Annotated in this window: 103 protein-coding genes, 1 tRNA gene and 1 other RNA gene (2 of these 105 only partly in view); 56 read left to right on the plus strand and 49 right to left on the minus strand. The window is 61.3% G+C overall.

From position 1 onward, the window contains the following. Positions 1-1,826: the 5' portion of a phosphatidylglycerol lysyltransferase domain-containing protein gene (locus tag D1820_RS02820; protein WP_118067806.1), read on the minus strand. Its footprint begins 280 nt before the window's first position; only the first 1,826 of its 2,106 coding nucleotides appear in the window; it begins with the start codon at positions 1,824-1,826; its stop codon lies beyond the left edge, outside the window. Positions 1,827-1,951: 125 nt separating this feature from the next. Beyond that, complete coding sequence (locus D1820_RS02825) at positions 1,952-2,269, minus strand: DUF1476 domain-containing protein (protein ID WP_118067807.1); 318 nt, start codon at positions 2,267-2,269, stop codon at positions 1,952-1,954. A gap of 374 nt (positions 2,270-2,643) precedes the next feature. Here D1820_RS02825 and purC point away from each other — a divergent pair, with 374 nt between their 5' ends. The 7 genes from purC (at position 2,644) to D1820_RS02860 (ending at position 11,586) form a co-directional block, all read left to right on the plus strand. Beyond that, positions 2,644-3,405, plus strand: coding sequence for a phosphoribosylaminoimidazolesuccinocarboxamide synthase (gene purC / locus D1820_RS02830; RefSeq protein ID WP_040168803.1), 762 nt, complete (start codon positions 2,644-2,646; stop codon positions 3,403-3,405). A gap of 103 nt (positions 3,406-3,508) precedes the next feature. Further along, positions 3,509-3,742: a phosphoribosylformylglycinamidine synthase subunit PurS gene (gene purS, locus D1820_RS02835; RefSeq protein WP_014874461.1), complete on the plus strand. Its 234-nt coding sequence runs from the start codon at positions 3,509-3,511 to the stop codon at positions 3,740-3,742. Next, positions 3,739-4,407 (plus strand): phosphoribosylformylglycinamidine synthase subunit PurQ, encoded by a 669-nt coding sequence (gene purQ / locus D1820_RS02840; protein ID WP_040168807.1) that lies wholly within the window; start codon positions 3,739-3,741, stop codon positions 4,405-4,407. The genes purS and purQ overlap by 4 nt, the downstream gene beginning before the upstream one ends. A 37-nt stretch (positions 4,408-4,444) precedes the next feature. After that, positions 4,445-6,214 carry an ATP-binding protein gene (locus D1820_RS02845; protein WP_014879831.1) on the plus strand — a complete coding sequence of 590 codons (1,770 nt, stop codon included), beginning with the start codon at positions 4,445-4,447 and terminating at the stop codon, positions 6,212-6,214. Positions 6,215-6,243: 29 nt separating this feature from the next. Then, positions 6,244-7,581 carry a sigma-54 dependent transcriptional regulator gene (locus D1820_RS02850; protein WP_014879832.1) on the plus strand — a complete coding sequence of 446 codons (1,338 nt, stop codon included), beginning with the start codon at positions 6,244-6,246 and terminating at the stop codon, positions 7,579-7,581. Positions 7,582-8,144: 563 nt separating this feature from the next. After that, complete coding sequence (locus D1820_RS02855; RefSeq protein ID WP_118067808.1) at positions 8,145-11,084, plus strand: ribonuclease E/G; 2,940 nt, start codon at positions 8,145-8,147, stop codon at positions 11,082-11,084. 76 nt (positions 11,085-11,160) lie between these two features. Beyond that, entirely contained in the window at positions 11,161-11,586 is a 426-nt protein-coding gene (locus D1820_RS02860) for a nuclear transport factor 2 family protein (RefSeq protein ID WP_118067809.1), read from the plus strand. Positions 11,587-11,588: 2 nt separating this feature from the next. Here D1820_RS02860 and D1820_RS02865 read toward each other — a convergent pair whose 3' ends face one another. Continuing rightward, positions 11,589-11,849: a sulfurtransferase TusA family protein gene (locus D1820_RS02865; RefSeq protein ID WP_254683349.1), complete on the minus strand. Its 261-nt coding sequence runs from the start codon at positions 11,847-11,849 to the stop codon at positions 11,589-11,591. Positions 11,850-11,915: 66 nt separating this feature from the next. Here D1820_RS02865 and D1820_RS02870 point away from each other — a divergent pair, with 66 nt between their 5' ends. The 3 genes from D1820_RS02870 (at position 11,916) to D1820_RS02880 (ending at position 15,558) form a co-directional block, all read left to right on the plus strand. Further along, a complete protein-coding gene (locus tag D1820_RS02870; RefSeq protein WP_096789055.1) occupies positions 11,916-12,668 on the plus strand; it encodes a cytochrome c biogenesis CcdA family protein in 753 nt (250 codons plus the stop codon). A gap of 251 nt (positions 12,669-12,919) precedes the next feature. Further along, positions 12,920-14,128 carry a SoxR reducing system RseC family protein gene (locus D1820_RS02875; protein ID WP_162894119.1) on the plus strand — a complete coding sequence of 403 codons (1,209 nt, stop codon included), beginning with the start codon at positions 12,920-12,922 and terminating at the stop codon, positions 14,126-14,128. Beyond that, entirely contained in the window at positions 14,128-15,558 is a 1,431-nt protein-coding gene (locus D1820_RS02880) for a cytochrome P450 (RefSeq protein ID WP_118069994.1), read from the plus strand. The genes D1820_RS02875 and D1820_RS02880 overlap by 1 nt, the downstream gene beginning before the upstream one ends. 141 nt (positions 15,559-15,699) lie before the next feature. Here D1820_RS02880 and D1820_RS02885 read toward each other — a convergent pair whose 3' ends face one another. From D1820_RS02885 to fumC, 3 genes are read right to left on the minus strand one after another with little or no spacing between them, the layout of a single operon-like run. Continuing rightward, positions 15,700-15,918, minus strand: a complete 219-nt coding sequence (locus D1820_RS02885; protein ID WP_029601902.1) for a ribbon-helix-helix domain-containing protein — start codon at positions 15,916-15,918, stop codon at positions 15,700-15,702. Next, entirely contained in the window at positions 15,911-16,117 is a 207-nt protein-coding gene (locus D1820_RS02890; protein ID WP_118067811.1) for a DUF4169 family protein, read from the minus strand. The genes D1820_RS02885 and D1820_RS02890 overlap by 8 nt, the downstream gene beginning before the upstream one ends. Then, positions 16,117-17,511, minus strand: a complete 1,395-nt coding sequence (gene fumC / locus D1820_RS02895; RefSeq protein ID WP_118067812.1) for a class II fumarate hydratase — start codon at positions 17,509-17,511, stop codon at positions 16,117-16,119. Before fumC ends, D1820_RS02890 begins: the two co-directional genes overlap by 1 nt. A gap of 215 nt (positions 17,512-17,726) precedes the next feature. Between fumC and D1820_RS02900 the strand changes: the two genes are divergently transcribed. Further along, positions 17,727-18,368 carry a hypothetical protein gene (locus tag D1820_RS02900; protein ID WP_118067813.1) on the plus strand — a complete coding sequence of 214 codons (642 nt, stop codon included), beginning with the start codon at positions 17,727-17,729 and terminating at the stop codon, positions 18,366-18,368. A 153-nt stretch (positions 18,369-18,521) separates the two neighbouring features. On the opposite strand, the gene D1820_RS02905 is transcribed toward D1820_RS02900, so the two are convergent. From D1820_RS02905 to D1820_RS02930, 5 genes are all read right to left on the minus strand, one after another. Further along, positions 18,522-18,998 (minus strand): SspB family protein, encoded by a 477-nt coding sequence (locus tag D1820_RS02905; protein WP_118067814.1) that lies wholly within the window; start codon positions 18,996-18,998, stop codon positions 18,522-18,524. A gap of 135 nt (positions 18,999-19,133) precedes the next feature. Then, the gene (gene chrA, locus D1820_RS02910; protein WP_118067815.1) at positions 19,134-20,432 is read right to left on the minus strand and encodes a chromate efflux transporter; all 1,299 of its coding nucleotides are present in this window, start codon (positions 20,430-20,432) and stop codon (positions 19,134-19,136) included. 135 nt (positions 20,433-20,567) lie between these two features. Beyond that, positions 20,568-21,005: an ester cyclase gene (locus D1820_RS02915; protein WP_118067816.1), complete on the minus strand. Its 438-nt coding sequence runs from the start codon at positions 21,003-21,005 to the stop codon at positions 20,568-20,570. Positions 21,006-21,319: 314 nt separating this feature from the next. Continuing rightward, positions 21,320-21,671: a transfer-messenger RNA gene (gene ssrA, locus D1820_RS02925) on the minus strand. Between the two features lie 68 nt (positions 21,672-21,739). Next, entirely contained in the window at positions 21,740-22,480 is a 741-nt protein-coding gene (locus D1820_RS02930; protein WP_118067818.1) for a FadR/GntR family transcriptional regulator, read from the minus strand. A gap of 173 nt (positions 22,481-22,653) precedes the next feature. On the opposite strand from D1820_RS02930, the gene acuI reads away from it, so the two are divergent. Together acuI and D1820_RS02940 are read left to right on the plus strand one after the other, a co-directional pair. After that, positions 22,654-23,646 (plus strand): acryloyl-CoA reductase, encoded by a 993-nt coding sequence (acuI, locus tag D1820_RS02935; protein WP_118067819.1) that lies wholly within the window; start codon positions 22,654-22,656, stop codon positions 23,644-23,646. A 414-nt stretch (positions 23,647-24,060) separates the two neighbouring features. Beyond that, complete coding sequence (locus D1820_RS02940; RefSeq protein ID WP_040168876.1) at positions 24,061-25,698, plus strand: BCCT family transporter; 1,638 nt, start codon at positions 24,061-24,063, stop codon at positions 25,696-25,698. Positions 25,699-25,793: 95 nt separating this feature from the next. Here the strand turns inward: D1820_RS02940 and D1820_RS02945 are convergent, their stop codons facing one another. Then, complete coding sequence (locus D1820_RS02945; protein WP_014874505.1) at positions 25,794-26,174, minus strand: VOC family protein; 381 nt, start codon at positions 26,172-26,174, stop codon at positions 25,794-25,796. A 163-nt stretch (positions 26,175-26,337) separates the two neighbouring features. Here D1820_RS02945 and D1820_RS02950 point away from each other — a divergent pair, with 163 nt between their 5' ends. From D1820_RS02950 to D1820_RS03010, 13 genes are all read left to right on the plus strand, one after another. Next, entirely contained in the window at positions 26,338-27,567 is a 1,230-nt protein-coding gene (locus tag D1820_RS02950) for an aminotransferase class V-fold PLP-dependent enzyme (RefSeq protein WP_118067820.1), read from the plus strand. Between the two features lie 24 nt (positions 27,568-27,591). Next, positions 27,592-29,031: a deoxyribodipyrimidine photo-lyase gene (locus tag D1820_RS02955; protein WP_118067821.1), complete on the plus strand. Its 1,440-nt coding sequence runs from the start codon at positions 27,592-27,594 to the stop codon at positions 29,029-29,031. 68 nt (positions 29,032-29,099) lie between these two features. Continuing rightward, positions 29,100-30,305, plus strand: a complete 1,206-nt coding sequence (locus D1820_RS02960) for a cyclopropane-fatty-acyl-phospholipid synthase family protein (RefSeq protein WP_014874508.1) — start codon at positions 29,100-29,102, stop codon at positions 30,303-30,305. Positions 30,306-30,320: 15 nt separating this feature from the next. Then, positions 30,321-30,761, plus strand: coding sequence for a TrgA family protein (locus D1820_RS02965; RefSeq protein WP_040178340.1), 441 nt, complete (start codon positions 30,321-30,323; stop codon positions 30,759-30,761). A gap of 29 nt (positions 30,762-30,790) precedes the next feature. Next, complete coding sequence (locus tag D1820_RS02970) at positions 30,791-31,915, plus strand: NUDIX domain-containing protein (RefSeq protein WP_118067822.1); 1,125 nt, start codon at positions 30,791-30,793, stop codon at positions 31,913-31,915. Positions 31,916-32,011: 96 nt separating this feature from the next. Further along, positions 32,012-33,046: a cysteine synthase A gene (locus D1820_RS02975; RefSeq protein ID WP_096790246.1), complete on the plus strand. Its 1,035-nt coding sequence runs from the start codon at positions 32,012-32,014 to the stop codon at positions 33,044-33,046. Next, positions 33,043-35,541 (plus strand): DUF3772 domain-containing protein, encoded by a 2,499-nt coding sequence (locus D1820_RS02980; RefSeq protein WP_118067823.1) that lies wholly within the window; start codon positions 33,043-33,045, stop codon positions 35,539-35,541. The genes D1820_RS02975 and D1820_RS02980 overlap by 4 nt, the downstream gene beginning before the upstream one ends. Next, a complete protein-coding gene (locus D1820_RS02985; RefSeq protein ID WP_118067824.1) occupies positions 35,538-36,269 on the plus strand; it encodes an alanyl-tRNA editing protein in 732 nt (243 codons plus the stop codon). Before D1820_RS02980 ends, D1820_RS02985 begins: the two co-directional genes overlap by 4 nt. Positions 36,270-36,361: 92 nt before the next feature. Continuing rightward, positions 36,362-36,451: transfer RNA gene (locus D1820_RS02990), tRNA-Ser, on the plus strand. 195 nt (positions 36,452-36,646) lie between these two features. Further along, positions 36,647-37,708: a LacI family DNA-binding transcriptional regulator gene (locus D1820_RS02995; protein WP_118067825.1), complete on the plus strand. Its 1,062-nt coding sequence runs from the start codon at positions 36,647-36,649 to the stop codon at positions 37,706-37,708. A gap of 2 nt (positions 37,709-37,710) precedes the next feature. Further along, positions 37,711-39,015 (plus strand): xylose isomerase, encoded by a 1,305-nt coding sequence (gene xylA / locus D1820_RS03000; protein ID WP_118067826.1) that lies wholly within the window; start codon positions 37,711-37,713, stop codon positions 39,013-39,015. Between the two features lie 41 nt (positions 39,016-39,056). Next, a complete protein-coding gene (gene xylB / locus D1820_RS03005) occupies positions 39,057-40,499 on the plus strand; it encodes a xylulokinase (RefSeq protein ID WP_118067827.1) in 1,443 nt (480 codons plus the stop codon). 524 nt (positions 40,500-41,023) lie between these two features. After that, entirely contained in the window at positions 41,024-41,614 is a 591-nt protein-coding gene (locus D1820_RS03010; RefSeq protein WP_102897071.1) for a Hint domain-containing protein, read from the plus strand. A gap of 11 nt (positions 41,615-41,625) precedes the next feature. Here D1820_RS03010 and D1820_RS03015 read toward each other — a convergent pair whose 3' ends face one another. From D1820_RS03015 to D1820_RS19050, 6 genes are all read right to left on the minus strand, one after another. Further along, positions 41,626-42,252 carry an NTP transferase domain-containing protein gene (locus tag D1820_RS03015; RefSeq protein ID WP_118067829.1) on the minus strand — a complete coding sequence of 209 codons (627 nt, stop codon included), beginning with the start codon at positions 42,250-42,252 and terminating at the stop codon, positions 41,626-41,628. A gap of 245 nt (positions 42,253-42,497) precedes the next feature. Then, positions 42,498-44,915 (minus strand): FAD-dependent oxidoreductase, encoded by a 2,418-nt coding sequence (locus tag D1820_RS03020; RefSeq protein WP_118067830.1) that lies wholly within the window; start codon positions 44,913-44,915, stop codon positions 42,498-42,500. A gap of 186 nt (positions 44,916-45,101) precedes the next feature. Beyond that, positions 45,102-46,412 carry an HlyC/CorC family transporter gene (locus tag D1820_RS03025; RefSeq protein ID WP_118067831.1) on the minus strand — a complete coding sequence of 437 codons (1,311 nt, stop codon included), beginning with the start codon at positions 46,410-46,412 and terminating at the stop codon, positions 45,102-45,104. Between the two features lie 109 nt (positions 46,413-46,521). After that, the gene (locus D1820_RS03030) at positions 46,522-47,535 is read right to left on the minus strand and encodes a site-specific tyrosine recombinase XerD (protein WP_118067832.1); all 1,014 of its coding nucleotides are present in this window, start codon (positions 47,533-47,535) and stop codon (positions 46,522-46,524) included. Between the two features lie 33 nt (positions 47,536-47,568). After that, positions 47,569-49,305, minus strand: a complete 1,737-nt coding sequence (locus tag D1820_RS03035) for a hypothetical protein (RefSeq protein ID WP_118067833.1) — start codon at positions 49,303-49,305, stop codon at positions 47,569-47,571. Then, positions 49,295-49,444 (minus strand): hypothetical protein, encoded by a 150-nt coding sequence (locus D1820_RS19050; RefSeq protein WP_014874523.1) that lies wholly within the window; start codon positions 49,442-49,444, stop codon positions 49,295-49,297. Before D1820_RS19050 ends, D1820_RS03035 begins: the two co-directional genes overlap by 11 nt. Before the next feature lie 80 nt (positions 49,445-49,524). Here D1820_RS19050 and D1820_RS03040 point away from each other — a divergent pair, with 80 nt between their 5' ends. Beyond that, positions 49,525-50,115 carry a shikimate kinase gene (locus tag D1820_RS03040; protein ID WP_118067834.1) on the plus strand — a complete coding sequence of 197 codons (591 nt, stop codon included), beginning with the start codon at positions 49,525-49,527 and terminating at the stop codon, positions 50,113-50,115. Positions 50,116-50,128: 13 nt separating this feature from the next. Further along, entirely contained in the window at positions 50,129-51,256 is a 1,128-nt protein-coding gene (gene aroB / locus D1820_RS03045) for a 3-dehydroquinate synthase (RefSeq protein WP_371311710.1), read from the plus strand. 147 nt (positions 51,257-51,403) lie between these two features. On the opposite strand, the gene D1820_RS03050 is transcribed toward aroB, so the two are convergent. Together D1820_RS03050 and ssb are read right to left on the minus strand one after the other, a co-directional pair. Continuing rightward, on the minus strand, positions 51,404-53,623 hold the full coding sequence (locus D1820_RS03050) for a methyl-accepting chemotaxis protein (RefSeq protein ID WP_118067835.1): 2,220 nt from the start codon (positions 53,621-53,623) through the stop codon (positions 51,404-51,406). Positions 53,624-53,896: 273 nt separating this feature from the next. Beyond that, on the minus strand, positions 53,897-54,427 hold the full coding sequence (gene ssb / locus D1820_RS03055; RefSeq protein WP_118067836.1) for a single-stranded DNA-binding protein: 531 nt from the start codon (positions 54,425-54,427) through the stop codon (positions 53,897-53,899). 343 nt (positions 54,428-54,770) lie between these two features. Between ssb and D1820_RS03060 the strand changes: the two genes are divergently transcribed. After that, complete coding sequence (locus tag D1820_RS03060; RefSeq protein ID WP_024097408.1) at positions 54,771-55,355, plus strand: lytic transglycosylase domain-containing protein; 585 nt, start codon at positions 54,771-54,773, stop codon at positions 55,353-55,355. A gap of 285 nt (positions 55,356-55,640) precedes the next feature. Beyond that, entirely contained in the window at positions 55,641-56,015 is a 375-nt protein-coding gene (locus D1820_RS03065) for a hypothetical protein (RefSeq protein WP_118067837.1), read from the plus strand. 46 nt (positions 56,016-56,061) lie between these two features. Here D1820_RS03065 and D1820_RS03070 read toward each other — a convergent pair whose 3' ends face one another. The 6 genes from D1820_RS03070 to miaA all read right to left on the minus strand — a co-directional run bounded on the left by D1820_RS03070 (position 56,062) and on the right by miaA (position 64,973). Beyond that, complete coding sequence (locus D1820_RS03070; protein ID WP_118069998.1) at positions 56,062-58,149, minus strand: ABC transporter ATP-binding protein; 2,088 nt, start codon at positions 58,147-58,149, stop codon at positions 56,062-56,064. A 97-nt stretch (positions 58,150-58,246) separates the two neighbouring features. Then, positions 58,247-59,689, minus strand: a complete 1,443-nt coding sequence (locus tag D1820_RS03075; RefSeq protein WP_118067838.1) for an ABC transporter permease — start codon at positions 59,687-59,689, stop codon at positions 58,247-58,249. 14 nt (positions 59,690-59,703) lie between these two features. After that, positions 59,704-60,756, minus strand: coding sequence for an ABC transporter permease (locus tag D1820_RS03080; RefSeq protein ID WP_118067839.1), 1,053 nt, complete (start codon positions 60,754-60,756; stop codon positions 59,704-59,706). Positions 60,757-60,926: 170 nt separating this feature from the next. After that, entirely contained in the window at positions 60,927-62,591 is a 1,665-nt protein-coding gene (locus tag D1820_RS03085; protein ID WP_118067840.1) for an ABC transporter substrate-binding protein, read from the minus strand. A 411-nt stretch (positions 62,592-63,002) separates the two neighbouring features. Then, positions 63,003-63,827 (minus strand): helix-turn-helix domain-containing protein, encoded by an 825-nt coding sequence (locus tag D1820_RS03090; protein WP_102897059.1) that lies wholly within the window; start codon positions 63,825-63,827, stop codon positions 63,003-63,005. A 273-nt stretch (positions 63,828-64,100) separates the two neighbouring features. Beyond that, positions 64,101-64,973: a tRNA (adenosine(37)-N6)-dimethylallyltransferase MiaA gene (gene miaA, locus D1820_RS03095; RefSeq protein ID WP_118067841.1), complete on the minus strand. Its 873-nt coding sequence runs from the start codon at positions 64,971-64,973 to the stop codon at positions 64,101-64,103. 147 nt (positions 64,974-65,120) lie between these two features. Here miaA and pyrH point away from each other — a divergent pair, with 147 nt between their 5' ends. The 12 genes from pyrH (at position 65,121) to lpxB (ending at position 77,627) form a co-directional block, all read left to right on the plus strand. Beyond that, a complete protein-coding gene (gene pyrH / locus D1820_RS03100) occupies positions 65,121-65,870 on the plus strand; it encodes a UMP kinase (protein WP_118067842.1) in 750 nt (249 codons plus the stop codon). Positions 65,871-66,157: 287 nt separating this feature from the next. Then, a complete protein-coding gene (gene frr / locus D1820_RS03105; protein WP_014874537.1) occupies positions 66,158-66,721 on the plus strand; it encodes a ribosome recycling factor in 564 nt (187 codons plus the stop codon). A gap of 9 nt (positions 66,722-66,730) precedes the next feature. Further along, complete coding sequence (locus tag D1820_RS03110) at positions 66,731-67,489, plus strand: isoprenyl transferase (RefSeq protein ID WP_096871206.1); 759 nt, start codon at positions 66,731-66,733, stop codon at positions 67,487-67,489. Further along, complete coding sequence (locus D1820_RS03115) at positions 67,486-68,277, plus strand: phosphatidate cytidylyltransferase (protein WP_118067843.1); 792 nt, start codon at positions 67,486-67,488, stop codon at positions 68,275-68,277. The genes D1820_RS03110 and D1820_RS03115 overlap by 4 nt, the downstream gene beginning before the upstream one ends. Further along, a complete protein-coding gene (gene dxr, locus D1820_RS03120) occupies positions 68,277-69,449 on the plus strand; it encodes a 1-deoxy-D-xylulose-5-phosphate reductoisomerase (protein WP_102897056.1) in 1,173 nt (390 codons plus the stop codon). The genes D1820_RS03115 and dxr overlap by 1 nt, the downstream gene beginning before the upstream one ends. Before the next feature lie 4 nt (positions 69,450-69,453). After that, the gene (rseP, locus tag D1820_RS03125) at positions 69,454-70,803 is read left to right on the plus strand and encodes an RIP metalloprotease RseP (RefSeq protein ID WP_118067844.1); all 1,350 of its coding nucleotides are present in this window, start codon (positions 69,454-69,456) and stop codon (positions 70,801-70,803) included. A 448-nt stretch (positions 70,804-71,251) separates the two neighbouring features. Then, positions 71,252-73,648: an outer membrane protein assembly factor BamA gene (gene bamA, locus D1820_RS03130; RefSeq protein WP_118067845.1), complete on the plus strand. Its 2,397-nt coding sequence runs from the start codon at positions 71,252-71,254 to the stop codon at positions 73,646-73,648. A gap of 5 nt (positions 73,649-73,653) precedes the next feature. Continuing rightward, positions 73,654-74,304, plus strand: a complete 651-nt coding sequence (locus D1820_RS03135) for an OmpH family outer membrane protein (protein ID WP_118067846.1) — start codon at positions 73,654-73,656, stop codon at positions 74,302-74,304. A gap of 114 nt (positions 74,305-74,418) precedes the next feature. Next, on the plus strand, positions 74,419-74,883 hold the full coding sequence (gene fabZ, locus D1820_RS03140) for a 3-hydroxyacyl-ACP dehydratase FabZ (RefSeq protein ID WP_024097392.1): 465 nt from the start codon (positions 74,419-74,421) through the stop codon (positions 74,881-74,883). Between the two features lie 5 nt (positions 74,884-74,888). Continuing rightward, positions 74,889-75,674 carry an acyl-ACP--UDP-N-acetylglucosamine O-acyltransferase gene (gene lpxA / locus D1820_RS03145; RefSeq protein ID WP_040178372.1) on the plus strand — a complete coding sequence of 262 codons (786 nt, stop codon included), beginning with the start codon at positions 74,889-74,891 and terminating at the stop codon, positions 75,672-75,674. 4 nt (positions 75,675-75,678) lie between these two features. Beyond that, positions 75,679-76,467 carry an LpxI family protein gene (locus D1820_RS03150; protein ID WP_118067847.1) on the plus strand — a complete coding sequence of 263 codons (789 nt, stop codon included), beginning with the start codon at positions 75,679-75,681 and terminating at the stop codon, positions 76,465-76,467. Beyond that, on the plus strand, positions 76,464-77,627 hold the full coding sequence (lpxB, locus tag D1820_RS03155) for a lipid-A-disaccharide synthase (protein WP_118067848.1): 1,164 nt from the start codon (positions 76,464-76,466) through the stop codon (positions 77,625-77,627). The genes D1820_RS03150 and lpxB overlap by 4 nt, the downstream gene beginning before the upstream one ends. Positions 77,628-77,741: 114 nt before the next feature. On the opposite strand, the gene mnmA is transcribed toward lpxB, so the two are convergent. After that, a complete protein-coding gene (gene mnmA, locus D1820_RS03160) occupies positions 77,742-78,887 on the minus strand; it encodes a tRNA 2-thiouridine(34) synthase MnmA (RefSeq protein ID WP_096871215.1) in 1,146 nt (381 codons plus the stop codon). Positions 78,888-79,036: 149 nt separating this feature from the next. Here mnmA and D1820_RS03165 point away from each other — a divergent pair, with 149 nt between their 5' ends. The 5 genes from D1820_RS03165 (at position 79,037) to D1820_RS19250 (ending at position 84,959) form a co-directional block, all read left to right on the plus strand. Then, positions 79,037-79,315: a DUF1153 domain-containing protein gene (locus D1820_RS03165; RefSeq protein WP_040104126.1), complete on the plus strand. Its 279-nt coding sequence runs from the start codon at positions 79,037-79,039 to the stop codon at positions 79,313-79,315. 125 nt (positions 79,316-79,440) lie between these two features. Next, complete coding sequence (gene ctrA, locus D1820_RS03170; protein ID WP_014874550.1) at positions 79,441-80,160, plus strand: response regulator transcription factor CtrA; 720 nt, start codon at positions 79,441-79,443, stop codon at positions 80,158-80,160. Between the two features lie 139 nt (positions 80,161-80,299). After that, positions 80,300-82,558 carry an NAD-dependent DNA ligase LigA gene (ligA, locus tag D1820_RS03175; RefSeq protein WP_118067849.1) on the plus strand — a complete coding sequence of 753 codons (2,259 nt, stop codon included), beginning with the start codon at positions 80,300-80,302 and terminating at the stop codon, positions 82,556-82,558. Then, positions 82,555-84,645 (plus strand): ATP-dependent DNA helicase RecG, encoded by a 2,091-nt coding sequence (gene recG, locus D1820_RS03180; RefSeq protein ID WP_118067850.1) that lies wholly within the window; start codon positions 82,555-82,557, stop codon positions 84,643-84,645. The genes ligA and recG overlap by 4 nt, the downstream gene beginning before the upstream one ends. Before the next feature lie 191 nt (positions 84,646-84,836). Then, a complete protein-coding gene (locus tag D1820_RS19250) occupies positions 84,837-84,959 on the plus strand; it encodes a hypothetical protein (protein WP_024097384.1) in 123 nt (40 codons plus the stop codon). A gap of 308 nt (positions 84,960-85,267) precedes the next feature. On the opposite strand, the gene D1820_RS03185 is transcribed toward D1820_RS19250, so the two are convergent. Further along, positions 85,268-85,720: an iron-sulfur cluster assembly scaffold protein gene (locus D1820_RS03185; protein ID WP_118067851.1), complete on the minus strand. Its 453-nt coding sequence runs from the start codon at positions 85,718-85,720 to the stop codon at positions 85,268-85,270. A gap of 59 nt (positions 85,721-85,779) precedes the next feature. On the opposite strand from D1820_RS03185, the gene hisI reads away from it, so the two are divergent. After that, entirely contained in the window at positions 85,780-86,157 is a 378-nt protein-coding gene (hisI, locus tag D1820_RS03190; RefSeq protein ID WP_118067852.1) for a phosphoribosyl-AMP cyclohydrolase, read from the plus strand. Between the two features lie 56 nt (positions 86,158-86,213). Here the strand turns inward: hisI and gluQRS are convergent, their stop codons facing one another. The 4 genes from gluQRS to D1820_RS03210 all read right to left on the minus strand — a co-directional run bounded on the left by gluQRS (position 86,214) and on the right by D1820_RS03210 (position 90,232). Then, positions 86,214-87,089, minus strand: a complete 876-nt coding sequence (gluQRS, locus tag D1820_RS03195) for a tRNA glutamyl-Q(34) synthetase GluQRS (protein WP_118067853.1) — start codon at positions 87,087-87,089, stop codon at positions 86,214-86,216. After that, positions 87,086-87,700, minus strand: a complete 615-nt coding sequence (locus D1820_RS03200; RefSeq protein ID WP_118067854.1) for a class I SAM-dependent methyltransferase — start codon at positions 87,698-87,700, stop codon at positions 87,086-87,088. Before D1820_RS03200 ends, gluQRS begins: the two co-directional genes overlap by 4 nt. A 33-nt stretch (positions 87,701-87,733) precedes the next feature. Continuing rightward, complete coding sequence (gene trmFO, locus D1820_RS03205) at positions 87,734-89,077, minus strand: methylenetetrahydrofolate--tRNA-(uracil(54)-C(5))-methyltransferase (FADH(2)-oxidizing) TrmFO (protein ID WP_118067855.1); 1,344 nt, start codon at positions 89,075-89,077, stop codon at positions 87,734-87,736. A 366-nt stretch (positions 89,078-89,443) separates the two neighbouring features. Further along, on the minus strand, positions 89,444-90,232 hold the full coding sequence (locus D1820_RS03210) for an enoyl-CoA hydratase (protein ID WP_118067856.1): 789 nt from the start codon (positions 90,230-90,232) through the stop codon (positions 89,444-89,446). Positions 90,233-90,360: 128 nt separating this feature from the next. On the opposite strand from D1820_RS03210, the gene D1820_RS03215 reads away from it, so the two are divergent. Continuing rightward, positions 90,361-90,783, plus strand: coding sequence for a PaaI family thioesterase (locus tag D1820_RS03215; protein WP_118067857.1), 423 nt, complete (start codon positions 90,361-90,363; stop codon positions 90,781-90,783). Positions 90,784-90,801: 18 nt separating this feature from the next. On the opposite strand, the gene asd is transcribed toward D1820_RS03215, so the two are convergent. The 5 genes from asd to D1820_RS03240 form a co-directional block, all read right to left on the minus strand. Then, positions 90,802-91,692, minus strand: coding sequence for an archaetidylserine decarboxylase (gene asd / locus D1820_RS03220; protein WP_118067858.1), 891 nt, complete (start codon positions 91,690-91,692; stop codon positions 90,802-90,804). Positions 91,693-91,789: 97 nt separating this feature from the next. Next, positions 91,790-92,026, minus strand: a complete 237-nt coding sequence (locus tag D1820_RS03225; RefSeq protein ID WP_118067859.1) for a hypothetical protein — start codon at positions 92,024-92,026, stop codon at positions 91,790-91,792. Positions 92,027-92,130: 104 nt separating this feature from the next. Beyond that, on the minus strand, positions 92,131-92,985 hold the full coding sequence (gene speE, locus D1820_RS03230) for a polyamine aminopropyltransferase (RefSeq protein ID WP_118067860.1): 855 nt from the start codon (positions 92,983-92,985) through the stop codon (positions 92,131-92,133). Then, complete coding sequence (speD, locus tag D1820_RS03235; RefSeq protein ID WP_040168959.1) at positions 92,982-93,503, minus strand: adenosylmethionine decarboxylase; 522 nt, start codon at positions 93,501-93,503, stop codon at positions 92,982-92,984. The genes speE and speD overlap by 4 nt, the downstream gene beginning before the upstream one ends. 212 nt (positions 93,504-93,715) lie before the next feature. Then, positions 93,716-93,949 (minus strand): DUF1127 domain-containing protein, encoded by a 234-nt coding sequence (locus D1820_RS03240; protein ID WP_040178391.1) that lies wholly within the window; start codon positions 93,947-93,949, stop codon positions 93,716-93,718. Positions 93,950-94,040: 91 nt separating this feature from the next. On the opposite strand from D1820_RS03240, the gene D1820_RS03245 reads away from it, so the two are divergent. The 3 genes from D1820_RS03245 (at position 94,041) to rpsI (ending at position 96,567) form a co-directional block, all read left to right on the plus strand. Next, positions 94,041-95,456: a PLP-dependent aminotransferase family protein gene (locus tag D1820_RS03245; protein ID WP_118067861.1), complete on the plus strand. Its 1,416-nt coding sequence runs from the start codon at positions 94,041-94,043 to the stop codon at positions 95,454-95,456. Between the two features lie 161 nt (positions 95,457-95,617). Beyond that, positions 95,618-96,076, plus strand: a complete 459-nt coding sequence (rplM, locus tag D1820_RS03250; protein WP_014874569.1) for a 50S ribosomal protein L13 — start codon at positions 95,618-95,620, stop codon at positions 96,074-96,076. A gap of 5 nt (positions 96,077-96,081) precedes the next feature. Continuing rightward, a complete protein-coding gene (gene rpsI / locus D1820_RS03255; protein WP_096871227.1) occupies positions 96,082-96,567 on the plus strand; it encodes a 30S ribosomal protein S9 in 486 nt (161 codons plus the stop codon). Positions 96,568-96,678: 111 nt separating this feature from the next. Here the strand turns inward: rpsI and D1820_RS03260 are convergent, their stop codons facing one another. The 9 genes from D1820_RS03260 to guaA all read right to left on the minus strand — a co-directional run bounded on the left by D1820_RS03260 (position 96,679) and on the right by guaA (position 106,859). After that, on the minus strand, positions 96,679-97,296 hold the full coding sequence (locus tag D1820_RS03260; RefSeq protein WP_040168970.1) for a TetR/AcrR family transcriptional regulator: 618 nt from the start codon (positions 97,294-97,296) through the stop codon (positions 96,679-96,681). Next, positions 97,289-98,158, minus strand: coding sequence for a polyphosphate kinase 2 (gene ppk2 / locus D1820_RS03265; RefSeq protein WP_118067862.1), 870 nt, complete (start codon positions 98,156-98,158; stop codon positions 97,289-97,291). Before ppk2 ends, D1820_RS03260 begins: the two co-directional genes overlap by 8 nt. A 61-nt stretch (positions 98,159-98,219) precedes the next feature. Beyond that, positions 98,220-99,251, minus strand: a complete 1,032-nt coding sequence (locus tag D1820_RS03270) for an alpha/beta fold hydrolase (RefSeq protein ID WP_254683350.1) — start codon at positions 99,249-99,251, stop codon at positions 98,220-98,222. Next, on the minus strand, positions 99,202-100,119 hold the full coding sequence (gene metA, locus D1820_RS03275; protein ID WP_118067864.1) for a homoserine O-succinyltransferase: 918 nt from the start codon (positions 100,117-100,119) through the stop codon (positions 99,202-99,204). Before metA ends, D1820_RS03270 begins: the two co-directional genes overlap by 50 nt. Positions 100,120-100,227: 108 nt before the next feature. Further along, a complete protein-coding gene (locus D1820_RS03280) occupies positions 100,228-101,091 on the minus strand; it encodes an ATPase (protein ID WP_118067865.1) in 864 nt (287 codons plus the stop codon). Positions 101,092-101,291: 200 nt separating this feature from the next. Further along, complete coding sequence (locus tag D1820_RS03285) at positions 101,292-102,437, minus strand: OmpP1/FadL family transporter (protein ID WP_096868731.1); 1,146 nt, start codon at positions 102,435-102,437, stop codon at positions 101,292-101,294. Positions 102,438-102,544: 107 nt separating this feature from the next. Continuing rightward, the gene (locus D1820_RS03290; RefSeq protein ID WP_118067866.1) at positions 102,545-103,447 is read right to left on the minus strand and encodes a DMT family transporter; all 903 of its coding nucleotides are present in this window, start codon (positions 103,445-103,447) and stop codon (positions 102,545-102,547) included. A 119-nt stretch (positions 103,448-103,566) separates the two neighbouring features. Beyond that, positions 103,567-105,147 (minus strand): hypothetical protein, encoded by a 1,581-nt coding sequence (locus D1820_RS03295; protein WP_118067867.1) that lies wholly within the window; start codon positions 105,145-105,147, stop codon positions 103,567-103,569. A gap of 143 nt (positions 105,148-105,290) precedes the next feature. Beyond that, positions 105,291-106,859, minus strand: a complete 1,569-nt coding sequence (gene guaA / locus D1820_RS03300) for a glutamine-hydrolyzing GMP synthase (RefSeq protein ID WP_118067868.1) — start codon at positions 106,857-106,859, stop codon at positions 105,291-105,293. 239 nt (positions 106,860-107,098) lie between these two features. Between guaA and D1820_RS03305 the strand changes: the two genes are divergently transcribed. Continuing rightward, positions 107,099-108,652 carry a trimethylamine methyltransferase family protein gene (locus tag D1820_RS03305; protein WP_040168986.1) on the plus strand — a complete coding sequence of 518 codons (1,554 nt, stop codon included), beginning with the start codon at positions 107,099-107,101 and terminating at the stop codon, positions 108,650-108,652. Between the two features lie 99 nt (positions 108,653-108,751). Here the strand turns inward: D1820_RS03305 and D1820_RS03310 are convergent, their stop codons facing one another. Further along, positions 108,752-109,048, minus strand: a complete 297-nt coding sequence (locus D1820_RS03310) for a DUF6477 family protein (protein ID WP_096871235.1) — start codon at positions 109,046-109,048, stop codon at positions 108,752-108,754. A gap of 239 nt (positions 109,049-109,287) precedes the next feature. Here D1820_RS03310 and D1820_RS03315 point away from each other — a divergent pair, with 239 nt between their 5' ends. Further along, positions 109,288-110,361 (plus strand): DUF6456 domain-containing protein, encoded by a 1,074-nt coding sequence (locus tag D1820_RS03315; protein ID WP_096873126.1) that lies wholly within the window; start codon positions 109,288-109,290, stop codon positions 110,359-110,361. Positions 110,362-110,477: 116 nt separating this feature from the next. On the opposite strand, the gene D1820_RS03320 is transcribed toward D1820_RS03315, so the two are convergent. Continuing rightward, entirely contained in the window at positions 110,478-111,026 is a 549-nt protein-coding gene (locus tag D1820_RS03320) for a peroxiredoxin (RefSeq protein ID WP_118067869.1), read from the minus strand. Positions 111,027-111,420: 394 nt separating this feature from the next. Here D1820_RS03320 and lipA point away from each other — a divergent pair, with 394 nt between their 5' ends. After that, positions 111,421-112,371, plus strand: coding sequence for a lipoyl synthase (gene lipA, locus D1820_RS03325; protein ID WP_040169582.1), 951 nt, complete (start codon positions 111,421-111,423; stop codon positions 112,369-112,371). Next, on the plus strand, positions 112,368-113,510 hold the full coding sequence (locus D1820_RS03330) for an amidohydrolase (protein ID WP_118067870.1): 1,143 nt from the start codon (positions 112,368-112,370) through the stop codon (positions 113,508-113,510). The genes lipA and D1820_RS03330 overlap by 4 nt, the downstream gene beginning before the upstream one ends. Positions 113,511-113,561: 51 nt before the next feature. Here the strand turns inward: D1820_RS03330 and D1820_RS03335 are convergent, their stop codons facing one another. Next, a protein-coding gene (locus tag D1820_RS03335) for a hypothetical protein (protein WP_118067871.1) crosses the window boundary here: on the minus strand, positions 113,562-113,743 show its 3' portion. Its footprint extends 145 nt past the window's final position; the window shows 182 of its 327 coding nt (coding positions 146-327); its start codon lies off the right edge, out of view; its stop codon occupies positions 113,562-113,564.

Genomic DNA, 113,743 nt, shown 5'->3' on the forward strand with positions numbered 1-113,743 from the left:
AGCCGCAACAGCTCGCCCAAGGCGATGGCCAAATGCAGCACGGAGGGCGCGGCGACATACCGGTCCTCCCACCGTGGTGCAAAGCATGTCTTGAAGCGGCGCAGGCCAGGGTCCAGGCGTTGGGCGAGGCGGTGATCGGGCACCGCCGCCAGCGACAGGCGCGGGACCTTGATTGCGGCGGCTTCAGTGATCGCGGCGCGGATCAGAGCATGGCCAGTGCCATCCGGGACGTCCGGCAGCAAGCGCACCAGATCCAGGCACCATTCATGGGCGATGGCATGGAAGCTGACAAATCCGACCATGCGCTCCCGATGCCAGGCGATGAACACCTGCTGCTGCGCCAGATATTCCGCCTGAAACCGGCCCATCGTGGTGCCGTTGGCACCGCCATGCGCGGCCTGCCAGGCCGCATCAATCTGAGCCATCTGTTCAATTGGCAATTCCGGCGCGGCGGGAAGGACACGGACCTCTGCTTTCTCGGCCTGCCGCAGTTTGCGGCGCAGCTGTCGGCGGCTGGAGCCGCTCTCGCTGAAGTTCTCAGGCTGCAGCACCGCCTCCTGTGCGATCCGCAACACCTGCCAGCGGGCACGCCGACATATTGCGGCATCGCGGGCAGTGCATTTATAAAGGCAAGCCACCGCATTGCGGAGCTTGGCATGCTGACGCAGCCCCGGCAGCACCTCCGCCAAATGACCGCTCACCGCGCCAAAAAGCGCGATTGAAGCCTGCGGACTGTCCACCAGCGCCACCTGATTGAGGCCGAAGGCATGGATATGTCCACCGTTTTGCCGGATCACGGCGGCCTCCGCGATGGGCCGGTGCTGTGGCAGATGTGAGGCTGGTCGCATGGCACTGCCACTCAGCGCCTGCGGATCGTCCGCGGGCGGGGTGGTTTCTGCGATGTTCGACGCCAGATGTGTCAGTGCGGGCCAACACAGGCAGAGACCGGCCAGCACCGCCGGAAGAAGGTAATAAACCAGCCGAAAGGCAAGGATCGCGGCAATGATTTCCGCCGTGGCATGTGTCGGCAGCATTGCACAGAGCGCCAGTTCAAACGCCCCAGCGCCGCCGGGCGCAGAGGAGAGTATAGCCACGCCGAGTGCCAGGAAATAGGCAGGCAGCAGCGCCGCAAGCGGCAGGTCAACACCCGCAGGGAGCAATAGCCACAGGGCGCTGCCGGCGGCGATCACATCGATCATCGCCCAAAATCCCAGCGCGGCAATGGCCGTCAGCGAGGGCCAGCGCAGGGTCATCCGACCGATACGCACCACCGGCACAGCCACCATGGCGGCGATCATCGCACATGTCGCCACAAGGATGGTAAAGCCCAGCCAGGGGCTGGAGACAGGCGGCGGGCTCAGCAGCAAGGCTGCGCCACAGATCCCGGCCAGGGCAATCAGAAACGTAATCGCAACCATACCGGTGAGCTGCGCCGCACGCAGCGGGCGCAGCCCCTTCAGCATGCGCCAGCGTGCAAAAGCACCGGTGACCAGTCCAAATCCCAGGGTCTGGGAAATCGCGATGGCGATCATACCTGCGCGGCGTGCCTGAGGCCCATCCAGCCCGGTTCCAAGATGGCGATGCGCAACGCTGTCATAGCGCCCCAGCGCCCAGAAACTGACCCCCGTGGCAAGCAGGGCACAGGCCCATTGCCAGCTCGCAAGGCCGCCCAGAATACCTCGCAGCTGTGTCAGATCAGGCAGTGCAACATGGGCCTTCAACAGCGCCAGACAGCCGATCATCACCGCCACCGGCAGCAACAGACGTGCGCCGCGCATGGCGGTCCGCGTCAGGGCGCGGGCGGCATTGGTCGGGCGTCTGGGCATTCGGATCCTTGTTGCAAACAGCGTGTTGCCGTCTGCGGATCCTACGCCTGAGGCATTGTCACAGGGTTAATGGCTGCGGCGCCGTAACAGACGATCCGTGAAGACGCCGCAAAATCAACCGCAACTCAGCTGTTGTCGTTCAGGACCTGCGCCTTGGCTTCTGGCAGCAGGGCGGCCCGCTGCTCTCGCACATCCTTGGCGCTGGCACGGCCTTGCAGATCGCCGCTGACCTTGCGCAGCACATCTTCGAACCCAGCTTCCTCGAAATCGGACTTGATGACTTCCAGTGCATAAGCCTCGGCATCGGCGCCGGTTTTGCCCATCAGGCCTGCCGCCCAAAGCCCCAACAGCTTGTTACAGCGGGCCTGCGCCTTGAACTGCATTTCTTCATCATGGGCATATTTTGCCTCAAACGCGTGTTCGCGGTCGTCGAATGTGGTCATGGGGCCTCCTTTGGTGTGACATTGGTTATTTCTCAATATGATATGTGGGCGCAGCGTCGCCCCCACAAGTGCCGGACACGCGCCAAGCGCGGGTTTGCCGGCCGGTCGCTGTGATCGCTTTGCCTGCGGTCCGGATCCGCGCTGAACAGCCGTTCGCCGCATATCGGCCCGACCTTGGCCTCAGCTTTGGCCGCGACTTTGGCGCTGCCCTTCGTTTGACCTTGGTTTTACCTTGGCATTTCCAGCTTAGCACAGGCGTCGAGCCAGCCAAGGGGCGGCGGGCAGGGACCAAGCTTGCGGCAGCGCCCCCCTTGCCTTATGAGGGCGGCAGTTCCCGGGCATGAGATTCCCGCTTTTTTCCCGAAAGGCTCCGCATGGCACGTCGCAAGAAGATCTACGAAGGCAAGGCGAAGACACTTTATGAAGGGCCCGAACCGGGCACCATCGTTCAGTACTTCAAGGACGACGCCACCGCTTTCAATGCTGAAAAGCGCGATGTGATCGAAGGCAAGGGTGTGCTCAACAACCTGCTGAGCGAGTTTTTCATGCAAGGTCTGGGCCAGATCGGCGTGCCGACCCATTTCCTGAAACGGCTCAACATGCGCGAGCAGCTGGTCCGCAGCTGTGAAATCATTCCGCTGGAAGTGATCGTGCGCAATTATGCTGCCGGGTCGATTTCCAAACGCCTTGGCATAGACGAGGGCACCCAACTGCCGCGCCCGATTGTGGAATACTGCTACAAGGATGATGGCCTTGGTGATCCGCTGGTCACAGAAGAACATATCGCGGCCTTTGGCTGGGCCAGCCAGCAGGACATGGACGATATCCTGAGCCTCGCACTGCGGGTCAATGATTTCCTGTCCGGCGTGATGCTGGCGGTTGGGATCAAACTGGTGGACTTCAAGATCGAAATCGGCCGCATCTATGACGGCGATTTCCAGCGTCTGGTGGTTGCTGATGAGATCAGCCCAGACAGCTGCCGTCTGTGGGATCTGAAAACCGGTCAAAAACTCGACAAGGATGTGTTCCGCCGCGACCTTGGCAACCTGACCGACGCCTACACCGAGGTGGCGCGGCGTCTGGGCGTGATGCCGAACAACCCGCCCGCGGGCGGCAAGCCGACGCTGGTGAACTGATCCGATCCACAGATCCCGTCCTGACAAAAGGGGCGGGATTTTGACTATCTAACGAAGAGGCCCCTAATCCGGGCTTTGCCATCGAAACCTGAGGGAAAATGCGATGAAGGCACGCGTGCATGTAATGCTGAAAAACGGGGTTCTGGATCCGCAGGGCGAGGCCGTGCGCCACGCGCTTGGCGCGATGGGCTTTGACAAGGTGGACGGCGTGCGTCAGGGCAAGGTGATCGACCTCGATCTGGCCGATGACGCCACCGAGGCCGATGTCACCGCGATGTGCGAGAAGCTGCTGGCCAACACTGTCATCGAATCCTACAGCATCGAGATGCAGGGATGAAGGCGGCTGTTGTAGTCTTCCCCGGCTCCAACTGCGACCGCGATCTGGCGGTGGCGTTTGAGCAAGCGGGCTGTGAGGTTTCCATGGTCTGGCACAAGGACAGCGCGTTGCCTGAGGGCATCGATATCGTTGGCGTGCCGGGTGGGTTTTCCTATGGAGATTACCTGCGCTGCGGGGCCATTGCAGCACAGTCACCGATCTGTCAGGCGGTTGTCGATCATGCCAACCGTGGCGGCTATGCCATCGGTGTGTGCAACGGCTTTCAGATCTTGACCGAAACCGGCGTTCTGCCGGGGGCGCTGCTGCGCAACGCCGGTCTGAAATACATCTGCCGCACCGTGGATCTGCAAGTGGCCACCGCCGACAGCGTCTTTACCGAAGCTTATACGGCGGGCGATGTGATCGGTGTTCCGATCGCGCATCACGACGGCAACTACTACGCTGATGCCGAGACCGTGGCAGCGCTGCAGGATCAGGATCGCGTCGCGTTCCGCTATGTCGACAACCCCAACGGGTCGGTTGCGGATATCGCAGGCATTCTGTCGGAAAATCGTCGGGTTCTGGGCATGATGCCACACCCCGAACGGGCGGCAGATGCGGGCCATGGCGGCACCGATGGGGCGGCAGTGTTCCGCGCATTGGCCGGGCTTGTCACTGCGGCGTGACTTGTGAAGCCGCGGTGGCTTGCGTTAGGTTTTGCCTATGACTGCCGCGCGTGACGCAACAACATCTTCTGAAAAACCGCGCTCCCGCACGACGTCGTGGCGGGTGCGTCTTGCGTTGCTGGTGTTGATGGCGGTGGCCGCAGTGACCGTTTGGGTCACCAACCGTGCCCTGACCGACCGTTTTACCGAAAGCACCCGCAACCGCGCTGAGCTGCGACTGGCGCTCTACTCCGGCAACCTGGTGAGTGAGCTGGGGCGCCATGCCATCGTGCCACAGCTGCTGGCGCGGGATCAGGCGCTGATCTCTGCGCTGCAGTCCAACGACTTCTCGCTCTCCACCCAGCGGTTGATCTCCTTTGTTGAGGAAATCGGCGCCGCCTCCATCATGCTGATGGCGCAGGATGGGCGCACTGTTGCGGCGACGGATCGCAACCGGCTGGGGGAAACCCACCGCAATGCGGCCTATTTCGTGGATGCGCTGCGGTCTAAAACCACAGTATTCTCCGCCATCCGCACCGAAGTCGGCAGTTATCGCTTCACCTATTCGCGCCGCATTGTGGACACCTCCGGCATCCTTGGGGTGATTGTGGTGGAGGTCGATCTGCAGAAATTCGAACGCGCTTGGGCGGGTATTTCCGATGCGGTGATGGTCAGCGACAGCACTGGCACCATCCTGCTGGCGACGGAGTCGCGCTGGCGTGGCCTGTCAGAAGAAGACGCGCTGCAGCTGCAGACGCCGGAGGGCGCAATCCAGCGGGCAATCCGCGCCACCACCGACTGGACCGCCCTGCCAGCGGATGCCTACCTGCAGGGTGAGGCGGTGATGCGACTGGAGTCGCGGATCCCGTTTCAGGGCTGGCGACTTACGTCCTTCACCACCTATGCGTCGATCCGAGAGCGGGTGAACACGGTATTGGCGTTGGAAATCATGGGATTCGCCATACTGCTGGCGCTGGCCTTCTATGCGCTGAGCCGCCGCACCGCGCTGCGCATGGCTTTGTTCCAGCGGGAGTCGGCAGAGCTTCGCGTATTGAACGCGCGGCTGCAGCGGGAAATTGCCGAACGGGAACGCATGCAGGAGACGCTTGCGGTCGCCGAACAGAGCCTTGCGCAGAGCTCTAAACTGGCCGCCCTTGGCGAAATGTCAGCCGCCGTCAGCCACGAGCTGAACCAGCCGCTGGCGGCGATGAAAACCTATCTTGCCGGCGCGCGTCTGCTGCTCAATCGTAACCGCCCGGAGGAGGCGCTGGCCTCCTTTGGCCGGATCGATGACCTGATTGAACGGATGGGCGCCATCACCCGCCAGCTGAAATCCTACGCGCGCAAGGGCGGTGACGCGTTTAGCCCGGTAAATATGGGCGATGCGCTCGCCTCATCCCTGTCGATGATGGAGCCGCAGCTGCGTCAGCGGCATGTCAAAATCGCCCGCATCCTGCCCGAACAGCCGGTCTATGTGATGGGGGATCGGATGCGCATTGAACAGGTTATGGTGAACCTGCTGCGAAACGCGCTAGATGCTACAAAGTCAGTTGCAGATCCTGAGGTCGAAATCCTGCTTGCCGCAGGCGAGACCGCGACCCTGTCGGTGCGCGACAACGGGATGGGGATCAAGGATTTTGGCAGCCTGTTTGAGCCCTTCTATACCACCAAGCAGCCGGGGGACGGGGTTGGGTTGGGGCTTGCCATCTCCTCCGGTATCGTGAACGACCTAGGCGGTCGGCTGACTGCCCGCAACGGACAGAACGGTGGCGCCGTATTTGAAATGCAATTGCCGATCCTTGTGGACGGCATCGAGGCCGCAGAATAGCGCGGTATCACTGGATGGAGGGCACGCGAATGGCACAGGCCATGAAAATCGCGATCGTCGATGATGAACAGGATATGCGACAGTCGATCAGCCAATGGCTGGCGCTGTCTGGCTATGACACCGAGACCTTTGCCAGCGCCGAAGACGCGCTGAAAGTGCTGGGGCCGGATTATCCCGGCATTGTCATCTCGGATATCAAAATGCCCGGCATGGACGGGATGCAGTTCCTCAAGAAACTAATGGGCAGCGACTCTGCGCTGCCGGTGATCATGATCACCGGTCACGGCGATGTGCCGATGGCGGTTGAGGCGATGCGGGTCGGGGCCTTCGACTTTCTCGAAAAACCCTTCAACCCGGATCGTATGTCAGAGCTGGCCAAACGGGCCACGGGCGCGCGCCGCCTGACATTGGACAACCGGGTGCTGCGCCGCGAGCTGTCTGATGGCAGCACCATCATGAAGAAACTCATCGGCTCCAGCCCGGTGATGGAGCGCCTGCGCGAAGATATCCTCGATCTGGGGCAGGCCGACGGCCATGTCCTGATCGACGGCGAGACCGGCACCGGCAAAACGCTGGTGGCCCACGCGCTGCATGCGGTGGGTAGCCGGGCGGGCAAGAAATTCGTGCTGGTTTCCTGTGCGGCACTGGAGGAGGAGGCGCTGTCCAAGCGCCTGTTTGGTCCGATGCTGCCCGAAGACAGCATGCTGCCCGCCATCGAGGAGGCCCGCGGCGGCACGCTGGTGCTGGAAGATATCGACGCGCTGAGCGAGACGCTGCAGGCCAAGCTGCTTAGCGTGATCAATGAGCAGGGCATCCCCGGTGAGACCCGCATCGTGGCGATTTCGAACCTGCAAGAGGCAGGCAAGACTTGCGAGGACGCGCTGCGCCCGGACCTGTTTTACAGGTTGGCTGCGCTGCGTATCACGGTGCCACCGCTGCGCCAGCGCGGCGAGGATATCCTGACCCTGTTCACCCGCCTTAGCGAGCAGTTCTCCGAGGAATATGGCTGTGACGCGCCCCAAGTCAGCGCGCAGGAGGCGGCCCAGCTGTTGCAGGCGCCCTGGCCGGGCAATGTGCGTCAGCTGATCAATATCGCCGAACGGGCCGTGCTACAGTCGCGTCGCGGCTCTGGCACCATTGCCTCGCTCCTGATGTCCGATCATGAGGATATGCAACCGGTGATGACCACCGAGGGCAAACCACTGAAGGAATATGTCGAAGCCTTCGAGCGGATGCTGATCGACAACACCATGCGCCGCCACAAAGGCTCCATCGCCAGTGTCATGGACGAACTGTGCCTGCCGCGCCGGACGCTGAATGAAAAAATGGCCAAATACGGCCTGCAACGCTCCGACTATCTGTCCTGAGCGCTGATCCACACGCAGTCACAGGCAGGGCCGCATTCTCCGGAGCGCGGCCCTTGCTGTTTGCTAACGAATTATTCACCAATTTTCGTCTAAGAACCAAGCAGATAGTATTTAGATTGCGGCTGTGACGAATGACCATTGTCATTACCTATCCACAGGTCTTATGCTGTCCAAATGGGGATGGGACCCTTGTGATCCTGCCCCTCTTGATGAGATTCGCTGCCTTTGTTTTTGTCCGGCAAGATCCGAGAAAGCAAAGTCAGACCGATTGGCCCCGCAGTATTCTGGGGCAGTTTAGCACCTGACTGAGGTTTCTCAGCAGGGATATAATCAGGGCAGGGCGCGGATATTCCCACCTGTCGGAGAAGAAACGCGATGACGCGCGCGAGAGAGAACAGCAGACAGGCAGGAGGGCCGGACAGATGTTCCGGGGCTAACCGCTGTACTGCATGGGCCAATCGCGCGCCACAAGACATCGCCCAGACAAGACACCACCCCGATCGTTCACGTCCGCCCGGCAACGGGCCAGATGCGCGCGTGCGCGGCAGGTGCACCAAGGACACATGGCAAAGAAGATGCTTATTGATGCCACCCACGCGGAAGAGACCCGCGTCGTGGTGGTCGACGGAAACAAGGTTGAGGAATTTGACTTTGAATCCGAAAACAAACGCCAGCTTGCTGGCAATATCTACCTCGCAAAAGTAACCCGCGTCGAACCGTCGCTTCAGGCGGCTTTTGTGGACTATGGCGGCAACCGCCATGGGTTCCTCGCCTTTTCGGAAATCCATCCTGACTACTATCAGATTCCGGTCGCCGACCGGGAGGCGCTGATGGAAGAAGAACGCGCCTATGCCGAGGCACAGCGCGCTCGTGATGACGAAGAAGATGCCAAGCCTGCCAGACGGCAGTCGCGGTCGCGTCGTGGCCGGACCAAAGCTGCGGATGTAAAATCCGCTGATGTGGTCGAGACCAAGGACGTCAGCCCCGAGACCGCTGAAAACGGCGCTGATATCGCGGGTATGGAAACCATCGACCTGACCGATGAGGTCGCGGTTGCTGAGACCAAGCTGGCGGACGTCCCCGAGGCTGCTCAAACTGAGGCCGCTGCTGATGACGCGACCGCTGCTGAGCCGGTTGTGGAAGAGGCCGTCAAAGATGCCTCCGACACACCTGAGGCGCAGGACGCATCCGCTGAGACCGGTGAGGCCGAGGGTGCGGCAGATACGGCGACACCTGAGGCGGACGATACCGCAGATGACGCGGAGTCTGATGACAGTGCCGATAAGGACGCTGGCGCAGATGCGACCGCGAAGGATGAGAATATCGAATCCGTCGCCGATGAGGATGACAGCGAAGATATTCGCCCGGTACGCAAACCGCGCCCACGTCGTTACAAAATTCAGGAAGTGATCAAGGTTCGTCAGGTCCTGCTCGTTCAGGTCGTTAAAGAGGAACGCGGCAACAAGGGCGCTGCCCTGACCACCTATCTGTCGCTGGCTGGCCGTTACTGCGTTCTGATGCCCAACACCGCGCGCGGTGGTGGCATCTCCCGCAAGATCACCAATGCCGCCGACCGCAAAAAGCTGAAGGACATCGCCGTTGAACTCGACGTGCCGACCGGTGCCGGGCTGATTGTCCGTACCGCGGGCGCCAAACGCACCAAATCCGAGATCAAGCGCGACTATGAATATCTGCAGCGCCTGTGGGAACAGATCCGCGAGCTGACGCTGAAATCCATCGCGCCCGCGAAGATCTACGAAGAAGGCGATCTGATCAAACGCTCGATCCGCGACCTTTATAGCCGCGAGATTGATGAGGTGCTGGTTGAGGGCGAACGCGGCTACCGCATCGCCAAGGACTTCATGAAGATGATCATGCCGTCCCACGCCAAGAACGTGAAAAACTATCAGGACCAACTGCCGCTGTTCGCGCGCTTCCAGGTCGAAAGCTACCTCGGCGCGATGTTCAATCCGACGGTGCAGCTGAAATCCGGTGGCTATATCGTGATTGGCGTCACCGAGGCACTGGTGGCCATCGACGTGAACTCCGGCCGCGCCACCAAGGAAGGCTCGATCGAAGAAACCGCGCTGAAGACCAACCTGGAGGCCGCCGAAGAGGTGGCCCGCCAGCTGCGTCTGCGCGACCTTGCCGGTCTTATTGTCATCGACTTCATCGACATGGACGAGCGCAAGAACAACGCCGCCGTCGAAAAGCGGATGAAGGACAAGCTGAAGACTGACCGCGCCCGCATCCAGGTGGGCCGGATCTCTGGCTTTGGCCTGATGGAAATGTCGCGTCAGCGTCTGCGTCCCGGCATGATCGAGGCGACCACCGCGCCTTGCCCGCATTGCCATGGTACCGGCCTGATCCGCTCGGACGACTCCCTTGCACTGTCGATCCTGCGCCAGATCGAGGAGGAAGGCACTCGCCGTCGCTCCCGCGAGGTGCTGGTGCGCTGCCCGGTCAGCATTGCCAACTATCTGATGAACCAGAAGCGCGAGCATATCGCCCAGATCGAAACCCGCTACGGTCTGTCCGTGCGGATCGAAGGGGACCCGCATCTGGTCAGCCCGGATTTCTCGCTTGAGAAGTTCAAGACCGCGTCCCGCGTGGTGCCTGTTGCCGCAGCGCCTGTGGTGTCCGTCGATACCTCGATCATGGATCAGGTTGATGCGGATGAGGCAAACGACGAGGCGGATGAGGCCGAGACTGAAACCAATGACGCCGACGTCGCAGAGGTGCAGACCGCAGGTGATGAGGGCGAGGGCGACAATAAACCCAAGCGCAAGCGTCGCCGTCGGCGTCGCCGGAAATCCTCCGGTGGGGACGGTGATGACAGCAACAACGCGGCGCAGGCTGATGCAAACGCGGACGACCAGACAGCGTCGGATGACGCCGCTGCGGACGAGGCCGACGCAAAGGCTGAGCCAGCAGAGAGCACCGATGCCAAAGAGGGCGAGGGTGACGGTGAGGTGAAGAAGCGCACCCGCACCCGGACCCGCTCGCGCAGCCGCAAGAAGAAGACTGACGAGACAGTCACAGCTGAGGCCGACGCCCCGGCGGAGACGGACGCCAAGGCAGAGCCTGTGGCTGAGGTCAAAGAGGTGGTTGAGGACGCAAAGGCGGAGGACAACAAACCTGCCGAGGCTCCGGTTGAGAGCGCAGAGACGCCCGCTGAGGCTGCTGCGGAACCCGCAGCGCTGAACGGTGACGCCGCCGCAGAGGTGCCCGCCGCCGCCGCTGAAGCAGAGACCGCCGCCATATCTGAGGAGGCCGCACCGAGCCAGATCGTGGCGGATGAGGCCACCGCTGAGGATGTTGTCGCAGATCAGGACACCCCTGCCGCTGAGGAAACAGCGCCAGAGGCTGCCGAGTCACAGACCGCAGAGGCTTCGACGGAAGAGGTAGAGACAGCCCCGGAACCGGAGCTGGCCACTGCCGAAGCTGAACCGGCAAGCCCGCCGAAGCCGAAACGGCGCGGCTGGTGGTCGGTTGGCAGCTGATCGCAAAAGACTGAAAAGGCGGGCATCAGGCCCGCCTTTTTCATGTCAGGACCATCTGGGCGCTATGTGAGGAACGATGCAAACTGAAAACACCTCTCAGTCGGAGATGCTGTTGCAAGAGTTGCTGGCAGCTGAAACCGCTGTCTGGACCGCATTGCAACAGGGCGATATCGCCGCTGACCGGGCCGCATTGCATCCGCAGTTTCTCGGCGTCTATCCAAGCGGCTTTGCCGGGCGGGACGATCATACCGATCAGCTGTCACAGGGTCCGACGGTGGCAGAGTTCAGTATCGAGGATGCGCGCGTTCTGCCGCTTGGCCCCGAAACAGCGCTGCTGGCCTACCGCGCCAGCTACACCCGTCCGGGGCAGGCAGAGGGGGAGGCTGAAGGCGCTGCAATGTATGTCAGTTCGATTTGGCAGCGTCAGGATGGCGGCTGGATCAATATCTTCAGTCAGGACACCGAAGCCCTGCCAGCGGGGGCGGAAAACCCGCTCCCCTGATCTCAGCCACCCTTGCGGATCAGATAGATCTGATGCTGCGGATTGTCGCGGATTTCCAGCAACTCATGGCCTGCCTCATGGCAGAAATGCGGGATGTCCACCACCGCAGCCGGGTCATCTGCATGCACCTCCAATACCCTACCAGAGGCCAATGGTTTCAGACGCTTACGTGCCTTTAGCACGGGCAGAGGACAGAGCAGCCCGAGGGCGTCGAGGATCTCGTTTTCGTTGGTCATCCCTTGCAGATAATCCGGTTGTTTCATCCTGTCCACAAGGTTGTGACCAGCTCCCCCCGTGACCTTTGTCAGAGGCTGGTCTAAGGGTTGGGCATGTTTGGAATTGAAATCATCGACGCAGGGCTGATCCCTGCCATGCTGGTGGCGCTGACGGCTGGATTGGTCAGTTTTCTGTCGCCCTGTGTGCTGCCCATCGTGCCGCCCTATCTGGCCTATATGAGCGGCGTCTCCATTGGAGAGATCCAAGGCACGGCGCAGGCCAGACGCAAGGCCATTGTGGCCGCGCTGTTCTTCATCATGGGGCTGTCTACGGTGTTTCTGCTGCTGGGCTTCACCGCTTCGGCCTTTGGCGCGTTTGTGCTGCAGAATCAGGAGCTTTTTGCGCAGGTCTCCGGCGTTGTGGTGATTGTCTTCGGGCTGCATTTCCTTTCTGTGTTCCGCATTCCGCTGCTTGATCGTGAGGCGCGGATGGAAACCGATCAATCCGGCGGCTCGGCGGTTGGCGCCTATATTCTTGGGCTGGCCTTTGCCTTCGGCTGGACCCCCTGCATCGGCCCTCAACTCGGCGCGATCCTGTCGCTGGCGGCGACTGAGGCTTCGGTCACACGCGGCACCTTGCTGCTGGGGATCTACGCGTTGGGGCTGGGGGTGCCGTTCCTGCTGGCCGCGATCTTCCTCACCCGCTCCATGGTGCTGATGAACCGGATCAAGCCCTACATGGGCGTGATCGAAAAATTCATGGGCGGGTTGCTGATCTTTGTCGGTGTGATGCTTGTCACCGGCCTGTTTTCTGAGTTCTCCTTCTGGCTGTTGGAAACCTTCCCGGCGCTGGCAACACTCGGCTGATCCGTGCGACCCATCGCAGCTTTTGCAGGGATCAAAAGCCCCGCTCGGCAAATCACCGGCGGGGCTTACGCTTTTGATGCAGCGCGGCTAAGCTGAGCGGACAACAACAGGCAAATCGGGCCGCGCAATCCGTGCAAGAGCAGAACCCCAAACCCCCCACAGCCAGTGCGCCGCACCGGGATCCGGACGGCGCACCGCAGGATCCGCCTGTACGTCGTCGCAAGGTCTTCTATATCCCCGGCTACGACCCGATGCCGCCGCGCCGCTACCGTGAGCTATATCGCAGTGAGGGCGCCGCGCAGGCCGAGATTTCCGGCTATCAGCTGTCTCTGGTGCCGCGTCCCAAGACCGCCACCGCGACCGACGGAGCAGGCGGCTTTGGCTGGCAGGTCCGGGCGCAGATTGAGGGGCATGAAGTCGACACCGATGTTGACGTGCTGGTCTGGTCCGACATCGTGCAGGACAGTATGGATCCATCCATTGCCGAGACCTATTGGCAGATGGTGCGTACCGCCTGGATCTATATTTCCACCGGAACGCTGCGACGGCTGATGTGGCTGCGCAAAGGGCCGGTCATTGCTGCCCTGTACCCCGTGGGGATGCTGGTGCTGCAGGCGGCGCTGGCCTTCATCGTGGCGCTGGTCATCGCGCGTCTGGGGCAGGGGGGCGTTGCCCGGCTTGGGCTGACCTCCACCTGGGGTGCGGCGCTGGCTGCACTGGTGTTTTGGGCCGCCGGTCTGGTCGCGGCAGCGATGCTGTTGCGTTGGTTCCGGCGACAGGATGGCCGTCTCTTTGCCTACTATCTGATGCATGATTACGCCCATTCCGCAGCCCTGCGCGGCGCCTACGCACCCGAGCTGGAGCAGCGTATCGCCCAATTCGCGGGTGAGATTGCCGTGGCGCTCAGCGATCCAAACTATGATGAGGTGCTGGTGGTCGGCCATTCGTCCGGGGCGCATGTCGGTGTCAGCGTGCTGGCTGATGTGCAGCGCAGCGGGCTGGCGGGGCGTCATGCGGTGCTGGGGTTTTTGAGCCTTGGGCAGGTGGTGCCGATGGTCTCCTTCCTGCCTGAGGCGCATCGCCTGCGGCGTGATCTGCGTGACCTCTCCGGGCGGGGAGATCTTTGCTGGGTCGATGTCACCGCACCGGGGGATGGCTGCGCCTTTGCGCTCTGTGATCCGGTCGCGGTCACGGGGGTGTCCCCACCGCAGAAACGCTGGCCCCTGGTTATCTCGGCGGCCTTTACCCAGACCCTCAGCCCGGCACGATGGGCGGCACTGCGCTGGCGCTTCTTCCGGCTGCATTTCCAATATCTCTGCGCCTTTGATCAGCCGGGAGACTACGACTATTTTCAGATCACGGCAGGTCCGCGCACATTGGAAAGCCGCTATCGCACCCGCAATCCGTCGCGCTCACGCATTGATGTGACGGCGTCCAAATATACTTCGGTTGGTGGATGATGGGTGATTTGCCGCACGTGGATGATCGCCCTGCCAGCGAGGCTGCTGCATCAGCTGAGGGACCTGTGATCATCCCACCAAAACCTGCGGCCCGCGCCGCCAAGGTTTCGCTCTGGCGCTATCTGCGGCTGTTTCGCGCGGATCTTCTCTCGGCGCAGCCGGCCAAGCTTTATCGTGCCTGGATGGCAGAGTTTCGCACGCCCTTCTTTCGGTCCTTTCTGGTCAATCAACCGGATCTGGTGCGCACGGTGCTAAAGGACCGCCCGGAGGTATTCCCGAAATCCAACCGCATTGGTGAGGGGCTGCGCCCGCTGCTTGGCAATTCGGTTTTTCTCACCAATGGTGAGATCTGGAAACGGCAGCGCCGGATCATTGACCCTGCATTCGAGGGCGGCCGGCTGCGTGAGATCTACCCGGCCATTCACGCCGCTGCGGAGGCGGCTGTCACACGTCTTTCTGATCAGTTGAACAAGGATCCGGAGGCGCCCATTGAAATCGAGGCGGAAACCTCCCATGCGGCAGCGGATGTGATCTTCCGCACGCTGTTTTCGATCCCGATTGAGCATCATCTGGCACAGGAGGTGTTTCACCGATTTCGGGCCTACCAGCAGGCGCAGCCCATCCTCAATCTCGCGGCCTTTGTGCCGCTGCCGCGCTGGCTGCCCCGATTTCACCGACCCGCCACGCGGCGCAATGCGGCCCGGATTCGGGGTCTGATCAGGGATCTCACGCAACAGCGCATGACTGCCATTGACGCTGGTCATGCACCGGATGATCTGGCCACCAAGATCATGAGCACACAAGACCCCGAAACCGGGGCGCGGTTCACGACGGATGAGATGGTTGATCAGGTGGCGATCTTTTTTCTGGCCGGGCATGAGACCAGCGCGTCTGCACTCGCCTGGGCACTTTACCTAGTGGCTTTGGCCCCCGACTGGCAGGAAAAAATCGCAACGGAGGCGGCGGCGCTGTCGCTGGACCAGTTTGCCGCGGCGAGCAGGTTGCGGATCAGTCGCGATGTCTTCCGCGAGGCGCTGCGCCTTTATCCGCCGGTGCCGATGATGGTCCGCGAGGCCAGCTGCCCGCAGCAATTTCGTGGCCGGACCGTGCCAAAGGGCGCGCAGGTGGTGCTGAGCCCGTGGCACCTGCACCGTCACGAACGGCTCTGGGAAAATCCGGACGGATTTGATCCGGGGCGATGGCAGACCGAGAATGGCAAGACTTGTCAGCGCGAGGCCTATATTCCGTTTTCGGCGGGGCCGCGTGTCTGTACCGGTGCTGGCTTCGCAATGATTGAAGGACCGTTGATCCTGTCGATGATCCTGCAGCGGTTGCGGGTGATACCTGTTGCGGAGCAGGAACCCGTGCCAGTCGCTCATCTGACAGTTCGGTCGAAAAACGGGATCTGGTTGCAGCTCATTCCGCGCTAGCCCAGCAGCCGTTCAATGTCCCGCTTCTGGCGACGCACCACGCCGCCTTTTGCAGGGGCTTTCGACGGGAATAGTTGCAGTAATCAGGCATCAGCGGTGAGGGGAGCAGGGGGCGGCATCTCTCTAAGATGCCAAACTTGGTTAACGTGACCTTAAGCGTCGCAGCACATGCAGGCGAATGGCTGAGGCCAAACCGCAGTCCACGCCTCTGGTCTCGTCAATTTCGGCGGCCAGATCATTGATGGCACGCCCGTCTTCAGCCGCAATCTCGCGGAAGGCCTGCCAGAACTCATCCTCCAGCGAGACCGAGGTCCGATGACCGCGCAGGGTCAGCGAGTGTTTCCGCGGGCGATTAGTCATCGTCGGTCTTAGGATCGTCGCGTTTTATGCCATCCAGTCGCCGGACGTCTTGCGCGTTGCGGGCCTTGTCCAGATCCTTCTCAGCCTTGGTTCGGCCATAGGTCACGGCATTCTGGTCAGCGCGGGCCTTTTTCTCGGCCCGCGCCTTTTCCTTGCGATACCGGTTCAGATTAACCGGGCCTGAACCGGAACCAGCCATCAGTCTTTCGGGCCGATCATCTGCTCAGGACGGACAACGGCGTCAAACGTCGCCTCATCCACGAAGCCAAGCGCGATCGCCTCTTCCTTCAGCGTGGTGCCGTTCTTATGCGCGGTCTTGGCGACCTTGGTGGCATTGTCATAACCGATTGTGGGCGCCAGCGCGGTGACCAGCATCAGCGACTCTTTCATCAGCTTGTCGATGCGCGGCTCGTTGGCCTCAATGCCGTTCAGCATCCGCTCGGTGAAGCTGTCGGCCGCATCACTCAAGAGCTGGATGGATTGCAGCAGGTTGTAGGACATCATCGGGTTGTAGACGTTCAACTCGAAATGCCCTTGCGAGCCTGCAAATTTGATCGCCGCGTCATTGCCCATGACGTGAGCCGCGACCTGCGTCAGCGCCTCGGCCTGTGTCGGGTTCACCTTGCCCGGCATGATCGAGGACCCCGGCTCGTTTTCCGGCAGGATCAGCTCACCCAGACCAGAGCGCGGGCCAGAGCCGAGGAAGCGGATGTCATTGGCGATCTTGTAGCAGCTGCCCGCAATGGTCGCGAGCGCACCGGACAGGAACACCATGGCGTCATGTGCCGCCAGCGCCTCGAATTTATTCGGCGCGGTGACAAAGGGCAGGCCGGTGATTTCGGCCATATTGGCAGCGACTTCCTCGCCCCAACCTTGTTGCGTATTCAGACCGGTGCCAACGGCAGTACCACCCTGCGCCAGCTCATAGATGCCGGGCATCGCCGCCTCGACCCGCGCCAGACCCTGGCGGATCTGATGCGCGTAGCCGCCAAATTCCTGCCCCAGCGTCAGCGGGGTTGCGTCCTGGGTGTGGGTGCGGCCGATCTTGATGATGTCCTTGAACGCCTCGGCTTTTGCCTCCAGCCCTTCGGCGAGCTTGGTCAGGCCGGGCACCAGCACGTCACGCACGGACATCGCGGTGGCGATATGCATCGCGGTCGGGAAGGTGTCGTTGGAAGACTGGCCCATATTGCAGTGATCATTCGGATGCACCGGATCCTTGGAGCCGATCACGCCGCCGAGGATCTCAATCGCGCGGTTGGCGATCACCTCGTTGGAGTTCATGTTGGACTGGGTGCCGGACCCGGTCTGCCAGACCACCAGGGGGAAGTTGTCGTCGAACTTGCCCTCGATCACCTCGCCCGCCGCTGCGATGACCGCATCGGCGATGGTCGCGTCCAGCTTGCCCGAGGCCTTGTTGGCCATGGCGCAGGCCTGTTTGATCACCCCCAACGCACGCACGATGGCGACGGGCTGTTTTTCCCAGCCGATGGGGAAGTTCATGATCGACCGCTGGGTCTGGGCGCCCCAGTATTTGTTGGCGGGGACCTCAAGCGGACCGAAGCTGTCGGTTTCGGTGCGGGTATCGGACATAAGTCTCTCTCCGTCTGATGATGACTAAATGTATGCGTCGGTATGCCGTCTACCCCGGTCCGGGCCACGAGGCAATTGCGCAGTTTCGCGCAGCATAGCCATTCCGAACCCAAGGTATAGGGGCCATTGCAGGATGAGTTATTGCACCAGATCAGAAGACCGCTAGATTAAGCGCAGATACACCCGCGACAGACAACAATCCAAAGGATCTGCCCGTGCTGACATATCAAGCCAAACCGCCACAGCAGGCCGCGATCAAGGGCAGGCATCGGCGCCCTGCGCGGGGCAGAACGCTGTCTCTGGCGCGGCTACAATGGCAGGTTCAGGCGGGGTTTCTGGCGCTGTTGATGATCATCGTGTTGGCGGGGCAGGCGATGGCAGCAGATGTACGCCCCTTCTTCGGGCGCTATCAGGGCTCGCTAGAGGTGCCCAACCCCGATGGCAGCAAGGAACAGCGCGATGCGACGGTCCGGATTGGTCCCCTCGCCAACAGTGATGACGGGTTTTATGTTCAATGGACCACGACCTCGCTGAAGAAGGACGGTCGCCGCAAAACCAAATCTTACAATGTAGAATTCCAGCCAACCGAACGGGCTGATATCTTTGCCGCCGCGATGAAGCGCAATGTTTTCGGGCATACTGTGCAGCTCGACCCGATGAAGGGGGAGCCTTACGTCTGGGGCCGGATTATCGGGGACACGCTGACGGTGTTTTCGATGTTTATCGGCCCCAATGGCGACTACGAGATGCAGCAGTATGATCGCACATTGGCGGAGGGCGGATTGGATCTTGTTTATTCCTCGCATCGCAACGGTTTTCCGCGCAAGGAATTGAAGACCTTTCTTGAGCGCCGTTAATGCCTTGGTCTGAAGCCTGTAAATATATTTATTAACAGCGTATTAAGGGGTAAACCTCATCTTATCATCACCCCAGATGTGAAAAATGCGCCGCATGGGTTATGCAGCGCATCTGTCTAAGTGGGCACCGGCCCAGCTAGGCCGGAAATTCTGTTACTTGCGGAAACTGTCGAGCGAGACGACGTCAGCGGGTTTTTTGTCCGCCGGATCTTCCTCCACCTCAATCTCGATATCATCGTCGAGTTCGGCGACCATTTCCTCAACCTCGTCGTCATCCTCCGGGGTTTCAAAGCGCAGGCCAAACTCCACAGACGGATCTACAAAGGTCTTGATCGCGTCGTAAGGAATATACAGCGGCTCCGGTGCATCGCCGAAATTCAGCGTGATGGCAAACCCGTCCTCGCCGACATCCAGATTGTCGAACCAGTGCTGCATGACCACGGTCATCTCGCCGGGGTAGCGGTCCGACAGCCAATCCGCCAGTTCCGCATCCGGGTGTGAGGTGTCAAAGGTGATAAAGAAATGGTGGTTGCCGGGCAGCCCGTGCTCCGCCACCCCATCCAGAACCGAGCGGATCAGGCCACGCATGGCCGAATGCATCAGATTTCCATAGTCAATTTCGCGGGACATTCCGATACCCTTAAGTCTCTTTGCGTTCAGAATACGGATTTCTGCCGGAAACTAAAGAGCCGCTCGTTAGGGATTCGTAAATAATTTCTGACACTAGCGGGATCACGCGTGGCATTTGCGCTGCAATTGCGCGGCTCAGATGATCTGCGCCATCGCGATCCCAAGCCCGGCCATGACGGGCAAAATCAAGGCCAGTCGGCCGCCGCATGCCAGCGCCACAACCGGCGCTGCCAGCACCAGCAGAGCGGCAGAGACATCAAGGCTGGCCATGACCGGCAGCATAAGCGAGATCGCAGGCAGCTCCAGCGTGACAGTCTCGCGAAACAGCACATGCAGCAAAAACCAGACCGACAGGTTCAGGATAACCCCCACCACAACGGCGGTAATCGCCCGCAATGCGGCGCCCAGCCGGGGATGGCTGGCAATCCGCTCCACATGAGGGGCGGCGAGAAAGATCCAGAGAAAACAAGGCATAAACGTCGCCCAAAGCGCCACCAACCCAGCCGCCAGCGCCATCCACATGCCAGAGGCCAGCGCGCCGGCCAGCATCGCCACAAATTGCGTCACCAGGATCAGCGGTCCCGGTGTTGTCTCCGCCAGCCCCAGTGCATCAATCATCTGACCGGTTTCGATCCACTGGTACTGCGCGACCACGGTTTGTGACATATAGGCCAGCACCGCATAGGCGCCGCCAAAGGTGACCACGGCCAGCTTGGCAAAAAACCAGCCAATATCCGCAAGTAGCTGTGGGCCAAACAGGCTCAGCGCGCCGAGGGGCAGCAGCCACAAACCACCCCAGAGCAACAGCGTCACCCAGACAGGTCCCGCGGTCGCGGGTGTCAGCGCCTGAGGCTCAGCCTTCTCCGAAACCCCACGCAAACTGCCGAGAAGCGCAGCGGTCAGCAGGACCAGCGGAAACGGCAGATCAAAAAGAAACAACGCGAGGAAGCCAAACGCGGCCAGTGCCAGATCCGTCCCCCCATGCAACGCCTTCTTACCCAGCCGCTGGAGGGCCTGCAAAACGATGGCAACAACTGCGGCTTTGATGCCGAGAAATCCAGCTTGCACAATCGGTTGCGTGCCAAAGTTAACGTATAGATAAACCAGTGAGGCAATCACCAATGCCCCCGGCAGCACAAACAGCAGCCCAGCCAGAACACCACCAAGGCCGCCGCGCAACCGCCAGCCGGCATAGGTGGCCAATTGCATCGCCTCAGGGCCCGGCAGCATCATGCAAAACGACAGCGCGCGCAGAAACCCGGCCTCACTCAGCCAAGGGCGGTCCTCGACCAGTTCCTTATGCATCAGCGCAATCTGAGCTGCCGGCCCACCAAAGGACATCAGCCCGATACGGCCAAAAACCCGGATCAGATCGGCCATAGCGATCGCATCGCCGCTTGATGAGGTTTTGGGATCTGCTGATATCTCGGTCATAGGCGCCCCGCTGACTGGTCGATGACCTTCTATCATTCCCCGCGCGCAGCGCCAGTGGGCGGCGACCCAGCCGCAACGGAAACCCGCAGCAACTACAGATATATCATAGGCCAACGCCCAGATGGGGCGCGCCCCTCAGGTTTCATCAGCCCAGATGAGCCGCTCGCCCGTCATGCAGATCGGCAGGCAATCCGGCGGCAGCTGGCCCAGCTGTTCGAACATCGTCATATAGTCGAAATTCGACAGAAACTCGCGGATCTGGCCATCCTGCATCCGCACAATCAACTGACCGAAATAATCCAGAGGCTCATCGGCGCGGCCATAGCCCTGCACCCGGACCCGTATCGCAACATAGTCACCATCATCCAGCGCATGGGTCAGAGTGAGGTCAAGATCATGGAAGATATTGTGCAGCGTGCCAACCACCTCCCGGTAGTCTGCGGCGATGGCGACGGCGCCATGCAGGGGGCCGTTGACCTCCAGATTGGGATGAAACATCGGCTCAACCAGATCCAGATTTTGACCAACCCAGACATCATGAAACCACTGAAAGAGCCGTTCGCTGTTTTTCATATATCCCCGAATGTCTGCAGGCAGAGGTCGACTTGACGTAGCAATCGTTGGTCTTGAACGGGCCGGTCTGGCGCGTGCGGTGTAGCGGGCTCCGCCTGCTGTTGGCTGAGTAGGTCCCAAAGGTCAGGCAGGTTTCTGCGATCAGACTGGACCACAATTCTGAACAAAGTTTGAACGCCTGGTCCAGCCCTATGGCCATCCTGCAGCTGGTGATGAGTGAAGACCATTCTCCCCGTCAGATCAAGTCTTCCTGCCAGATCAACAAGCTGGCTGACTACGGCACGGTCGCAGGCATCGGAATATGGGGGGAGGAAAGTGCAGGTTTCTGTTGCCAGGTACCTGCGAACCCCGCCTTACACGGCTAGGCATAAGGACTTAAGTTTCGGCGACATTAACAGCTTACGCTGCTACTGCCATTGCCGGAGCACGATTGTCATTTGCAATTGTACAAGTTTCGCCGATAACGGTGGCAGACAGCCGAGACAAAGCTAACCCCTTTAGACGTTCGTCGATCCTGTTTCGACCCCATGATCCCCAAATGAAGGATGTTTGGTGGAGTCGCCGGGTACCGCCCCCGGGTCCGATCCGCTTATTACGAGCGCGTTTATGTCCATAGTTCCGAAGAACAAATCTTATATAGGCAGGTTTTTGTCGGATGCAAAGGGGGCGGTATCAAAATCCTGCAAGGTTTCTGATGGTCTGCGACGGCAAGGCTGAACCCTGACGAGGCTGCGTCAGCTTGAGGCGGGACGCTGCGCGCGCGCCGCAAAAACCAGTGCCGCCAGCTTGCAGGTCTCCGCTTCCAGCGCGCTCAGATGGGTGGTGGCCGCGTCGCCATCCCCGGCCTTGATGGCCTCGACAATCCGACTGTGCAACGCAGTGATCACCGCGCGATCTCGCGCGGTGAAGGTGATCATATTCATCAGCGGTTGCATCGCCTCCACGGCACCGGCCAATTGGTAAGACAGCACCGGGTTGCCTGCCGCATCCACCAGCGCCCGGTGAAAGGTCACATCAGACGCACAAAACGCCTCATCCGAAAGACCGGGTTGGCTCTGCCGGAAAATCTCCGCGCGCATGGTGGCAAGGTGATCCGCCGTGCGCCGGGTGGCCGCCAGCGGCGCACAGGCGCGCTCCAGCGCGTAGCGGGCCTCGCAGGCGGTATCGAAACTGACGGCATTCATGCTCAGCAGCAGCGTCGACGTGGTGATCTGTTGCGCATACGCCTCCTCAAAGCTGAGCCGATTGACAAAGGCGCCGCCGGTGGCCCCACGCTGGGTGCGGATCAGCGATTGTGCGGCCAGCCGCTTCAGCGCTTCACGCACGGTGGGGCGCGAGACCTGAAACTGCTCTGCCATCTCCGCCTCCGAGGGCAGCCGCTGGTCGACAATCAACGCCCCAGTGATGATCGCATCACGAATGGCTTCGGCGATCTGGGCGGACAAATCCGCAGTACTGCGAGGGGTCAATTTCATGCTCTGGCGCCGCCTGTCGGGAGAAATCATTTGTCAGACATTTAAAAGTCTGACAAATGATTGGCAAGAGCTGAGTCGCCGTCGCGGAGCAGGAGGAGGCCCGTCGGCAGGATCGCTCAGCCAACGCACCCAGGCGCGCCGGTGCGCCAATGAATGTCAGAGGAGGACAGATCATGTTCAAAGCTTTGGTGGTGAACAAGGACGAAGACAGCGGCAAAACATCAGCTGCCGTTGAAACGCTCAGCCTGGATCAGCTGCCCGACGCAGAGGTGACGGTGGCGGTGGACTACTCCACAGTGAACTACAAAGACGGGTTGTGCATCGGTCCGGGCGGCGGGCTGGTGCGCAAATATCCCCATGTGCCGGGCATCGATTTTGCTGGCACGGTCGAGGCCTCCAACGATGACCGCTACAAGCCCGGCGACAAGGTGGTGCTGACCGGCTGGCGCGTCGGTGAGGCCCATTGGGGCGGCTATTCGCAAAAGGCCCGCGTGCGCGCCGACTGGCTGGTGCCGCTGCCAGAGGGGATCGACACGCGGCAGGCGATGGCGGTGGGTACCGCAGGCTTTACCGCGATGCTGTCGGTGATGGCGCTGGAGGATCACGGGCTGACACCGGACCGTGGCCCGGTGCTGGTCACCGGGGCTGCGGGCGGTGTTGGCTCTGTGGCCACCGCGATCCTTGCCAACCTCGGCTATGATGTGGCCGCAGTGACCGGCCGCCCCGAGACGGCGGAGTACCTGACCGTCCTTGGTGCCACGCAGATTGTGCCGCGCGAAGAGCTGAACGAAACCGTCAAACGCCCGTTGGAGAGCGAAAACTGGGCCGGCTGCATTGATGCCGTCGGCGGCGCAATGCTGGCGCGTGTGCTGGGCCAGATGAAATACGGCGGTTCGGTTGCGGCGGTCGGGCTGGCTGGCGGGGCAGGGCTGCCGGCCACCGTGATCCCGTTCCTGTTGCGCGGTGTGAACCTGCTGGGCATCGACAGCGTGATGCAACCCTATGGCAACCGGCTGCGGGCCTGGCAGCGGGTCGCCACCGACCTGCCGATGGAGAAGCTGGAGGCGATGGTTCAGCCCGCCACCCTGTCGGACCTGCCAAAGCTTGGCGCCGATATTCTGCAAGGGCAGGTGAAAGGGCGCGTGGTCGTGGATGTGAACGGCTGACGCGGGCAGGCGTCACCCGCCCAAACCCCGGCCCACACTCAGGCCCAGACTCAGGCCGACACTCGACCCGGAATTTGCCCAACATTCTGGCGAGAAGGTACAGAAGCGCGCAGCCCGGCTGCGCGTTTTTTCACATCGGTCGACCAGCCCATCCTGATGGTGCGCGCGTAGGGCGCATAAGGCGCGACAATCACGCGGTTTTCTGCTACACTCGACCTCTGCACCCGACCGCGCCGCCGCTGCGTGCCAGCGCGCGACCCTCTGCTCTGGCATAGGCTCTGACCGGTCAGGCAGGGCGAACCGCGCGCGCATCGTCTGAGCGCTCCTGCGATTTTTTCACGATCGGCGGGAACCCGCGCAGCCGATGAGCGGTTGAGACACTGGACGTTCACATAAGACAAAGCAGGGACACCCATGACAGATGAAACGGCCAATCAGGGCATACCCGCCCCCGACGGTGAGGCCGCCGTCATCGACACCGAATATGAAATTGGACAGGACAATTTAGAGGGATCGGTGGGGCCGATCGGATTTGACATCCACAACCCCGTGTTCATGGTCTCCGGCATCAGCATCATGCTGTTTGTCTTCTACGCGCTGGTCCTCCCCGAACAGGCCGCCGCTTTCTTCGGCTGGCTGCGCCCGGCGGTGACCAGCTCCTTTGATTGGTTTTTCCTCAGCGCGGGCAATATTTTCGTGCTGTTTTGTTTTTTCCTCATCGTCTCACCCTGGGGCAAGGTACGTCTGGGCGGTGCGGATGCGGCACCCGATTACACTTATACTGGCTGGTTCGCGATGCTGTTCGCTGCAGGCATGGGCATCGGCCTGATGTTCTACGGCGTCAGCGAGCCGATGAGCCATTATTCCACCTCCTTCGGCGGGGTGAGCATGGGCGAGAACGGCGCCCGCACCGATTGGGCCCCCTTGGGTGGGGCCGCAGGGGACAGCGCGGAATCCGTGCGTCTGGGCATGGCGGCAACGATCTACCACTGGGGCCTGCACCCCTGGGCGATCTACGCCATTGTTGCGCTGTCACTGGCGCTCTTTTCCTTCAACAAGGGGCTGCCGCTGACCATCCGCTCGGCCTTCTACCCGATTTTCGGCGAACGGGTCTGGGGCTGGACGGGCCATGTGATCGATATCCTTGCGGTCTTTGCCACGCTCTTTGGTCTTGCAACCTCCCTTGGCTTTGGTGCGACACAGGCCAACGCGGGGTTGAATGAACTCTTTGGCGTGCCGGTCGGCTCCACCACCGAAGTGATCCTGATTTCCGCGATCACCGCCGTGGCGCTGGTGTCGGTGGTGCGTGGCCTTGATGGCGGCGTGAAGGTGCTGAGCGAGCTGAACATGGGGCTGGCCTTCCTGCTGCTGATCTTCGTGCTTCTGGTTGGGCCAACCCTGCTGATCATCACCGGTTTCTTCGACAGTCTGATGGCCTATGTGCAGTATCTGCCTGCCCTCTCGATGCCCTTCGGGCGCGAGGATACCAATTACAGCCAGGGCTGGACCGCCTTTTACTGGGCGTGGTGGATCAGCTGGTCGCCTTTCGTCGGGATGTTCATCGCCCGCGTCAGCCGGGGCCGCACCGTGCGGGAATTCATCATCTGCGTGCTGCTGATCCCCAGCCTGGTCTGTGTCCTGTGGATGAGCGTTTTTGGCGGCACCGCGATCCATCAGGTGGTGGCGGATGGTTATACCGGTGCGCAGGATGCGGCGCTTGAACTGAAGCTGTTCAAGATGTTGGATCAGCTGCCGCTGGCGTCCATCACCTCCTTTGTCGGGATCCTGCTGGTGATCGTATTTTTCGTCACCTCCTCGGATTCCGGCTCGCTGGTGATCGACACGATCACCGCGGGGGGTAAGGTCGATGCGCCGATGCCGCAGCGGGTGTTCTGGTGCGTGTTCGAAGGCGCCGTTGCGATTGTGCTGCTGCTTGGCGGCGGTCTGGTCGCCCTGCAGGCGATGGTGATCTCAACGGGCCTGCCGTTCACGGTGGTGCTGCTCCTGATGTGCTGGGCAATCCTGCGCGGATTGCAAAGCGAGCCGCGCTGACAGGCCTGACCCCTTAGGTGCAAACATCTGACAGAAAAAACGCCCCGGAGATCATCCGGGGCGTTTTGCAGGTCTGGGCTGCGGTCCTTACGCACTCAGCCCGTGGCCTCATAAAAGCCGACGGAATTGCCGTCTGGATCCTTGGCGTAGAAAAAATGCCCGCCCGGCAGCGAGACCGCTTCCGACACCACCTGCCCACCGGCATCTGTTACCCGCGTCATGACCTCTGCCAGCGCGCCTTCGGCGGCCAGATGCAGGGTCGGGCCGACACCATCCGGGGCCGGTGTGCCGGGATAGATGCTCAGCGCAACGCCGTTTGCCGGGTCTTTCGGGCGAAACAGCAGCATCGGGTTCGGCCCATCGGTGACCAACTCCAGCTCAGCACCTGTCACATGCTGATAAAACCGGGTCGCGGCGTCCATATCGGTCACGGGGATTTCGCCCCAGACCAGAAAATCCTTCGGAGTATATGCCATCATCTGCGTCCTTTCCTGCTGATGTGGCTCCTTGCTACCCGTCGCTGTTGCCAGAAAATGTCATCAGCGCCGCAACGGCAGCTGTCGGCAGGCATCACCATCGGCGCTTGACCTCATGCACCATCATCGGCACTCCTTTCGAAGACAGACATAAGGAGAGACCATGGCCCTCGATATCGATTTCGTCCGCAGCCAGTTTCCGGCATTTGCAGCAGCGAATTTGCAAGGTCAGGCGTTTTTTGAAAATGCCGGCGGCTCCTATACCTGCCAGCCGGTGATCAACCGGCTCACCCGGTTTTACACTGAACGCAAGGTGCAGCCTTATGCGCCCTATGAGGCCTCGACACTGGCAGGCGCTGAGATGGACGAGGCGCGGCACCGCCTGGCGGGCATTCTCGGGGTGGATCGTGATGAGCTGAGCTTTGGCCCCTCCACCACCCAGAACACCTATGTGCTGGCGCAGGCCTTTCGTCAGTTCCTGTCTCCGGGAGAGGCCATCATCGTCACCAATCAGGACCACGAGGCCAACAGCGGTCCGTGGCGGCGTCTCGCCGATGCAGGGATTGAGGTCCGCGAGTGGCAGATCGACCCGCAGACCGGCCATCTGGATCCGGCGGATCTGGAAAACCTGCTGGATGAAAACGTCCGTCTGGTCTGTTTTCCCCATTGTTCCAATGTGGTCGGGGAGCTGAACCCGGTCACCGAGATCACCGCACTGGCCCATGCGGCGGGCGCTTTTGTCTGCGTGGATGGCGTCTCCTACGCACCGCACGGCCTGCCCAATGTTGGCGAGCTGGGGCCGGACATCTATCTGTTCTCCGCCTACAAGACCTACGGGCCGCATCAGGGGCTGATGGTGATCCGCCGTGCCTTGGGGGAGCTGCTGCCCAATCAGGGACATTTCTTCAACGGTGACTCGCTTTACAAACGCTTCACCCCGGCGGGGCCGGATCATGCGCAGGTCGCGGCCTGCGCCGGTATGGCCGACTATATTGCGACACTGGCCCATCACCACGGTGGCCCGCTGACCGAAGGGGCGACGCAGGGCGCCTTTGTCCACGATCTGATGCGCGCCCATGAGGTGGAGCTGCTGCAACCGCTGCTGGACATGGTGAAGGACCGCAATGATCTGCGCCTGATCGGCCCGTCTGATGCCAGCAAACGCGCGCCCACCGTGGCACTGGCGCTGGATCGGTCGGGCGAGGGAGTGGCAGCAGAGCTGGCGGAGCACGGCATCATGGCCGGTGGCGGCGATTTCTACGCGCTGCGCGCGCTCAATGCGATGGGGGTATCGACCAGCGATGGTGTGCTGCGGCTCAGTTTTACGCATTACACCTCGAAAAAGGAGATGACACAGCTGATGGAGGCCCTAGATCGCGTCTTGAGCAAGTGACGAGACCCAAAGGACAGGCGCTTCATGACTGACGAGAAACCGAGCAACGCCCCGATCATCTGGTGGGTGCGGCGCGACCTGCGTCTTGCCGATAACCCTGCGCTGGCGGCAGCTGTTGCTGCCGATGTTCCGGTTATCCCTGTCTTTATCTTTGATACGCTGGACGAGGATCTGGGGGCCGCGCCACGGTTCCGGCTGGGGTTGGGGCTGGCGCATCTGGCCAAGGAATTGGAGCGGCGCGGCGCGCGGCTGATCCTGCGTCGAGGGCCCGCGCAGGAGGTGCTGACACAGCTGATCACAGAAACCAGTGCGGGCGCGGTCCACTGGACCCGCGCCTATGACCCGCAGGCCATCGCCCGCGACACCGACATCAAGGACCAGCTGAAGGGGCAGGGAATTGCGGCGAAATCCTTTGGCGGCCATCTGCTGTTTGAGCCCTGGACGGTCGAGACCAAAACCGGCGGCATGTACCGGGTCTATTCGCCCTATTGGAAGGCTGTGCGCGACCGCGACGTTGACGGGCTGATCGCCGCCCCCTCACGGATCCCGGCGCCGGCGCATTGGCCGGCCTCAGATGATCTCGACAGCTGGCAGCTGGCTGCCGCCATGCGCCGTGGCGCAGATGTGGTGGCGCAATACTGCCGCGTTGGGGAAGATGCCGCGCAGGCGCGGCTGGCAGAGTTCCTCGACACCCGCGTCGCCGACTACAAACAGGATCGCGACTTTCCGGCTGTGGATGCCACCTCAGGCCTGTCTGAAAACCTCGCCTGGGGAGAAATCAGCCCGCGCCGCATGTGGCATCACGGGTTGGAGGCGCGCCGGGCCGGTAAATCCGGCGCTGAGCATTTTCTCAAGGAAATCGTCTGGCGCGAATTTGCCTATCACCTGATGTTCCACACCCCCCATATTCTGACCCGCAACTGGCGTCCGGAATGGGAGCATTTCAACTGGTCGGAGCGTGACGATGACAAGGTCGACGCCTGGCGGCGCGGCCAGACAGGGTATAATTTCGTCGATGCCGCCATGCGCGAACTCTATGTGACCGGCAAGATGCACAACCGCGCCCGGATGATCGTGGCCAGCTTTCTGACCAAACATATGCTTACCCATTGGCGCATCGGTCAGCAGTGGTTTGAGGAGTGTCTGGTGGACTGGGACCCGGCCTCCAACGCCATGGGCTGGCAATGGGTGGCAGGCTCCGGCCCTGATGCCTCGCCGTTCTTTCGGATTTTCAACCCCGATGGTCAGCTGGAGAAATTCGACGCCAAAGGTCGCTACCAATCCGCCTGGATCGCCGAAGGGCAGGCCAATCCGCCGCAGACGGCGTTGGATTTCTACCACGCGACACCCTTCTCCTGGGGGCTGTCGCCTCAGGACAGACGCGCCAGCCCCTTCGTTGATCTGAAGGAGGGGCGCGCCCGCGCGCTGGAGGCTTACGGCCAGCGGGAACTGCCCGAGGACTGACAGATCCCTTGCCAGAAGCGCCTGATTTGGCCTAGCCTTTTGGGCGGGCACGTCTTGGGGAGGAGAGAATGGCGCTCACACAGACCAATGGACAGGCCAATCTGCCGCGCTACTTCGCAGCGATCTTTGACCAGTTGCAGGCGCTGGAGGTGGGGCAGCTGGACATCCATCTGCCGGACGGGCGGGTGTTCCGCGTCAGCGGCCAACGGCCCGGTCCGGTGGCCGATCTGCGTATCCACAACCCCGACTGCTTTGCCCGGCTGATCCGCGAGGGGGATCTGGGGTTTTCCGACGCCTATCTTGATGGCTGGTGGAGCACCTCGGATCTGCAGGCCTTCATGGATCTGATACATCTTGGGTCTGAAACGGTCTATGACGGCTTTCCGGGGCGCGGGTTGATCCGGGCCTATGAACAATTCCGATTCTGGCTGCAACGCAATCACCGCGCGCAGGCCAAGGCGAATATCTCCTACCACTATGACCTCGGCAACGCATTCTACGGGCTGTGGCTGGACGACACGATGACCTATTCCAGCGCTCTCTTCGATACCGGCCAGGAAAGTCTGGAGACCGCGCAGACCGCCAAATATGCCTCCATGGTGGATCAGATGGGCGTGAAACCCGGCGATCATGTGCTGGAGGTCGGCTGTGGCTGGGGCGGCTTTGCCGAATATGCTGCCCGCGAACGCGGCCTGCGGGTGACCGGCCTGACCATCAGCGAAGAACAGCTGAAATACGCCCGAGAGCGCATTGAAAAGGCAGGGCTTTCCGACCGGGTTGAGCTCAGGATGCAGGACTATCGCGACTGCGAAGGCACCTTCGATGGCATTGCCTCCATCGAGATGTTCGAGGCTGTCGGCGAGAAATACTGGCCCGCCTATTTCAATATGGTCCGTGACCGGTTGCGCCCGGGCGGGCAGGCCACCTTGCAAATTATCACCGTCGCTGACCGGCGCTGGACCGTCTACAAACGCGGCGTCGATTTCATCCAGAAACATATTTTTCCCGGCGGCATGCTGCCCGCGCCAAAGATCCTGCGCCAACAGGTGGAACTTGCCGGGCTGCAGGTCATGAAATCGCTCGAATTCGGTGATAGCTACGATCAGACGCTGCGGCGCTGGCACGCCACATTCAACAACCGCTGGGACGAGATTGCTGCTATGGGATTTGATGATCGCTTCAGGAAAATGTGGAATTTCTACCTCACCTCCTGCGCGGCCGCGTTCAAGGCTGAGACCTGCGACGTCACCCAGATCACGCTTGCCCACCGCTGACCGAAAGCCCCGATCATGCCCACCGCCGCCCGATTGATTGCCGCCCTCAGCATGGCTCTTGTCGCTATCGCCGTCTCCTTCCTGATCATGCCGCTGATGCCAGAGGGCACGGATTTTGGCTATTTCGTGCCCTTCAATGCCGCGCTTGGCGTGCTGATTGGCTGGGTCTGGGTGGGGCGCCATGTGGGGCGCGGGGTGGTCAATGCCATCAATAACGGGCTGACCGGTGCCGCGCTTCTGGTGCTGTGGGGGCTGTTCTTTCAGGGCGCATGGGAGATGTTCCGCCTCGCCATGCGCAATCGCTACGACGGCCCGTTTGAGGCGCTTTCGGCAATTTTTGTCATCGGATTGGATTTCTTTTTTGTGATGGCGGTGCCACATGTGTTGCTGGCGCTGGTGATTGGCGGCATCTTCTCTGGCCTGGTGACCGAGAACGCCGCAAGACGCTGGCGCTGAAACAACATATTTCCAATAGGATACAGACTGTGGCTGATCTTTTTGTCTATGGCACCCTGCGCCATCTGCCGCTGCTTGAACTGGTGCTGGGGCGGTCCGGTGCCGCGCTGGATGCCGTGCCGGCGCATCTGCCGGACCACGGCGCCTTTGCGGTGGTGGATCAGCCCTTTCCCGCGATTGAGGCCCGCGCCGGACACCGCGCCCCGGGGCTCTTGCTGCGGGGGCTCACGCAGGACGATATCGACGCGCTGAATTTCTACGAAGGCGGGTTCGACTATACGCTGCGCCGCGTCACGGTGGAGCTGGACGCAGGCGGCAGCGCCCCGGCGGATGTCTATTTCCCCGATCCGGGCCTCTGGCAGACCGGCGCGCCCTGGGATCTGGCCGCATGGCAGGCCGACTGGGGCGCCTTGTCCTTGCGCGCGGCAGAGGAGGTCATGGCCTACCGTGGCCGACTGACCCCGGCTGAGGTTGCAGCCCGCTTTCGCCCGATCCGTATTCGCGCTGCCGCGTGGTTGGCGGCGCAGAACCGGGCCGAGGATCCCGCTCACGATCTGACCCGCGATGTCGTCGTGCATGAGCATAAGCGCGCTTATGTAAATTTCTTCGCCATGGAGGAGATGGACCTGCAATTCCGCCGCTACGACGGCAGCCTCAGCCCGGTGGTGAACCGGGGCGCGGCGCTGGTGGGGCAGGCGGCGGCGGTGCTGCCTTATGATCCGCGCCGCGACGCGGTGCTGCTGATCGAACAGTTTCGCGCGGCCACCTATATCGCGGGCAACCGCCGCCCGTGGATGTGGGAGCCGGTGGCAGGGCTGATTGATCCCGGCGAGACGCCCGAACAGGCGGCCCACCGCGAGGCGATGGAGGAGGCCGGTCTGACCATCGACCAGCTGGAAACCGTGACACGGGTCTATCCGTCCAGCGGCGCGTCGGGCGAGTTTCTGCATATCTTTGTAGGCGTTTGCGATTTTGACAATATCGCAGGCGGCGGCGGGCTGGAGAGCGAGAATGAGGATATTCGCAGCCAGATCATCTCCTATGATGACTTGATGCGCGGTGTTGATGGTCACATCTATCAGGACATGCCACTGGTCACCGCCGCACTCTGGCTGTCACGTCATCGTGACCGGTTGCGTCACGGCGAACCCTGACAAGGCGGCGGGCAACCTAGCATGTGATCTGCATCTCGGCTTGTGGTTGTCCAATGCCTTGGCTACACCTCAACGGGAATGATCGAAAGGGATACCATGCGCATTGCACATGACTTGGCCGACGCGATCGGCCACACGCCTCTGATCCGCCTGAACCGCGTCAGCGATGAAACCGGATGTGAGATTCTGGGGAAGGCCGAGTTCATGAACCCCGGCCAGTCGGTCAAGGACCGCGCGGCACTTTATATCATCAAGGATGCGATTGCCCGCGGGGACCTGAAACCGGGCGGCACCATCGTCGAAGGCACCGCCGGCAACACCGGGATCGGTCTGGCGCTGGTTGGCGCCTCGATGGGGTTCAAAACGGTGATCGTCATCCCCGAAACCCAGTCCGAAGAGAAAAAGGACATGTTGCGGCTGGCCGGCGCTCAGCTGGTGCAGGTGCCCGCAGCGCCCTATCGCAACCCCAACAACTTCGTGCGGTATTCGGAACGTCTGGCCAAGGAACTGGCCAAGACCGAACCCAATGGCGCAATCTGGGCCAATCAGTTCGACAATGTCGCCAACCGTCAGGCCCATGTTGAGACAACCGCACCGGAGATCTGGGACCAGACCGAGGGCAAGGTTGATGGCTTTGTCTGCGCCGTTGGGTCCGGCGGTACATTGGCCGGTGTTGCGGATGCACTGCAGCCCAAGGGCGTGAAGATCGGTCTGGCCGACCCGATGGGCGCCGCGCTCTATTCCTATTACACCACCGGTGAGATCGCGACCGAAGGCGGCTCAATTGCCGAAGGCATCGGTCAGGTCCGCATCACCAAGAACCTCGAAGGGTTCAAACCCGATTTCTGCTACCAGATCGAAGACCGCGACGCGCTGCCGTATGTCTTTGATCTCTTGCATGATGAGGGGCTGGTCCTGGGCGGGTCTTCGGCGATCAATATCGCTGGCGCCGTGCGTATGGCCAAGGACATGGGTCCGGGCAAAACCATTGTCACCGTGCTGTGTGACTATGGCACGCGCTACCAGTCGAAGCTGTTCAATCCCGACTTCCTGCGTGAAAAAGACCTGCCGGTTCCCGATTGGATGACCCACACCCCGGCCTCTATCCCCGGCGTGTTTGAGGACGTATGATCCCCGTCATGCGTGGAATTGTGAAATGTCTGGCCGGGCTGGTTCTGCTGATCAGCCTGGCCTTTCCCGCTCTGGCCCAGCTCGATGCGCGTGCCAAATCCTACTATGAGGACTGGCTGCGCACCGCCAACCGGGCCGAGACCGTCATCGACGCCAGCCGTGCGTCCAATCTCGCGCTGGAACAGCTGCGCAGCGAACTGGCGGATTTCCGGCAGTCCTTCCAGATCAAGCGCGGTGAAAATGGCGAACGTATTCAAACCCTTCAGGGCCAGCTGGATGCGCTCGGCGCCGCCCCCGGTGAGGGCGAGGAAGAACCCGAAGACATCGCCCAGCTGCGCGCGGCGCTGACCCAGCAGCTCAATCAGCTCAAGGTTCCGCGTATCGTCGCGGAGGAAGCCTACAGCCGCGCGGATGGTCTCATCAACGAGATCGACAAGATCGTCCGCGAGCGTCTGACCAAACGCCTGTTTGAACGCGGCACCTCACCGCTCAATCCCGAACACTGGCCCGGCGCGCTGCGGGATCTGGTCCACGCCAGCCGCGCAGTGGGCAATGAAACCCTGTCGCAGCTGCGCAATGACACCACCAGCGAACGCATCAGCGGTGATCTGGTCGGGCTGATTGCCGTGTTGCTCATTGGTCTGCTGCTCATCACGCGGGGCCGGTCGTGGGCCCACCGAGCCGGCGATTATCTGCGCCGCTACGGCGCGCGCGGGACCGGGGTCTGGACCTTCGTGGTCTCGCTTCTGCAGGTCCTGCTGCCACTCATCGGTGTGATCTTTCTGGCGGCAGCGGTTGATCTTTCAGGCATCCTAGGTGTGCGCGGGAGTATCATTCTGGATTCTGTCCCGGCCTGGGCGTTTCTCATTCTCTCCTTTCACTGGCTGGGGGAGCAGCTCTATGCCAACCAGATCGAAAACGATCTGCTGCCGGTGCAGGAGGGCAATCACGCCGAGACCCGCTTTCTGATCGACATGATGGCGGTCATTCTGGTGCTTCAGGACGCCTTCGCCACGATTGAGCGGATCCAGAACATTCCCGAAAGCAGCGCCGCCGTCTATGCCTTCCCGCTGATCACCTGTGCGGCATTGATCCTGCTGCGCCTGCACCGGATCGGGGCCAAACAGCGTCAGGCACAAAGCGACGAAGATGGCGAAGAAGGCGCGATTGCCGCTGGTGCGAACAAGATTATCGCGGTGGTGCGGCGCAGCATTTATCTGCTTGGTTTTGCCGGGCCTGTGCTGGCGGCCATCGGCTATCTCAATGCCGCTGAGGCGGTGATCTACCCGTCGATGCTGACGCTGGCGGTGCTGGCCGGGCTGTTTGTGCTCCATCGCTTTCTCGGCGATCTCTACGGGTTTGTCAGCGGCAAGGGCACAGCGGCGCGCGACTCGCTCTTTACCGCGCTGATCGGTTTTGCGCTGGCGCTTCTGGCGCTGCCGTTGCTGGCGTTGATCTGGGGCGCGCGGGTTGCGGATCTGACCGAGCTTTGGTCGAACTTCCTCGAAGGTTTTCAGATCGGGGACACCCGGATTTCACCCACGGCGTTCCTCACCTTCGTGACGATCTTTGCCGTTGGTTACGGTCTGACACGGCTGGTGCAGGGCAGCCTGCGCAATGCGCTGCTGCCAAAAACCCGCATTGATGTAGGCGGCCAGAACGCCATTGCATCCGGCATGGGCTATGTCGGGATCTTCCTCGCAGCGCTGATCGCTGTGTCCATGGCCGGGTTTGATTTGTCCTCTCTCGCCATCGTGGCTGGTGCGCTGTCTGTGGGCATCGGTTTTGGCCTGCAGACCATCGTATCGAACTTTGTCTCCGGCATTATCCTGCTGGTCGAACGCCCGGTGTCCAAAGGTGACTGGATCGAGGTCGGTGGCCTGATGGGCTATGTGCGCGACATCTCGGTGCGCTCCACCCGGATTGAAACCTTCGACCGCACTGATGTGATCGTGCCGAACTCGGACCTGATCACGGGCACCGTCACCAACTACACCCGCGGCAATACCGTGGGTCGGGTTATTGTGCCCGTCGGCGTAAGCTACGGCACCGATCCGCGCAAGGTGGAGGCCATCCTGATGGAGGTCGCCAAGGCCCATCCGATGGTGCTGATGAACCCGGCGCCCTCGGTGGTGTTCCAGGGCTTTGGCGCCGACAGTCTCGACTTTGAGATCCGCGCCATCCTGCGGGATGTGAACTGGGTCTTGTCGGTGAAATCCGACATGAACTACGACATCGCCCGCCGCTTTGAAGAGGCCGGGATCGAAATTCCCTTCGCCCAGCGCGATATCTGGATCCGCAATCCCGATGCGCTTGCCACCGCCGCAACGGAGGCTGCGCAGGGTATCGCGCCCCCTGAGGCATCGGTGGCAGCAGCCTCAAATTCACCCCCATCCCCGGCCAAGAAACGCCCGGATCGTCCTGATCTTGACGATCTGTCCAGCGGCGACGACGGGGAAGGCAGCGAAGACGGAGACGGAGACGCCGATCGATGACCGAACAATTGTTCCTGACCGACGCCTATACGCAAGAGGCCCCGGCACACGTAACCGAACACACAACAGAAGGCGGGCTGGTTCTGAACCAGTCCGTCTTCTACGCGACTGGGGGCGGGCAACCGGGCGACACCGGCCGCCTCAACTGGTCCGATGGGGCAGGGGAACATGACCTGCCCATTATCAACACGGTAAAGGGGGAGGCGGGCCGCATTGTCCTGATCCCCGCCGAGGGGCAGCCTCTGCCAGCTGTCGGCCAGGAGGTGGTGCAGACCCTCGATTGGGACCGCCGCTTTGGCCATATGCGCGTCCACACGGCGCTGCATCTTCTGTCGGTGGTGATTCCGCTGCCGGTCTCCGGTGGCTCCATCGGCGCCGAGAAGGGCCGGCTCGATTTCAACATGCCGGAGGCGCCTGAGGACAAGCAGGCGCTGGAGGACGCGCTCAACACGCTGATCGCCCGCGATCTGACGGTCAGTGAGCGCTGGATCACTGAGGATGAGCTGGATGCAAACCCCGAATTGGTGAAAACCATGTCGGTGGCGCCGCCTCGTGGCACTGGCCGTATCCGTCTGGTGCGGATTGGCAGCGCTGATGAGCAGATTGACCTGCAACCCTGCGGTGGCACCCATGTGCGCAGCACCGCCGAGATTGGTCCTATCCGCCTTGGAAAGGTTGAAAAAAAGGGAAAACAGAACCGCCGGGTCTACCTGCATCTGGGGGGCTGAGCGGGGCGCGAAAATAAGTTTGGGCAAGAGTGAATTTTTTGCTGTTTTCGCTCTTGCAATTGCCCCCGTGATCCGTCAAAAGTCCGCCCAACGGAGAGGTGGCCGAGTGGTCGAAGGCGCACGCCTGGAAAGTGTGTAGGCGGGAGACCGTCTCCAGGGTTCGAATCCCTGTCTCTCCGCCATAACATCTAGACCAAGATAATTTTATGACAGCCGCCACCGCATGTGGTGGCTTTTTGCGTTTTCACCGTTGATCTGCGATCCGTCATGCCACCCGTCACATCAGGGTGGCCAATACCTGTGTGACAAAATGATAGACGTCTATCAAAAAATGATATACGTCTATCAAAACTCACGAACGCAGAGGCGCCGCAAGGATGGGAAAACCCACATTACATGATGTCGCGGCTGCGGCGGGGGTCAGCTATGCGACGGCGGACCGGGTGCTGAACAACCGGGGCGGCGTGGCCAAGAAATCTCAGGACCGGGTGCGCGCAGCGATTGCTGATCTGGGCTACCAGCGTGACATCACCGCCGCCAATCTGTCGCGCCGCCGTCAGTACCGCTTTGCGGTGTTGCTGCCTGCGGCGCGGGAGGGGTTCTTTGCCACGCTGCACGCTGATCTGGAGCAGGAGGTGGCCGCCCGCTCTCAGGCCCGCCAGCAGATCACCATAACCCGCGTGCCGCCCTTCGACGCCGCAGCGCTGACCCGCGCGATAGAAGGCTGCGCCGCAGAGGGCTACGATGGTGTCTGCCTCGTCGCGGTTGAGGATCCGGAGGTCGAAGCCGCGCTGACCCGGCTGCGGGCGCAGGGAATGGCCGTGGTGACATTGGTTGCCGACAGCGCGCCGCAGACCCGCGATACCTATATTGGCATTGATAACCGCAGGGCCGGGCGCACCGCTGGTGATCTGATGCGGCTGGCCCATCGCGGTGGTGCAGCCCCTCAGGGTCAGATCTTACCCATCACCGGCAGTCTCAACGCCCGCGATCACGCCGACCGCTATGCGGGCTTTTGTGATGTGGTGGCCGCAGATCTGCGCATCCTGTCGCCGCTGGAAACCGGCGATGACCCGGAGATCCTCGAACAGGCCTTGCGCCACGCGCTGCGTGCCAACCCCGATATTACCGGCATTTACAATCTGGGGGCGGGTATTCCGGGTCTGATTTCGGCGCTTGCTACGACACAGCCGGGCGACAAGCCGGTGGTGATCAGCCACGAACTCTGCGCGGCCACCCGCGATGCGGTGGCGCGGGGGCTTATCGATGCGGTGATTGACCAGAAACCGGCGCAGGAAATCACCGCTGCCCTAGCCGCCGTTGTCGCCCTCAGTGACGGGCAGCCGGTTGATCCATTGGCGGGGCAAATCACCCCGGCCGTTCATTTCAAACACAACATGCCCCCGCAGCCTGCGGTCGGGCCAGAAGAGGGGGCCTGACCATGGCTGGCTATTTCGACGACATCGCGGCAATCACCTACAACCCGGAGAGCGACGGGCTGGCCTATCGCCACTACAACCCCAATGAAATGATCATGGGCAAGCGGATGGAGGACCACCTGCGCTTTGCCGTTTGCTACTGGCATAATTTTGTGTGGGAGGGGAACGACCCCTTTGGCGGCCAGACGTTTCAGCGTCCGTGGTTCCCCGCTGACACCATGGATCTGGCGCGTATGAAGGCGGATGCGGCCTTTGATATGTTCCGCATTCTTGGCGTGCCGTATTACTGTTTCCATGACCATGATATCCGGCCAGAGGGGGACAGCCTTGCCGAAAGCCACAAACGCCTGAACCAGATCGGCGATTTGCTGGAACAGAAAATGGCAGACGGTGGTCCGAAACTTCTGTGGGGGACCGCCAATATGTTCTCCAATCGCCGCTATATGTCTGGCGCCAGCACCAACCCGGATCCGGATGTCTTTGCCTATTGCGCCTCCACCGTGCGCGCCTGCATGGATCTGACCCATCGTCTGGGTGGTGAGAACTATGTTCTCTGGGGCGGGCGCGAGGGGTATGAAACCCTGCTCAACACCGATCTCTCGCGTGAGCTGGAGCAGATGGGCCGCTTCCTGTCGATGGTGGTGGAGTACAAACACAAGATCGGCTTCAAAGGCGCGATCCTGATTGAACCCAAACCGCAGGAGCCGACCAAGCACCAATATGACTACGACGTTGCCACCGTTTATGGCTTCCTCAAACGCTTTGGGCTTGAGGAGGAGGTGAAGGTCAATATCGAACAGGGCCATGCGATCCTGGCTGGGCACAGCTTTGAACATGAGATCGCCATGGCCAATGCGCTGGGGATCTTTGGCTCCATCGACATGAACCGCAATGACTATCAGTCTGGCTGGGACACCGATCAGTTTCCCAACAATGTGCCGGAGGTGGCGCTGGCCTATTACGAAATCCTGCGCGGTGGCGGGCTGACGACTGGCGGCACCAATTTCGACGCCAAACTGCGCCGTCAGTCACTGGATGCCGAGGATCTGATCGCCGCCCATGTGGGCGCGATGGATGTCTGTGCACGCGGCCTGCGCGCAGCTGCTGCCATGCTGGAGAGCGACAGTCTCGAGGCCAAGCGCCGGGATCGTTATGCCGGTTGGACCAGCCCCGAGGCGAAGGCCTATCTGGCCAAGGGGGCCACGCTGGACGCCATCGCCGATCAGGCTGAGGCCAAGGCGCTCAACCCGCAGCCGGTCTCTGGCCGTCAGGAACAGCTGGAGGCGCTGGTTAACCGCTTCGTCTAAGGCGGCAGAGCGGGCAGCACCAAACGGGAGAGGGGACAGATATGTATCTTGGCATTGATCTTGGCACATCGGGGCTGCGCGCCCTGATCACGGATGCAGCGGGCAGGCCCGTTGCATCGGCAGAGGCGCAGTATGATGTGCAGACCCCCCATCCCGGTTGGTCGGAGCAGGATCCAAGCGACTGGATCACCGCGCTGGATCAGGCGATGGCACAGTTGCAGGGCCACCCCGGATACAGTGATATTCGCGGGATTGCGGTCGCAGGTCACATGCACGGTGCGGTGCTGCTGGATAGCGCTGATCAGGTGCTGCGGCCTTGCATCCTGTGGAATGACACCCGTTCGGCAGCGGAGGCGGCGGAACTGGACGAAACAGCGCAGGTCCGTGACCTCAGCGGCAATATCGTCTTCCCCGGTTTCACTGCGCCAAAGCTCCTGTGGGTGCAGCGCCACGAGCCGGAGATCTTTGCCAGAACCGCCAAGGTTCTTCTGCCTGCGGCTTACCTCAACCTGCATCTGACGGGGCGGTATGTGGCCGACATGTCCGACAGTGCCGGCACGTCCTGGCTGGATGTCGGCGCGCGGGACTGGTCCGACCATCTGCTGGAGGCCGGACAGATGCGGCGCGATCAAATGCCGGATCTGGTCGAGGGTCGCGCGGCGGCGGGTTGCTTGCGTCCTGAACTGGCCTCTCGCTGGGGGCTGACCGGGCCTGTCACAATTGCAGGGGGCGCGGGTGACAATGCCGCTGCGGCCTGTGGCACCGGCGTGACGACCGCGGGGCAGGGGTTTGTCTCGCTTGGCACCTCTGGTGTGGTGCTGACGGCGCGCGACGGGTTTCACCCCGATCCGGCCACGGCTGTGCATACCTTCTGCCACGCGATCCCGGAGCGCTGGTATCAGATGGGCGTTATGCTGTCGGCGACCGATTGCCTGAACTGGCTGGGCCGTATCACCGGGCGCAGCCCTGCGGAATTGACGGCAGGGCTTGGCGATCAGCTGCGGCCACCGGGGGAGGTGACATTCATGCCCTATCTCTCAGGTGAGCGGACGCCGCATAATTCGGCCAACCTGCGCGGCGGGTTTGACGGGCTGTCCATCGCCACCACTGCTGAGGATCTGGCGCGCGCAGTGATGGAAGGGGTCTCTTACGGTCTGCGCGACTGTCTCGAGGCGTTGCGCAAGACCGGTGCGCAACTTGACAGTTGCCTGGTGATCGGCGGCGGCAGCAAATCCGCCTATTGGGTCAAGCTGCTGGCCACCATATTGGATCTGCCGCTGCAATTGCCCAAGGATGGGGAATTTGGCGCGGCCCTAGGCGCGGCCCGACTGGCGCGACTGGCCGTCACCGGCGAGAACCCGGCCGAGGTGTTGACCGCACCGGAGCGTGCGATGACCGTCCCGCCTGATCCGCAGCTGCGCGACAGCTATGAGGCAGGCTATGCCGCGTTTCGCAAACGCGGGGCTGAGTTGACCTTGCGGTAGCTTTGCGGATGGCGCGAAACGTGCCGTGGGCCGCGAATCGGAGCCTTTGGCGCGGTTCACGAAAAGTTGCCTTAAATTTTCCATATTGTTGCGCGTCGCGGGACAACCTCTGGTCCATTCTGACGGGCTGCGCAAACCGTCCGAGGCGATCTGTCGGAACAACTGCCGCTCAATTGTTCGCATTGGCGCAACAAAAAGCGGGCGTTGGCAGGCCCGCGCGGTGGATTTGGGCCGGATCAGGTCCAACGCAACCTTCGCGCGGAAACAATCACGCCCGCGCACGCCTCAGAGACCAGCATGTCCCGCTTGGGGCTGGTCGGCGACGGGATGCTGATTAAGATTTTGTTCTTTTTTGGGCGCAGGGCGCTGCGTAGGATACCTTCAATGCTGCCACAGAATGCGTGGCGCTCTCTTCTACGCCGTGCCGACAGATGCGGTTCGATTTAATGACACCAAAGCAGGCTGATGGCCGGTTGCACGAGGTTTGCGACCGGTGGAGGCGGCTTTGGAACGGAGACTGCAACGTGCCCTGCTTCACGCCCGGAACAACCATTGCAACCCCCTATGGCGCCTGCGCCGTCGAGGATCTGAGCGTCGGCGACCGGGTGATGACCCGCGACAATGGTCTGCAGCCCATTCGCTGGATCGGGCAGCGGCAGCTGGACCGCGCTGCCTTGCAGGGGGCGGCGCATTTGCAGCCGGTTCTGGTTGCGGAGGGGGCGCTTGGCAATGGGATGCCGGAGCGGGATCTGCTGCTCAGCCCCAACCACCGCGTGCTGATCACCAATGACAAGACGGCCTTCTATTTTGAGGGTCGCGAAATTCTGGTCGCGGCGAAACATCTGACCGGATTGTCCGGGGTGGATGCGGTGGAGACGTCGTCTATCGACTACATCCATTTTGTCTGCGCGGGCCATGAGGTGGTTTGTGCGGACGGGGCGTGGATCGAGTGTTTTCAGCCGGCCGATCAATCCCAGCGCGGATTGGACCGGGCCCAGCGGGAGGAGGTGCTGATGCTGTTTCCCGAGTTGCAGGCGCAGCCATCCGCCATGGCAACATCGGCGGTTGGATCTCCGCGCGGTGGCAAAGACGGGGTGCAGTGGTTCATCCACTGAGGCGGATCTTGTTATTCTGTCGGCGTTGAATTGCGGGCCTTACGCCAGGCGGCCCAGGCCTCTGGCGTGTCCAGATCGGTGAGCGCATGGGACGCGGGCAAGGGGACCGGGCGGATGATCTCCCCCTGATGCTGCGCCGCCTTTAGGATTGCGCGCGCACCCTGATCGCCGGTCAGCTGGCTGAGTGCGGTAAAGTATCGGCGCGGAAACACCACCGGGTGACCAAATGTCCCGTCGGCGCCGGTGGCGCGCAGGATCTGATCCGGAGTGCTGCTGGCCTGCGCCACCACCCGCGCGAGGTCTTTGGCCGTCAGCTCCGGCATATCCGCAGGCAGGATCATCACCGCACCATAATCTGGGGAGAGCGCACCAATGCCTGCGCGGATGGAGGCGGCCATGCCCTCCTCTGCGTCTGGCACATAGACAGGTCTGGTCCCTTGGCAGTGGTCGCGGATCACTGCGGCGCGGGGGTGGTCGGGGGTTGGCAGGGTGACATAGGTCATCGCTGCGCTCTGCGCTGCCGCTGCGCAGATCCGGGCCAGAAGCGGGATGCCGTCAACCCGCTCCAGCAGCTTGTCGCGCCCCCGCATCCGGGAAGATCTTCCCGCAGCGAGGATGAGAGCGGCGATGGCGGTCATATCTGTCGCCTCCCCGGCGTTTGCTTGGGCTGTTGAATGCCTCCGGCGGGGATATTTTGAGCCAGAAGCGGGGGCGGGTCCAGCAAAAGCGGTGGTAATAGGTCAGAGAGGCTGACGGGATGTTTCGCGTGCGAAACATTGGGGCCGATATATGCCCTAAGTGTTGCGTGCTATCAGCAGCTCAGCGCGCGCCGGGCACGCAACAGGGGGGGAGGTGGGTCAGCTGATCTGACCCACCTATGGTATTAGCCGCGCATGCGGGCGCCATCGGCGTCAAACAGCGGTGTGGTTATCAGCCGTGCGGCGCGCAGTTTGCCGAGGATTTCGATCTCCACCTCCAGCCCATCCTGCGCCAGATCGCGGGGGATCAGGGCGAGGGCGATGGATTTCTGCGCGTGATGGGAATAGCCGCCGGAGGTGCAGAAGCCGACCACAGCGCCATCTTGCCAGATGGGTTCATAGGCGGTGACATCGGCGTCCTCTGCCGCCACCTCAAAGGCGCAGAGCTTGCGGGCGGGGCCTGCGTCGCGTTCGGCCTCCGCTGCGGCACGGCCGATGAAATCGACATCTTTCTTGAAGGAAATGAAGCGATCGAGGCCGGTTTCCGCAGCGGTGTAATCGGGCGAAAACTCACTGAGCCAAGAGCCGAAGAATTTATCCAGACGCAGCGACATCATCGCGCGCATGCCAAAGGGTTTCATGCCGTGCGGCTGGCCTGCGGACCAGAGCGCATCCCAGAGCGCGCGTTGCGAGGGCAGGTCGCAGTAGATTTCATAGCCCAGATCGCCGGTATAGCTGACCCGCTGCACGATGCAGTCGGCCATGCCCACGGTCATGCGGCGCACATCCATGAAACGCAGGTCGGAGATATCCTGACGGGTGCAGGCCTGCAGCACCTCCCGCGCTTTGGGGCCTGCGATCTGGAAGCCGTTGCGGGTGTCGGAGATGTTTTCAAGGCTGACGCCGTCGTCCAGGTTTTGCAGGAACCAGCGCATGTGGTAGGCCTGCGAGCCGTAAGAGGCGGTGAGCTGGAACTCTTCTTCGCTGAGGCAGGAAATGGTGAAGTCGCCGATCAGCCGACCCTTGGGGGACAGCATCGGGGTCAGCGACAGGCGGCCCGGCTGTGGCACCCGGCCGGCCATGATGCGGTCGAGCCATTGGCGGGCACCCGCACCCTTGACCAGGTATTTGCCGAAGTTATGGACCTCATTGATGCCGACGGCCTCACGCACCGCCTTAACCTCGCGCGCGGTGGCGTCAAAGGCATTGGAGCGGCGGAAAGACGGCGTCTCATAGCGCGGCTCGTCGCCTGTTGCGAAATAGTTTGGCACCTCAAGCCCGTATTGCGCACCCCAGACGGCGCCCATGCCATCAAAGATGTCGTACATCGGGGTGGTGCGGAACGGGCGGGCTGCGGGCAGCTCCTCGTTCGGGTAGGCGATGGAGAAGCGTTTCTGGTAGTTTTCAATCACCTTGGGTCGCGTGTAACCCGGGGTGATCCAATCGCCAAAGCGGGCGCAGTCCATCGCGAATGTGTCGCGCTCGCATTCGCCCTCCACCATCCATTGCGCCAGCATCAACCCGACGCCGCCGCCCTGGCTGAATCCAGCCATGACGGCGCAGGCGGACCAGTAGTTGCGCATCCCCGGCACCGGGCCGACCAGCGGGTTGCCGTCAGGGGCGAAGGTGAAGGGGCCATGGATCACCGATTTCACACCTGCGCGTTCCAGTGCCGGGAAACGGTTGTAGGCGAAGGCGATGCTGTCCTCGATCTTGTCAAAGTCATCGGGCAGGAGTTCATGGCCGAACTCCCACGGCGTGCCGTCGACGGCCCAGGGTTTGCAGGGCTGTTCGTAGAACCCGATGCAAAGGCCGCGACCCTCTTGCCGGAGGTAGCTTTCACCGGCGGGATCCATCACATGCGGATGCTCGCCGCCTGCGTCGATGATCCCGGCGATTTCCGGCACCTCATCGGTGACGATATACTGGTGTTCCATCGGGTGCAGGGGGAAGTAGACACCCGCCATGGCGCCCACCTCGCGCGCCCAGAGCCCGCCAGCGTTGACCACATGTTCGGCGTGGAGTGTGCCCTTGTCGGTGACCACATCCCAGGTGCCATCGGGGCGCTGGTTGGTCTCCACCACCTTGCAGTGGGTTTCAATGGTGGCGCCGCCCATGCGCGCGGCCTTGGCATAGGCGTGGGTGGTGCCGGAGGGATCGAGGTGACCGTCGAGCGGGTCATATAATCCGCCGACGATGCCGTCGATATTGGTCACGGGGGCGATCTTCTTGATTTCCTCAGGCGAGACGATCTCAGTCTCCAGCCCCATGAAGCGGTGTTTGGCGCGCTCCGCCTTCAGCATATCGAACCGTTCCTGGGTTTCAGCCAGGGTGACGCCGCCGACGTGGTGGAGGCCACAGGACATGCCGGTGATCTCTTCCAGCTCCTTATACAGCTTGATCGTATAGCCCTGCAGCGCGGCCATATTGGTGTCGCCATTGAGGGTGTGGAAGCCGCCGGCCGCGTGCCAGGTGGAGCCGGACGTGAGTTCGGAGCGCTCCAGCAGCATTACATCGGACCAGCCCAGCTTGGTCAGGTGATAGAGCACCGAGCACCCCACAACGCCGCCGCCGATCACTGCTACCCGTGTTGTCGTCTTCATCTTTTCATCCCTCACTGGCTATGTCGCTTCATTCTGGACAGATGTGTTCAGTAGTCCAGTAAAATTGCGACACGCAGGGTCGGGAATGGGCGCTCTGGCGGTGAATTCGCGTTGCGAGAGGCAAATGCAACAGGGCCGCCGCCCAGCGGGGCAGCGGCTTTTGATCTGTCCGGCGCTGAGGCAGGATCAGTGCAGCGGGCGGATTTTCAGCTCGGTCACGCGGTTGCCCTCGCGGGCGGTGACCTCAAAGCGGAAGTTGTGAAAGGAGAACACCTGTCCGACAATGGGGATGGTCTGGGCCTCATGGATGACCAGACCGGCAATCGTATTGGCCTCATCATCGGGCAGTGACCAGTCAGTGGCACGGTTGAGGTCGCGGATGGTGGTGGCCCCATCGACGAGGTAGTTGCCATCGCTGGTCTTGGTGACGACGGTTTCCTCATCCGGGTCGAATTCATCAGTGATCTCGCCGACGATTTCTTCAAGAATGTCCTCCAGCGTAATCAGCCCCTGCAGGGTGCCGTATTCATCCACAACCAGCGCAAAATGGGTGCGGGCGCGCAGGAACTGGCGCATCTGATCATCTAGCGTGGTGGTTTCCGGCACGAAATACGGCGGCTTGGTCACGCTGGTGATGTTGAAGTTGCGCAGCAAGGAGGCATCGCCATCGGGGCCGCCGATCTGGGCATACATTTCGCGCAGGAGATCCTTGGCATGGAGCACGCCAATGATGTTCTCCGGTTCATCCTTGAACACCGGCAGGCGGGTGTGGGGCGAGGTCAGGCATTGTTCGAGGATCCTCTGCGGGTCCAGATTGGCATCGACCATTTCGATATTTGACCGGTGGAGCATGATCTCCTCAACAAAGCGGTCGGAGAGATCAAGCGCGCCGAGGATGCGGTCGCGGTCTTCTTTCTGAACCACGCCTTCGGAGTGGCCCAGATGCAGGGCGCCGGCGATCTCCTCGCGCACGGCCATGATGTGGCTGTCGGGGTCAATCCGCACCCCGAACAGACGCAGGACGCCGCGCACCAGCAGGCGGACGGCCCCCACCACCGGGGCAAGTACAGTCACCAGAATGCCAATCGGAGGGGCAACGGCGGCGGCAGCTTTTTCGGCATTGGAGATCGCGTAGGTCTTGGGCAGTACCTCGGCAAAGATCAGGACCAGAAGGGTCATGACCAGCGTCGCCAGCGCCACACCGCTTTCGCCGAGGGCGCGGGTGAACAGCGCGGTCGCCAGCGATGTGGCAAGGATATTCACCAGGTTGTTACCGAGGAGGATTGAGCCGATCAGCCGTTCGCTGTCTTCGGTGATGGCAAGGGCGCGTTTGGCGCCGTTGGAGCCCTTGTCGGCCTGGGTGCGCAGTTTGCCGCGCGAGGCGGCGGTCAGGGCGGTTTCAGAGCCGGAGAAGCAACCGGAGAGCACCAGCAGGAAGACAATCGCGCCGGCGGTGGTCCAGAAGGTGGAATCGACAAAGGTCGTGGTGCTGTCCATCAGAGTCCCGAAAGAAATGTTGAGATCCCCATGGTTATGGGGTGCCTGTCGCGCTGTCGCAAGAGGGAGGTGCGGAGCTGTCGCACCTTGGGGCGATTATTGGGGATGATTAGTCTGTCGGCTCGTCGTCGTCCGGCTGCGGGGGGGTGTCTGATCCGGTGTCTTTGCGCGCCAGCGGGTGATGTTCCAGCACCAATTCACTCAGGCGGGCGTCCAGCACATGGGTGTAGATCTCCGTCGTGGCAATATCAGCGTGGCCCAGCAGCGCCTGAATGGCGCGCAGATCAGCGCCATTGGTCAACAGATGCGTGGCAAAGGCGTGGCGCAGGGTATGGGGAGAGACAGCCTCGGGCGGGAGACCGCCGGTGATGGCAAACTCCTTGATCAGCAGATAAAAGCGGTGCCGGGTCAGGTGGCCGGATTTGCCACGCGAGGGGAACAGGAAGCGCGAAGGCGCGGCGCCTTTGGCCACGGCGGCCTCCTCAGCGGCATCGCGCGTGGTGAGCCAGGCGGCCAGCGCGTCGCGGGCGGGGGGAGAGAGCGGCACCATCCGTTCCTTGCCGCCCTTGCCCAGCACCAGCAACATGCGCGGATCACCCCGTGCGGCGGCGACGGGCAGGCCGACCAGTTCGCTCACGCGCATACCGGTGGCATAAAGCAGCTCCATCAGGCAGGTGTTGCGCAGCCGGTCGGCGGTGCTGCGCCCGGATTGGCGCGCCGCATCCAGAAGCCGGTCCACCTCGATCACTTCCAGCGTTTTGGGCAGCGCCTTTTTGCGGCCCGGTCCCTTGATCTGGATGGCGGGGTTGTCGCTGCGCCAGCCCTCGTCGAAGGCGAAACGGTAGATCTGTTTGATCGCGGAGAGACGACGGGCGCGGGTGGCGCGGGCCAGCCCTTCGGCGTCGCAGGCGATCAGATAGGCTTCGATATCATCGCGGGAGGCGCTGCCAAAGGCGCGGTTTTTATGCGCAAGCCAACTGGCCACGTCTTTCAGGTCGCGACCATAGGCCAGCAGCGTGTTGCGCGCCGCACCAAGATCGGCCGCCTGCGCATCCAGAAAGGTGGCGATCCATTGAAGATCATCCTGCGGGGCGTTGGCTGGCTGGGCGATGGGTGGGGTCATGGCTGGGGGTGTTTCATGTCATGCCGGGAACGGTCAACGGTGGTCCAGCAGCAACAGCTGAAGCGCGGCGCGGCGGGCGGTGTCCTCCAACCCGACAGCGCGGAAGGTGGCCAGCGCATCGGTCAGATCGCCAAGATTGCCGTCCGCGCCTTGGGCAAAGAGCTGCATCGCGCGCAGGATCGACTCACCCAGCTGGCCGTTGTCGAGCAGCCGTTGCAATTTGCGCGGCGCGGCACTGTCGGCAGCAAAGGCGGCGGCGATGGCCTGTTCGACACCGTTCCGGGCCAGCTCCTGCGTGGGCACCCCCTGCGCCACGGCGGCAACGAAGGCGCTGCGTCCCTGCGACGGGGGCGGGCTGTGAGAGGCGGTTTCATAGGTTGGGGCGAGCAGGCGAATGCGCCAGGCCAGATTGGCCGCCTGACCCTCCAGCGGGATGCGCGCCAGCTGATCGGCAAAGAGATCGGCAAAGGCGGTTTCGATCTGCGCCGCCTGCATGGCGCGCCAGACCTTGGGCAGGGTTTTGCTGACCGCCTCGGCGCTGCCGGTTTCCAGTGCGGTTTCAAAGCGTTGCAGTGCTGCAACCCGGTCCCAGATACCGCCGGAGGCCGCGGGGCTGCGTTCGGTGTATAGCCCGAGCAGGTGATTGGGATTCAGCGCACCGATCCGGGTCAGCCGCTCCGCCGCTTCGAGTTGGGCCTTCCAGCCGGCAATGTCGCGCAGATCCGCTGCTGCAAAGGCGCGCGGCAGGTTGCTGGTCGGGCGGCGCTCTCCGATGGTTTCATAGAGGCGGAACGTCAGGGGATCCGGGGATTTTGGCGCGCGCAGCGGTGGTGCGTCCTCAAACACATCGGGGTTCAGGAACCGGTCGAGGAGGTCGAGCTGGCGACTGTCCACCAGTTCCAGCGCATGGGCGGCCTCCAGCAACAGCGCGGCGGTGGGCCAATCACCAAGCCGGGCGGCACAGAAGATCCGGGCGGCATAATCCGGCGCCAGATGCGGCCGATCCTGCAGCGCGCTGCAGGCCTGCTGCTCGTCGCCGGTCAAGAGGGTGGCGTCAAACCAGCGTTTGAATCGTGCCTTGCTGCGGGTGGGGCCCGCCTGTTCGGCCAGCGCCTGTGCGGGGTCCGGCGCGCCCAGATCCATCAGCCGGTCCAGCCGTGCCAGCAACAGGGTTTCGCCGCCCTCAACCGGTGGGCGGGTCTCCGACAGCAGCAAGGTGAACATTAGCGACTGCATCGCCGGGGATTTCCGCACGGGAACGGAGGCCAGCAGCGTGGCGAGCGCCTCGGCGTTGCTGCCGCGCCAGAGGTCGACCGGCAGGCCGGTGGAGGCTGGTTTGACCAGACCAACCGGCGCCACAAGGCTGGCCAGCGGGGTGACGGTTATCTCCGGGCGGCGGGCGGAGCCTGCGACGGGGGGTTCCAGCAGGACGGTGCCGGGCAGCCCCGCATCAGGCGCCGGTGTCGCCAGCCAGTCGATGGCGGCAAGCGGGCCGTCGGGTTTAGCTGTACCGCTGCCCGCACGGGGGGTGTCGCGGCTGGTCGCCGTGCCGGGCGGGCCGGATTGCGCCACAGGTGAGGCCGCAGGAGCGGCTGGCGTCTGGGCGGTGGCCGCCGCAGCAAGGCCGGACGTCGCGACGCCAAGCCCCAGCGCCAGCACGTGTTTCATCAGATGATTGGGCCGTGGGGCTGCGCTGGCAGAGGTGCTGCGCGCAAGCGGAGCCGCCGGAGCTGCCCGAGCCGACTCACCACGCCGCTGTCTAGTCGGCATTCAGAACCACCGGTTTGCGGACCTCTGCGGTGGGGGCGTCGAAATCCGCCCCGAACCACGGTCCCACATAGGCATAGATCACCAGACCGATCGCTGCCAGAACAACTAAATAAAGGAAGTATTTGATCAATCGCCCCATGGGTGTCCGCTCACTGCTTCTTTGGCTTTTGTGCAAGTTATATATGGCCTTTTTAGCAATATCACGTCATTCACTGAAGAATGAGCGAAAAAGAGCAAACACTCAGTGGCGCGGGTGACCGCCGGGTGCCCGGTGCGCTGAAAAAAACCATCGTGATGGTGGGCATGATGGGGGCAGGGAAGACGGCGGTGGGCCGTGCCCTGGCGGCCCGTCTGAAAGCCCCGTTTCTGGACAGTGACCATGAAATCGAGGCTGCGGCCAACCGCACGATTCCCGAAATCTTTGCCCGCGATGGCGAGCCGTTCTTTCGACAGAAGGAGCGTCAGGTGATCCGGCGGCTGCTGGATGAGGAACGCGGTGTGCTGTCTACGGGTGGTGGCGCGTTTCTGGCGGCGGAAAACCGTCAGATCATCTCGGAGCGTGGTGTGGCGATCTGGCTGAATGCCGACCTTGAGGTGCTGTGGAACCGGGTGAAACATCGCGACACCCGGCCGTTGCTGCGCACTGAGGATCCCCATGCGACGCTGTCGGCGCTCTATCATGATCGGGTGCCCTATTATGCGCAGGCGGATTTGACGGTGCAGTCGGATGGGCAGGCGTCGATTGATGAAATGGTAAACCGGGTTGTCGAGGCGCTGCGCGCCCGTCCGGATGTGCTTGAGTGGGGGTGACGGAGTGGGTGTGATGGAGCAGGCAATGCTGGAACGCAGCGTGCATGTGGCGCTGGGAGCGCGCGCATATGATGTAGTGATCGGGCCGGATCTGCTGGCGGATGTCGGCGCGCGTCTGGCGCCGATGCTGCGCCGTCCAAAGGTGGCGGTGCTGACCGATGAAACCGTGGCGGCGCATCACCTTGAGGGGTTGCGTGCAGGCCTCGCGACCGCCGGGATCGAGATGGCGGCGCTGGCACTGCCGCCGGGGGAGAGCACCAAGGCCTGGCCACAGTTCAGCCGCGCGGTGGAATGGTTGCTGGCGCAGAAAGTGGAGCGCGGCGATATTGTCATCGCCTTTGGCGGTGGTGTGATTGGCGATCTTGCAGGCTTTGCGGCGGCGGTGCTGCGGCGCGGGGTGCGGTTCGTGCAGATCCCGACGTCCCTGCTGGCGCAGGTGGACAGCTCCGTGGGCGGCAAGACCGGCATCAACGCGCCGCAGGGCAAGAACCTGATCGGCGCCTTTCACCAGCCCTCGCTGGTGCTGGCGGATACAGCGCTGCTGGGCACGCTGACCCCGCGCGATTTTCTGGCCGGCTATGGCGAGGTGGTGAAATACGGGCTGCTTGGCGATGCGGAGTTCTTTGACTGGCTGGAGGCGCAAGGCCCGGCGCTAGCGGCGGGTGACATGGCAGCGCGGGTCGAGGCGGTGACACGCTCGGTGCAGATGAAGGCCGATATTGTCGTGCGCGATGAGACCGAGCAGGGCGACCGCGCGCTGCTGAACCTTGGCCATACCTTCTGCCATGCGCTGGAGGCGGCAACGGGCTATGGCGACCGGTTGTTGCACGGCGAGGGGGTCGCGATCGGCTGTGCGCTGGCGTTTGAGCTGTCGGCGCGGCTGGGGCTGTGCAGTCAGGAGGATCCAAGCCGCGTGCGGGCCCATCTGAAGGCGATGGGCATGAAGACCGACCTCGCGGATATTCCGGGCGAACTGCCGGATGCCGAGGCGCTGCTGGCGCTGATGGGGCAGGACAAGAAGGTGGTTGACGGTCAGCTGCGCTTTATCCTCGCACGTGGCATCGGTCAGGCCTTTGTCACCGGGGATGTACCGCAAGAGGCGGTGCTGGATGTGCTGCGGGACGCGTTGGCCGCGAAATAGTCGCCTACCCCGCAGCCGTCCCCGCAGTTTGAGACAACGGCGGGACCAATGTCTGCCAAGGCGTGCAGTTCATAGCCTGTGACATGACAGGAGCCCCCGCAGAACGCGAGGGCTTTTGTCGTTTGTCGTGATCGGGGAAAGAGGACCTCAGGCCACCCAGGATTCGTCGTCCGGTGTGTCGAAACTGCCCTCATTGGAAACATCCGATGCGCCCTGCATCTGTGCCGCCATCTCAGCATCGCTGGCCATCTCTTCCGCTGTCGAGGCGGTGGCGGGACCGTCCAGCTGGAAGGCGCCGATCATGGTGTTCAGCTCACGCGCCTGCTGGAACAGCTGGGTGGCGGAGGCGGTGGTTTCCTCGGTCATGGCGGCATTGGTCTGGGTCATCTGCTCCATCTCGCCGACGGCGTGATTGACCTCGCTCAGCTGTGAGGACTGGGCATCCAACCCCCTGGCGATGGAGACGATCAGCTCGGAAATCGCGCTCACCTGCGTGCTGACGTCGGCCATTGCCGTTCCGGCAGAGCCAACAAGGGTGGAGCCGGTGTTGACCTGAGACGAACTGCGGGCGGTGATCTCGTCGATCTGCGACACCGCATCTGAGCAGCGCTGCGCCAGGCGCTGCACCTCGCTGGCGACAACGGCAAAGCCACGCCCGGCCTCCCCGGCGCGGGCGGCCTCAACCCCGGCGTTGAGCGCCAGGAGATTGGTCTGGAAGGCGATATCCTCAATCACCTTGGTGATCTGGGAGATCTCATCCGAGGAGGCGCGGATCTCCTCCATTGCGGTCACGGTTTTCTGCACGATGTCTTCGCAATCGTTGACTTTGTCCTGGGTGGTGCCTGCGATGGTTTCGGCATCTTTGGCGTTGCGGGCGGATTCGCCGACGCTGGTGGTGATTTCATTCATCGCATGGGTGGACCGTTCGAGCGCGGCGGCCTGCGATTCCGTTCGGCGGGAGAGATCATCCATATTGGCAGCAATCGTCTGGCTGTCATCGCCCACCGACAGGGCCGTGCTGCGCACGGTGTCCATGGCATCCTGCAGCGACTGCGCCAGATCGTTGAAATCCATCCGCAGGCTTTTGAAATCCTCGGGGAAATGATCCTCCAGACGATAGACCAGCACCTTGTTGCTGAGCTGGTTGAGGGCATCGGCGATGGCGTCGGAGACCTGTTTCTGCTCTGCCATGGCGCGATCCAGCTGGTCGTCGGCGGCGCGCTTTTCAACAGCATGCCCGCGCAGGATTTCCGCCTGCCGGGCGATATTGCCGATCTCATCCTTGCGCGACTTGCCGGAGATGGTGACATCCAGATCACCGGAGCTGATCTGCTCCAGCGCGCCTGTCACGATCCGCACACCGCCGGCGATATCGCGGGCAATTGCCAGCGCGGCAAGGCTGATCAATACAAGAACCACCGAGAGAGCGGTCAATGTCTGGTAGAAAGCGTTTTTGTTGTAGGCATCAAACGCCTGAAAATCAGCCAGAAGGGCGCCGCGGATCTCGGTTTCGACGTCTTTCACAACCCCGATGGCCGCCGTCGCGATGTCAATCCACTGCTGCCTGGTCAGAGTGTCCGGCGCGTTGCCGTCAATCACAGCCGTTCGAATTTTGGCGAATCTCTGATAGACATCCCCCGCCGCGCGGTCATCGAAGAGATGCACGCTGTCGCTGTCCGACAGTTCGTGGAACACGCGCATCCGCTCTTTTGATTGCAAATAGGATATGGTCATGCGGGTGCGCAGGCTGTCGGTCCAACCCTTGGCAAACCCCTCCGCGCCGATCGCACGCTGGATGCCATAGGCGTCTTTGGCCATCTGGAAATAGGTAAAGGCCATCGCGCGTTCCGCCAGTTCGGTATTCGGAACCAGCACTTCGAATGCGAGGGCGGTTTCCAGCAGATGTATGTTCAGATCGGTGTAGAAATCGATCATTTCGGGCGCGCTGATGCTGCGGTTTTCGATCTGGGTGCGCACGCCGTCCAGGGCTTCCAGCTCCTCATGGGCGAGTTCGACAAAGATCCGGGTGTTCTCATGCAGCTGTGACAGATCCGCAGATTCGATCACCTCAAGCATGTGGAGGCGCAGATCCTGCGCCTTTTGGCGTTGTTCGGTCAGGGACTGGGGGAGGGCGGAGGTCTCATCGATCAGAAACGCCGCCGACAGGCCACGTTCGAGCTGCAGATTATGCACCAGATCGCCTGCCGTGATCATGATGTCCTGCGTGAGCGTGGTGTCAAAGCTGGCGCGTTTGTTCAGCGTGTATAAAACGGCTGCGGACATCCCGATAATGATCAGGAGGGGAAGTCCGATAAGGGTCAGGATTTTGGTCCGGATGGACATCTGCTGTAACAGGCGGGTGATCATACTCTGCGCTCCGGCGTAACGTAACTACTCCGCAAAACGTTAAGTTTGAGATGCTAACAGACTGTGTATTTGGCGCGCTCTTGAGCGCTTCAAATAGAAGATGTATTCAAAACACGCCTATTTTGAAGGTAAGTGACGTAGCGGGAGGTGCTGGGTCTATCCGTCTTAGAAATCAGGGTTTTACACTAAAAAAGTGCAGACCTTGGCGGGTCCGCACTTTTTTAGTGTGTTCGTATCGGGGTGTTACCCCCCGGATGAAAAGATGATTCGCCCTTAGAACGGGATCTCGTCATCATCGATGTTGTGCGATGCGCCGCCCTGGTTGCCGCCGCCAAAGCCACCGCCCTGATTGCCGCCACCCTGACCGCTGTCGTAGCCACCACCGCCACCACCATAGCCGCCGCCGCTGCCACCACCGTAGCTGCCACCGCCGCCGCCCTGGCCGCCGTCATTGCGACCATCGAGCATGGTCAGCGTGCCGCCGATGCCCTGCAGGACGACCTCGGTCGAATAGCGGTCTTGGCCGCTCTGGTCCTGCCATTTGCGGGTCTGCAACTGGCCTTCGATATAGACCTTGGAGCCTTTGCGCAGGTACTGCTCTGCCACGCGGACCAGACCTTCGGAGAAGATCGCAACCGAATGCCATTCGGTTTTTTCGCGCCGCTCGCCGGTGTTGCGGTCTTTCCAGGTTTCCGAGGTGGCGATCCGCAGGTTGCAGACCTTGCCGCCGTTCTGGAAACTGCGCACTTCGGGATCACGGCCGAGGTTGCCGATCAGGATTACTTTGTTGACTGAGCCTGCCATGGGTCTGTCCTCTTGGTCTGGTCTTTACTGAGGCGCGAATTTCCGCAGTGCGGGAGGTGTCAGACATCCCATACAGCGGTTTCAGCGTGCCCCGTTGGGGTATGAACTCTCTCCGGTCCGAATCTGATCGCGCCGGGTTGGCGGCCACAGTACCGCCCAAGGTCGCCACATGAAAGTCGGCTGGTCGGGATATCTGGGATCATCCACAGATTTTGCGCAGGCGCGCCGTGGGGCCGGGCGGTGGCGGACGGGAATATGCGAAGGTGCTTTTCTTTTTAGTCAATCCGGCTATAGTTTCGCGCAATCAAGGACAGGGAAACCGGGGCGGGACAAGGCGTTTTTAATGCGTAAACTGTTGGTGGGTGTTGCGGTGACCGGGGTTCTGTCGGGTCAGGTTGCAACTGCGGATATGTTCAGCACAAAGAGCCAGCGCAAGCTGTTTGCCTCGCAGGCGCGGGTGTTGGATGAACGGGCGTCTGGGCAATATAAAAACTCGATCCGCCTGCAGCCGCCGACCATTCACACACCGTCGAAATACGGCAGCCTTCCCTACAGTGGCAAATACCGCGGCAAATATCTGAATGTCGCGCGGGCAGCGGCGCAGAAACATGGCGTGCCCGAAGATCTGTTCCTGCGACTGGTGCAGCAGGAGAGCGGCTGGAACCCCACGGCGAAATCCCACAAGGGCGCATTAGGACTGGCGCAGCTGATGCCCGCCACCGCCAAGGCGCTTGGCGTGGATGCCTCCGATCCCAAGCAGAACCTGGAAGGCGGCGCGCGGTATCTGGCGCGGCAATACCGCAAGTTCGGTTCCTGGCGGTTGGCGCTGGCGGCCTATAACGCAGGCCCAGAGGCGGTGCGTAAACACGGCGGCGTGCCGCCCTACCGCGAAACCCAGAATTACGTGAAGAAGATCTGGGGCAGCTGACATCGGCGCTGCCAGACTGCTGCGGAAACAGGCATGTATCTGGCGGGGGAGGTGTGACCCCCTGCGCGCAGATCTGTGGTTCCAAGCTGTCCTGATACGGCGGCGTTTTTTCTCACCCGTCCTGATATTTTGGCGCCGTTTCGGCAGCGCATTGCCGATTGCGCCGGGGATCGGCGTTAATCTGCTGATAATCTTCCTTAATGCCGTGTTAACTCCGTCTGTCTGCCAGAAAGTTGCCTTAATCTCTTGGCACCTAGTGGGAAGCTTCAGAAGAGGAATATCCCGGTGTCTTTCAAACGCTTTGACGAACGTCTTACCCAGATGCAGTGGCAGCCCCAGTCCGGCCCGTCGCCACAGATCGTTGACAGCGTGATGGCCGACCGCCCGCCGCTGGCGGTGCGGGGGGGGGAGTTCACCCTCGCAGGGGCGATCCTGGGGATCCTGATCGGGGTGGGCCTGAAGGGGATTTATACCCCCGGCGCGCCCTGGGGGCCGAACACAGGCCTGACCGGTCTGCTGATCGGCGGCGCCTCCATGGCTGGCGCGGGCCTGTCACTGGCGCTGGCCGCCTATGCCGTGCTGCGCCGTCACGACATGCCGCGCCTGATGCAGTTTGCGTCGATGAATCTGCTGATCATCGTGATGCTGCTGCTGGGATAACCCGCCAGCAGCCCCCGATCCAGCACCGGTCAAGCCGCGCCGCCGATTATTCGGCGGCGATTTTTATGACAGGTTCCATTTCTGTCAGATCGGCATCGCTGAGGTGGCATTTCACCTGATGGCCGCCTGCGAGGGTGCGCACCGGCGGAACCTCTGCCTCGCAGAGGTTGTCGGCCACTTTGGATTTCCAGCGACAGCGGGTCTGGAATGGGCAGCCGGGCGGCGGGTTCATCGCCGATGGGATATCGCCCTCCAGCACGATGTGGCGTTTCTCAACCGACGTATCGGCGATCGGCACCGCGCTCAGCAGTGCCTCGGTATAGGGGTGATAGGGCGGGGCAAAAACCTGATCGGTGGTGCCCAGCTCGACCACATGGCCCAGATACATCACCATCACCCGGTCGCTGAGATAGCGCACGATGCTGAGGTCATGGGAGATGAACAGCAGCGTTGTCTTCTCCTTGCGCTGGATTTCCATCAGCAGATCGGTCACCGCCGCCTGCACCGACACATCCAGCGCCGAGACCGGTTCATCGGCCACCACAATACGCGCGCCACCGGCGAAGGCGCGGGCAATGCCGACGCGCTGTTTCTGCCCGCCTGACAGCTGCCGTGGCATCCGGTCGGCAAAGGCGCGCGGCAGTTTCACCAGATCCAGCAGCTCCAGCATCCGTTCCTTGCGTGCGGCGGTGCTGTCGCCGATGCCAAAGATCTCCAGCGCCCGCATGATCTGCCGGCCCACGGTCATCGACGGGTTCAGCGTGTCAAACGGGTTCTGGAACACCATCTGCACATCCGACACCGTGCGGGTGTCGCGCTGTTCAATCGGGGTGGTTTCGATGTTCGTGCCATCCAGCTGAATGGCGCCCGCGGTTGCGGTCTCCAATCCCATCAGCACCTTGGCGAAGGTGGATTTGCCGCAGCCGCTTTCACCAACGATGGCGAGCGTCTCGCTTTCGCGGGCCTCGAAACTGAGGGTTTCATTGGCCTTCACCACCTTGCGCGCGCCACTGTCAAACAGCGCATTGGCGGAGACCTCATAATATTTGCGCAGCGCGTCGATTTTGAGAACGACCTCGCCAACCTCGGGTTTTTCTTTCTGCTCACCAACTGTGATCGGCGCGTTCCAGTCGATTTCATCATGGCGCAGGCAGCGGGTGTGATGGCGGTCATTGCCATGCACGGGCACCATCGGAATGTCCTGCGCATCGCAACGCCCGGCCTTGAAGTAATCGCAGCGCGGGCCGAAGTTGCAGCCGGGCGGGCGCTCATGCGGGAGCGGGAAATTACCGGGGATCGCCACCAGCGGGCGGGCGTTTTTATCCGCGCCCGGCAGCGGGATGGAGCGGAACAGCGCCTGCGTATAGGGGTGCTGCATCTCGTCAAATACATCATGAATGGAGCCGCGCTCCACCGCTTCACCGGAATACATCACGCAGAGACGGTCGCAGGTTTCCAGCACCAGACCAAGGTTGTGGGAGATGAACAGCATCGAGGTGCCGTATTTCTTGCCCAGATCCTTGACCAGCTCGACCACGGCGGCCTCCACGGTCACATCCAGCGCGGTGGTCGGCTCATCCAGGATCAGCAGGGCGGGTTTTGACATCAGCGCCATGGCGATCACGATGCGCTGCTGCTGGCCGCCGGACAGCTGATGCGGGAAGGAATTGAGCATCCGTTCGGGATCAGGCAGGCGCACATCGGTGACCACCTCAAGAGCGCGCCTGTAGGCCTCTTCCTTGCTGACGCCCTCATGGATCATCGGCACTTCCATCAGCTGTTTGCCGATTTTCATCGCCGGGTTGAGCGAGGCCATCGGCTCCTGATAGATCATCGCGATCTCATTGCCGCGCACGTCGCGCAGCTCGTCCGCCGACATCTCCGCCAGATCGCGCCCCTTGAACTTGATTGAGCCGCCAACAATGCGGCCGTTCTTGCCGAGGTCCTGCATCACACCCAGCGCCACGGTGGATTTGCCACAACCGCTTTCACCGACCAGTCCCACGGCCTCGCCGGGCATCACCGAGACGGAGAAATCCATCACCGCAGGAATTTCCCGCAGCCGGGTAAAGAAGGAGATCGACAGTTTGTCGATTTCCAGGATCGGGCCGTCATACTCTGCGAGTTTGTTCATCTTGGTCTCCCTGGAGGGCTGGTTGATGCCGTGAAAGGCATCTTCTGGCTCCAAATATCTCGGGGGTCCGGGGGCAGCGCCCCCGGAGAGGGTCATATCAGTCGCGCAGGCTTTCTTCGCGCAGGCCATCCGCCAGCAGGTTGAGGCCCAGAACAAGGCTCAGCAGCGCCAGCGCCGGTGGCAGCGGCGGATGCAGATAGATCGACAACAGCTTACGCCCGTCATTGATCGTGCTGCCCCAGTCCGGGCTTTCGGGCGGCAGCCCCAGCCCGAAGAACCCCAAGGTCCCAAGAAGGATGGTGGTATAACCGATGCGCAGGCAGAAATCGACGATCAGCGGGCCACGGGCATTGGGCAGGATCTCCCAGAGCATGATGTACCACGGGCGCTCCCCCCGGGTCTGGGCGGCGGCGACATAGTCTCGGGTTTTGATATCCATGGTCAGACCGCGCACGATGCGGAACACTGTGGGAGAATTCACAAACACCACGGAGACAAAGACCACCAGAATACCGCCCGGCACGTCAAACAGATCCAGTGGCCAGAAGGTGATCTTCGACCCGGGTTCATTGATCAGCGACAGATAGGCGAGGAGACCGGGGACCAGCACAATGGCCAGCCAGATGGCATTATGTTGCGGGCGGGTGCGAAAGCGTGAATGGATCAGCACCGCAACAAAGATCAGCGGAAAGGCAAAGAGCACCACGGCGATATATTGCGGCAGCCCGGTTTCGATGATCTCCGGCGTGACCAGCAGGTAGAACAGCAGGATCACCGGGAAGGCCAGGATCAGGTTGGCAAGGAAGGACAGAACTGTGTCCCATAGGCCGCCGTAGTACCCCGCAGGCAGCCCCAGCGTGATCCCAACCATAAAGGCAAAAAGCGTCGCCAGCGGCGCGATCTGCACCACCACCCAGGCGCCATCAATCAGGCGGCTGAACACATCGCGCGCCAGATTGTCACCGCCAAGCAGATACCAGGCCGCGATGCCTGCATCGGCCTCAGCACCCGGCAGCGGGGTGCCGGGCAGTTTGTTCTTGAGGCCGGAAATCTGCGCCAGCGGGTCATGCGGTGCGATCAGATCCATCGCGCCAAGCACCCCGGTAAAGACCCAGAACATCACCAGCGCAAAGCCGATCATGCCGATGGGGCTGTCAAACAGTTTCCCGTAGAGGCCCAGCCGCCGCTTGAAGGTGATGGAGACGGCAAAAAGCGCGATCAATGCACTCCACACAGGCAAGAGCAACTGCGCCATGGCACCAACGATGCCACCGGAGGCGCCGAAGATGATGCCAAACAGAATGTAGATGACGATCAGCCCGATCACCGCGAGAAAACTGTAGCGCACGGCGATACCGGCCAGCACATCCGGCGTTGTGGCGAGGCTGGCGCTGCGATGGGCGTTCACCGCCATGGTGGGGCTTGTGGTCACAATGCTGAGCACCAGCCAGGCGATCACAGAGGCGGCAAGCGCCACCAGGGCAAGCATCAGCACAGGGGTGAGAAAAGAGAGGCTCCCGGTCCAGCTGAGAGGGTCCATAGTGCGTTCCTCCTTCAGGAAATCCGGATGCGGGGGTTGAGATAGACATAGCCGATATCGGAGATCAGCTGAGTGAGCAGCACCACGACCACGGAGACCACGGAAATGCCGAGGAGCAGTTCGATGTCATTGTTGCCTGCCGCCTCCACCAGGGCCCAGCCGAAGCCTTTGTAGTTGAACAGCGTCTCCACGATCACCACACCATTCAGCAGCCACGGGAACTGCAGCATGATCACGGTGAAGGGGGCAATCAATGCGTTGCGCAGGGCGTGGCGCATGACAATCTTCGGAAAGCTCACGCCCTTCAGTCGGGCAGTGCGGATATATTGCGCGGTCATCACCTCGGTCATGGAGGCGCGGGTCATCCGGGCGATATAGCCGATCCCATAAAGGGCGATGGTCAGCACCGGCAGGAAGAAATTCTCAAAATTGGCATCGGTCATCGCAGATGTCGCCGTGCCCTTGAACCATTTCAAGCCAACCGCAGAGGAAGTGAACACCGCAATGAAGATCACGCCGGAGACATATTCCGGGGTGGCGGTAGTCAGGATGGAGGCGGTGGAGAGCGACCTGTCGGTGACAGACCCTTCACGCATACCGGCCAGAACACCGATCAGCAGCGCCGAGGGCACCATCAGGATCAGCACCCACATCATCAGGAAGGCGGTATTGCCAAGTCGGGTCTGAATAATGGTCCAGACTTCATCCTTGAACCGGGTGGAATAGCCCCAGTCCCCTTGCAAAACGCCACAGAACGACGGGGCGTCTTCTGCCTCCTCTGCGCTGACAACGCCCGTGATGCAGCGGCCGGTGACACCCTCATCCGTGGTGGTACGCCAGCCGGGGAGTACCCCCAGCCATTGGCCGTATTTTACCGGCATTGGTTGGAGATAGCCGTTTTTGTCCAACCAGCTGGCGACGGCCTCATCCGACATGCGGAAGTTGCCCTCGGTCTTGGCCAGTTTTTCAAGGTTCGGATAGAGGTTGGTCAGAATGAACACGATGAAGGTGAGGCAGAGCGCCGTCAGGATCATCACGCCCGTTCGGCGCAGAATAAAAAGTCCCATGCAAAGTCCTGTTGGCAAAGTCCGGTTGGTCTGCCATGCGCGATCGGAGGCAGCGCAGAGGCTGCGCTAGACCTGAGGTCCGACGGCGGGTGAGCTGGCGGCTGTGGCGGCTGAGCTGGCAGCATCTGCCCCGGTGACAGGGCAGATGCGGGATATGTGAGCTGGCAGGATCAGGCCAACCAGCCCCATTTGTAGTGATGATGCTCATAGGAAATGTGCATATCTGCGCCAACGACGCCTTCACGCATGTGGCGGTAGAGCGAGCGCCAGTAGGGTTGGATGGTCACCCCCTCGTCCTGGATGATCGCTTCCATCTTGGCCATGACTTCACGGCGCTTGTCAGCATCCGCAATGGCCAGCGCCTCGGTCAGCAGTCCGTCGAATTCCGCATTGGACCAGCCGAATTCATTCCAGGCCTCGCCGGAGCGATAGGCCAGCGCGTGGATCTGCACGCCCAGCGGACGGTGGTTCCAGTTGGTGGAGCTGAATGGGTATTTCACCCAGTCGTTCCAGAAGGTGGAGCCGGGCAGCACTGTGCGTTTGACCTTGAAGCCGGCATCGCGCAGCTGCGCTGCGACCGCATCGGTGGTGTTCTTGCGCCAGTCATCGTCAATGGAGATGATTTCATGCTCGAAATCCATCATGCCAGCTTCTTCCATCAGCGCCTTCGCCGCGGCAGCATCGACCTTGCGGGCGGGCAGTTCGGCGTATTCGGGATGGATCGGACCAACGTGATGGTTTTCTGCAGGCTGGCCGCGACCGCCATACCCCAGTTCCAGGCAGACGGAATTGTCGACAGCCATGGAGATCGCCTGACGCACGCGTTTGTCAGCATAAGGCTGTTTGCCGTCGACGGTGGCCAGCTGGTTGGGGCGAACAACGATGGTAGCCATGGTGACAACTTCAGACTTCTGAAAGCCCAGCCCGTCCATCACGTCGATGAATTCCCCCACAGATTCGTAGAGCAGATCCACCTCTTCGGATTCCAGTGCTGCCAGCCATGAGGAGGAGTCTGTGCCAAAGTCGATATATTCGATCCGGTCCAGTGCCGGACGGCCAAAGACTGCTTCGCCCCACCATGTGTGATCTTCGTTACGCTCCAGCGTGGCCTTCACGCCGACCTCAAGCTCCGTCAGCTTGTAGGGGCCGGTGCCAACATTGGCCGTGAAATCATCGGTCTGGAAGCTGGAGTGGACAATGGCGGCGGGATAGTCGGCCATGCCGGGGATCAGCGAAATATCGGAGTTCGGCAGGCTGAGGCGGACCGTGTGGCTGTCCACCACTTCGATGGCGCCGTCACGGGCCTGCCCGGAGGCTTCGTCAACCAGTGAGCCGAAACGGCCGGCCATGGAGTTGCCTTCCATGCCCTTGTCACACCAGCCGGCGATATTGCGGGCCACATCCTCGGCGGTGAAATCATCGCCATTGTTCCATTTCACGCCCTTGCGGACGTTGAGAGTGTATACGGTAGCGTCTTCATTGATCTCCCAGCTGTCCAGCAACATGCCGGAGAGAGAGCCGTCGTTGTTGTATTCGATCAGATACTCCAGCGTGCCGCGGCTTTGGTTGCCCATTTCGGACCAGTCATAGGTGCGCGGATCTTTCAGCGGCTTCACCAGCATCTGCATGCGCATGGTGCCGCCATCCTGTTTGTGACCTGCGGCCTGAACCGGCGCGTCGAGCCCAAGGAGGCCGTATGCCGCCACCGAGCTGAGGCCAAGCGCAGTGGCGCGGGCCATGAATTCGCGTCGGTCCATCTTCCCAGCAAGGGTTTCTGTCGCATACATCTTTGCCGCCGGGTGCAGATTGGTCCCGGTGATGGTGTCTTTTGTCATGTGGCTCTCCCTGTTGCACCGCAAGATCTTTTCTTCTGGGACGGCGGGCCAGTCGGATCTGACGGATGCCGTTTGTGGTGCTGTGTTCAACGATTGTTTCCCCGTCTGGCCATTCGGCCCCAGAACGAGGGGTAGGTCAATGTAGGTTATCGACCTTTCGTGTGTATTTCGCGACATTTTTGATGTCGTTTTTGTGTTTTGACTGCCGAACGCCCTGTCCGAAGGGATTAGTACTGGGCAGAGGTGCCCAGTGGCGAGCGGACATGACGCGCGTCTTGGGGTGACTCGCGGCCGATCTCAGGCCTTGGGCGACCCGCCGCATCACGGGGACCTTGATGGGGGCGAGGAAGGCTGCCTTGCGCGCAGCTGTGGCAGCTGTGGAACCGGGCCGTGGCGGGACGGGCGGCCGGATCAGGCGCTGCGTTTCAGCTTGTCACGGGCCTGTTTGCGCAGCCGGCTCGGTGTTTCACCGGTATGCTGGGTGATGAACCGCGTGAAATAGGCCGCACTGCCGAAGCCAAGGGTGGCTGCAATATCGCGCATCGGCAGTTCGGACGTGATCAGCAGGCTGCGGGCGGCGTGGAGTTGGCGTTCGGTCAGCAGGGCGCCTGCGGTCTTGCCGGTTTCGGATTTGCAGACGCGGGTCAGATGGGTGGGCGTCACATTCAGCGCTGCCGCGTGATCCGCCATGCTGGCGTGCTGGGCGTAACATTCGACAATCCGGCCGCAGTAGCCCTGTGCCAGTCTCTGGGCCGCAGTGGGTTTGCTGATGGTGCTGCTGCGTGCCGCCATCAGGCGCCGCACATGGATTGCAATCAGCGTGCCATGGGCCTGCATCGCACGGTACCACAGCGCCGGGCGATCCTGCTGCTCGGCCTGCATGGCCTGAAACATGCTGTTGATCACCGCCTGATCCTGCGCGTCCGGGATGCGTAACGTGTCGGCACTGTCAGGAAAATCCATCGGCGTAGACGCCGGGATTGTCATCACCTGCCCGATACACTGACGGCCCAGTTCCAGCGACCATAATGTGCCCGCAGGTACAAAGATCGCGCTGTTGGGGCCAAATCCTCGCTGCTGACCATTCAGAAAGACCCGTCCCTGACCACGGGTGATCCAGATCAGCAGGTTTTCTGTGAGGTCATGCGCCAGTTCGACCTGCCAGGGTCCATCGGGGGTCAGCTGCGACAGCGGTGCGACAGTGATCTCGCCGATATGGGTGGGGTCAAAAGGCATAGGATGGATATGGTATGTGCTGCTCGTATTTTCCGTGCGCGCAAATGGCCACGAAAAACTGATTCTGGCAAGTTTTTGCCGAAAAATGCGTAAGGATTTAGTCGAATTGCAGATAGCGCATGGGTTTTGAGCAACAATGCGCGCATACCGCACGGTCAGCGGGACGGATTGTCCCGCCCCGATGCAGGGAACTGCGGTCGTGATGTCAATTTGGCCGACGGCGCCGCCCGGACGGGTCCTCAGCCCGGACAAGCCCCGCGCATGATGTTGCATCTAGCCAGGGCGGTGGCAGTGCCAGCCCTTCATGCGGGCGCGGAACCAGGTGCGCTGGCGTTTGGCAAATTGCCGGGTGGCGACTGCCGCGCGCTCGCGGGCCTCGGCTTCGGTCAGGTCACCCAAGTGATGGGCCATCAGTTCCGGCACTCCGATGGCGCGGCAGGCGGGCAGGGCTGGATCATAGCGGTCCTGCATGGCAGCGATCTCCGCCATGGCTCCCATATCCATCATCACATCAAAGCGGCGGCGAATGCGCGCCTCAAGCCAATTCTTGTCGGTGTCAAAGACAATTGCGGTGCAGTGATCCAGCGGCAGTGGCGGCGGCGGCGTGTCTGCCTGCCAGTCGGCCAGCCCGCGCCCGGTAGCGGTCAATACCTCATAGGCGCGCTGCACACGGGCGCGGTTTTGCAGATCGATCCGGGCGGCGGTGGTCGCGTCCAGCGCCGCGCACATCTCCGCGAGCGACAGCGCATCGGCCTGCTGGCGGACCTCTGCCGGGGTGGCGGGTATTTCGGCCAGCCCCTGCGTCAGCGCGGCGAAGTAGAGCCCGGTCCCGCCGACGATAATCGGGCGCGGGCCTGTGCTGAGCAGCGGCAACACCTCACGCAGCCAGTGGCCGACGGAATAGTCGGCATCATAGGGCTGGTGACCATAGAGCAGATGCGGCGCCATCGCCTCTTCCTCGGCGGAGGGGCGGGCGGTGATCACCCGCCAGCAGTCATAGACCTGACTGGCATCGGCATTGACGATCACCCCGCCCTGAGTTTCGGCGATCCGCAGGGCCAATGCGGATTTGCCGGAGGCGGTTGGCCCGGCGATCAGCACCGGTTGGTGGGCTGGGATCTCTGGCAGCGCGGTCAAGTCGGTCATGCAGGGCGTCCTGTTCTTCGGATGTTCCCCGGCGCGCCGGGCAGAGCAGCAAGGCGGCGCCGAAAAACATGTCAGGCCGCATTGATCCTGCCGCCGATTTGCTTCATTTTGCGCGCAAAGTAACCCCGTCATATTCCGGAGCGCAACATGCCCCTTACCAACGATCAGCCGGAGGCCACGCCGGCGGCAACCTATAAACGTGTCATGCTGAAAATTTCAGGTGAAGCACTGATGGGGGACCAGGGGTTTGGCCTGCATCCGCCCACCGTTCAGCGCATTGCCCAGGAAGTGAAATCCGTGCGCGATATGGGCGTGGAGATCTGCATGGTGATCGGCGGCGGCAATATCTTCCGCGGTCTGTCCGGCTCAGCTCAGGGGATGGAGCGGACCACGGCGGATTACATGGGGATGCTGGCCACGGTGATGAATGCGCTGGCGATGCAGTCGGCGCTGGAAGGTTTGGGTGTGTTCACCCGTGTGATCTCCGCCATTCGCATGGATGAGGTGGCCGAGCCCTACATCCGCCGCCGCGCGGTCCGCCACCTGGAGAAAAAACGGGTCTGCATCTTTGCCGCCGGGACCGGCAATCCCTATTTCACCACCGACACGGCCGCGACCCTGCGCGCCAATGAGATGGCCTGTGAGGCGATCTTCATGGGTAAGAACGGCGTCGATGGCGTTTATGACAAGGACCCGGCGCAGCATGATGACGCGGTGCGCTACGATGATATCACCTACGATGAGGTGCTGGCCAAGCGTCTGAAGGTGATGGATGCCTCGGCCATTGCGCTGGCGCGCGACAACAATCTGCCGCTGATGGTGTTCCCCTTGGATGAACCCGGCGGGTTCCGGGGGATTCTGGCCGGGAAGGGCACCTATACCAAGGTGCATGGCTAACACCCCTCTCCATTATTTGAGGGCGCTCAGTCCGGGCCGTACGGCCTGCGGGTGAGACACAAACGGGCCGTGCGTTTGGATCAATCCAGCGCGCGGCTTTGTTGTGCCGGGGGTGTGCCGGGGGCTGAATCAGGCGTCGAGGGCGTGTTTGATGGCAGATCCTCGAGCGCGGCGGGCCACGCGGCGGGGCAGGCCGGCGCTTCAAAACTGCGGCAAGATCGCTATACAACCCCCCGTCAATGTCTTATGAGCAATACAAACACCGCCTCAAGTCAGGGGAGAGCAGAATGTCTGACGATTTTATTCTCGATACCGATGATCTACAGCGCCGCATGGATGGCGCCATGGCCAACCTCAAGACCGAATTTGCGTCGCTGCGGACCGGTCGCGCCTCCGCGTCGATGCTGGAGCCGGTTATGGTGGATGCCTATGGGTCGATGACACCGATCAATCAGGTTGGGACTGTCAATGTGCCCGAGCCGCGTATGGTCACCATCAACGTCTGGGACAAGGGTCTGGTCGGCAAGGTCGAAAAAGCGATCCGCGAGTCCGGTCTGGGCATCAACCCGCAGCTCAACGGCACCATCATCATGCTGCCGATCCCCGAGCTGAACGAGGAGCGCCGCCGGGATCTGACCAAAGTGGCCGGCCAATATGCCGAACACGCCCGTGTCTCGATCCGCAATGTGCGTCGCGACGGTATGGACCAGATCAAGAAAGCCAAGGCCGACGGGATGTCCGAGGACGACCAGAAGCTGTGGGAAGGCGAAGTTCAGGAGCTGACCGACAAGATGATCAAGGTCGTTGACGCAGCGCTGGAAACCAAACAAGCCGAAATCATGCAGGTCTGACACCTGCAGATGTCACAGAGCACAGACACCGCCTTGGCGCCGAGTGAGGGCGAGCCTGCCCCGCAACGCGGTCCCAAACATGTGGCCATCATCATGGATGGCAATGGCCGCTGGGCACAGGCGCGAGGCCGTCCGCGGCTGTTCGGCCACCATGCGGGCGCCAAACGCGTCCGTGAGGTGGTGGAATGCTGCCCGACGCTGGGGGTGAAATACCTCACCATTTTTGCCTTCTCGACGGAAAACTGGAAGCGCACACAGGTTGAGGTCGCAGGCCTGATGAGCCTGTTCCGCCGCTATATCTCCAAGGAGATGAAGGCGCTGTCGCAGCGCAATGTGCGGGTGCGCTTCATCGGCGACCGGGTGCGGTTGGACAAGAAACTGGTCACGTTGATGGATCAGCTGGAACAGGAAACGGCGTGCAATGACGGCACCCAGCTGACCATCGCGCTGAACTACGGCAGCCGTGATGAGGTGGCGCGTGCCACCAAACGACTGGCCGAAGATGTGGCCGCCGGGCGGCTGGATCCTGCGGATGTGGATGAGGAAACCCTGCCGCGTTATCTTGATACCCATGTGCTGCCGGATCCCGATCTGGTCATTCGCACGAGCGGCGAAGCGCGGATTTCCAACTTCCTGCTGTGGCAGTCGGCCTATGCCGAATATGAGTTTATCGACACGCTTTGGCCGGATTTCACCGCCGATGAGATGGACCGGCTGTGCCGCAGCTACGGGCAGCGGGATCGCCGGTTTGGCGCGGTGAAAACATGAGCGGCGCAGGGCGTTGGGGTGATCTGATGCCCCGGCTGATCTCTGCCGTGGTGATGATCCTTGTGGGCGGCTGGGCGGTCTGGCGCGGTGGCGTGGTCTTTGATCTGCTGATCGCGGCGGCGGGCGGCGGCATGATCTGGGAGCTTTTGCGCATGGTCGCGCCGCATCGTCAGGGGGGGGCGCTGCCGCTCGGTGTCCTGTCGATGGGCGCGGTTCTGGCGGCGGCTTTGATGGCGGGCAGCGGGGCCGTGGGTCTGTTGCTGATCCCGGCCATCCTCGGCGCGGTCGCGCTGGATATTCGCCGCGGCCTTTACCTTGGCTTTGCGCTTTGGGTGCTGTTCGCCGCCTATGCCTTCATCTGGATGCGCAGCACATTGGGCCTGGACTGGATGGTCTGGCTGATCTCCGTCGTGGTGGCTACGGATGTCGCGGGCTATTTTGCCGGTAAAACCTTTGGCGGGCCGAAATTCTGGCCCCGTGTCAGCCCCAAGAAAACCTGGTCCGGCACCTCTGCCGGCTGGGTCGCGGCGGCGATTGTCGGCGCGATTTTTGCAATGCAGGCGGGACTGGGCTTTGGCGTGGTGGTGCTGTCGGTTCTGGTCTCCATGGCGAGCCAGGCCGGCGATGTCGCCGAGAGCGCGCTGAAGCGCAAGATGAGCGTGAAGGATTCCAGCGCGCTGATCCCCGGCCACGGCGGCTTGTTCGACCGGTTTGACGGGATGCTGGGCGCAGCGGCGATGGTGCTTCTGGTGCTCAGCCTTTGGGGTCTGCCCGGCGGGACGATGTAATGCGGAAGATCTCGATTTTCGGGGCCACCGGATCCATTGGTCAGAACACGATTGATCTGATCCGGCGGGCGCCCGGCGATTATGACGTTGTGGCGCTGACTGGTGGCGCCAATATTGCTCGGCTGGCGCAGGATGCGATTGCGCTGAAGGCGGATATCGCTGTCACCGCTTATGATGACCAGCTGCCAGCGCTTGAGGCCGCTTTGGCCGGGTCAGGTGTGGCCGCTGCGGCAGGGCAGGCGGCCCTGGCTGAGGCGGCGGCGCGGCCTGCGGATTGGGTGATGTCTGCGATTGTGGGCGCGGCTGGGCTGGCACCGGGGCTGGAGGCGCTGAAACAGGGCGCCACGCTGGCACTGGCCAACAAGGAGTCGCTGGTCTGCGCGGGGGCGCTGCTGCTGGAGACGGCGCGGCGCCACAACGCGCGGCTGTTGCCGGTCGATAGTGAGCATTCGGCAGTTTTTCAGGGGCTGGTCGGCGAGGATATCTCCGCTGTGGAGCGGGTGGTGATCACCGCCTCTGGCGGGGCATTTCGGGATTGGCCGCAGGAGCAGCTGAAGACAGCCACGGTGGCGCAGGCCTCTTCCCATCCCAATTGGGACATGGGGCAGCGGATCACCATCGACAGCGCGTCGATGTTCAACAAGGCGCTGGAAGTTATTGAAACCCGTGAATTCTTTGGCGTGGCGCCAGAACAGATCGAGGTGGTGGTACATCCTGAATCCATCGTGCATGCGCTGGTCGGGTTTCGCGACGGGGCGCTGATGGCGCATCTGGGCGCGCCGGATATGCGCCATGCCATCGGCTATGCGCTGCATTGGCCGGAGCGGCGGGAGCTGCCGGTTGAGCGGCTCGATCTGGCGCGGTTGGCAACGCTCACATTCCGCGCGCCTGACCCGGCACGGTATCCGGCCCTGCAATTGGCCTATGACGTGATGGACCGGGGCGGCCTGATGGGGGCGGTGTTCAACGCCGCCAAGGAGCGCGCGCTGGATCATTTCATCGCCGGACGCATCGGGTTTCTGGATATGGCGGCGGTGGTCGCGCGGGTGCTGACACAGTTTGACAGCGCGGATCGCGGGCTAGATGAGGCAATGACCCTTGATACGGTGAGCCGGACCGACCATCTCGCCCGTATGGAAGCCGACAACGCAATTTTAGACTATGTAAGGTAAGCCCTTGGATTTCGTCTCCTTTCTTCCGCAGCTTGGCGGGTATCTCTATGTGATTGCCAGTTTTGTGGTGGCGCTGTCGGTGATTGTCGCTGTGCATGAGTATGGCCACTATATCGTCGGGCGCTGGTCCGGGATCCACGCTGAAGTGTTCTCACTGGGGTTTGGCCCGGTGCTGTTCTCCCGCGTCGACAAACGCGGCACCCGCTGGCAGATGGCGCTGCTGCCGTTTGGCGGCTACGTGAAGTTCCTTGGGGATGCTGATGCGGCCTCGGGCAAGGATGCGGATGCGATGGCAGATGCTGCCGCAGATCCGGTCGCCCTGCGCCGGACCATGCATGGCGCACCGCTTTGGGCGCGATCGGCAACGGTTGCGGCGGGACCGGTGTTCAACTTCATCATGTCGGCGCTGATCTTTGCGGGTGTGTTCATGCTGCAAGGCACCATGCGCGATCCGCTGACCGTGGAGCGGCTGGTGCCGCTGCCGGGGCTGCAGACGGGTCTGCGCGAAGGCGATGCGCTGTTGCAGATCGAAGGGGTAGACGTGCCCTCACTGGAAGACAGTGCCGCCTTTACCGCCTTCCGCGATGCGGTGCCGGAACAGCAGCCGCTGACCTATACTGTGCTGCGGGATGAGCGGGAGGTCGAGGTCGAAGGTCCGTATCCCTGGCCCCCGCATGTGCGCGGTGTGGCGCCGCGCAGTGCCGCCGCCGATATCGACCTGCAGCCGGGGGATGTGATCACCGCGGTTGATGGCACGCCGATCTTTGCCTTCGATCAGCTGAAACGCGCGGTCGAAAGCGCGGAAGGCAAGGTCCTGCTGCTGGATGTCTGGCGCGCGGGCGAAGAGTTTGAGATGGCGCTGGCGCCACGACGTGTGGATGAGCCACAGCCAGAGGGCGGGTTTGCCACGCGCTGGCGCATGGGGATTGCCGGTGGTCTTGCCTTTGACCCGGCGACGGAGACGGTTGGTGTCGGTGAGGCCCTCGGCGGTGGCGCGGCGCAGGTCTGGGGCGTGGTTGAAATGTCGCTCTCTGGGCTGGGGCATATGATCACCGGCGCGATCAGCACCTGTAACCTCTCCGGTCCGATTGGCATTGCTGAGACCTCCGGCGCGATGGCAAGCCAGGGGGCCGAAAGCTTCATCCGGTTTATCGCGGTGCTGTCTACCGCCGTCGGGCTGCTGAACCTGTTTCCGATCCCGGCGCTGGATGGTGGGCATCTGGTGTTCTACGCCTATGAGGCCGTCACCGGGAAACCGCCCAATGATGCGGTGATGCGGATCCTGATGAGCGTGGGCATTGCGGCTATTCTCAGCCTGATGATGTTTGCGCTCTTTAACGACATCTTCTGCTAAACGTATTTTCGCCGACCGGGGATGACCCGGTCGGCGCTGTGATCCGGGGCCGGATCCTGTGACGGGTTGGCGCGCCCAACTGTCGCCACATTCCCTTGTTAATCCTTTGGTAAGCCGCCAGTGGGCAACGGCGTCGCAGATCGCGGCAAGGTTGTGGCGGATGTGGGATCATTATTGATAGTGGGAGAGTGGACGCCATGAGCAGCCTGCGGATTACCAATTCTGGATTTGGTCTATTTATGCGCCTCAACTGGGACCGTGCCATGTCTGTGGCGACGATTTTGGGGGCGCTTGCTGCCGGTGCCTGGATCGGCAGTCTCTGAGTTTTCAAGCTGTTGCAAGCAATCTGGCGCGTGGGGTGATCCCGCGCGCCTTTTTGTTGTTTTTGACAAGCGCCGATAAACCCGATACGCACGGATTAAGCTGTAAAAAAATCGGGTTTTGACTGATGGTTCGGGGGAAGCACACGGGTACATCCTGTGGGGGGCGCAAATTGGGTGCCCATATTTTGTATAGAAACGTATCTGCCGCGGCGCTGGCCATTGCTTTGGGATTTGTCCTGACGCCAGAGATCGCCGTGGCGCAGAGTTACAGTTTCTCAAACGTTCAGGTCGAGGGCAATCAACGCATCCAGACCTCAACAATTGTGGCTTATACGGGCATTGAACGGGGCAAATCCGTCAGTGCCGGTCAGCTCAATGATGCCTACCAGCGTATTCTTGACAGCGGTGTTTTCGAAACCGTCGAGATCGTGCCGCAGGGCAATACACTGGTGATCAAGGTCACCGAGTTCCCGACAATCAACAAGATCAGCTTTGAAGGCAATCGCCGCATCAAGGATGACGCGATGCTGGCGCTGATCGAATCGGCGCCGCGCCGGGTGTTTAACCCGACCGTTGCCGAACGGGATGCCTCCAACCTAGCGGAAGCTTATGGCGCGCAGGGGCGTCTGGCCTCGACCGTGACACCGCGCATTATCCGGCGCAGCGACAACCGCGTTGATCTGGTGTTCGAAATTTCCGAAGGCGACACCATTGAGGTGGAGCGCGTATCATTCGTGGGCAACCGGGTCTATTCCGACCGTCGCCTGCGTCGCGTGCTGGAAACAAAACAGGCGGGTCTGCTGCGGACCTTCATTCGGGCGGATACGCTGATTGAAGACCGCCTTGAGTTCGACAAGCAGGTTCTGCGCGATTTCTACCTGTCGCGCGGCTATGTGGATGTGCGTATCAACAGCACCAACGCCGAAGTCACCGAAGAGCGCGACGCCGCCTTCCTGGTGGTGGATATCACCGAGGGCCAGCAGTTTGAGTTCGGTGAGATCTCGGTCACCAGCGAAATGTCAGAAGCCGACGCTGATGAGTTCCGCAAGGTGCTGAAGGTGCGCCCTGGCGTGACCTATTCCCCAAGCGTGATCGAGAACGCGATCCGGCGGCTGGAAACCTTTGCCATCCGCAAGGGGATCGATTTCCTGCGGGTGGAGCCACGCATTAGCCGCAATGATCGGGATCTGACCCTGGATGTCGATTTTGTTCTGACCCGCGGACCACGCGTGTTTGTTGAGCGGATTGATATCGAAGGCAACACAACCACGCTGGACCGGGTGATCCGTCAACAGTTCCGCACAGTCGAAGGCGACCCGTTCAACCCGCGCGAAATTCGTGAGAGCGCAGAACGCATCCGGGCGCTTGGGTTCTTTGAGACCGCAGAGGTGGACGTTCGTGAAGGCGGCAGCGCCGGTGAGGTGGTTGTCGATGTAGACGTCGAAGAGAAACCAACCGGATCGTTGAGCCTTGGCGGGGCCTATTCGGTCAACGATGGTTTCGGCATCAGCCTGGGCCTGTCGGAGAACAACTTCCTTGGCCGTGGCCAGCGTCTGTCGTTCAACATCTCCACTGCGCAGGATAAGGAAGAATATACTCTCGGCTTTACAGAACCCTACCTGTTGGGCCGCGACCTGCGGTTCGATCTGGATCTGGGCTTTTCGGAGACCGATTCCAGTTTTGCCCTTTATGATACCAAGCGGGCGTTTTTCTCGCCTGCGCTGACGTTCCAAACCTCCGAGAACAGCAATCTTCAGGTGCGTTATACTTGGGATGAGGACGAGATGATCAGCCGGGGCGACGATTCCTCCGGCTTCCCGCTGGCCGGGCCGCTTGTCCGAAGCGAGATCAATCAGGGCGCCATCAATGCCAGCACCATCGGCTTTACCTATACGGTGGACAGCCGGTTGAACGGTCTGGACCCGAATTCGGGGTATTTGATCCAGGTCGGCGCTGACTATGCAGGGCTTGGGGGAGACTCCGAATATCTGCGCAGCACCGCGAAGTTCATCGCTCAGCGTCGTGTCTTCAACGAAGAGGTCACGTTGCGCGCCACCATCGAGGCGGGGGCATTCAGCTGGCAAGGGGACGGGTTCAGCCGCTCCATCGACCGGTTTGTTCTGTCGCCCAGCATCCTGCGCGGTTTTGAACCCGGTGGTATTGGCCCACGGGATCAGTCACCGAACGGAAGCGGCGGAAATTACAACGACTTCCTCGGCGGCAACTACTACGCAGCTGCGCGTTTTGATGCGGAATTCCCGCTGGGCTTGCCCGAAGAGATCGGTCTGCGCGGTGGTCTGTTCTATGATGTTGGCAACCTTTGGGGTTTGAACAACGCCGATACCGGCGCCGCTGGTGGCAATATCGTTGGGCGCGGCGGCTCTTATCGCCATGTTGTTGGCTTCTCGCTGCTGTGGACCACAGGTTTCGGGCCCTTGCGCTTCAACTTCTCCAAGGCGCTGAAGAAAGAAGACTTCGACCAGGAGCAGAGCTTTGACCTGACACTTCAGGCGCGGTTCTGATTGCAATGACACAAGCTGTGGACACACGGCACAGGGGGGCGCTGGCTGGTTGGCTGGCGCCTTTTCTGTGCGCTCTTGCGGTGCTGCCGCTGATGATCCAACCCGGTGCTGCGCAGGAGGCGACGGTGCCTGCAGCAGGATTTCCCATCGGGGAGACGCTGCAACTGGGGGCGCCACAGACGGGGCTGCTGACCATCCATTCCGAGCGGCTCTACGCCGAGAGTGCCTTTGGCCAACGGGTCACGCAGGAGCTGGACGCCGAGGGCGCGGTGCTGACGGCGGAGAACCGCAGGATTGAGGCGGAGCTGCGTGCGGAGGAGCTGGATCTGACGGAGCGGCGCAGCAGTATGGATCCCGAGGCCTTTCGCGCATTGGCAGATGCCTTCGACAAGAAAGTGCAGGAAACCCGCCGCAATCAGGATCAGAAGCTGCGTGATATCAACCAGATGGGCGAAGACGCGCGGCGCGATTTTTTCACCGCGTCCTTGCCGGTGCTGCAGCAGATCATGCTGGAAGCGGGCGCCGGGGCCATTCTGGAGCACGCCAGCGTGTTCCTCAGTGCCGATGCGGCGGATGTGACGGATCTGGCGATTGCGCGGGTAAATGAGGTTCTGGGCGATGGTCGCGACAGTCAGTCTGAGGTCGACAGCGAGTGATCTGAGATCGCAGGTCTGGCAGAGGTCAGATCTGCCCGGACCTGCCCGGCGGCTTGCCGAAGCTGTGGCCAGTTGCTAGGACATACCTAACATTCAGAAAACGGGAAAACCGCAATGACAACCGAGCTGAAAAGCGCCGACATTCACCTGATCCAGCGGATTCTGCCGCATCGTTACCCGTTTTTGCTGGTCGATAAGGTCGTCGAGATCGATGGCTATTCCTCGGCCTGTGGCATCAAGAATGTTACTATGAATGAGCCGCATTTTCAGGGGCATTTCCCGGGCACGCCGATCATGCCGGGCGTCACCATCGTCGAGGCGATGGCGCAGACCGCCGGGGTGATGCTGGGCGTTGGCATGGATATGATCGACACCGAGCTGCTGATCTATTTCATGAACATCGACAAATGCAAATTCCGTCGCAAAGTGATCCCCGGTGATGTGCTGGAAATGCGCGTGGAAACCACCCGTGGCAAGCCCGGCGGCAAGATCTTCAAATTCAAGGGCGTCGCGACTGTTGATGGTGAAACGGCGGCAGAGGCGGAATTCTCCGCCATGGTCGACGTGCAAAAGGATTGACCCAGATGAGCCGGATCCACCCCAGCGCGGTGATTGAAGAGGGGGCCAAGATCGGTGCGGATTGCGTCATCGGCCCGTTCTGCCTGATTGGCTCTGATGTCGTGCTTGGCGACCGGGTGGAGCTGAAATCCCACGTTGTGGTGACCGGGGATACCGAGATCGGCGAAGATACAGTTGTGTTTTCCTTCGCCGTTCTGGGAGAGATCCCGCAGGATCTGAAGTTCAAGGGCGAGCGCTGCAAGACCGTGATCGGCAAGCGCAACCGTATCCGCGAACATGTGACGGTGAACGCCGGCACAGAAGGCGGCGGCGGGGTGACCAAAATCGGCGACGATGGCCTGTTCATGGCCGGCTGTCACATTGCCCATGACGCGCAGGTCGGGGATCGGGTGATCGTTGTGAACTCAGCCGCGGTCGCGGGTCATTGCGTGCTGGAAGATGACGTCATCATCGGCGGTCTGTCCGGCATCCACCAATGGGTGCGGATCGGGCACGGTGCCATCGTCGGCGCCGTCACCATGGTGACCAATGATGTGATTCCTTATGGGTTGGTACAGGCCCCGCGCGGGGAGCTGGACGGGCTGAACCTTGTCGGGTTGAAACGCCGGGGCGTGCAACGCTCTGATATCACCGCGCTGCGGGCCGCGTTCCAGATGCTGGCGCAGGGCGAAGGCACCTTTCAGGAGCGCGCGCGCCGTCTTGGTGCCGAAAGCGACAGTGAATACGTGCAGGAAATCGTCGAATTCATCACCGGTGAGAGCGATCGCTCTTTCCTGACGCCGGGGGGCTGATCACATGCTAGCATTGATTGCAGGGCAGGGCGCCTTGCCCGCCGAACTGGCCGCACGTCTGTCTGATCGACCGCTGATCTGCGCCATGCGCGGGTCGGAGCCGGATCACATTGAGCCGGAACTGACCTTTCGTCTGGAACAACTCGGCAGCTTTATCGCGCGGTTGGCAGCCTCAGGCGTGACGGAGATCTGCCTTGCGGGGGCGGTGCGTCGTCCGGCGATTGAGCCCGGCGAGATCGACGCCGAGACCCTGCCGCTGGTGCCGGTGCTTCAGGGCGCTCTGGCGGCCGGCGATGACGGCGCGCTGCGGGCCATCATCGGTATCTTTGAGCAGGCAGGTATGACCGTGCGCGCCGCCCATGAGGTGGCGCCGGATCTGTTGATGGCCGAAGGCATTCCGACCGAGGTCAAACCGGGCGAGCTGGACAAGCCCGATGCAGAGCGTGGCGCCGAGGTTGTGGACGCGATGAGCCGCGCCGATGTGGGCCAGTCCTGTGCTGTGCGTCGGGGGCAGGCGATTGCGGTGGAAAACCTCTTTGGTACCGATTGGATGCTGAGCGCGCTGCAAAAACGCCCGGATGGCACCGGTGGGCTGTTGTTCAAGGCGCCCAAACCGGGGCAGGACCGCCGCGCAGATCTGCCCACCATTGGTGTGCAGACGGTTGAGCTGGCGGCGAAGGCCGGGCTCTCCGGGATCGTGCTGGAAGCGGGGGGCGTTATTGTCCTGAACCAGGATGATGTGGTGGCCGCCTGCAATCGCCTGGGCCTGTTTCTCTGGCTGCGCAGCGCATGAGCCTGCGGGTGTTCATCCTCGCGGGGGAACCTTCGGGAGATCGCCTCGGCGGCGCGTTGATGGCCGGTCTGCGCCAGCTGCGCCCGGATGTCAGTTTCGAGGGGGTGGGCGGCGCGTTGATGGCCGAGCAGGGGCTGGTCTCGCGCTTCGACATGTCGGAATTGTCGGTGATGGGGCTGGCGGAGGTGCTGCCGAAGTACCGCCACCTGAAACGTCGCATTCGTGAAACTGCGGATGCAGTGCTGGATATGAAGCCGGATGTGATGATCACCATCGACAGCCCGGATTTCTCCCTGCGGGTCGCTGGATTGGTGAAAGAGGCCAGCAATATCCGCACGGTGCATTACGTCGCGCCCTCAGTCTGGGCCTGGCGTCCCAAACGGGCACAGAAGATGGCCAAGGTGATCGACCATGTTCTGGCGCTCTTGCCGTTTGAGCCGCCCTACATGCAGGCGGCTGGTATGGAGTGTGATTTTGTTGGCCACCCCGTTGTGGGCGAACCACAAGCATCGGCGGAAGAGATTGCAGGTTTTCGCCGCGCCTACCAGCTTGACGATACGCCAACTGTTCTGGCGCTGCCGGGGTCGCGCCGCTCTGAGGTGACACGTCTGGCGCCGGTGTTTGGCGCCGCGCTTAAACAGTTTCAGGACAGTCACCCGGAATACCGGATCGTGGTGCCTGCTGCGGGTCCGGTTGCCGATCTGGTCCGCAGCCATCTGGCGGAATGGTCGGATACGGCGGTGGTGATTGACCCCAATACGCTGGAGCCTGAGGTGGCGAAGGCGCACAAACGCGCAGCTTTCGCAGCGGCGGATCTGGCATTGGCAGCCTCTGGCACCGTCTCGCTGGAACTGGCCGCGGCGCGCACCCCGATGGTGATCGCCTATAAGTTCCAGTGGCTCACCTGGCACATCATGCGGCGGATGGCACTGATTGATACTGTGACGCTGGTCAATCTGGTCAGCGACACCCGTGTGGTGCCCGAATGCCTTGGCCCTGAGTGCACGCCGGAGGCAATTGCAAAGGCGCTGATCAAAGTGAAGGCGGAGCCGACCGCACAATCCTCTGCCATGGCGACCACGATGGAGCGGTTGGGTGAGGGCGGCGAAGATCCCGGCCTGCGCGCGGCCCGGGCCGTGCTGGATCGTCTGCCGACGTAGTCCTCCGCCCGGACCTGATGCCTGCCGGATGCAGAGCCTGCCGGATGCAGAGCCGCGCCTGAGAGCAGCTCTGCCCTCAGGCACTATCTCGATTTTGGTTTTTGGGGGTGTCTGTCAGTAGCCGCGCCAGATCCAGCCGCCGCCAAAAATGCGGCTCCCTTCCCCGGCGTAGAACACACAGGCCTGACCGGGGGAGATGCCTTCCTCGGGGGTCAGCAGTTCGACCTCCGCCTCGGTCTCCGAAATCGGACGGATGATAGCGTCACGCGGGGGGCGGGTCGAGCGAACCTTGACCTTCAGATGCCATTCCTCGCGGCTGGTGAACGCCTCATCCCCCAGCCAGTTGATCTCGCGCACAGGGATCGTACGGGTGGCCAGCATCTCCTTGGGGCCGACCACGACCTGTTTGGTGTCAACATCCAGCTTCACCACGTAGAGCGGCTCGCTCAGCCCGCCGATGCCAAGACCGCGACGCTGTCCGATGGTGTAGTGAATGACGCCCTCGTGGCTGCCCAGCACGCGCCCATCGGCATGGACGATCTGGCCGGGGTCTGCCGCACCGGGGCGCAGTTTTTCAATCACGCTGGCATAGTCGCCATTGGGCACAAAGCAGATGTCCTGGCTGTCGGGCTTGTCCGCGACGGCCAGACCGTATTGAGACGCCATCTCGCGGGTGGCATCCTTGGACGGCAGATGGCCGAGCGGGAAGCGCAGGTAGTCCAGCTGCTCCGGGGTGGTGGAGAACAGAAAGTAGCTCTGGTCGCGATTGGCGTCTTCGGCGGAATGCAGCTCTGGCCCGTTTGGCCCGTCCTTGCGCTGGATATAATGGCCGGTGGCCATGCAATCGGCCTCCAGATCGCGGGCCGTTTCCAGCAGATCCTTGAACTTCACCCGTTCGTTACAGCGGATACAGGGCACCGGGGTTGCGCCAGCCAGATAGCTGTCGGCGAACTCATCAATGACCGCATCCTTAAAAATGTTCTCATAATCCAGCACGTAGTGCGGAAAGCCCCGCTCCTCGGCCACGCGGCGGGCATCGTGAATATCGATGCCGGCACAGCAGGCGCCCTTCTTCGCAAGTGCCGCGCCATGATCATAAAGTTGCAGGGTCACACCCACCACATCATAGCCCTCATCGGCCAAATGTGCAGCAACAACAGAGCTGTCGACGCCGCCGGACATGGCCACGACCACCCGAGTTTCGGCGGGTGGTTTGGCAAAGCCAAGCGAATTCAATTGGGGATGTGCATCCTGCGCCATCAGGCGACTCCTCGGATATGTAGGAAAGACACCGCAGAATATAGGAAAATCCTAATGATCCTCAAGGGGGCAGGTTCATCCCTCCTTAAGGCGTTTGCGCGAAATGTGGGGACGGACCAATTTCGATGCTCCACACGAAGGAAGAGAAGATGTTCTTGAAGAAAGTCGATGGCCCCCGCGCTGTGACCCTGCCGGATGGCACGGTGATGACACGCGCGGATCTGCCGCCAAAGACCACACGGCGCTGGGTGGCATCGCGCAAAGCGGCAGTTGTGCGCGGTGTGCTCTACGGCTTGATCCCGCAGAGCGAGGCATTGCGCCGCTACAGCCTGAGCGAGGAGGAGTTTCGCAGCTGGGTTTCCGCCGTCGCAGACTTCGGCGAGGACGCCCTGAAAGCCACCCGTCTTAAAGACTATCGTAAATCCTGAGGCAAAAAAATCATTCACACTTGAGGTGATCGCGCAAATTAACCATCATGGTAACGGGCCATTAACTTTTTTCCAGCAAGGTTAATTCGACCTGAGGGAAACAGTGTACAGGCGGAGAAAATAATATGCGCATTCTTCTTGTTGAGGATGATCCAACAACGGCGAAGAGCATTGAGTTGATGCTGACTCATGCGAACCTCAACGTTTATTCGACCGATCTCGGTGAAGAGGGGATCGATCTGGCCAAGCTTTATGATTACGATCTGATTTTGCTGGATCTTAATCTGCCCGATATGAACGGCCACGAGGTGCTGCGGCAGCTGCGGATGGCCCGTATCGAGACGCCGATCCTGATCCTGTCCGGTGCCGATGACACCGAGAACAAGATCAAGGGCTTTGGCTTTGGGGCCGATGACTATCTGACGAAACCCTTCCATCGCGAGGAACTGGTGGCCCGTATTCACGCCATCATCCGCCGCTCCAAAGGGCATTCGCAATCAATCATCAACACCGGCAAGATTTCCGTTAATCTGGATGCCAAGACGGTTGAGGTGGGTGGCAAGGCCGTTCATCTGACCGGCAAGGAATACCAGATGCTGGAGCTGCTGAGCCTGCGGAAGGGGACCACCCTGACAAAGGAAATGTTCCTCAACCATCTCTATGGTGGCATGGACGAACCTGAGCTGAAGATCATCGACGTGTTCATCTGCAAGCTGCGCAAGAAGCTGAGCACGGCGACAGGTGGTGACAACTACATCGAAACGGTCTGGGGCCGGGGCTATGTGCTGCGCGATCCGCAGGACGATCAGATGTCCGGTGGCCATCGGATGGCTGTAGGGGCCTGAGACGGCACTCTACCACCCTAAATTGACACCCGAACGATCCCGCTACGGCGGGATTTTTCACATCTACAAGCCGTGCTGCGGCTGGACGCGATGGCGTCACCGTCCTATCACCTAGCTAAGACAAAGCGAGGCGAGAACCGTGACACAGTCAGGCAAGAACGATCTTAAGAGTTTGACCAGCGACGAAGCCCGCGCCCGTTTCCTGTTGCTACAGGACGAATTGCGCGCCGCCGATCTTGCCTATCATCAGGCGGATGATCCGGAGATCAGCGACGCCGACTATGATGCCAAAAAACGTGAATATCGCGCGCTTGCCGAGCAATTTCCGGAACTGGCAGATGGTGCAACTGCGCTGGAGACGGTTGGTGCGCCGGTGGCCTCCGGCTTTGGCAAGATCACCCACGCGCAGCGGATGATGTCACTGGGCAACGCCTTTGACGATGAGGATGTGCGGGATTTCGACAAGGGGTTGCGCAAATACTTAGGCCTCGGCGCCTCGGATCCGCTTGCTTATACGGCAGAGCCGAAAATCGACGGGTTGTCGCTGTCGCTGCGCTATGAGAATGGCAAGCTGATCCATGCCGCCACCCGCGGGGATGGCGCGGTGGGGGAGAATGTCACTGAAAACGCCCGCACAATTGCTGATATCCCGCAAGAGATCGCTGCTGCACCGGCGGTGCTGGAGGTGCGGGGCGAAGTCTATATGAGCCATGAGGATTTCGCGGCGCTGAACGATCGTCACGCTGCGCAGGGGGGCAAGACATTTGCCAATCCGCGCAATGCGGCGGCGGGATCGTTGCGCCAGCTGAATGCGGAGATCACCCGGTCGCGGCCCCTTCGGTTCTTTGCCTACAGCTGGGGGGAGCTGTCGGAACCTTTGGCCGAAACGCAGTTTGAGGCGCTCGCGCGGTTACGGGAGATGGGGTTTCAGACCAACCCGCTGACCAAACACTGCACCACGACCGATGCGCTGATCGCGCAATACCGTCTGATCGAGGCACAGCGCGCGACGCTGGGCTATGATATTGACGGTGTGGTCTACAAGGTGGATGCGCTGGCGTTGCAGGCGCGTCTCGGCTTTCGCTCAACCACGCCGCGATGGGCGATCGCGCATAAATTCCCGGCGGAACTGGCCTGGACCCGGCTGGAGGGCATCGACATTCAGGTGGGACGGACCGGCGCGCTTAGTCCGGTGGCCCGATTGCAGCCGGTCACCGTGGGTGGCGTTGTGGTCTCTAATGCGACCCTGCACAATGAGGATTATATTGCCGGGCTGGATTCAAAGGGCGAGGAGATCCGTGACGGCAAGGATATCCGGATCGGCGACTGGGTGCAGGTCTATCGCGCGGGCGATGTGATCCCCAAGATTGCCGATGTGGACCTCTCCAAACGCCCCGAGGAGGCGGTGCCTTTTGCCTTCCCTGCGGTGTGCCCTGAATGCGGAAGTGATGCGGTCCGCGAGGAGGGAGACGCGGTGCGCCGATGCACTGGTGGTCTGATCTGCCCGGCGCAAGCGGTTGAAAAGCTGAAGCATTTCGTCTCCCGCAAGGCGTTTGATATCGACGGGCTGGGGGCGAAGCAGATCGAAGCGTTCTACGGTGACGAGGTGCTGGCGATCAAAACCCCTGCCGATATCTTTACCCTTCAGGCGCGGGATGCAAAAACCCTCGCCAAGTTGAAAAACCGCGATGGCTGGGGTGAGACCTCGGCTGCGAATCTTTTTGCGGCGATTGAGGAAAAGCGCAGGATTGAGCTGGCACGGCTGATCTTTGGCCTTGGGATTCGTCATGTGGGCGAGGTCGGCGCGCGCGATCTGGCCCTGCATTATGGCGACTGGGACGCGATGGCTGCGGCGGTGGATATAGCGCGTCCAGCGGCCCTGGCGCAGCGGGCGGCGGATGAGGCGGAGGACCGTGAACGGATCGCGGCCGCGCAGGAGGGCCGCCGCGCCCGGATCAAGGAAGCACGCGACCGCGCCATCGCCGCGCTGAACGTGCCGTCCGAGGCCCGCACGGCATGGGACGACCTGACAGGAATTGACGGAATTGGCGCCACGCTTGGGCTGTCGCTGTCCGATGCCTTCGCCAATACGGAAGAACGGGCGGCCTTTGATGCGCTGCGCGGCCATCTGGACATCATCCCGCCGGAGGCGCCCCAGAATGACAGTCCGGTCACTGGGCTGACAGTGGTGTTCACCGGCACATTGGAGAAAATGACCCGCGCAGAGGCCAAGGCCCGCGCCGAAGGTCTGGGTGCCAAAGTGGCGGGCTCGGTATCAAAGAAAACCGATATTCTGGTCGCAGGCCCCGGTGCGGGGTCCAAGGAGCAGAAAGCCCGTGATCTTGGGGTGCGGATCCTGGATGAGGACGGCTGGCTGGAGCTGATTGCAGGCGCATGAGCGGCAGACCAGAGATCCTGTTTCCGCTGTTTGCCGGCTTGGAAACGTTACAGGGGATCGGCCCGAAGACGGCGCAGCATTTCGCGCAGATCGATATAGAGACGCCGCGTGACCTGTTGTATTCGCTGCCTTATTCGATTGTGGATCGCCGCCGTCGCGGCAGTATTCGCGGGCTTGATTACCCGACGGTTGCCACGGTGGAGGTCACCATCGGTGCCCATCGGCCTGCGCGCAACAAGGGCGGTGCCTACCGCATCCATGTGAGCGATGCGGAGGAAGAGTTCCAGCTGGTGTTCTTCCATGGGCGCAGCCGTTATCTGGAGGCGCAGCTGCCGGAGGGCGCGCGCCGGGTGGTCTCCGGTAAGCTGGAGTTGTTTGATGGCATGGCACAGATGGTGCATCCCGATCACATGGTGCCGGTGGCAGAGGCGGGTGATATTCCGGAGTTTGAGCCAGTCTATCATCTGACTCATGGGGTTTCGCAAAAGACGATGTTCAAGGCAGCGCAAAGCGCGCTGTCGCGGCTGCCGGATCTTCAGGAATGGGCCGATCCCTCGCAGATCCGACAGGAGGAGTGGCCGACCTGGCAGGAGGCCCTGATTGCCGCCCATACGCCGGATGGTATGGATGCGCTGGCGGCAGAATCGCCGGGGCGGACGCGACTGGCCTATGATGAGCTGTTTGCCCATCAGTTGACGTTGGCGCTGGCGCGGCTGCGGGACCGTGGACTGCCTGGGCGCAGCAGTCTGGCCAATGGCAGTTTGCAATCGCGGGTGCTGGCGGCCTTACCGTATCGTCCGACCGGCGCGCAGGCCCGCGCCATTGATGAAATCACCGCCGATATGGCGCGGGACGCGCGCATGAACCGCCTGCTGCAGGGCGATGTCGGCGCCGGGAAAACTCTGGTTGCTTTCATGGCCTTGCTGGTCGCAGTTGAGGCTGGCGGGCAGGGCGTGATGATGGCGCCGACCGAGATTTTGGCCCGTCAGCATCTCGAGGCGCTGCGCCCGCTTGCGGAAACTGCTGGCGTGGTGCTGGAGATTCTGACCGGCCGTGACAAAGGCCGGGAACGGGCTGCGAAATGTGCGGCGCTGGCGCGGGGGGATATCCAGATTCTGGTGGGCACCCATGCGGTGTTTCAGGCGGATGTGGCGTTTCAGGATCTGCGTCTGGCGATTGTCGATGAACAGCACCGGTTTGGTGTGCGCCAGCGCATGGAACTGGCGGAAAAGGGCAAAGGTGCCGATGTTCTGGTGATGACCGCAACGCCGATCCCGCGGTCGTTGGCCCTGACGCAGTACGGCGATATGGACGTGTCGGTGCTGGACGAAAAGCCACCCGGGCGCAAGCCGGTGAAAACCGCCGTCATCAGCACGGAGCGCATGCAGGAGGTGGTCAGCCACCTGCGCCGGGCCATCGACGAAGGGCGGCAATGCTATTGGGTCTGCCCTCTGGTCGAAGAATCCGAAGTGATGGACCTCACTGCCGCCGAAGAGCGGTTCAAGCAACTGCGCGCCGTGTTGGGGGACCATGTGGTTGGGCTGGTCCACGGGCAGATGCCACCCGCAGAGAAAGACGCGGCGATGGCGGCGTTTCAGGTCGGGGAGACCAAGGTGCTGGTGGCGACCACGGTGATTGAGGTGGGCGTCAACGTGCCCAATGCCTCGATCATGGTGATTGAGCGGGCAGAGATCTTTGGCCTGGCGCAGCTGCACCAGCTGCGTGGACGTGTCGGACGCGGGGAGGCGGCCTCGACCTGTCTTCTGCTCTACCAAGCGCCGCTCAGCAAGGGCGGGCAGAAACGCCTGGAGATCCTGCGCGAGACCGAGGATGGCTTTCGCATTGCCGAGACCGATCTGGAGATGCGGGGTGCGGGGGATGTCATCGGCACCGCGCAATCGGGTTTGCCGCGATTCCGTATCGCCGATCTGGATCGGCAGGCGGGTCTGATGGCAGTGGCGCAAAGTGATGCACGGGCCTTGCTGGCCTCTGATCCTGATCTGTCCAGCCCTCGGGGGCAGGCGGCGCGGGTTCTTCTGTGGCTGATGAAGCAGGACCAAGCAATTCGTTTGATTTCTGTGGGTTAATCTCGTCCCAGCGTCGAGGGGGTACAGAAAACGCGGCATCCGTTGTCGGCGTTTTTGTCGCTGTTCTTGTTCCATGTTCTTTCGTGTTCGCAAATGTTCTCATAAAGTTCTTTACAGGTTCCGCTGAATATGAGAACAAATAGGCAACAAGACGCCAGAGAGCGATAGCAAGACAGACAGGAGGACGTACCATGATGACCCAAATCAAGACGACTGTTCAGAATGCCCAATCGACACTGCTGCAGGACGCCATCGGCGCGGCAGCGCTGGTTGTGATGCTGGTGGCGGGTTTGCACCTGCCCGGCCTGCTGTGATGCGACCGACCGGCCAGCTATGAGGTTTTAGATTTCCTGATCGCACTCTTTATGCCGGACGGGGCCGCCTGTCCCAAGCCTGCCCGGTTTGCCTGCCGGTCTGGCCGACCTGCCTCAGGTCAACAGGTCCCGTTCGGGTCCCGCATGAGAGAGCATACTGCCGCCGCCACCCCCTCGGGTGTGCGGCGGTTTTTTCGTGTGGTTCGTGGAATATGGATCCGACGGCAGTAACGCGCGGATGTCAGGACTGTCCGCGCCACGCAGCGTTTGCACTTGCGGGCCTGTGGTCAGGCCTGAGCGCAGACCGCTCAGGCGCAGGTCTGTTCCTGATGGGTCTGCATCGCCTCAAAGGTGGCATCCAGCGCCAGCAGGATCGAGGCGTGGCGGTTCTTGAACTCCCGCGCCGGGATCAGCACCTCAAACCCGTCAAAGGGCGCCTCCGGGACTGGCCCATCTTCGGTCAGCATCGCCTTCAGCTGCTGGCGGGCCTGCGCGACCTCCGGCAGGGTGCGGCCAAGGATGACCTCACCCACAACCGCGGCGGAGGCCTGACCCAATGCGCAGGCTTTCACATCCTGTCCAAAGGCGGCGATGGCGCCCTCCTTGATCTGAAGATCCACCGTCACCGTCGAGCCACAGAGGGGGGAGCGTTTTTTCACCGTCACATCCGGGGTGTCCAGCCGGTCCAGATGCGGAATATCGGCGGCCAGCGCCAGGATCCGTGCGGAGTAGAGTTTTATCAGATCAGTCTCGCCGGACATGGGGTACCTCGGGCTTTCCCTTATGCGCTGTTCCCAATACATAGGGGGCCAGTTCCCAGATGCAAAAGGTTTTTGCCATGTCGTTTGATCCTCTTAGCCTAAAGTATAATGAGGCCGGTCTGATCCCCTGCATTGCGCAGGAGGAAGACAGCGGCGAGGTCCTGATGATGGCCTGGATGAATGCTGATGCGGTGATGAAAACGCTGGAGAGCCGCCGGGTCACCTATTGGTCACGATCCCGTCAGGCGTTCTGGATCAAGGGGGAAAGCTCCGGCCATGTGCAGGCGCTGGTGGATCTGCGGGTGGATTGCGACCGCGATTGCCTATTGGCGGTGGTGCGTCAGACCGGGGCGGCCTGCCACACCAACCGGCGCAGCTGTTTCTACACCGCCATTCGCGATGGCGAAGAGGTGGAGTTGATGCAGCCAATGGTCTAAGGCGTGCTGCCAGCTGGAGACGGCCCTGAGGGGCCGTGCCTCCGGCGGGGATATTTTTAGCCAGAAGATGGGGCAGGGCGGGCCTCAGTGAGGCCAACCAGGGCGCGTATATCCTGCGAGGTTGCGCCTTCGGCGCGGTATTTTGCGATGGCGCGGGCATCATCGCGTTTGGCGAGCCGCTTGCCGTTGTCATCGCGAATCAGAGTGTGATGGTGGTAGAGTGGCGTGGGCAAGCCGAGCAGCGCTTGCAGCAGCACGTGGATCTGCGTTGCTTCAAACAGATCAGCGCCGCGCACCACATGGGTGATGTGCTGGTCGGCATCATCCACCACCACCGAGAGGTGATAAGCGCTGCCCATGCCGCGGCGCACAAGGATAATATCGCCGACCGTTGTGATCAGTCGCTCAGGATCAAGCGGATATTGGCCGCCATATGTCTCGCCGGTCTCCGTGAAGGGCCGCAGCCGGGCAGCCTGCACGGCGCTTTTCATATTGAGGCGGATCACATCCTCGGCGCCAGCGTCCGCCATCGTGCGGTTCCGGCAGGTGCCGGGGTAGATGCGCCCATCGGGGCCAAATTGCGGCACACCTTCCTGCGGAGCACCTGCGGCGGCCTCAATATCGCGGCGATTGCAGCGGCAGGGATAGGTGAGCCCCATGGTGCTGAGCTGATCAAGCGCAGCCCGGTAACGGGGCAGCCGCTGTGATTGCCGCATCACCGGCTGCGGCCAGTCAATCCCCAGCCAGGCCAGATCTTCGTAGATCTGCTGTTCCCAGTGCGGGCGAGACCGGGCCGTGTCGATATCCTCGATCCGAAGTAGCAAGACGCCGTCATTCGCGGCGGCCATGTCCTGTGCCAGAAGGGCGGAATAGGCGTGGCCAAGATGCAGCGGACCGGTTGGCGAGGGCGCAAAGCGGGTGATGAATGTCAAGATTTCTCAATTACGTAGACGGTGGACTTAAGGTCGATACCGGGGAGGTGATCGCCATGCTCCCGAGATAGCAGCCGCGCAGCGGAACAGTCCAGCCATTCATTCAGCTTGCCGGTATAGGCGGGATCCGCCAACGCGTGATCGTTGTAGGAAAACACAAACAACCCGTCCCGTGGCAGGGCGTGCATAATCATATCAAATACCGTTGGTGGGGCGGCCCCGGTCCCCAATACGCCGCAGCCAGTGATCAGGCGATAGGCACCCTTGGCGATGGGTTGGGTGTCCGTCACCTCAATCTGCGTCAGGTGCCGATAGGCGCCTTTGGCACGGGCCTGTTCCAGCATTTCGCCGGAGGGTTCCATACCGTCGATGGTTTGAAATCCCGCGCGTCGCAGGGCAAGGCCCGACAGGCCGGTGCCGCAGCCAAAATCCAGAACCGGTTCGGACATATCGGACTGAACGCTTGCCAAAGCCTCTGCGATGCGACCGGGGGTGGCATAGCCGTTTTCGGCGATCTCGGCGTCATAGGAAGCGGCCCATCGGTCGTAGTGGGTCAGGGTCGCTTCCGGTGTTTCAAGGTCATAGGCTTTGTCGAGAAACTTTTTGCTCATGCAGGCAGTTTAGGCACTGCCCGCGCAGAGCGTCTAGGAAAAGTTTGCCAGCCACTCCTGCCAGGCGGTCTTTGCCCGGTCGGTGTAGGCCTTGTAGCGGTCTTTGCGGCCGCGGCGGCCCCCTTTCAGCCCGTCCACCGGGCGGAACAGGCCGAAGTTGACATTCATCGGCTGGAAGGTCTTGGCCTCGGCGCCGCGGGTGATGTGGTGGATCAGGGCACCCATGGCGCTGTCCTGTGGCACTTCGGGTAGGGTTTTGCCCAGAATTTCCGCTGCTGCCATCCGGCCCGCAAGCAAACCCATCGCAGCACTTTCGACATAGCCCTCAACCCCGGTGATCTGCCCGGCAAAGCGCAAATGGGGTTTCGATTTCAGCCGCATCTGATTGTCCAGAAGCGTGGGCGAGTTGAGGAAAGTGTTGCGGTGAATGCCGCCGAGCCGGGCAAAGCTGGCGTTCTCCAGCCCCGGGATCATCCGCAGAACCTCCGTCTGGGCGCCGTATTTCATCTTGGTCTGGAAACCGACGATGTTGAACAGGGTCCCCAGCGCATTGTCGCGACGCAGCTGGACGACCGCATGAGCCTTGACCTCTGGCTGATGCGGATTGGTCAGGCCGACGGGCTTCATCGGGCCGTGGCGCAGGGTTTCACGGCCGCGTTCAGCCATCACCTCGATCGGCAGGCAGCCGTCAAAATAACCGGCGGTCTCGCCGTCGTGGAACTCGGTCTTGTCGGCGGCCAGAAGCGCGTCGATGAAGGCCTCATACTGGTCCTTGTCCATCGGGCAGTTGAGATAGGCGGTGCGCTCTTCCTCGGTCTCGCCTTTGTCATAGCGCGACTGCATCCAGGCCTTCGACATGTCGATGCTGTCGGCGTAGATGATCGGCGCAATGGCATCGAAGAAGGCCAGCGCCTCGGCGCCGGTCTCCTGCTGAATGGCCTGTCCCAGGCTGGCGGAGGTCAGCGGGCCGGTGGCAAAGATCCAGTGGCCGTCCGTGGGCAGGTCGGTGATTTCCTCGTAGGAAACGGAGACATTCGGCAGCGCTTTCAGCCGGGCTGTCACGGTTTCGGCAAAGGGCTCACGGTCCACGGCCAATGCGCCCCCTGCGGGCAGGCGATGCTGCTCGGCGGTGGACATGATCAGACCGTTTGCCGCGCGCATTTCCCAATGCAGCAGGCCGACGGCGTTCTGCTCATCATCATCCGAACGGAAGGAGTTGGAGCAGACCATCTCACCCAGATTGCCGGTTTGATGGGCAAAGGTCTCCACCTTGGGGCGCATTTCATGCAGCACCACGTCTACGCCCATATGTGCGGCCTGCCATGCGGCCTCTGAGCCGGCCATGCCGCCGCCCACGATATGCAATGTTTTTGTCATGCCCGCCACATAGGGCAGCTGGGGCCGTCACGCAATATTGCGCGGTGCGGCTTGTGCTGATCGGTGCGAAAAACTGGCGTTTTTGGGTCTGTGCTAGCCCAACGCCATCAGTCGCAATGTCAATTGGTCTGCGCGGGAGGGGTATTGGGGTCGCTGGGGAACTGTCTGGCCGGGGGAGAGACCCGGTGGAGGGACGGTCCGCATCAGCGACCCTAATTGTGCCGGGGTTTGTGACCGTGTCTCACAAGCCCTGCCCAATCTTTGCCATGATCTTGCCTTGTTTGAAAGACCCGACATGGAAACAATAAATCGCCAATCGTAAACAAAGACTAAAATTTTCGACGTCTTTTAGATTTTTTAAGCGGATCAGCGATTTTTCCAGTTCGGGTCGCGTTTTTCCAGAAAGGCATCAATGCCTTCGATGGTGTCGCCCAGCATCAGGTTTTCAACCATCACCGCGCCGGTATGGGCATAGGCCTCGGCGGTGGGCAGCTGGAGCTGGTCATAAAACGCGCGTTTGCCGATCTTGACGGCGGCGCCGAGCTTGTCGGCAACGGTTCGGGCCAGAGCCTGCGTGACCTCTGTCAGATCCTCAGGCGCGGCGATACGGTTGATCAGGCCCAACTCCTCTGCGCGCGCGGCGCTGATGAATTCGCCCGTGGTCAGCATCTCAAACGCCTGTTTGCGCGAGATATTTCGGGTCAGCGCCACCATGGGGGTGGAACAGAACAGGCCGATATTGACGCCATTGACACCGAACCGCGTGCCCTCCGCAGCGACAGCCATATCGCAGGAGGCAACCAGCTGGCAGCCCGCTGCGGTGGCGATGCCGTGGACCTGCGCGATCACCGGCTGCGGGATCTGCTGCAGGCCCAGCATGACCTTGGTGCAGCGGTCAAAGAGGTCCGCAAAATAGGCCTGCCCGCCATCTTCTGCCTGACGTCCCGCGGTCATTTCACGCAGATCATGGCCGGCACAGAAGGCTTTGCCTCGTCCGGAAAGGATCACCACGCGGGTTTCACTGTCGTGACGCAGGCGGTCGATTTCTGTCTGCAAGGCGTCCAGCATCGCATCAGAGAGCGCATTCAGCCGCTCCGGCGCGTTCAGATGCAGCGTGGCGATGCCGTTGCTGTCGTGACGTTCCAAAATTGTCATCTTGTGTCCCTCCCCGGATTGAGGCCAACGTTAGACCATGTTGCGCAAAGGGGGGAACCGGTATTGCGCGGCAGCCCCATGCGACATCCGCTCGCAGGGAACCGGGACTATGAGGGAGAGAGCACATAATGGGATTGGCGTTTGATGCCGCAGGGCTGGGGGCGTATCTGCAGGAGGTATTTGCAGAGGTGGCCAATGATTTTGTCATCGACAGATTGGACGAGGACGGCATCACCATGCGGCTTCTGGTGGATGAACGCCACCTGCGCCCCGGCGGGACGATCTCCGGCCCGTCGATGTTCGGACTGGCCGATGTCACGGTTTATGCGCTGGTTCTGTCTCGACTGGGGCGCAAGGCGCTGGCGGTGACCACCAACGCCTCCTTCGATTTCATGCGCAAGCCGGTCGGCGGCACGCCTTTGGTGGCGGAGGGCAAGCTGTTGAAACTGGGCCGCCAGCTTGCGGTGGGCGATGTGCTTTTGTTTTCGGAAGGGGAATCGCGACCGGTTGCGCGCTCCACCATGACCTATGCGATCCCGCCAGAACGATAGGCACTTGGGCGCTAGACGTCAGATAGCCGTGGCCAGCGGCTGGCCGACTTTCACCAGCGTCTCGCGGCCCTTAACGCTGTTGGTGACCAGATCGTCGCTGAACTGCACGCGGCCCGGTTCGAACACCACCACGACCGTGGAGCCGCCAAATTTGAAGTAGCCTTTTTCGTCCATCTTCTCGACAGCGCCCGAGGTGCGAGTGTTGACAATGGAGCCGACGCCAAAGGCGCCCACCTCAACAAAGGCGTAGCTGCCAATAGTGTCTGTGTCGATCAGGGTCCAGCTGCGTTTGTTCTCGCCAAAGACATCCGGCCCGGCGCCGAGTGCAATCGGGTTCACCGAATGGAGCGCGCCGGGCAGATCCTTTGCGGCGCTGATCCGACCGGAGGCGGGGAAGTGATAGCGGTGATAATCCGCAGGACACAGCCGCACGATGGCCAGCGCGCCACCGATGAAACGATCCGCGATGCCGGGCAGCATGGTGCGAATGGACATTGGATGACCCTTCACGGGGACAAAGACATCCTCGGCCAGTTCAGGAAACACCAGCACGCGGCCGTCTGCGGGGCTGGCAATCACGCTGGGGGAAGGATCAAAAGGCCGCGCCTCAGTCCTCAGGTTTCGGGCGAAGAAATCGTTGAAAGTTGCATAGCTTTCTGTTGGTTCCGTAGCTTCGCTCATGTCGATGGATAAATCTTCGATCACAGCGCTGATCTTGCCTCTGGAGAGCCGCGAGTCGAACCACGCGCCCATCAACCGACTGATCAGGGCAGAGCGGAACAGCAGTTTCTCCACCGGTTTAGCGCTGGCGTTCTGATAGGCCCAGCGGATCCATTTTTCCCCCAGCACCACCTCCTCAAAGGTTTCGCCGGTGTCGCGGTCAACAACTAGGATCGGGTCGCGCTGCATGGGGGCCTGCCAGAATTTGTTTCGCTCCCGTCGCGCCTAGCAAGAAGCGCGGTCCGGGCCAAGGGGATTAAAGCCCATCGCTACCGGGCCGTGTCCTTCAATCGATCTTGTCCTGTAACCAGTGGATTTGCGTCTTTGCAGCGGCAATCGCGGCGTCGGCATCTGTAAACACCTGTTCGCCGTAATGGCCAATGCTGTACCAACCACGTCCATCCTCGGGATCGCGGCGGAACTCGTCGAAGCCATAACTTCCGTCAGGCCGCTGAAAAATATCGGTGCAGATCAACTCGCCGTCCAAGTTGATCGATCTGATAACCTTGTTGATATGAGCCATATGTCTCTCCCTGCAGAGCAGCGTCAGCTGCGCAGAGCGCGGGCTGCAAGCGCAAAGTCAGCGCAAAAGAAAAAGGGGGCCGAAGCCCCCCAATGCCTGTCCCGTTAGGGGAACAGTTTTCTGACGTAGTTCGGCAAGGCAAAGGCGGCCTTGTGAACCTCGGGGTTATAGTACCCGGTCTCGATCCCAGCCGCGGCGAAGCGCGCCTCCAGATCCTCAAGCCGCACATTGCGCGCTTTGTCCGAATGGCTGCCCCAGCCAAAGGCCATCGGTCCGCCAGCATAAGTGGGCACGGTCGCCAGATAGCAGGAGGCATCAGCAAACAGCGCCTTGAACGCGCGCAGGGTGCCGGTCAGCTCATCGCCCTGCATGAAGGGCACGCCGTTCTGCGTGACGATGATGCCATCCTCAGACAGCGACCGGGCCGCGTGGCCATAGAAGGTGTCGGTGAACAGCACTTCACCGGGTCCAATCGGATCGGTAGAATCGACGATGATCACGTCGAACTTCTCAGTGTTCTCTTTCATGAAGAGCGCACCGTCATTGATCACCAGATTGAGCCGCGGGTCGTCAAAGGCGCCGTCGCTCAGCATCGGCAGATACTCTTTCGAGAAATCCACCACGCCTGCATCAATCTCCACCATGGTCACATGCTCGACCGAGGTGTGGCGCAGCGCCTCACGGGCCATGCCGCCGTCGCCGCCGCCAATGATCAACACGCGCTTTGCATTGCCATGGGCCAGGATCGGCACATGAGTCAGCATCTCGTGATAGATGAAATTGTCGCCTTCGGTGGTCTGCACCACGTCATCCAACGTCAGGATGCGGCCGAACTGGCCGTTCTGAAACACCTTTAGGCGCTGATGCTCGGTGTTGCTGTCATAGAGCATCTCATCAACGCGCAGGGATTGCGCATACTGGGCGTGCAGGCGTTCGGTGATCCAGGTCTGATCGCTCATGCTGCCGCCTCCTTTGATGGAATGCCCTTGGCGAGGAATTCCTCACCGCGCAGCAGTTCACGCACCTCAACGGTGGGCGTGTCAAAGGCCTCTTTCAGCACATCGACCGCTTTCCATGGTTCGGCATCGCCACACATGAAGACGTCAAAGGCGCCATAGCCGATCTCGGGCCAAGTATGGACGGAGATATGGCTCTCGGCCAGCACCGCGACACCGGACACGCCCTGTGGCGAGAATTTATGCGTGTGGATATGCAGCAGCGTGGCGCCGCAGACGTCCACGCATTTACGGAATGCGTTCTGAATGCGGGTTTCGCAATCCAGTCCGCTGCCGTTCATGACCTCGATAATAAGATGGGTTCCGGCAAACACCTTTCCATCCCGACGGATGAAATGGTCTTCGCGATCCGAATCCACAAGTGAGTTTACGATCGCAGTGGTTGCACTGCGGGCGGTATCTTCCTCTTGGGCGCCTGTCTCCAGACCGATCCCCAGTTGGAAGAGGTTGGCGTCCGTCATGACACTCCCCTTCGTTCCAGTAGATGACAATCCAGCCGGCCCTTAGCGCCCCCCCGGATAAGAGTCCGGGGTTGGGATCGGTACCGAAAGTGAAGCGGCATCTATGGTGGGGGCGGGATTCGATCAAGAGGTTTTTTGTAAAATGGATGCGGTCAGCCCATAAAAAAGGCCGGGGCAAGCCCCGGCCGTCAGGTGGTTCCGTTGCCCGGGGATCATGGGCGCCAGAACGGAAGAGTCCCTTGATGGCGTGCCTCTTCACGGGTCAGCCCAACATCTTTGAGCAGTTCCGGAGGCAATTGGCGCAATGCCTGGCGGGTGCGTTGGCGCACTGTCCATTTGGTGACCAGAACCGCAAAGGAGACTGCAACCTCCGCCAGCACCGGCAGGGCGGGGCGGCTGGAGAGATAGAGCATATCCGTCGAAGGGGGAGTTGCGTTCTGTGTCATGGCATTTTCCTATTGTATTGATACAATCCTGTGTTAATATCACAATTATTGGGTACAATTTGTGAGGCATCATGTCCAAGGAAGGATTGTAATGGGTACAATTTGGCCGAATGAGTTGCCAACTGATCTTTCTGGCCGATCCGGTCCCAAATATCAGCGGGTCGCCGATACAATCCGAAACGCGATCGAGGATGGCACCCTTTGTATCGGTACAAGGCTGCCGCCGGTGCGGGAGCTTGCCTACCAGCTGAAGATCACCCCGGGCACTGTGGCGCGGGCCTATTCTCTGCTGACGGATGCGGGGCTTTTGCAGGCTGAGGTGGGGCGCGGCACCTTTGTGGCGGAACCGGAAACCAAGGTTCAGGATGATGTCTGGTCGCGGCAGCTCCACCTGAAGGAAGTCAAAGATCCGGGTCATGTCAGCCTGTTTAGCCCGCGGTTAGTGGATGTGGGGCAGGTGGCGGCGATCCGGGAGGCGCTGGTCAAGATTTCGCAAGGGGACCCGTTACAGTTCCTGAATTACCCAACGAGAGATGCCTACCGCCCCCTGCGTGAGGCTGTGGTCGACTGGCTGTCGCAGGACCCGCTGGGCCCGCTGGATGAGCGTGACGTGGTGCTGACCCATGGTGGACAAAACGGCATCCTGACAGTGATGCAGGCCATTCTGAAGGGACCGCAACCGACCGTGCTGGTGGAAGATCTCTCCTATGCTGGGTTCCGGCGCGCGGCGGAACTGGTGCGCGCGCGGGTTGTGGGCGTTGCGATGGATGAGCATGGCATTCTGCCCGACTCTCTGGAGCTGGCGATCCGTAAAACCGGCGCCATGGTGCTCTGCACCAGTCCCGAGGTGCATAATCCAACCGGGCTTTATACGCCGCTGGAACGCCGCCAGCAGATCCTTGAAGTGCTGCGCCGCCATGAGGTGCAGATCATTGAGGATGACTGTTATCGCATGGGCGAAGCCCGCGCGCCAAGCTACCGCGCGCTGGCGCCGGATCTCTCTTGGCATGTTTCGTCGATTTCCAAAACCCTGACGCCGTCGCTGCGGGTTGGGTTTGCGCTGGCCCCCAAGGGGCGTGGCCGGGATCTGCGACGGATGGCGGAATACAGCTACTTCGGAATTGCGCAGCCGGTTGCCGAACTGACGCGTATCCTGCTGTCTGATCCGCGCACCAGGAAACTGGTCGCCGATGTGCGTCGCGAAATGGACAGCTATATACGGATCGCGGTCAACACTCTGGGTGGGTTTGATCTGATCTGGTCGCGCAGCGTGCCGTTTCTGTGGCTAAAACTGCCCTCGGGCTGGCGCGCCGCCGCCTTTACCCGCGCGGCGGAGGCCGAGGGCGTTCAGATCCGGTCGGCCGATGAATTCGCCCTGCGAGATGGCCGCGCCCCTAATGCGGTGCGGATCGCGGTGAACGGCCATGTCACGCCGAAGCAATTCGAAGACGCCATGCTGCGCCTGCGCGCCCTTTTGGACAACCCGCCAGAACAAATCAGCGTATGATGTTGGGGTATTATTATACCTATTTTTTAAGTGCATGTTTTTGAACAGTTAAATCTGATTTGCGGGTGTTGACCTGCGCATTGGGCTGCCGTAAACCCCGTCCATCGAATTCGGGCGCGCCGCTTTGGTGTGCCCTTCACGTCAAACAGGATTGACCTGATATGAAAACCTTCTCTGCTACTCCGGCAGACATCGAGAAGAAGTGGATCATCATCGACGCCGAAGGCGTGGTGCTGGGCCGTCTTGCCTCGATCGTCGCCATGCGCCTGCGTGGTAAGCACAAGCCGTCCTTCACTCCTCACATGGATATGGGCGACAACGTCATCGTGATCAACGCTGACAAAATCCAGATGACCGGCAAGAAGCGCGAAGAGCACTTCTACTGGCACACCGGTCACCCCGGTGGCATCAAATCCCGCACCAAACAGCAAATTCTGGAAGGCGCGCACCCTGAGCGCGTGGTCTACCAGGCTGTGAAGCGCATGCTGCCCGGCAACCGCCTGTCGCGCCAGCAGATGACCAACCTGCGCATCTATGCAAGTGCCGAGCACCCGCATGAAGCCCAGTCCCCCGAGGTTCTGGATGTTAAATCCATGAACAAGAAAAACACCCGGAGCTGAGACCGATGGCTGATCAGATCAACACTCTCGAAGAGCTCGGCGCCGTTGCAGGCGTAGAAACCGTAGCCGAAGAAACCATTTCGCGCGAACCCGTTCGTGACGAACTGGGCCGCGCCTATGCCACCGGCAAGCGGAAAGATGCGGTTGCCCGCGTCTGGATCAAGCCGGGTTCCGGCAAGGTCTCCGTCAACGGTAAAGAGCTGAACGCATATTTTGCACGCCCTGTGCTGCAGATGATCCTGCGCCAGCCGTTCCAGGTTGCCGGTGTCGAAGGCGAATTCGACGTCTACGCAACCGTCAAGGGCGGTGGCCTCTCCGGTCAGGCCGGCGCGGTCAAGCACGGCATCTCCAAGGCGCTGCAACTCTACAACCCGGCCCTGCGTGGCGCGTTGAAAGCTGCTGGCTTCCTGACCCGCGACAGCCGTGTCGTTGAGCGTAAGAAATTCGGTCGTCGCAAAGCGCGTCGTTCGTTCCAGTTCTCCAAGCGTTAATCGCTGGATCACATGGATTGGAAAAGGCCGCAGAGAAATCTGCGGCCTTTTTCGTTGTCTGGACTGTTTAGGGGCTACGTCAGTCGGGGCAGATGCCACCGGCCGTCAGTTTCAGCTATCCGGTTCAATCAGACCCAGCCCGCGCAGATAGATGCCAATGCCGCTTTCCAGCAGATCCTCAGGCGGGAAGGGAGAGGCGGCACCGGGTGAGTTGCGCGCATAAAGCTCAACCACCCCATGGCTCATCGCCAAGATATGAGCGGAGAACATCGAGGCGGGCGGGCGTTTTTCGGCCGGGATGTGTTGACTCAGATCCGCTGCGGCCCGCTCCAGAATGGCACGCGCGCGGTTGGCGGCCTCGGCCAGCTCCGGGGTGCGGTTCACGGAAATGCCGCTTTCAAACATGGCGATGTAATGGCCTGGATGTTTGCGCGCAAAGGCGAGATAGGCCCGGCCTGTGGCCTCAAACGCGGCCAGGGCAGAGGGCTGATATTTGTCATAGGCGTGCTGCATCAGATCGGCGAACATGACGTAGCCCTGTCGGCCTGCCTCGGCAATCAGATCCTCCCGCCCGTCGAAATGACGGTAGACCGCAGCCGGGGTGACGCCTGCCTTCTTGGCCGCCTCCGACAGGGTAAACCCGGTCGGACCCTTCGCCTCGATCAGGTGCAATGCGGCTTCGACCAGCGCCTGACGCAGGTTGCCGTGGTGATATCCGCGTTTAGGCATCCCAAAGTTCCGGTCCGCCACAGATCGCACCGTCCAGATCGCCAAGCGCCTTTGGATCCTTGTTGGCATAATCAACCGCATGCAGCACCCGGCGGATGGCGGCCAGCCGCGCGCGGCGTTTGTCATCCGAGCGGACGATGGTCCAGGGCGCATGGTCCGAATGGCTGCGCGTCAGCGTGTCTGCAATCGCGGTGGAGTATTCCTGCCAGAGGCTCAGCCCCTTTACGTCAATCGGGCTGAGCTTCCATTGCTTCAAAGGATCGGTTTCGCGCGACAGGAACCGGCGCAGCTGTTCGGCGCGCCCGACGTTGAGCCAGATCTTGAAGACCTGAATGCCATCCTCAACCAGCGCCTCCTCAAACCCGTTGACCTGATCAAAGAACCGTTCGCGCTGGCCGTCGGTGCAAAAGCCAAAGACCGGCTCCACCACGCCACGATTGTACCAGCTGCGATCAAAGAAAACGATTTCACCGGCCGCAGGCAGATGGGTGATATAGCGCTGGAAATACCACTGCGTCTGTTCGCGTTCGCTGGGTTTCGACAGGGCCACGATGCGGGCACCGCGCGGGTTCAGGTTTTCCCGGAACCTCTTGATGGTGCCGCCTTTGCCAGCCGCATCGCGCCCTTCGAAAATGATCGCAATCCGCGCGCCGGTTGCGCGCACCCAGGATTGCATTTTCACCAGTTCGATTTGCAGGCGCTTCATCTCTTTGTCATAGCGCTTGCGGCTCATCCGTTTGTCATAGGGAAAACCGGGATCCAGCACATCGTCCTTGTCCGAGCTTTTGAGGGCGGCGCGGATCTCATCCGGGGCTTCGGTCTGGTAAAACGCGCTGATGGCACCGTCAAAGGGCAGGGGCATTCGAAAATTCCTTCTGTCTTCTGTCCCTTATATGGGGCTTTGCAGAGAAATGTGAATCGTTTTAACGCAAATTCTCTGCCGATGCGGCCCGCGCTGCCGCCCGGTCTACCGCTGCCACAACCGCATCGGTGGCGACCTGATGCGGCATATGGCCGATCCCGTCCAGCACAGCGAGAGTGAGCGTGGGCACATCGCGTTCCAGCTGGCGCGCGTGCAGATCCAGCCCGACGGTGGTATCCGCGCTGCCATGGACCGCCTCAATGGGCAGGCGAAGGGCACTGTAGCGGGGCGCCATCAATTTGATTTCGGCCAGAAGGTCAGCGCGCTGGCGCGCATTGGCCCGCAAGGCAGAGCGGCGCAGGGTCAGACCGGGGCCGAAATGTTCAAAATACCCCGCCGGAAAGGGTTGCGGGGCGAAGACCTCAGTCAGCGTGTCGCGAATGGTGGTCTCCGGCACATAGGCCGTCAGCAGGGGCACCGCCAGCCGCTGACCCAGCGGTGAGGAGGTGACCTTGTAGAAGGTGCTGAGCGGCGTCGGCCAGGGGTGAGAGACCGCACCCACGGTGACCAGCGCAGAGAGACTGTCGGGATCATCCAGCGCCCAGGCCAGCGCAACCCCGCCGCCGTAGCTTTGCCCCAAGACGATGGGACGGTCTGCCCCCAGGTCGGCAACAGCAGCACGGATCAGGGCGGCTTGCTTGCTCAGGGAGGCTTGCGCGCCGCGGGTGCGGTCACTGTAGCCCAATCCGGGCCGGTCGACGATGATCACCCGGTAGCGGTCGCTGAGGGCTGGTGCGAGGCGGAAGGTCATATCGCGGATATGGCCGCTGGCGCCGTGGATCAACACCAGATCCGGCGCGCGTTCGCCTGCGGGCAGGCTGGCAGGCTGTCCCAGATCCAGCAGGTGCATCTGCTGCCCCTCGACAGTCACAAATGTGCCCTGCGGTGGGTAAGCCGACACCGCCTCCGCCTCGCGCGCGTTGGCGCGCCACAGCGTCACGCCAACGCCAAGCGCCAGAACCAACCCGGCGGTCACCATGCCCTTAACGACCAATCTCAGCCATGTCGAAGGGGGTGGATTGGTAGATGTCATTGATCCAGTTGCCATAAAGAAGATGCGCATGGCTGCGCCATCTGTTTTGCGGTTTGCGGCTGGGATCATCATCCGGGTAGTAGTTCATCGGCACGTTGATTGGCGTCCCGCTGGCCACGTCGCGGTCGTATTCCTGCTTCAGCGTATCACTGTCGTATTCAAAGTGGTTGAAGATATAGAGCGCCCGGTGGCTCGGATCCTCGATCAGGCAGGGGCCCGCATCCTGACTGCCCAGAAGGCTGCGCAGGCCGGGGCGCGCGTCAATTTCGGACTGGCGGATTTCGGTCCAGCGCGACACCGGAATGACGCAATCATCCGAAAACCCCCGCAGATAAGGCGAGGCAGGATCAAGGTTCTGGTGACGGAAACAGCCAAAGACCTTGTGAGCCAAGAGGTGTTTTTTCACCCCGTGGAAGTAGTTGATCATCGCCATGCCGCCCCAGCAGACACCAAAGGTGGAATGCACATTGGTTTGGGTCCAGTCAAAGACCTCGCACAGCTCGTCCCAATAGGTGACGTCCTCGAACTCCAGATGCTCAATCGGCGCACCAGTGATGATCAACCCGTCAAAGCGCTGGTCCTTGATCTCCTGAAAGGGACGGTAGAATTCGGCCATATGTTCAGCGGCAGTGTTGCGGGTCTGATGCTCTGTCATGCGGATCAGCGACAGGTCGATCTGCAAGGGCGTCGCGCCGATCAGCCGGGCGAACTGGTTCTCGGTCTGGATCTTCTTCGGCATCAGGTTCAACAGGCCGATGCGCAGCGGGCGAATGTCCTGACGGGCCGCCTGATCCGGCGACATGACCATCACGCCTTCGTTCGTGAGAACGTCATAGGCGGGGAGGTCTGAAGGGATCTTGATCGGCATATCGTGTCCTTTGGTATGTTTGCCCCGCCCATAGCGGTCGGGATCGTTCTGACCCGGAGATGATCTCCGGCGAGTGGCCTGTCTCTGGCCCCTCGTGATGTAGAAGGCCTAGCCGCGCGCCTCAAGAGCGCCCGCGATCACGTCTGTGAAATCAGCCTCGGTGCGGATGCCTGATATCTGATCGGCTGTCACCGTGACGCCCCAGTTCTCAGCCATAGCGGCATAGCGCGGCTGGCGATGGGCCAGCGCCTGCGCATAGGTCCAGCGAATGAAACTATCAGGATCCACATCGGCCTCTGATAGGGTGTTTTCCTTTAGATACTCTTGCCAGACGCGGGCGAGGAAGGCCGGTTCATAGGCCATGGGTTTCGGCGCGCGGTCGAACCGGCGGATCAGCTCTTGGGTATGGGCTTCGTCGCCTTTGATCCAGACCATCAGCGTCTGCTGCGACAGCTCCGTCAGCAGCGGGTCGTTGGGGTCGCTTGCGTCGACCCATTCGCAGATGCTGCCGCCAGTGTCGCAGATGAAGTTCGGATAATCATAAAGCCGCGCAGCCCGGTCGATGAAATAGCCGGTATCACGCAGCGCATTCAGCTCAGCAGTGCGGAACTGGTCCTGACGGCGTGTGTATTCCTGCATCGCCAGCCCGCCCTTGGCCGGATCACCGGGTTTGCCCAGATAGGACGCCACCGGTGTCAGGTTCTCAAAGCTGATGTTGGAGCCGATGTATATCGAGTCCGACAACAGCAGATCGCGCAGGAACGGCACTTTCATCGCCTCGGCCTTGGCATTGTCGGCGATATATTCGCCCATGTAACGGGTGCCGATGCGGTAATCGATGGAATAGTGAAACCAGCTGCCCGCACCGCGCAGGATATTGCTAATATAGGTCTTGCCCAGACCGGACATGCCAAAGAACAAAACCCGCTTATGCGGCGCCTTACGCCACTCTTCGGCAGACGAATAGAGCATTTGAAATCCGGTCCTTGTTGGTTCTTTGCCTTGCTACTGACCAATGTCGCGTGGGTCAATCAGCAGCACCCGAAGGTGACCTGGTCAGATGTAGTCGTGACACGAAAAACCCCCGGCACCATGGGTGCGGGGGCAAAGCTGGTCCTGGCCCTGTCTTTGTTACAGCGCGGCCTGTAAGCGCACGCAGGTCTTACGCAGGATCAGAAGCTATAGCCGACTTTCAGGCCAAAGCTGACGGCATCGTTGTCTTGGAAATTTGCAACGCCCACAGCACCACCGGGGGCGGCAATTGCGTCACCCAGTTTGGTATAGCGGATGCCGGCGGAGATCTTCATCTTGTCCTGAGTGTACTGCACGCCAAGGCGGATTGCCTCATAGCCGTGCGTGGGTGCGAGTGGTGATACGAGGTTGTCGCCATCAACATCTGCGTAGATTACCGCAAGCGAACCAGACCAGTTCTCGTTGAATTTGCGACCCACGCCAAGCGTGTAGGTGACCGAGTCATCAAGGTCGATCAGGTCTACGGTGCGACCGGCCTGACCGCTGAGGCCCGGCACAACCAGATTGGTGACGCTGTGCTCTGCCCAGCGAATGCTGCCAAACAGCAGCGTGTCTTCGGCAATGCCCGTTTGAAGGTCCAAGTTGACCGACTGCGGTGTTTTGGTCTTGGTCGATGTTCCTACCGAGACGCCGTTGGCAAAGGTTTCGTTCAGGTTGAAATCATGTTCGATTTCGGAGCTGTAGGTCAGTGCCGCGCGCAGGGCAATTTCGGGGATCTCATAGGCTACGCCCGCGACCCAGCCAAAAGCACCGTCTTTGTTAACCTTCACGTTATATTGGCTGCCGATAGAGGAGTAGGCGCCGCCCGCCAGGTTAATCGCGCCGTCAATCTCTTGGTAGCGAATGCCGCCATGAACGCTGAAGTTGTCGTTAAACTTGTAACGTACAAGTGCAGTGATTGCGTTGGAATCGGCCACTGCGGTGGTGCCGCCCAGCAGGAGTGAGCTTCCGACCGGGTAATTCACGTCGACGCCCCACGGCTGATCAAAGATCACTGCGAAGGACAGCTGCTCGTTGATGTCCCGCTTGTAGCCTGCGCCAAACATGTTGAAGCGGTCGCCGACATCGCCGGTCGCAGATTGCAAAGGGTTGCCTGCGGTGCCGAGGGTGGTGGTGGCACGGTCGTTACCGGACAGATCTACGGATGAGGTCGCCACGGAAAACTCTGCGTAGGTGCCTTCTTCGAAGATGATGCCAATCGGCTGGCCGGTCCGATCAAGACCGCTGGCCATAGCGGAGCCGGAAGCCAGCGCCAGCGCCGCTGACGTTGCAAGATAGCGTTTCATTGTTCCTCCCTGTCCAGACTTGAGCGTCTGGTTTTAACATTAGAAAACGCTAGCAAGGGGGAATTTTTCGGTCAATGTTGACGCAAAGGCAATCAACGGCAAGAAAATCAGGCAGATCCGCGGTGTTCTGAATGCGCACGCAGGCGTCCGGCCGCATCGAGAATATTGATGTAGTTGGCGCAGAAGATCACCACCGCGCCCAGCAGGATCCACAGGTTAAGCGCTTCACCATAAATCAACATTCCGGCCACAGCGATGGTGGGCAGGCGAGCGAAGTCGATGGGCACGACAACAGTGGCCGGAGCAATTGAGAGCGCCTTGGTCATGCAAAAATGCGCGGTCAACCCGGCGCAGCCGATTACCAGCAACCAAAGTGCCGTTGCGGCATTTGGGATTGCAATTACCCCGTCCCAGCCAGATATCGCCAGACCCATGGCCAGTTGCATCAGGGTGAGCCACAGCAGGATGGAGCTGATCGGCTCATGCCGGGTCAGCCGCTTGGTGAACATGATGGTGAGCGCGAAGAAGACAGCAGAGCTGGCCGCAGCGATCACGCCAAGGTTCAGGGTCTCTGGGCTTGGGCGCGCCACGATCAGGATCCCGATAAAACCAAGAGCCGCCGCCAGCACGCGCGGTTTTGTCAGAGCTTCACCCAGCAGCAGCGGCGACAGCATCAACACCCAGAGCGGAGAGGTGAATTCCAGGGCAAAAACCTGTGCCAGCGGGATCAGGGTCACAGCAAAGAACCAGAGGTTCTGACCGGTGAAATGGGCCGCGTTGCGGATGAGGTGCAGGCCCAGCCGGTCGCGCCGCACCTGTGGCCAGTTGCCCGTGGCGGTCAGAACCACGACGACAATCACCAGGCCGACAGCACTGCGGTAGGTCATGATCTCAAACGTGTCGAGGCTCAAACCCGCCTCCCGTCCGGCAATCGCCATCGAGGAGAAGGAGACAATCGCCCCGATCATCCAGATCGCAGCCGTCCCAATCGGTCGGTCGTTCAATTCCATTACTGCCCCTCATGCGCCATTCTAACGGGCAGAAGGGGGCAGTTTTCAACTTAGGTCAAGCTATGTTCGCCGCGCGGTCCAGTGCTGCGATACTGATATGCCAGGAAATGTCGTGACAGCTATTCGGCAGCAACCTTTCCGGCCGTTGTACCTTGGCGCGGCACGGCCGGTACATCGAGCCGGTTCCCGCGTTGGATGAAGCCCTTGGCGACGTCCTCCGGATCAAAGCTAAACCGCTGAAGCAGGGTTTCTATCTCGCCCACAAGCGCCTCTGTGGTGGAGCTGGTCGTGTTTGACGCATTCATCTTGGGGGGCAAAAGCGCACGCCCCGGATAGCCGAGTGATTGCATCAGCCTTGCGGCACCGTCAGCTGTGTTGGCCTCCTCCAGTGTGGTCTCCACAAAGCGCAGCTGATGGCCGTAGAGATGTTTGTAATACGCGTATCGCGTTTCCATTTCCAATGCATACCAGATCGCAACTCCAATCTCACCCATCGGCGTCAGTTGACTGGGGTCGAGGATATTGTTGCGATAGTTGGGATGCAGGTACCATTGCCAGGGGATGGTAACATTGAAGAAATCATTGCGATTGATGTAACTCGCGATTTGTTTGGCAAGGTTGCGGCGCAGGATGATGATGGTTGTACGCGGTGCAAGACCGTGGTCAACAAGAGCCTCAATGAGCCCGCATTTGCCCAACGTATGATTGCTTTCGGCGTAGGGGGCTTGAAGCTCACCCAGCTTGCCCTCCCAAAAGTCGCAGACAGGTCCGTTCATGCCGTAGGTGTTGAAGTGCCGCATATGGCTGATACTGGGCAGGCGCGTGCCATAGTCGTCGAGGCCAAGGGGTTCATGCACCGATGGAATATTCATGTTCTCGCCGAGAAAACGCGCGAGCCAAGCCGTGCCGGTGCGCCCGGCAGAGAGAGTGAAGATGAAATCAGGCCGAGGATCAGGGGAGGCGGCGCTGCCTGAGGGCATGGCACCAGGTGAAGAGGCAGTCGTGCGCTTGAGTGCCGCCGGATCTGGCGTTGCCACCGGACGGGCGTAGCCGAAGCGGGCAATCTCATCCGCGGCTTCTCGCTCAATCAGATCAGCGGCATCAGGATGTGCGGCAAAGACGGTTGCCGGATCGGCGCCGCTTTTGGGACGAAGCGCGCCTTTCGCACTCAGGCTTGAGAACCGCGCCCAGAGGTCGTCGATACCCAACGCGTTGACATCCTCCTCAAGATGTTCGTAGCGCAGGAAAATATCGGGGCTATTCGGGCCCTCCAGTGGCGCGATGCGACGGTTCTCGCTCAAGACGCTGCGGAAGTGCCCGACAAACTGGTCGAATGTAATATTGCGTTTATCCATCCCCTCCCAGTAGTAGCGCGAGATGATCGCATCATAGGGATCACGCCAGATTGTGATCTTGGTGTAACTCTCCCAGATATCCTGCGGAACGGCGGCGCGGATCTGCCCGGCGGTCATGTGGTTGAAAAACGCCTCGCTTCCTTCATTTCCATCCGGCCAAATTTGCGCCTTATGGTTCTGGGGGCCGGGGTAGCTCAACTCCCTCCGAGTCTCCTCATCCTTAGCACTGATCGGCGTGATGATGCTGTTTGCGTCGCAATAACTGGACAGTGCGATCTCAAATGAGGTTCCGCCAACTTTCTTTGTCTTGATGAAAATAAGCTTGAGCGGATGGCAGATGATCATTCTGAAGATGCTCCAATTGGAATCTATTGAAACCTCGCAAAGAGAGTTGTTCAAATCGTTAAAACATGAGCAAAAATACAGTTAAATCGGTGCTTTCTGGAAAAGAAAAACCCCGGCCGCTGGGCCGGGGTTTTGTGTGTTGTTTATTCCCACTCGATGGTGCCGGGCGGTTTCGAGGTGATGTCATAGGTGCAGCGGTTGATGCCCTTCACCTCGTTGATGATCCGCGTCGCGGTTTCACCGAGGAAGTCGTGGCTGAATGGATAGTAATCCGCCGTCATGCCATCAACAGAGGTCACCGCGCGCAGGGCGCAGGCGTAATCATAGGTGCGCCCGTCGCCCATGACACCCACGGTGCGGACCGGCAGGATTGCAACAAAGGCCTGCCAGATCTCATCATAGAGACCGTGCTTACGGATCTGGTCGATATAGATCGCATCCGCTTCGCGCAGGATCTCCAGCTTCTCGCGGGTGATCTCACCGGGACAGCGGATGGCAAGCCCTGGTCCGGGGAAGGGGTGGCGACCGATGAAACTCCGTGGCAGGCCCAGTTCGCGGCCCAGGGCGCGGACCTCGTCCTTGAACAGCTCTCGCAGCGGCTCCACCAGTTTGAGGCCCATCTTCTCCGGTAGGCCACCGACATTGTGGTGGCTCTTGATGGTGACTGATGGGCCGCCCGAAAAGGACACCGATTCAATCACATCCGGGTAGAGCGTGCCCTGGGCCAGAAACTCGGCGCCCTCAATCGTGTTGGCGTGTTTCTGGAACACGTCGATGAACAGCTTGCCGATGATCTTGCGTTTGGTTTCGGGATCCGACTGACCGTCCAACTCGCCCAGGAACAACTCCTGCTCATCCGCGTGGATCAGCTGGATATTGTAGTTGTCACGGAACATCGTGACGACCTCTTCAGCCTCATTTTTGCGCAGCAGGCCATGGTCCACAAACACGCAGGTCAGCTGATCGCCGATTGCCTCATGGATGAGGATCGCAGCCACCGAGCTGTCGACGCCGCCGGACAGGCCGCAGATGACCTTCTTGTCGCCCACCTGATCGCGGATCGCCTGGATCGCCTGTTCACGGTAGGCACCCATGGTCCAGTCACCGGTGAAGCCTGCGATTTTGACGAAGTTCTCATAGAGCTTGGCACCATTCGGGGTGTGGTGCACCTCCGGGTGGAATTGGACCGCGTAGAAATTGCGGCTGACATCTGCGGTGATCGCGAAGGGGGCATTGGGGGAGGTGCCGTAGACCTCAAACCCCGGTGCAATCTCACTGACGTGGTCACCGTGGCTCATCCAGACCTGTTCGCGGTCGCTGTCGTCGGCAAACCAGCCATCCAGCAGGGGCAGGCTGCTGACTGTTGGGGTCACATAGGCGCGACCAAATTCGGCGGTGCCATGGCCGGACAGCACCTTGCCGCCCAACTGGTGCACCATCACCTGCTGGCCGTAGCAAATGCCCAGGATCGGCACCCCAAGATCAAAGATCTCCTGCGGGGCGCGGGGGCTGCCGTCGCGGGTCACGCTGTCGGGGCCACCGGAGAAAATCACCGCCTTGGGCGCCATTTTGCGCACAAAGTCCATAGTGACATTCTGGTAGGGATGGATTTCGCAATAGACATTCAGCTCGCGGAGGCGGCGCGCGATCAGCTGCGTCACCTGGCTGCCAAAGTCGATGATGAGAAGGCTGTCGTGGGATGTCTCTGTCATGCACGCGCCATAGGGCAGTGGCGCAGGTTTCGCAAGGGATTTTCGCGCCTCGGAGCGCGTTTGCGCTATCCGGCGGGTGCGGTCGCTGCGCCGGTGGCAAGGCGAAAATCCCGGTCGTTTTCGCGAGAAACCTGTCGGGAATGTCGCTTTTCAACTTCAATGGCCGTAATCCTGCGGCGGCCTTTTGTCTGAGCGATATAATCACAGTCGCAACGAAATGCCTGTGGTGAGGAAAAACCATGACAGAAGCAGCTCCAGCAGCACCGCGCCGCCGCGCACGTGGAGGCGGTGGTGCCGCCCGTCGCGCAGAACGTACCGGCGTCAAGATCGACACCGCAAAATACATTGAGCGGAATATCCCGAACTTTGAGGTGCTGGGCGAAGAGGCGCTGCAGGCCATCGAAGCCAACGCCGAGACCATCCTCGAAGAGGTGGGCGTCAATTTCGTGAACAACCCCGCCGCGCTGGAGCGCTGGCGTGAAGCTGGCGCTACCATTGATGGGGAACGTGTTCGCATCCCGCGCGGTCTGGCGCGTGAGCTGTGCAAAACCGCCCCGTCCGAATTCACCCAGCATGCGCGCAACCCGGAGAAATCCGTGGTTGTTGGTGGCAAGAACATGGTGCTGGCACCGGTCTACGGCCCGCCGTTTGTGCGCGATGCCAAGGGCGGCCGCCGCTATGCGACGCTGGATGATTTTCAGAAGTTCGTGAAGCTGGGCTATATGTCGAAATGGTTGCACCATTCCGGCGGCACCGTTTGCGAGCCGACCGATGTGCCGGTGAACAAGCGCCACCTCGACATGCTGATGGCGCATATGACGCTGAGCGACAAACCCTTCATGGGGTCGGTGACGGAACCCAGCCGGGCGCAGGATTCCATCGAAATGTGCGAAATCCTGTTCGGTAAGGATTTTGTGCGCGACAACACCGTGATGACCTCGCTGATCAACATCAACTCGCCGATGACATTTGACGATGTGATGATGGGCGCGCTGGAGGTCTATGCCGCACATAATCAGGCCTGCATCATCTCGCCGTTCATCGTTGGTGGCGCGATGGCGCCGGTGTCGGTTGCCGGGACATTGGTTCAGGTTCTGGCCGAAGTTCTGGCCGGTGTCGCCTACAGTCAGTTGATCCGCCCCGGTGCGCCGGTGATCTTTGGTGCCATGGTGACCTCGATCGACATGAATTCCGGTGCGCCCACCTTTGGCACACCCGAAGCCTCCCAGATCACCTATGGTGCAGGCCAGCTGGCCCGCCGTCTGGGCCTGCCGTTCCGGTCCGCCGGCTCCTTCTGCGGCTCCAAGCTGCCGGACGCGCAGGCGGCTTATGAAACGGCGAACTCGCTCAATATGGGTCTGCTGGCGGGCGTGAACTTCCAGCTGCACTCCTGCGGCTGGCTTGAGGGTGGTCTGGTCGCGGATTTTGAGAAATTCGTCATGGACGCCGATCAACTGGGCGCGCTGCATGGTCTGGCCAAAGGTGTTGTGGTTGACGACGACACGCTGGCCATGGGCGCGATCCGCGAAGTTGGTCCGGGTGGTCACTATCTGGGCTGCGAACACACGCAGGCCAACTTCAAAACCGCGTTCTGGAAATCCGATCTCCTGGACTACAAGCCGTTTGAGACCTGGGAAGAGGAAGGCGCGCGCGACACTGTTGCTTTGGCCAGCAACCGGGTCGAAACCCTGCTGAACGCCTATGAGGCGCCGCCGCTGGATCCTGAGATCCTGGGGAAGCTGGAAGCTTATGTCGCGGAGAAAAAAGCCTCCATGCCTGACGCCTTCATGTAAAAGCGGCGGTTCTGTTCTGCGTAGAGACCGGTCGGCATAGCCCGGTTGGCAGACGGCGGTCCCATTGGGCCGCCGTTTTGCGTTTTCATCGCGCGTCGGTCAGGCGAGGTTCAGACCGGGGCGGCGCAGCCCGTCCGCTTCGCCCATGAGGGCGATCAACACGTCAACGTGGCGGGTCAGCGAATACCCGGCATCTCCCGCTTCACGCCTGCGGTTGTGATCGCGCTCCAGATCCAAAAGTCGCATCACTGCTGCTGCGGGTTTGGGCAATGTGCCATACCCAAGCACCCGTCTCAGATCACGCCGTCGGCTATAGTCGCGTGCCCCGATCCTCGCTGTCCGCACCAACAGCCGAGGGCGGCGCAAAGCGGCCAGATGACCAAAGATATCCTGCATCGTCATGTCCTTTCCAGCTCTGTTGATAGCGCTGTTTAACACAACTGATGCGGGTGTTGCCGAAGGGGGCGGTTCGGCGAACGGTCTATTCGATATTGATTGATGAAAATTTGAAACCAATGATGTTCTGACTGAGACTATTCAGAAAAATCAGGCCAGTACGGTGAGTGGTGTCTGTGGATAACACGTAGGCGGCCCGTGGGAGGATAGTTTCGAATGATCACATGTGGGGTGATAAAATGCAAACTATGGCTGTGTCCGGCCTGCCGGAATGGGTGCCTGAGGAGGCGTGCCGATATCTTGAACATACCGAAGCGGGCCGATCGATCCGCAATCTTGCAAAGCAGGCGGGCTGCCACCCGTCTACTGTGCTGCGACAGGTCCGACGGGTTGAAACCCGTCGTGATGATCCGCTGGTTGATGCGGCCCTGGCGTCGCTTGCGGCCTGTCACTATGCCGAAGACATGCCCGGCCCGCGACCGATGTCAGCCCGTGCGCTGGCGCTGGGGACCGTGCCGACCTGCGCCGAGGCCTTTGAGAGCGAGGCGGTCGAGGTTCTGACCTGCCTCAACCCGCAGGGCGCGGTTCTTGCCGTGGCGGACGGGCTGGAGAAGGCGGTGGTGGTGCGCGAGGCGGCGGCCGGTGACAAGAAGGTCGTCGTGGACCGCACTCTGGCGGAGGCGCTGGCGCTGCGCGACTGGATCGCCTGTCCGGCACCGGGGCGGCTCAGCCGCTATCACATCACGCCGGAGGGGCGCAGCGCGCTCAGCCAGTTTGTGGCCAGCCGGGAAAACCGTGCCCGATCACGGCTGGAAAGCGCCAGCCTGGCGACGCGCAAAACCAATCGCAACCGGCGGCGGCCCCGGCGGGCCCGCTACGGGCTGGGAGAGACGCCGCTGCATATGCTGGCGCGGCTGACGGATCGCGATGGCACACCGTTTCTGACAACAGATCTGGTGCGCGCGGGCGAGCGCCTGCGCGAGGATTTCGAACTGGCGCAGGTGGCGGAGCATCTGGCGCAGACCTCGGCCCAGGTCCGCGAGGGCGATTGCGGTCCCACGATGCCCCGGCGCCGACGACCTGGACAGGCCGCATCGGCGGCCAAAAAGCGGGCTGCCGCCGCGCTGAATGCGCTTGGCGAAGGGCTGAGTGATATCGTGATGCGCTGTTGTTGCCATCTGGAAGGCCTGGAAGCCGCTGAGCGCCAGCTGGGCTGGTCTGCCCGCTCCGGCAAGGTGGTGCTGCGCATCGCTCTGCAGCAGTTGAAACTACATTATGATGCACAGCAGGCGCAGGATGAGTTGATTGGCTGAACTCATTGTGACTGCAATGAAAAAACCCGGCGCCATCGGGCACCGGGTTGGTCTTCTTCGTCAATCTATCTGATACCGGGATCCAGCGGATCGGCCGGTCTCTGTGATCCTGCGGATCAGGCGGCGACCTCGGCCTTGGCGGTCTTCAGGTGCTCCAGAACGGTTTCCGGCGAGGACACGCCATATGGGTCTTCTCCATGGTTGTCGCACAGGCCGGGCTCTTCGAACCATGCTTCGACCACACCGTTGTCAACGATGGCCGCATAGCGCCAAGAGCGGTTGCCAAAGCCCAGGTTGTCCTTGGCCACCAGCATGCCGATGCGGCGGGTGAATTCACCGGACCCATCGGGGATCACGTCGACGTTTTTCAGGTTCTGGGATTCGGCCCATTTGTTCATCACAAAGCTGTCGTTCACCGACATGCAGTAGATCGCGTCAATGCCTTCGGCCTGAAAATCGGCAAAGCCTTTTTCAAAACCGGGCAGCTGATAGGTCGAACAGGTGGGGGTGAAGGCGCCGGGCAGGGAGAACAGCACAACGCGCTTGCCGGCAAAATAGTCGGCGGTGGTTTTGTCTTCCCAGCGGAACGGGTTGGGGCCGCCCACGGATTCGTCGCGAACACGGGTGCGGAAGGTCACGTCGGGCAGTTTTACGCCAGCTTTCATCATCGGCTCCTTAAGGGTCAATTCGTCGTCGCGCGGAGATTTATAATAGTTCTAAATCACCTGCAATGGGGTTTTCGCGGGCGCAATGCCGCAGCGGATGACGGGATGCGGATCGGGCTGGGAGGGTTGCCAATTCGCGCCGTTTCGCGGGAGTGATGCGACCTGTCCGCAGCGACTCGGCAGCCGGGACCAGCGGGCAGATTGCCCGGTTGTTCAAAACCGGGTGGCGGGGTTGCACTCTCCGCAATCTGCATCAAAATATTAATATAAACAGTGTATTGCACAGCTGTGTTGCGTCGCGCGGGAATGTGGTCCGGGCCGAGAACTGGTCGTGCCAAGCGATTGCAACTATGTTACGAAGACCAAAAGACCATTGCCGCAAGGGAACATCGACGTGCGAGATCTGAAAATCCCCGAGCAACGCCACCCGGAAAAGGCCCATCGCCCTGACAATGCTCAGCCGAAAAAGCCAAGCTGGATCCGGGTCAAGGCGCCAGGGGGCAAGGGCTACGCGGAAACGCATAAGATCATGCGTGAGAATAACCTCGTCACGGTCTGTGAAGAGGCCGGCTGCCCGAATGTGGGCGAATGCTGGAGCCAGGGTCACGCCACCATGATGATCATGGGCGAAATCTGTACCCGGGGTTGTACCTTCTGCAACATTGCCACTGGTCGTCCGGATACGCTGGATGCGTTTGAACCGGGGCGGGTGGCCCATGCGGTGCAGAAGCTGGGGCTGAATCACGTGGTGATCACCTCTGTGGATCGCGACGATCTGGAAGATGGCGGCGCGGAGCATTTTGCCCAGACCATCCGCGCGGTGCGTCACCGCAGCCCGAAAACCACGATTGAGATCCTGACGCCGGATTTTCTGAAATGCGCACCTGAAGTGCTGGAAACCGTGGTGGAAGCGCGGCCCGATGTCTTCAACCACAATCTGGAAACTGTGCCCGGCCTCTATCCCGGTGTGCGGCCCGGCGCGCGGTATTTCCACTCCCTGCGGCTGCTGCAGCGGGTGAAAGAGATGGATCCGGCGATCTTTACCAAATCCGGCATCATGGTCGGCCTTGGCGAGAATGCGCAGGAGGTAAAGCAGGTGATGGACGACATGCGCGCCGCTGACATCGATTTCCTGACCATTGGCCAGTATCTGCAACCAACGCCGAAACACCATGCGGTCGATCGGTTCGTGACGCCGGAAGAGTTTGAAAGCTATGAGAAAGCCGCCTATGGCAAGGGCTTCCTGATGGTTTCGGCAACGCCGCTGACCCGGTCGTCCTACCATGCGGGGGATGATTTCGCCCAGTTGCGCGCCGCCCGCAACAAGAAGCTTGGCCTGGCATGACGCCGGACCGTCTGGCGCAGCTGACAGAGCTGCGCCACGCGTTGCACCGGATCCCGGAAGTGTCGGGCGCCGAGGAAAAGACTGCGGCCTTCATCACCGACTATCTGCGCGGGTATGATCCTGACCAGCGGCTGACGGGCCTAGGTGGGCACGGTGTTGCGGCAGTCTATGACGGCGCGGCGGATGGGCCGACCGTGATGATCCGTTGTGAGCTGGACGGGCTGCCGATTGAAGAGATTTCTGCCCAACCCTATCGCTCTACCCATGCAGGGCGGGGCCATCTCTGTGGGCATGACGGGCATATGACCATGGTGGCTGCGCTGGCGCGGGATCTGGCCGCACGGCGCCCTGCGCGGGGCCGTGTCGTGCTGATGTTTCAGCCGGCCGAAGAAACCGGCAAGGGCGCGCCTGCGGTCATTGCCGATGCGGCCTTTGGCGAACTTGCGCCAGACTATGTGTTTTCCCTTCACAATTTGCCGGGGCTACCGGTTGGGCAGCTTGCCCTGTGCAGCGGTCCGGCCAATTGTGCGTCCCGCGGGATGCGCATCCGACTAACGGGCAAGACCTCCCATGCGGCGGCCCCGCAGGACGGGATTTCACCGGCGGGCGCTATGGCGCAGCTGCTGTCGGGGCTGGTGGCGCTTGGCGGCGGGGCCGATCTCGGCGCTGACTATGCGCTGGTCACGCTCACCCATGCGCGCCTTGGCGAGGCAACCTTTGGTATCGCGCCAGGTGAGGGCGAGGTCTGGGCGACCTTGCGCACGGTCAATGATGCGCGGATGGAGGCGTTGATCGCTGAGGCCGAGGATCTGACACGTCAGATCTGCACGGAGTGTGGCCTGGGCGTTGAGATCAGCTTTGACGATGTGTTTGAGGCCTGCACCAATGATGCTGAGGCTGTTGCGATCCTGCAGACGGCCTGCCGCGCCGCAGGGCACCCGGTTGAAATGCGTGATCAACCGCAGCGCTGGTCCGAGGATTTTGGCCAGTTTGGGAAGAGCGCACGGGCCGCGATGGTCTGGCTTGGCTCAGGTGAAATGCAGCCGCAGCTTCATAATCCTGACTATGATTTCCCCGATGATGCGATCCCGGTTGGCGTGTCCATTTTTACGGCTGCCATCGATAACATGCTGAGATAATCTTTATTTTACCGTATCTTATCTGCGCATGTTGATGTCGGGAAACGGCGATCAATCGATCAGCGCATCAACCAGAGCGACCGCGCCCACAATCGCCAGCGTGTCCCGCACCACTTCGTAAATCCGGTCATCCTTGCGGATATAGCGGTGACCCGGAGCAGGCGGCGCCAGCCCCCAACGGGCATGATCGTCAATATAGTCCCAGTCACCGCTCAGCTGCTGAAAACCCTTGT

Origin of the sequence: Phaeobacter sp. LSS9 (assembly GCF_003443595.1) — a bacterium.
GTDB classification, from domain to species: domain Bacteria; phylum Pseudomonadota; class Alphaproteobacteria; order Rhodobacterales; family Rhodobacteraceae; genus Phaeobacter; species Phaeobacter piscinae.

Excerpts from the sequence above, each read along its gene's own strand:
- purS (WP_014874461.1), top strand. The coding sequence starts at position 3,509 with ATGAAGGCACGCGTGCATGTAATGCTGAAAAACGGGGTTCTGGATCCG.
- ppk2 (WP_118067862.1), bottom strand. The coding sequence starts at position 98,158 with ATGCCCCTGCCCTTTGACGGTGCCATCAGCGCGTTTTACCAGACCGAA.
- chrA (WP_118067815.1), bottom strand. The coding sequence starts at position 20,432 with ATGACCGAGATATCAGCAGATCCCAAAACCTCATCAAGCGGCGATGCG.
- D1820_RS02960 (WP_014874508.1), top strand. The coding sequence starts at position 29,100 with ATGGCGCTCACACAGACCAATGGACAGGCCAATCTGCCGCGCTACTTC.
- D1820_RS03075 (WP_118067838.1), bottom strand. The coding sequence starts at position 59,689 with ATGGACCCTCTCAGCTGGACCGGGAGCCTCTCTTTTCTCACCCCTGTG.
- D1820_RS19050 (WP_014874523.1), bottom strand. The coding sequence starts at position 49,444 with ATGGGGCGATTGATCAAATACTTCCTTTATTTAGTTGTTCTGGCAGCG.
- D1820_RS03090 (WP_102897059.1), bottom strand. The coding sequence starts at position 63,827 with ATGCCTTTTGACCCCACCCATATCGGCGAGATCACTGTCGCACCGCTG.
- D1820_RS03040 (WP_118067834.1), top strand. The coding sequence starts at position 49,525 with ATGAGCGAAAAAGAGCAAACACTCAGTGGCGCGGGTGACCGCCGGGTG.
- D1820_RS02975 (WP_096790246.1), top strand. The coding sequence starts at position 32,012 with ATGCGCATTGCACATGACTTGGCCGACGCGATCGGCCACACGCCTCTG.
- D1820_RS03015 (WP_118067829.1), bottom strand. The coding sequence starts at position 42,252 with ATGACCGCCATCGCCGCTCTCATCCTCGCTGCGGGAAGATCTTCCCGG.
- D1820_RS02865 (WP_254683349.1), bottom strand. The coding sequence starts at position 11,849 with ATGAAACAACCGGATTATCTGCAAGGGATGACCAACGAAAACGAGATC.
- acuI (WP_118067819.1), top strand. The coding sequence starts at position 22,654 with ATGTTCAAAGCTTTGGTGGTGAACAAGGACGAAGACAGCGGCAAAACA.
- D1820_RS03110 (WP_096871206.1), top strand. The coding sequence starts at position 66,731 with ATGTCACAGAGCACAGACACCGCCTTGGCGCCGAGTGAGGGCGAGCCT.
- D1820_RS02905 (WP_118067814.1), bottom strand. The coding sequence starts at position 18,998 with ATGTCCCGCGAAATTGACTATGGAAATCTGATGCATTCGGCCATGCGT.
- lpxA (WP_040178372.1), top strand. The coding sequence starts at position 74,889 with ATGAGCCGGATCCACCCCAGCGCGGTGATTGAAGAGGGGGCCAAGATC.
- D1820_RS03115 (WP_118067843.1), top strand. The coding sequence starts at position 67,486 with ATGAGCGGCGCAGGGCGTTGGGGTGATCTGATGCCCCGGCTGATCTCT.
- hisI (WP_118067852.1), top strand. The coding sequence starts at position 85,780 with ATGCAAAAGGTTTTTGCCATGTCGTTTGATCCTCTTAGCCTAAAGTAT.
- D1820_RS03240 (WP_040178391.1), bottom strand. The coding sequence starts at position 93,949 with ATGACACAGAACGCAACTCCCCCTTCGACGGATATGCTCTATCTCTCC.
- speD (WP_040168959.1), bottom strand. The coding sequence starts at position 93,503 with ATGACGGACGCCAACCTCTTCCAACTGGGGATCGGTCTGGAGACAGGC.
- mnmA (WP_096871215.1), bottom strand. The coding sequence starts at position 78,887 with ATGGCGCAGGATGCACATCCCCAATTGAATTCGCTTGGCTTTGCCAAA.
- metA (WP_118067864.1), bottom strand. The coding sequence starts at position 100,119 with ATGCCGATCAAGATCCCTTCAGACCTCCCCGCCTATGACGTTCTCACG.
- lpxB (WP_118067848.1), top strand. The coding sequence starts at position 76,464 with ATGAGCCTGCGGGTGTTCATCCTCGCGGGGGAACCTTCGGGAGATCGC.
- D1820_RS03085 (WP_118067840.1), bottom strand. The coding sequence starts at position 62,591 with ATGACAAAAGACACCATCACCGGGACCAATCTGCACCCGGCGGCAAAG.
- frr (WP_014874537.1), top strand. The coding sequence starts at position 66,158 with ATGTCTGACGATTTTATTCTCGATACCGATGATCTACAGCGCCGCATG.
- D1820_RS02855 (WP_118067808.1), top strand. The coding sequence starts at position 8,145 with ATGGCAAAGAAGATGCTTATTGATGCCACCCACGCGGAAGAGACCCGC.
- D1820_RS02940 (WP_040168876.1), top strand. The coding sequence starts at position 24,061 with ATGACAGATGAAACGGCCAATCAGGGCATACCCGCCCCCGACGGTGAG.
- D1820_RS03200 (WP_118067854.1), bottom strand. The coding sequence starts at position 87,700 with ATGAGCAAAAAGTTTCTCGACAAAGCCTATGACCTTGAAACACCGGAA.
- D1820_RS03060 (WP_024097408.1), top strand. The coding sequence starts at position 54,771 with ATGCGTAAACTGTTGGTGGGTGTTGCGGTGACCGGGGTTCTGTCGGGT.
- bamA (WP_118067845.1), top strand. The coding sequence starts at position 71,252 with ATGGTTCGGGGGAAGCACACGGGTACATCCTGTGGGGGGCGCAAATTG.
- D1820_RS02945 (WP_014874505.1), bottom strand. The coding sequence starts at position 26,174 with ATGGCATATACTCCGAAGGATTTTCTGGTCTGGGGCGAAATCCCCGTG.
- D1820_RS02965 (WP_040178340.1), top strand. The coding sequence starts at position 30,321 with ATGCCCACCGCCGCCCGATTGATTGCCGCCCTCAGCATGGCTCTTGTC.
- D1820_RS02980 (WP_118067823.1), top strand. The coding sequence starts at position 33,043 with ATGATCCCCGTCATGCGTGGAATTGTGAAATGTCTGGCCGGGCTGGTT.
- D1820_RS03020 (WP_118067830.1), bottom strand. The coding sequence starts at position 44,915 with ATGAAGACGACAACACGGGTAGCAGTGATCGGCGGCGGCGTTGTGGGG.
- D1820_RS03215 (WP_118067857.1), top strand. The coding sequence starts at position 90,361 with ATGGGATTGGCGTTTGATGCCGCAGGGCTGGGGGCGTATCTGCAGGAG.
- D1820_RS02860 (WP_118067809.1), top strand. The coding sequence starts at position 11,161 with ATGCAAACTGAAAACACCTCTCAGTCGGAGATGCTGTTGCAAGAGTTG.
- D1820_RS03290 (WP_118067866.1), bottom strand. The coding sequence starts at position 103,447 with ATGGAATTGAACGACCGACCGATTGGGACGGCTGCGATCTGGATGATC.
- fumC (WP_118067812.1), bottom strand. The coding sequence starts at position 17,511 with ATGTCCGATACCCGCACCGAAACCGACAGCTTCGGTCCGCTTGAGGTC.
- D1820_RS02955 (WP_118067821.1), top strand. The coding sequence starts at position 27,592 with ATGACTGACGAGAAACCGAGCAACGCCCCGATCATCTGGTGGGTGCGG.
- D1820_RS03330 (WP_118067870.1), top strand. The coding sequence starts at position 112,368 with ATGACGCCGGACCGTCTGGCGCAGCTGACAGAGCTGCGCCACGCGTTG.
- D1820_RS03225 (WP_118067859.1), bottom strand. The coding sequence starts at position 92,026 with ATGGCTCATATCAACAAGGTTATCAGATCGATCAACTTGGACGGCGAG.
- xylA (WP_118067826.1), top strand. The coding sequence starts at position 37,711 with ATGGCTGGCTATTTCGACGACATCGCGGCAATCACCTACAACCCGGAG.
- D1820_RS02930 (WP_118067818.1), bottom strand. The coding sequence starts at position 22,480 with ATGAAATTGACCCCTCGCAGTACTGCGGATTTGTCCGCCCAGATCGCC.
- miaA (WP_118067841.1), bottom strand. The coding sequence starts at position 64,973 with ATGACCGACTTGACCGCGCTGCCAGAGATCCCAGCCCACCAACCGGTG.
- D1820_RS02875 (WP_162894119.1), top strand. The coding sequence starts at position 12,920 with ATGCCGCCGCGCCGCTACCGTGAGCTATATCGCAGTGAGGGCGCCGCG.
- D1820_RS03050 (WP_118067835.1), bottom strand. The coding sequence starts at position 53,623 with ATGATCACCCGCCTGTTACAGCAGATGTCCATCCGGACCAAAATCCTG.
- aroB (WP_371311710.1), top strand. The coding sequence starts at position 50,129 with ATGGAGCAGGCAATGCTGGAACGCAGCGTGCATGTGGCGCTGGGAGCG.
- D1820_RS02890 (WP_118067811.1), bottom strand. The coding sequence starts at position 16,117 with ATGGCTGGTTCCGGTTCAGGCCCGGTTAATCTGAACCGGTATCGCAAG.
- guaA (WP_118067868.1), bottom strand. The coding sequence starts at position 106,859 with ATGACAGAGACATCCCACGACAGCCTTCTCATCATCGACTTTGGCAGC.
- D1820_RS03305 (WP_040168986.1), top strand. The coding sequence starts at position 107,099 with ATGACAGAAGCAGCTCCAGCAGCACCGCGCCGCCGCGCACGTGGAGGC.
- rpsI (WP_096871227.1), top strand. The coding sequence starts at position 96,082 with ATGGCTGATCAGATCAACACTCTCGAAGAGCTCGGCGCCGTTGCAGGC.
- D1820_RS02880 (WP_118069994.1), top strand. The coding sequence starts at position 14,128 with ATGGGTGATTTGCCGCACGTGGATGATCGCCCTGCCAGCGAGGCTGCT.
- D1820_RS03210 (WP_118067856.1), bottom strand. The coding sequence starts at position 90,232 with ATGACAATTTTGGAACGTCACGACAGCAACGGCATCGCCACGCTGCAT.
- D1820_RS03025 (WP_118067831.1), bottom strand. The coding sequence starts at position 46,412 with ATGGACAGCACCACGACCTTTGTCGATTCCACCTTCTGGACCACCGCC.
- D1820_RS03070 (WP_118069998.1), bottom strand. The coding sequence starts at position 58,149 with ATGAACAAACTCGCAGAGTATGACGGCCCGATCCTGGAAATCGACAAA.
- purC (WP_040168803.1), top strand. The coding sequence starts at position 2,644 with ATGGCACGTCGCAAGAAGATCTACGAAGGCAAGGCGAAGACACTTTAT.
- D1820_RS03315 (WP_096873126.1), top strand. The coding sequence starts at position 109,288 with ATGCAAACTATGGCTGTGTCCGGCCTGCCGGAATGGGTGCCTGAGGAG.
- D1820_RS02995 (WP_118067825.1), top strand. The coding sequence starts at position 36,647 with ATGGGAAAACCCACATTACATGATGTCGCGGCTGCGGCGGGGGTCAGC.
- D1820_RS03280 (WP_118067865.1), bottom strand. The coding sequence starts at position 101,091 with ATGCTCTATTCGTCTGCCGAAGAGTGGCGTAAGGCGCCGCATAAGCGG.
- D1820_RS02850 (WP_014879832.1), top strand. The coding sequence starts at position 6,244 with ATGGCACAGGCCATGAAAATCGCGATCGTCGATGATGAACAGGATATG.
- D1820_RS03270 (WP_254683350.1), bottom strand. The coding sequence starts at position 99,251 with ATGACATCTACCAATCCACCCCCTTCGACATGGCTGAGATTGGTCGTT.
- ssb (WP_118067836.1), bottom strand. The coding sequence starts at position 54,427 with ATGGCAGGCTCAGTCAACAAAGTAATCCTGATCGGCAACCTCGGCCGT.
- D1820_RS03245 (WP_118067861.1), top strand. The coding sequence starts at position 94,041 with ATGGGTACAATTTGGCCGAATGAGTTGCCAACTGATCTTTCTGGCCGA.
- pyrH (WP_118067842.1), top strand. The coding sequence starts at position 65,121 with ATGCCCCTTACCAACGATCAGCCGGAGGCCACGCCGGCGGCAACCTAT.
- D1820_RS03035 (WP_118067833.1), bottom strand. The coding sequence starts at position 49,305 with ATGCCGACTAGACAGCGGCGTGGTGAGTCGGCTCGGGCAGCTCCGGCG.
- D1820_RS19250 (WP_024097384.1), top strand. The coding sequence starts at position 84,837 with ATGATGACCCAAATCAAGACGACTGTTCAGAATGCCCAATCGACACTG.
- speE (WP_118067860.1), bottom strand. The coding sequence starts at position 92,985 with ATGAGCGATCAGACCTGGATCACCGAACGCCTGCACGCCCAGTATGCG.
- D1820_RS02885 (WP_029601902.1), bottom strand. The coding sequence starts at position 15,918 with ATGACTAATCGCCCGCGGAAACACTCGCTGACCCTGCGCGGTCATCGG.
- D1820_RS02950 (WP_118067820.1), top strand. The coding sequence starts at position 26,338 with ATGGCCCTCGATATCGATTTCGTCCGCAGCCAGTTTCCGGCATTTGCA.
- D1820_RS02845 (WP_014879831.1), top strand. The coding sequence starts at position 4,445 with ATGACTGCCGCGCGTGACGCAACAACATCTTCTGAAAAACCGCGCTCC.
- D1820_RS03150 (WP_118067847.1), top strand. The coding sequence starts at position 75,679 with ATGCTAGCATTGATTGCAGGGCAGGGCGCCTTGCCCGCCGAACTGGCC.
- xylB (WP_118067827.1), top strand. The coding sequence starts at position 39,057 with ATGTATCTTGGCATTGATCTTGGCACATCGGGGCTGCGCGCCCTGATC.
- D1820_RS02870 (WP_096789055.1), top strand. The coding sequence starts at position 11,916 with ATGTTTGGAATTGAAATCATCGACGCAGGGCTGATCCCTGCCATGCTG.
- dxr (WP_102897056.1), top strand. The coding sequence starts at position 68,277 with ATGCGGAAGATCTCGATTTTCGGGGCCACCGGATCCATTGGTCAGAAC.
- rplM (WP_014874569.1), top strand. The coding sequence starts at position 95,618 with ATGAAAACCTTCTCTGCTACTCCGGCAGACATCGAGAAGAAGTGGATC.
- D1820_RS03080 (WP_118067839.1), bottom strand. The coding sequence starts at position 60,756 with ATGGGACTTTTTATTCTGCGCCGAACGGGCGTGATGATCCTGACGGCG.
- D1820_RS03030 (WP_118067832.1), bottom strand. The coding sequence starts at position 47,535 with ATGACCCCACCCATCGCCCAGCCAGCCAACGCCCCGCAGGATGATCTT.
- fabZ (WP_024097392.1), top strand. The coding sequence starts at position 74,419 with ATGACAACCGAGCTGAAAAGCGCCGACATTCACCTGATCCAGCGGATT.
- purQ (WP_040168807.1), top strand. The coding sequence starts at position 3,739 with ATGAAGGCGGCTGTTGTAGTCTTCCCCGGCTCCAACTGCGACCGCGAT.
- D1820_RS03310 (WP_096871235.1), bottom strand. The coding sequence starts at position 109,048 with ATGCAGGATATCTTTGGTCATCTGGCCGCTTTGCGCCGCCCTCGGCTG.
- D1820_RS03285 (WP_096868731.1), bottom strand. The coding sequence starts at position 102,437 with ATGAAACGCTATCTTGCAACGTCAGCGGCGCTGGCGCTGGCTTCCGGC.
- D1820_RS02985 (WP_118067824.1), top strand. The coding sequence starts at position 35,538 with ATGACCGAACAATTGTTCCTGACCGACGCCTATACGCAAGAGGCCCCG.
- recG (WP_118067850.1), top strand. The coding sequence starts at position 82,555 with ATGAGCGGCAGACCAGAGATCCTGTTTCCGCTGTTTGCCGGCTTGGAA.
- D1820_RS03185 (WP_118067851.1), bottom strand. The coding sequence starts at position 85,720 with ATGTCCGGCGAGACTGATCTGATAAAACTCTACTCCGCACGGATCCTG.
- D1820_RS03295 (WP_118067867.1), bottom strand. The coding sequence starts at position 105,147 with ATGATCATCTGCCATCCGCTCAAGCTTATTTTCATCAAGACAAAGAAA.
- D1820_RS03260 (WP_040168970.1), bottom strand. The coding sequence starts at position 97,296 with ATGCCTAAACGCGGATATCACCACGGCAACCTGCGTCAGGCGCTGGTC.
- D1820_RS02915 (WP_118067816.1), bottom strand. The coding sequence starts at position 21,005 with ATGAAAAACAGCGAACGGCTCTTTCAGTGGTTTCATGATGTCTGGGTT.
- trmFO (WP_118067855.1), bottom strand. The coding sequence starts at position 89,077 with ATGACAAAAACATTGCATATCGTGGGCGGCGGCATGGCCGGCTCAGAG.
- D1820_RS03135 (WP_118067846.1), top strand. The coding sequence starts at position 73,654 with ATGACACAAGCTGTGGACACACGGCACAGGGGGGCGCTGGCTGGTTGG.
- ctrA (WP_014874550.1), top strand. The coding sequence starts at position 79,441 with ATGCGCATTCTTCTTGTTGAGGATGATCCAACAACGGCGAAGAGCATT.
- asd (WP_118067858.1), bottom strand. The coding sequence starts at position 91,692 with ATGCAGCGCGACCCGATCCTAGTTGTTGACCGCGACACCGGCGAAACC.
- D1820_RS03165 (WP_040104126.1), top strand. The coding sequence starts at position 79,037 with ATGTTCTTGAAGAAAGTCGATGGCCCCCGCGCTGTGACCCTGCCGGAT.
- D1820_RS02825 (WP_118067807.1), bottom strand. The coding sequence starts at position 2,269 with ATGACCACATTCGACGACCGCGAACACGCGTTTGAGGCAAAATATGCC.
- D1820_RS03320 (WP_118067869.1), bottom strand. The coding sequence starts at position 111,026 with ATGAAAGCTGGCGTAAAACTGCCCGACGTGACCTTCCGCACCCGTGTT.